The organism is Nonomuraea typhae (assembly GCF_009760925.1).
Taxonomy (GTDB): Bacteria; Actinomycetota; Actinomycetes; order Streptosporangiales; family Streptosporangiaceae; genus Nonomuraea; species Nonomuraea typhae.
On the sequence record NZ_VRLV01000013.1, the window covers coordinates 57,672 to 172,179 of the forward strand.

At 70.6% G+C, this 114,508-nt stretch carries 100 protein-coding genes and 1 pseudogene (2 of these 101 only partly in view); 42 read left to right on the plus strand and 59 right to left on the minus strand.

Features of this window, described 5'->3' with window-relative positions:
* Together FVE25_RS38025 and FVE25_RS38030 are read right to left on the minus strand one after the other, a co-directional pair.
* Positions 1-172, minus strand: the 5' portion of a protein-coding gene (locus tag FVE25_RS38025; RefSeq protein WP_246268074.1) for a FecCD family ABC transporter permease. 1,247 nt of this gene lie to the left of the window's left edge; only the first 172 of its 1,419 coding nucleotides appear in the window; it begins with the start codon at positions 170-172; the stop codon falls past the left edge of the window.
* Complete coding sequence (locus tag FVE25_RS38030; protein WP_157252342.1) at positions 169-1,065, minus strand: heme/hemin ABC transporter substrate-binding protein; 897 nt, start codon at positions 1,063-1,065, stop codon at positions 169-171. Before FVE25_RS38030 ends, FVE25_RS38025 begins: the two co-directional genes overlap by 4 nt.
* A 136-nt stretch (positions 1,066-1,201) precedes the next feature.
* Here FVE25_RS38030 and FVE25_RS38035 point away from each other — a divergent pair, with 136 nt between their 5' ends.
* Genes FVE25_RS38035 through FVE25_RS38045 form a run of 3 tightly spaced genes read left to right on the plus strand, consistent with a single transcriptional unit; the run spans position 1,202 to position 4,024 of the window.
* Entirely contained in the window at positions 1,202-1,873 is a 672-nt protein-coding gene (locus FVE25_RS38035) for a TetR/AcrR family transcriptional regulator (RefSeq protein WP_157252343.1), read from the plus strand.
* Positions 1,830-3,299 carry a class I adenylate-forming enzyme family protein gene (locus FVE25_RS38040; RefSeq protein WP_157252344.1) on the plus strand — a complete coding sequence of 490 codons (1,470 nt, stop codon included), beginning with the start codon at positions 1,830-1,832 and terminating at the stop codon, positions 3,297-3,299. The genes FVE25_RS38035 and FVE25_RS38040 overlap by 44 nt, the downstream gene beginning before the upstream one ends.
* Complete coding sequence (locus FVE25_RS38045) at positions 3,296-4,024, plus strand: enoyl-CoA hydratase/isomerase family protein (protein WP_157252345.1); 729 nt, start codon at positions 3,296-3,298, stop codon at positions 4,022-4,024. Before FVE25_RS38040 ends, FVE25_RS38045 begins: the two co-directional genes overlap by 4 nt.
* A gap of 149 nt (positions 4,025-4,173) precedes the next feature.
* Here the strand turns inward: FVE25_RS38045 and FVE25_RS38050 are convergent, their stop codons facing one another.
* Both FVE25_RS38050 and FVE25_RS38055 read right to left on the minus strand, forming a co-directional pair.
* Positions 4,174-4,788 carry a PH domain-containing protein gene (locus FVE25_RS38050; RefSeq protein WP_157252346.1) on the minus strand — a complete coding sequence of 205 codons (615 nt, stop codon included), beginning with the start codon at positions 4,786-4,788 and terminating at the stop codon, positions 4,174-4,176.
* Complete coding sequence (locus FVE25_RS38055; protein WP_157252347.1) at positions 4,785-5,864, minus strand: adenosine deaminase; 1,080 nt, start codon at positions 5,862-5,864, stop codon at positions 4,785-4,787. Before FVE25_RS38055 ends, FVE25_RS38050 begins: the two co-directional genes overlap by 4 nt.
* Positions 5,865-5,886: 22 nt before the next feature.
* On the opposite strand from FVE25_RS38055, the gene FVE25_RS38060 reads away from it, so the two are divergent.
* Positions 5,887-8,997: an AAA family ATPase gene (locus FVE25_RS38060; protein WP_157252348.1), complete on the plus strand. Its 3,111-nt coding sequence runs from the start codon at positions 5,887-5,889 to the stop codon at positions 8,995-8,997.
* Here FVE25_RS38060 and FVE25_RS38065 read toward each other — a convergent pair whose 3' ends face one another.
* The 4 genes from FVE25_RS38065 to FVE25_RS38080 all read right to left on the minus strand — a co-directional run bounded on the left by FVE25_RS38065 (position 8,998) and on the right by FVE25_RS38080 (position 12,221).
* Complete coding sequence (locus FVE25_RS38065; RefSeq protein WP_157252349.1) at positions 8,998-9,807, minus strand: NAD(P)H-binding protein; 810 nt, start codon at positions 9,805-9,807, stop codon at positions 8,998-9,000.
* A 57-nt stretch (positions 9,808-9,864) separates the two neighbouring features.
* On the minus strand, positions 9,865-10,215 hold the full coding sequence (locus FVE25_RS38070) for a cupin domain-containing protein (RefSeq protein ID WP_246268076.1): 351 nt from the start codon (positions 10,213-10,215) through the stop codon (positions 9,865-9,867).
* Positions 10,216-10,223: 8 nt separating this feature from the next.
* Positions 10,224-10,745, minus strand: coding sequence for an AMIN-like domain-containing (lipo)protein (locus FVE25_RS38075; RefSeq protein ID WP_246268078.1), 522 nt, complete (start codon positions 10,743-10,745; stop codon positions 10,224-10,226).
* 117 nt (positions 10,746-10,862) lie between these two features.
* Positions 10,863-12,221 carry an MFS transporter gene (locus FVE25_RS38080; RefSeq protein WP_246268080.1) on the minus strand — a complete coding sequence of 453 codons (1,359 nt, stop codon included), beginning with the start codon at positions 12,219-12,221 and terminating at the stop codon, positions 10,863-10,865.
* A gap of 135 nt (positions 12,222-12,356) precedes the next feature.
* On the opposite strand from FVE25_RS38080, the gene FVE25_RS38085 reads away from it, so the two are divergent.
* Complete coding sequence (locus FVE25_RS38085) at positions 12,357-12,743, plus strand: MarR family winged helix-turn-helix transcriptional regulator (protein ID WP_157252353.1); 387 nt, start codon at positions 12,357-12,359, stop codon at positions 12,741-12,743.
* Here the strand turns inward: FVE25_RS38085 and FVE25_RS38090 are convergent.
* The 8 genes from FVE25_RS38090 to FVE25_RS38125 all read right to left on the minus strand — a co-directional run bounded on the left by FVE25_RS38090 (position 12,730) and on the right by FVE25_RS38125 (position 20,222).
* Positions 12,730-12,888 (minus strand): hypothetical protein, encoded by a 159-nt coding sequence (locus tag FVE25_RS38090; protein WP_157252354.1) that lies wholly within the window; start codon positions 12,886-12,888, stop codon positions 12,730-12,732. The genes FVE25_RS38085 and FVE25_RS38090 overlap by 14 nt on opposite strands.
* Positions 12,889-12,961: 73 nt before the next feature.
* Positions 12,962-14,233: a thymidine phosphorylase gene (locus FVE25_RS38095; RefSeq protein WP_157252355.1), complete on the minus strand. Its 1,272-nt coding sequence runs from the start codon at positions 14,231-14,233 to the stop codon at positions 12,962-12,964.
* Positions 14,233-14,628 (minus strand): cytidine deaminase, encoded by a 396-nt coding sequence (locus FVE25_RS38100; protein ID WP_157252356.1) that lies wholly within the window; start codon positions 14,626-14,628, stop codon positions 14,233-14,235. Before FVE25_RS38100 ends, FVE25_RS38095 begins: the two co-directional genes overlap by 1 nt.
* Before the next feature lie 3 nt (positions 14,629-14,631).
* A complete protein-coding gene (locus tag FVE25_RS38105; protein ID WP_157252357.1) occupies positions 14,632-15,912 on the minus strand; it encodes an ABC transporter permease in 1,281 nt (426 codons plus the stop codon).
* Positions 15,909-17,048: an ABC transporter permease gene (locus FVE25_RS38110; protein ID WP_157252358.1), complete on the minus strand. Its 1,140-nt coding sequence runs from the start codon at positions 17,046-17,048 to the stop codon at positions 15,909-15,911. Before FVE25_RS38110 ends, FVE25_RS38105 begins: the two co-directional genes overlap by 4 nt.
* Complete coding sequence (locus tag FVE25_RS38115; protein ID WP_157252359.1) at positions 17,048-18,730, minus strand: ABC transporter ATP-binding protein; 1,683 nt, start codon at positions 18,728-18,730, stop codon at positions 17,048-17,050. The genes FVE25_RS38110 and FVE25_RS38115 overlap by 1 nt, the downstream gene beginning before the upstream one ends.
* A 173-nt stretch (positions 18,731-18,903) precedes the next feature.
* Positions 18,904-19,974, minus strand: coding sequence for a BMP family lipoprotein (locus FVE25_RS38120; protein ID WP_157252360.1), 1,071 nt, complete (start codon positions 19,972-19,974; stop codon positions 18,904-18,906).
* A gap of 26 nt (positions 19,975-20,000) precedes the next feature.
* A complete protein-coding gene (locus FVE25_RS38125) occupies positions 20,001-20,222 on the minus strand; it encodes a hypothetical protein (RefSeq protein WP_157252361.1) in 222 nt (73 codons plus the stop codon).
* A gap of 21 nt (positions 20,223-20,243) precedes the next feature.
* Between FVE25_RS38125 and FVE25_RS38130 the strand changes: the two genes are divergently transcribed.
* Positions 20,244-22,121, plus strand: a complete 1,878-nt coding sequence (locus FVE25_RS38130) for a Xaa-Pro dipeptidyl-peptidase (protein ID WP_157252362.1) — start codon at positions 20,244-20,246, stop codon at positions 22,119-22,121.
* A 112-nt stretch (positions 22,122-22,233) separates the two neighbouring features.
* Here FVE25_RS38130 and FVE25_RS38135 read toward each other — a convergent pair whose 3' ends face one another.
* Positions 22,234-23,472: a M20 family metallopeptidase gene (locus tag FVE25_RS38135; protein WP_157252363.1), complete on the minus strand. Its 1,239-nt coding sequence runs from the start codon at positions 23,470-23,472 to the stop codon at positions 22,234-22,236.
* Positions 23,473-23,957: 485 nt separating this feature from the next.
* On the opposite strand from FVE25_RS38135, the gene FVE25_RS38140 reads away from it, so the two are divergent.
* Positions 23,958-25,310: a peptide ligase PGM1-related protein gene (locus tag FVE25_RS38140; RefSeq protein WP_157252364.1), complete on the plus strand. Its 1,353-nt coding sequence runs from the start codon at positions 23,958-23,960 to the stop codon at positions 25,308-25,310.
* Here FVE25_RS38140 and FVE25_RS38145 read toward each other — a convergent pair.
* Positions 25,307-25,510: an SCO4848 family membrane protein gene (locus FVE25_RS38145; RefSeq protein ID WP_246268082.1), complete on the minus strand. Its 204-nt coding sequence runs from the start codon at positions 25,508-25,510 to the stop codon at positions 25,307-25,309. The two genes, FVE25_RS38140 and FVE25_RS38145, sit on opposite strands and share 4 nt — an antisense overlap.
* Before the next feature lie 83 nt (positions 25,511-25,593).
* On the opposite strand from FVE25_RS38145, the gene FVE25_RS38150 reads away from it, so the two are divergent.
* Positions 25,594-26,721, plus strand: a complete 1,128-nt coding sequence (locus FVE25_RS38150; RefSeq protein WP_157252366.1) for a D-alanyl-D-alanine carboxypeptidase family protein — start codon at positions 25,594-25,596, stop codon at positions 26,719-26,721.
* On the opposite strand, the gene FVE25_RS38155 is transcribed toward FVE25_RS38150, so the two are convergent.
* The 5 genes from FVE25_RS38155 to FVE25_RS38175 all read right to left on the minus strand — a co-directional run bounded on the left by FVE25_RS38155 (position 26,718) and on the right by FVE25_RS38175 (position 30,148).
* Positions 26,718-27,656 (minus strand): YihY/virulence factor BrkB family protein, encoded by a 939-nt coding sequence (locus FVE25_RS38155; RefSeq protein WP_157252367.1) that lies wholly within the window; start codon positions 27,654-27,656, stop codon positions 26,718-26,720. The two genes, FVE25_RS38150 and FVE25_RS38155, sit on opposite strands and share 4 nt — an antisense overlap.
* A 187-nt stretch (positions 27,657-27,843) precedes the next feature.
* Positions 27,844-29,031, minus strand: coding sequence for an amidohydrolase family protein (locus tag FVE25_RS38160; protein WP_157252368.1), 1,188 nt, complete (start codon positions 29,029-29,031; stop codon positions 27,844-27,846).
* A 37-nt stretch (positions 29,032-29,068) separates the two neighbouring features.
* Entirely contained in the window at positions 29,069-29,518 is a 450-nt protein-coding gene (locus FVE25_RS38165) for a hypothetical protein (protein WP_157252369.1), read from the minus strand.
* Positions 29,515-29,784: a hypothetical protein gene (locus tag FVE25_RS38170; RefSeq protein ID WP_157252370.1), complete on the minus strand. Its 270-nt coding sequence runs from the start codon at positions 29,782-29,784 to the stop codon at positions 29,515-29,517. The genes FVE25_RS38165 and FVE25_RS38170 overlap by 4 nt, the downstream gene beginning before the upstream one ends.
* A gap of 49 nt (positions 29,785-29,833) precedes the next feature.
* Positions 29,834-30,148 carry an ATP-binding cassette domain-containing protein gene (locus FVE25_RS38175; RefSeq protein ID WP_157252371.1) on the minus strand — a complete coding sequence of 105 codons (315 nt, stop codon included), beginning with the start codon at positions 30,146-30,148 and terminating at the stop codon, positions 29,834-29,836.
* A gap of 377 nt (positions 30,149-30,525) precedes the next feature.
* Here FVE25_RS38175 and FVE25_RS55630 point away from each other — a divergent pair.
* Positions 30,526-31,227: pseudogene (locus FVE25_RS55630) on the plus strand (response regulator); the annotation flags it as partial.
* A 175-nt stretch (positions 31,228-31,402) separates the two neighbouring features.
* Here the strand turns inward: FVE25_RS55630 and trpS are convergent.
* Positions 31,403-32,407, minus strand: coding sequence for a tryptophan--tRNA ligase (gene trpS / locus FVE25_RS38185; RefSeq protein ID WP_181019852.1), 1,005 nt, complete (start codon positions 32,405-32,407; stop codon positions 31,403-31,405).
* Positions 32,408-32,450: 43 nt separating this feature from the next.
* Positions 32,451-33,761 carry a hemolysin family protein gene (locus tag FVE25_RS38190; RefSeq protein WP_157252372.1) on the minus strand — a complete coding sequence of 437 codons (1,311 nt, stop codon included), beginning with the start codon at positions 33,759-33,761 and terminating at the stop codon, positions 32,451-32,453.
* Between the two features lie 86 nt (positions 33,762-33,847).
* On the opposite strand from FVE25_RS38190, the gene galE (FVE25_RS38195) reads away from it, so the two are divergent.
* Positions 33,848-34,795: a UDP-glucose 4-epimerase GalE gene (gene galE / locus FVE25_RS38195; protein ID WP_157252373.1), complete on the plus strand. Its 948-nt coding sequence runs from the start codon at positions 33,848-33,850 to the stop codon at positions 34,793-34,795.
* A gap of 177 nt (positions 34,796-34,972) precedes the next feature.
* On the opposite strand, the gene FVE25_RS38200 is transcribed toward galE (FVE25_RS38195), so the two are convergent.
* From FVE25_RS38200 to FVE25_RS38210, 3 genes are all read right to left on the minus strand, one after another.
* Positions 34,973-35,773, minus strand: coding sequence for a DUF11 domain-containing protein (locus FVE25_RS38200; protein WP_157252374.1), 801 nt, complete (start codon positions 35,771-35,773; stop codon positions 34,973-34,975).
* Between the two features lie 133 nt (positions 35,774-35,906).
* Positions 35,907-36,881 carry a malate dehydrogenase gene (locus FVE25_RS38205; RefSeq protein ID WP_157252375.1) on the minus strand — a complete coding sequence of 325 codons (975 nt, stop codon included), beginning with the start codon at positions 36,879-36,881 and terminating at the stop codon, positions 35,907-35,909.
* Positions 36,882-36,935: 54 nt separating this feature from the next.
* Positions 36,936-38,882: a serine/threonine-protein kinase gene (locus FVE25_RS38210; protein ID WP_157252376.1), complete on the minus strand. Its 1,947-nt coding sequence runs from the start codon at positions 38,880-38,882 to the stop codon at positions 36,936-36,938.
* Positions 38,883-39,183: 301 nt separating this feature from the next.
* On the opposite strand from FVE25_RS38210, the gene FVE25_RS38215 reads away from it, so the two are divergent.
* Entirely contained in the window at positions 39,184-40,299 is a 1,116-nt protein-coding gene (locus tag FVE25_RS38215) for a saccharopine dehydrogenase family protein (RefSeq protein WP_157252377.1), read from the plus strand.
* On the opposite strand, the gene FVE25_RS38220 is transcribed toward FVE25_RS38215, so the two are convergent.
* Positions 40,296-40,802 carry a hypothetical protein gene (locus FVE25_RS38220; protein WP_157252378.1) on the minus strand — a complete coding sequence of 169 codons (507 nt, stop codon included), beginning with the start codon at positions 40,800-40,802 and terminating at the stop codon, positions 40,296-40,298. The genes FVE25_RS38215 and FVE25_RS38220 overlap by 4 nt on opposite strands.
* A 43-nt stretch (positions 40,803-40,845) precedes the next feature.
* On the opposite strand from FVE25_RS38220, the gene FVE25_RS38225 reads away from it, so the two are divergent.
* The gene (locus FVE25_RS38225) at positions 40,846-42,279 is read left to right on the plus strand and encodes a WD40 repeat domain-containing protein (RefSeq protein WP_157252379.1); all 1,434 of its coding nucleotides are present in this window, start codon (positions 40,846-40,848) and stop codon (positions 42,277-42,279) included.
* Entirely contained in the window at positions 42,276-43,268 is a 993-nt protein-coding gene (locus tag FVE25_RS38230; protein WP_157252380.1) for a TolB-like translocation protein, read from the plus strand. The genes FVE25_RS38225 and FVE25_RS38230 overlap by 4 nt, the downstream gene beginning before the upstream one ends.
* Here FVE25_RS38230 and FVE25_RS38235 read toward each other — a convergent pair.
* Positions 43,265-44,248 carry a polysaccharide deacetylase family protein gene (locus FVE25_RS38235; protein WP_246268092.1) on the minus strand — a complete coding sequence of 328 codons (984 nt, stop codon included), beginning with the start codon at positions 44,246-44,248 and terminating at the stop codon, positions 43,265-43,267. The two genes, FVE25_RS38230 and FVE25_RS38235, sit on opposite strands and share 4 nt — an antisense overlap.
* Before the next feature lie 217 nt (positions 44,249-44,465).
* Here FVE25_RS38235 and FVE25_RS38240 point away from each other — a divergent pair, with 217 nt between their 5' ends.
* Complete coding sequence (locus FVE25_RS38240; RefSeq protein WP_157252382.1) at positions 44,466-46,667, plus strand: NADP-dependent isocitrate dehydrogenase; 2,202 nt, start codon at positions 44,466-44,468, stop codon at positions 46,665-46,667.
* 49 nt (positions 46,668-46,716) lie between these two features.
* Here FVE25_RS38240 and FVE25_RS38245 read toward each other — a convergent pair whose 3' ends face one another.
* The gene (locus tag FVE25_RS38245; RefSeq protein WP_281367949.1) at positions 46,717-47,049 is read right to left on the minus strand and encodes a DUF3017 domain-containing protein; all 333 of its coding nucleotides are present in this window, start codon (positions 47,047-47,049) and stop codon (positions 46,717-46,719) included.
* Positions 46,997-48,109 (minus strand): citrate/2-methylcitrate synthase, encoded by a 1,113-nt coding sequence (locus FVE25_RS38250; protein ID WP_157252384.1) that lies wholly within the window; start codon positions 48,107-48,109, stop codon positions 46,997-46,999. The genes FVE25_RS38245 and FVE25_RS38250 overlap by 53 nt, the downstream gene beginning before the upstream one ends.
* 220 nt (positions 48,110-48,329) lie before the next feature.
* Here FVE25_RS38250 and FVE25_RS38255 point away from each other — a divergent pair, with 220 nt between their 5' ends.
* Positions 48,330-48,977 (plus strand): FHA domain-containing protein, encoded by a 648-nt coding sequence (locus FVE25_RS38255; protein WP_157252385.1) that lies wholly within the window; start codon positions 48,330-48,332, stop codon positions 48,975-48,977.
* Here FVE25_RS38255 and FVE25_RS38260 read toward each other — a convergent pair.
* Both FVE25_RS38260 and FVE25_RS38265 read right to left on the minus strand, forming a co-directional pair.
* Entirely contained in the window at positions 48,972-50,072 is a 1,101-nt protein-coding gene (locus tag FVE25_RS38260; protein ID WP_157252386.1) for an anhydro-N-acetylmuramic acid kinase, read from the minus strand. The two genes, FVE25_RS38255 and FVE25_RS38260, sit on opposite strands and share 6 nt — an antisense overlap.
* Before the next feature lie 8 nt (positions 50,073-50,080).
* Positions 50,081-51,604 (minus strand): glycoside hydrolase family 10-like protein, encoded by a 1,524-nt coding sequence (locus FVE25_RS38265; RefSeq protein ID WP_157252387.1) that lies wholly within the window; start codon positions 51,602-51,604, stop codon positions 50,081-50,083.
* A gap of 91 nt (positions 51,605-51,695) precedes the next feature.
* On the opposite strand from FVE25_RS38265, the gene FVE25_RS38270 reads away from it, so the two are divergent.
* The 4 genes from FVE25_RS38270 (at position 51,696) to FVE25_RS38285 (ending at position 55,339) form a co-directional block, all read left to right on the plus strand.
* The gene (locus FVE25_RS38270; protein WP_157252388.1) at positions 51,696-53,114 is read left to right on the plus strand and encodes a glycoside hydrolase family 3 protein; all 1,419 of its coding nucleotides are present in this window, start codon (positions 51,696-51,698) and stop codon (positions 53,112-53,114) included.
* Positions 53,111-54,004: a MurR/RpiR family transcriptional regulator gene (locus FVE25_RS38275; RefSeq protein WP_246268102.1), complete on the plus strand. Its 894-nt coding sequence runs from the start codon at positions 53,111-53,113 to the stop codon at positions 54,002-54,004. The genes FVE25_RS38270 and FVE25_RS38275 overlap by 4 nt, the downstream gene beginning before the upstream one ends.
* A 73-nt stretch (positions 54,005-54,077) precedes the next feature.
* A complete protein-coding gene (locus tag FVE25_RS38280; protein ID WP_157252390.1) occupies positions 54,078-54,920 on the plus strand; it encodes an LLM class flavin-dependent oxidoreductase in 843 nt (280 codons plus the stop codon).
* Positions 54,917-55,339, plus strand: a complete 423-nt coding sequence (locus FVE25_RS38285; RefSeq protein WP_157252391.1) for a nucleoside deaminase — start codon at positions 54,917-54,919, stop codon at positions 55,337-55,339. Before FVE25_RS38280 ends, FVE25_RS38285 begins: the two co-directional genes overlap by 4 nt.
* Here the strand turns inward: FVE25_RS38285 and FVE25_RS38290 are convergent.
* The 4 genes from FVE25_RS38290 to FVE25_RS38300 form a co-directional block, all read right to left on the minus strand.
* Positions 55,336-56,415, minus strand: a complete 1,080-nt coding sequence (locus FVE25_RS38290; protein WP_157252392.1) for a winged helix DNA-binding domain-containing protein — start codon at positions 56,413-56,415, stop codon at positions 55,336-55,338. The two genes, FVE25_RS38285 and FVE25_RS38290, sit on opposite strands and share 4 nt — an antisense overlap.
* A 60-nt stretch (positions 56,416-56,475) precedes the next feature.
* Complete coding sequence (locus FVE25_RS54545) at positions 56,476-56,655, minus strand: LysE family transporter (RefSeq protein WP_219825831.1); 180 nt, start codon at positions 56,653-56,655, stop codon at positions 56,476-56,478.
* A 34-nt stretch (positions 56,656-56,689) separates the two neighbouring features.
* Positions 56,690-56,917 (minus strand): LysE family transporter, encoded by a 228-nt coding sequence (locus FVE25_RS54550; protein ID WP_219825832.1) that lies wholly within the window; start codon positions 56,915-56,917, stop codon positions 56,690-56,692.
* A 205-nt stretch (positions 56,918-57,122) separates the two neighbouring features.
* Positions 57,123-58,097, minus strand: coding sequence for a LacI family DNA-binding transcriptional regulator (locus FVE25_RS38300; RefSeq protein WP_157252393.1), 975 nt, complete (start codon positions 58,095-58,097; stop codon positions 57,123-57,125).
* Positions 58,098-58,291: 194 nt separating this feature from the next.
* On the opposite strand from FVE25_RS38300, the gene FVE25_RS38305 reads away from it, so the two are divergent.
* The 7 genes from FVE25_RS38305 (at position 58,292) to FVE25_RS56530 (ending at position 71,303) form a co-directional block, all read left to right on the plus strand.
* Positions 58,292-62,401 (plus strand): glycoside hydrolase family 38 N-terminal domain-containing protein, encoded by a 4,110-nt coding sequence (locus FVE25_RS38305; RefSeq protein ID WP_157252394.1) that lies wholly within the window; start codon positions 58,292-58,294, stop codon positions 62,399-62,401.
* Positions 62,398-63,267 carry a DUF7158 domain-containing protein gene (locus FVE25_RS38310; protein WP_219825833.1) on the plus strand — a complete coding sequence of 290 codons (870 nt, stop codon included), beginning with the start codon at positions 62,398-62,400 and terminating at the stop codon, positions 63,265-63,267. Before FVE25_RS38305 ends, FVE25_RS38310 begins: the two co-directional genes overlap by 4 nt.
* Positions 63,267-64,151 (plus strand): ROK family protein, encoded by an 885-nt coding sequence (locus FVE25_RS38315; RefSeq protein WP_157252395.1) that lies wholly within the window; start codon positions 63,267-63,269, stop codon positions 64,149-64,151. The genes FVE25_RS38310 and FVE25_RS38315 overlap by 1 nt, the downstream gene beginning before the upstream one ends.
* Positions 64,152-64,219: 68 nt before the next feature.
* A complete protein-coding gene (locus FVE25_RS38320) occupies positions 64,220-65,644 on the plus strand; it encodes a VMAP-C domain-containing protein (protein ID WP_157252396.1) in 1,425 nt (474 codons plus the stop codon).
* Positions 65,645-65,715: 71 nt separating this feature from the next.
* Positions 65,716-66,795: an AAA family ATPase gene (locus FVE25_RS38325; protein WP_157252397.1), complete on the plus strand. Its 1,080-nt coding sequence runs from the start codon at positions 65,716-65,718 to the stop codon at positions 66,793-66,795.
* Positions 66,792-71,003 (plus strand): FxSxx-COOH system tetratricopeptide repeat protein, encoded by a 4,212-nt coding sequence (gene fxsT / locus FVE25_RS38330; RefSeq protein WP_281367950.1) that lies wholly within the window; start codon positions 66,792-66,794, stop codon positions 71,001-71,003. Before FVE25_RS38325 ends, fxsT begins: the two co-directional genes overlap by 4 nt.
* 99 nt (positions 71,004-71,102) lie before the next feature.
* On the plus strand, positions 71,103-71,303 hold the full coding sequence (locus tag FVE25_RS56530; protein WP_157252399.1) for a DUF397 domain-containing protein: 201 nt from the start codon (positions 71,103-71,105) through the stop codon (positions 71,301-71,303).
* Between the two features lie 40 nt (positions 71,304-71,343).
* On the opposite strand, the gene FVE25_RS38340 is transcribed toward FVE25_RS56530, so the two are convergent.
* Positions 71,344-71,538, minus strand: a complete 195-nt coding sequence (locus FVE25_RS38340; protein WP_157252400.1) for a DUF397 domain-containing protein — start codon at positions 71,536-71,538, stop codon at positions 71,344-71,346.
* A 93-nt stretch (positions 71,539-71,631) separates the two neighbouring features.
* Between FVE25_RS38340 and FVE25_RS38345 the strand changes: the two genes are divergently transcribed.
* Entirely contained in the window at positions 71,632-71,844 is a 213-nt protein-coding gene (locus tag FVE25_RS38345; RefSeq protein WP_157252401.1) for a DUF397 domain-containing protein, read from the plus strand.
* Here FVE25_RS38345 and FVE25_RS38350 read toward each other — a convergent pair.
* The 4 genes from FVE25_RS38350 to purN form a co-directional block, all read right to left on the minus strand.
* On the minus strand, positions 71,838-72,932 hold the full coding sequence (locus FVE25_RS38350) for an effector-associated domain 2-containing protein (protein ID WP_157252402.1): 1,095 nt from the start codon (positions 72,930-72,932) through the stop codon (positions 71,838-71,840). The genes FVE25_RS38345 and FVE25_RS38350 overlap by 7 nt on opposite strands.
* Before the next feature lie 37 nt (positions 72,933-72,969).
* The gene (locus tag FVE25_RS54055; protein ID WP_181019853.1) at positions 72,970-73,146 is read right to left on the minus strand and encodes a hypothetical protein; all 177 of its coding nucleotides are present in this window, start codon (positions 73,144-73,146) and stop codon (positions 72,970-72,972) included.
* A gap of 105 nt (positions 73,147-73,251) precedes the next feature.
* Positions 73,252-74,784, minus strand: coding sequence for a bifunctional phosphoribosylaminoimidazolecarboxamide formyltransferase/IMP cyclohydrolase (purH, locus tag FVE25_RS38355; RefSeq protein WP_157252403.1), 1,533 nt, complete (start codon positions 74,782-74,784; stop codon positions 73,252-73,254).
* On the minus strand, positions 74,781-75,395 hold the full coding sequence (gene purN, locus FVE25_RS38360) for a phosphoribosylglycinamide formyltransferase (protein ID WP_219825834.1): 615 nt from the start codon (positions 75,393-75,395) through the stop codon (positions 74,781-74,783). Before purN ends, purH begins: the two co-directional genes overlap by 4 nt.
* A gap of 76 nt (positions 75,396-75,471) precedes the next feature.
* Between purN and FVE25_RS38365 the strand changes: the two genes are divergently transcribed.
* A complete protein-coding gene (locus FVE25_RS38365; protein ID WP_246268104.1) occupies positions 75,472-75,885 on the plus strand; it encodes a hypothetical protein in 414 nt (137 codons plus the stop codon).
* On the opposite strand, the gene FVE25_RS38370 is transcribed toward FVE25_RS38365, so the two are convergent.
* The 3 genes from FVE25_RS38370 to sucC form a co-directional block, all read right to left on the minus strand.
* Positions 75,882-77,501, minus strand: a complete 1,620-nt coding sequence (locus tag FVE25_RS38370) for a cell division protein PerM (RefSeq protein WP_157252404.1) — start codon at positions 77,499-77,501, stop codon at positions 75,882-75,884. The genes FVE25_RS38365 and FVE25_RS38370 overlap by 4 nt on opposite strands.
* A 434-nt stretch (positions 77,502-77,935) precedes the next feature.
* The gene (gene sucD / locus FVE25_RS38375) at positions 77,936-78,811 is read right to left on the minus strand and encodes a succinate--CoA ligase subunit alpha (protein ID WP_157252405.1); all 876 of its coding nucleotides are present in this window, start codon (positions 78,809-78,811) and stop codon (positions 77,936-77,938) included.
* On the minus strand, positions 78,811-79,992 hold the full coding sequence (sucC, locus tag FVE25_RS38380; protein WP_157252406.1) for an ADP-forming succinate--CoA ligase subunit beta: 1,182 nt from the start codon (positions 79,990-79,992) through the stop codon (positions 78,811-78,813). The genes sucD and sucC overlap by 1 nt, the downstream gene beginning before the upstream one ends.
* Before the next feature lie 379 nt (positions 79,993-80,371).
* On the opposite strand from sucC, the gene FVE25_RS38385 reads away from it, so the two are divergent.
* Together FVE25_RS38385 and FVE25_RS38390 are read left to right on the plus strand one after the other, a co-directional pair.
* Positions 80,372-81,253, plus strand: coding sequence for a hypothetical protein (locus FVE25_RS38385; RefSeq protein ID WP_157252407.1), 882 nt, complete (start codon positions 80,372-80,374; stop codon positions 81,251-81,253).
* 254 nt (positions 81,254-81,507) lie between these two features.
* Positions 81,508-82,254, plus strand: a complete 747-nt coding sequence (locus FVE25_RS38390; RefSeq protein ID WP_181019855.1) for a hypothetical protein — start codon at positions 81,508-81,510, stop codon at positions 82,252-82,254.
* Positions 82,255-82,346: 92 nt separating this feature from the next.
* Here FVE25_RS38390 and galE (FVE25_RS38395) read toward each other — a convergent pair whose 3' ends face one another.
* A complete protein-coding gene (galE, locus tag FVE25_RS38395) occupies positions 82,347-83,339 on the minus strand; it encodes a UDP-glucose 4-epimerase GalE (protein ID WP_157252409.1) in 993 nt (330 codons plus the stop codon).
* Positions 83,340-83,456: 117 nt separating this feature from the next.
* On the opposite strand from galE (FVE25_RS38395), the gene FVE25_RS38400 reads away from it, so the two are divergent.
* Positions 83,457-84,341, plus strand: a complete 885-nt coding sequence (locus FVE25_RS38400; protein WP_157252410.1) for a L,D-transpeptidase — start codon at positions 83,457-83,459, stop codon at positions 84,339-84,341.
* Between the two features lie 111 nt (positions 84,342-84,452).
* Here FVE25_RS38400 and pcrA read toward each other — a convergent pair whose 3' ends face one another.
* Positions 84,453-86,669: a DNA helicase PcrA gene (gene pcrA, locus FVE25_RS38405; protein ID WP_157252551.1), complete on the minus strand. Its 2,217-nt coding sequence runs from the start codon at positions 86,667-86,669 to the stop codon at positions 84,453-84,455.
* Positions 86,670-86,794: 125 nt separating this feature from the next.
* Here pcrA and FVE25_RS38410 point away from each other — a divergent pair, with 125 nt between their 5' ends.
* On the plus strand, positions 86,795-87,514 hold the full coding sequence (locus FVE25_RS38410) for a PIG-L deacetylase family protein (protein WP_157252411.1): 720 nt from the start codon (positions 86,795-86,797) through the stop codon (positions 87,512-87,514).
* A 241-nt stretch (positions 87,515-87,755) separates the two neighbouring features.
* On the opposite strand, the gene FVE25_RS38415 is transcribed toward FVE25_RS38410, so the two are convergent.
* The 4 genes from FVE25_RS38415 to FVE25_RS38430 are packed head-to-tail and all read right to left on the minus strand — an operon-like array spanning position 87,756 to position 91,904.
* A complete protein-coding gene (locus tag FVE25_RS38415) occupies positions 87,756-88,451 on the minus strand; it encodes a CPBP family intramembrane glutamic endopeptidase (protein WP_157252412.1) in 696 nt (231 codons plus the stop codon).
* 9 nt (positions 88,452-88,460) lie between these two features.
* Entirely contained in the window at positions 88,461-88,718 is a 258-nt protein-coding gene (locus FVE25_RS38420) for a WhiB family transcriptional regulator (protein ID WP_157252413.1), read from the minus strand.
* A gap of 52 nt (positions 88,719-88,770) precedes the next feature.
* Positions 88,771-89,415, minus strand: coding sequence for a neutral zinc metallopeptidase (locus FVE25_RS38425; RefSeq protein WP_246268106.1), 645 nt, complete (start codon positions 89,413-89,415; stop codon positions 88,771-88,773).
* Between the two features lie 53 nt (positions 89,416-89,468).
* On the minus strand, positions 89,469-91,904 hold the full coding sequence (locus FVE25_RS38430) for an AfsR/SARP family transcriptional regulator (RefSeq protein WP_157252415.1): 2,436 nt from the start codon (positions 91,902-91,904) through the stop codon (positions 89,469-89,471).
* 133 nt (positions 91,905-92,037) lie between these two features.
* Between FVE25_RS38430 and FVE25_RS38435 the strand changes: the two genes are divergently transcribed.
* On the plus strand, positions 92,038-92,994 hold the full coding sequence (locus FVE25_RS38435; RefSeq protein ID WP_157252416.1) for an ArsR/SmtB family transcription factor: 957 nt from the start codon (positions 92,038-92,040) through the stop codon (positions 92,992-92,994).
* Positions 92,995-93,024: 30 nt separating this feature from the next.
* On the opposite strand, the gene FVE25_RS38440 is transcribed toward FVE25_RS38435, so the two are convergent.
* The 3 genes from FVE25_RS38440 to FVE25_RS38450 all read right to left on the minus strand — a co-directional run bounded on the left by FVE25_RS38440 (position 93,025) and on the right by FVE25_RS38450 (position 96,473).
* Positions 93,025-94,425 carry a glutamate-cysteine ligase family protein gene (locus FVE25_RS38440; RefSeq protein WP_246268108.1) on the minus strand — a complete coding sequence of 467 codons (1,401 nt, stop codon included), beginning with the start codon at positions 94,423-94,425 and terminating at the stop codon, positions 93,025-93,027.
* A gap of 208 nt (positions 94,426-94,633) precedes the next feature.
* Entirely contained in the window at positions 94,634-95,266 is a 633-nt protein-coding gene (locus tag FVE25_RS38445) for a response regulator (RefSeq protein WP_181019856.1), read from the minus strand.
* On the minus strand, positions 95,259-96,473 hold the full coding sequence (locus FVE25_RS38450; protein WP_157252418.1) for an ATP-binding protein: 1,215 nt from the start codon (positions 96,471-96,473) through the stop codon (positions 95,259-95,261). Before FVE25_RS38450 ends, FVE25_RS38445 begins: the two co-directional genes overlap by 8 nt.
* A 115-nt stretch (positions 96,474-96,588) precedes the next feature.
* On the opposite strand from FVE25_RS38450, the gene FVE25_RS38455 reads away from it, so the two are divergent.
* The 9 genes from FVE25_RS38455 to FVE25_RS38495 all read left to right on the plus strand — a co-directional run bounded on the left by FVE25_RS38455 (position 96,589) and on the right by FVE25_RS38495 (position 107,534).
* Positions 96,589-98,304, plus strand: a complete 1,716-nt coding sequence (locus FVE25_RS38455; protein WP_181019857.1) for a PspC domain-containing protein — start codon at positions 96,589-96,591, stop codon at positions 98,302-98,304.
* The gene (locus FVE25_RS38460; RefSeq protein WP_246268109.1) at positions 98,294-98,497 is read left to right on the plus strand and encodes a hypothetical protein; all 204 of its coding nucleotides are present in this window, start codon (positions 98,294-98,296) and stop codon (positions 98,495-98,497) included. The genes FVE25_RS38455 and FVE25_RS38460 overlap by 11 nt, the downstream gene beginning before the upstream one ends.
* 68 nt (positions 98,498-98,565) lie before the next feature.
* On the plus strand, positions 98,566-99,042 hold the full coding sequence (locus FVE25_RS38465) for a (2Fe-2S)-binding protein (protein ID WP_157252421.1): 477 nt from the start codon (positions 98,566-98,568) through the stop codon (positions 99,040-99,042).
* Complete coding sequence (locus tag FVE25_RS38470; RefSeq protein WP_157252422.1) at positions 99,039-101,366, plus strand: xanthine dehydrogenase family protein molybdopterin-binding subunit; 2,328 nt, start codon at positions 99,039-99,041, stop codon at positions 101,364-101,366. The genes FVE25_RS38465 and FVE25_RS38470 overlap by 4 nt, the downstream gene beginning before the upstream one ends.
* Entirely contained in the window at positions 101,363-102,217 is an 855-nt protein-coding gene (locus tag FVE25_RS38475) for an FAD binding domain-containing protein (RefSeq protein WP_157252423.1), read from the plus strand. The genes FVE25_RS38470 and FVE25_RS38475 overlap by 4 nt, the downstream gene beginning before the upstream one ends.
* 145 nt (positions 102,218-102,362) lie before the next feature.
* Positions 102,363-103,127, plus strand: coding sequence for an SRPBCC family protein (locus FVE25_RS38480; RefSeq protein WP_157252424.1), 765 nt, complete (start codon positions 102,363-102,365; stop codon positions 103,125-103,127).
* 99 nt (positions 103,128-103,226) lie between these two features.
* Positions 103,227-105,893, plus strand: coding sequence for a bifunctional glycosyltransferase/CDP-glycerol:glycerophosphate glycerophosphotransferase (locus FVE25_RS38485; RefSeq protein WP_157252425.1), 2,667 nt, complete (start codon positions 103,227-103,229; stop codon positions 105,891-105,893).
* On the plus strand, positions 105,890-106,951 hold the full coding sequence (locus tag FVE25_RS38490; protein WP_246268111.1) for a glycosyltransferase: 1,062 nt from the start codon (positions 105,890-105,892) through the stop codon (positions 106,949-106,951). Before FVE25_RS38485 ends, FVE25_RS38490 begins: the two co-directional genes overlap by 4 nt.
* Positions 106,952-106,979: 28 nt before the next feature.
* The gene (locus FVE25_RS38495) at positions 106,980-107,534 is read left to right on the plus strand and encodes a Uma2 family endonuclease (protein ID WP_157252426.1); all 555 of its coding nucleotides are present in this window, start codon (positions 106,980-106,982) and stop codon (positions 107,532-107,534) included.
* 42 nt (positions 107,535-107,576) lie between these two features.
* Here the strand turns inward: FVE25_RS38495 and FVE25_RS38500 are convergent, their stop codons facing one another.
* The 4 genes in view from FVE25_RS38500 to FVE25_RS38515 are tightly spaced (at most 35 nt apart) and all read right to left on the minus strand, a layout consistent with a single transcriptional unit that may run on beyond the window.
* Complete coding sequence (locus tag FVE25_RS38500; protein ID WP_157252427.1) at positions 107,577-108,620, minus strand: sulfotransferase family protein; 1,044 nt, start codon at positions 108,618-108,620, stop codon at positions 107,577-107,579.
* 20 nt (positions 108,621-108,640) lie between these two features.
* The gene (locus tag FVE25_RS38505) at positions 108,641-109,441 is read right to left on the minus strand and encodes a CDP-alcohol phosphatidyltransferase family protein (protein WP_246268115.1); all 801 of its coding nucleotides are present in this window, start codon (positions 109,439-109,441) and stop codon (positions 108,641-108,643) included.
* Between the two features lie 35 nt (positions 109,442-109,476).
* Complete coding sequence (locus tag FVE25_RS38510; RefSeq protein ID WP_157252429.1) at positions 109,477-112,899, minus strand: bifunctional glycosyltransferase/CDP-glycerol:glycerophosphate glycerophosphotransferase; 3,423 nt, start codon at positions 112,897-112,899, stop codon at positions 109,477-109,479.
* A gap of 23 nt (positions 112,900-112,922) precedes the next feature.
* A protein-coding gene (locus tag FVE25_RS38515) for an arabinofuranosyltransferase (protein WP_157252430.1) crosses the window boundary here: on the minus strand, positions 112,923-114,508 show its 3' portion. The gene runs 88 nt beyond the window's last position; only the last 1,586 of its 1,674 coding nucleotides appear in the window; its start codon lies beyond the right edge, outside the window; it ends in the stop codon at positions 112,923-112,925.

Sequence of the window (114,508 nt, forward strand, 5' to 3'; positions counted from 1 at the left end):
CCTGGCGGGGGGTGTCCGTCCGCAGGGACGCGGTCACGGGGTCGGGGGCGTGCTGCTGCTGAACCCCCTGCTCCGTGGTCGCGGCGTCGGGGGCGTCGTTGACCCGTTCGGCCGCGGTCACGGCCGCGCGGGCGCTGTGGGACGCCCGCGTGGCCGCGTTCTGGGTCGTCACGGCTGGAAGGCGGTGACGAGCTTGGTGAGGGCCTGGCCGGTGCGCGGGCCCATGCCAAGGAGTTCGAGGTCGTCGAGGGCGACGATGCGCCGGTTCTTGCCCGCGGGGGTTTGGGCGACGCCGGGGAGTGCGAGCAGGCCCTTTTCGCCGCCGACCGAGTCGAGGCCCATCTTCATGACCAGGATGATCTCGGGTGCGGCGGCCACCATGGCCTCGGCGGTGATCGGCTTGAAGCCCTTGACCCCGGCGGCGGTCCCGGCGTCCTCTCCCCCGGCCGCGGTGATCATCGCGTCGGCGCGGGTTCCGGCGCCGCCGAGCTGGTACGTCTTGGACTGGCCGCGCAGGTAGAGGAAGGCGACGCGAGGCTTCTTGGCGTCGGCCTTGACGGTGGCCTTGGCGGCGTCGATCTCGGCCTTGGTGGCGGCGGCGAGGGTGGCGCCCTTGCCGGGCTCGCCGACTGCCTGGGCCACCTGCTCGATCTTGCCGGGTACCTCGTCCACGGAGGCGGCGCCGGTCGGTACCAGCACCACGGGGACACCGGCGCCCTTGAGCTGCTCGATGACCGGCGGCGGCCCGGCTTCCTCGGTGCCGACGAGGACGGTGGGCTTGAGCGACAGGATGCCTTCCGCGGCCAGCGCCCGCTGGTATCCGATCTGCTTCTTGCCCCTGGCCTCGGGCAGCCCCATGGCCGACAGGTCCACGCCGACGACCTTGTCGGCCAGGCCGAGCTTGAACACGATCTCGGCGACGTCTCCGGTGAGCGGGATGATCCGGGCCTCCCGCTTGCCGGCAGGCGAGGCGGAGGTGGATGTGGAGGTGGAGCTCTGGGCGTTGCCGCAGCCGGCGAGCGCGATCACCGCGACCCCGAGTAGTGCCACCAGTCGCCGCTTCACGACCCCACCCCTCAAGTTAGGTAAGCCTTAGTTAGGCAAGCCAAACCTAAACGGACTTTGGTGAAGAGGTCAAGACGCACCTCTGGCTACCGATCGTTCGGTCGGCTAGGCTCCTACCAAACGTTCGGTAGGAGACATGGACACAGCACTCCGGATCAGAAGCGCCGCGATGCGGCTCTTCGCCGACCAGGGCTACGCCGCGACGAGCATCAGAAGCCTCGCGGCCGCCCTCAACATGACCAACGCCGGCATCTACCACCACGTGACCAGCAAGGAAGCACTGCTGGCCGACCTCATGCGGGCCGGCCAGCTCGGCCTCACCGACGCCACCGACCGCATGCTGACCGGCCGCCACGACCCCGCCGAACGCCTGGCCACGCTGATCAGCTCCCTGACCGCCGTCCACGCGCTGTACCCCATGACCAGCCGCGTCATGGACGGCGAACTCCGCTCCCTCACCCACGGCTCCAGCGCCCGCGACGAGATCATCGCCCTGCGCGACCTCTACGAGCAGCGCTGGAAGTCCGCGCTGGCCGACGGCGTCGAGCAGGGCGCCTTCCGCATCGCCGACCGGAAGCTGACCCGGCTGGCCCTCATGTCCATGTGCACCGGCACCAGCGAGTGGTACCGCCCCGACGGCGAATCCACGCTGGAAGAGGTGTGCGCCGAGTTCGTGACGATCGGGCTGGCCGCGGTCCGCTCGTCCGCGCAGGTGACCATGCGGCTCGACCTCACCCTGCTGCCCGATTACCCATGGGAGCCCCATGTCGATCCCCGAGTTGCTCCGGCAGGCCGCCCGGCGCCATGACGACCGCCCGTTCCTGATCTTCCCTGACCGTACGCTCGGCTTCGCCGAGGTGGACGAGCGCACCGACCGGCTCGCCGGAGCGCTCGCCGCCCAAGGGGTACGGCCCGGCGACCGCGTGGCCGTGATGTTCGGCAACGTCCCCGACTGGCCGCTCAGCTGGCTGGCCGTACTCAAGACCGGCGCGATCACGGTCCCGGTCAACGCCGGGTACGGCCCGGCCGACCTGGCCCACGTGCTCGGCGACTCCGGCGCCCGCCTGGCCATGGCCGCCCCCGAGCACGCCCCTGCCATCCGCGCACTCGGCGTGCCGGTGCTGGAGGAGACCACCGGCAAGGCCCCTGACGTGCGGATCAACCCGTGGGATCTGGCCACCTTCTCCTACACCTCGGGCACCACCGGCTTCCCGAAAGCCTGCATGCTGCCCCACTCCTACTGGACCGGCACCGCCCGGCTCATGACCGACCTGGTCGGCTTCAGGGACGACGACGTGGTCATGGTGGCCCAGCCGTTCTCCTATATGGACCCCCAGTGGATGGCGCTGATGTGCCTGGTGGCCGGGGTTCCGCTCGTGGTGCTGCCCCGCTTCTCGGCCTCCGGCTTCTGGCCCGCCGCCCGCCGGTACGGCGCCACCGTCACCTATGTGCTCGGCACCATGCCCATGCTGCTGTACAAGCAGCCGCCGCACGAGCACGACCGGGACAACCGCATGCGCCTGGTCATGTGCTCCGGCATCCCGCCCAAGCTGCACGCCGCGCTGGAGGAACGCTGGAGCGCCCCCTGGCGCGAGCTGTACGGCTCCACGGAGAGCGGCCCCGACCTGCTCGTCCACCCGGACGACGCGGCCACGGTCGGCACCGGCGCCATGGGCTTCGCGCCGCCGGGCAAGGAGGTGAAGGTCCTCGCCGAGGACGGCGAGCCGGGCGAGATCGTGGTCCGCGGCCGGCCGATGATGCGCGGCTACTGGAACCACCCGGACGCCACCGCCCACGCCTTCCGCGGCGGCTGGTATCACACCGGCGACCTGGGATACCAGGACGAACACGGCTACATCCACCACGCCGGTCGGCTGAAGGACATGGTACGGCGGGGCGGCGAGAACATCTCGTGCGCCGAGGTCGAGAACGTCCTGTCGCAGCACCCGGCGGTCCAGGCCGCCGCGCTGGTCCCCATCCCCGACGAGCTGTGGGGCGAGCTGCCCAAGGCGTTCATCCAGCTGCACCCCGGCCACGCGCCCGACGGGACGACCGCCGCCCGGGTGATCGACCACGCCAGGGAACGGCTGGCCCGCTTCAAGATCCCGGCCTTCGTGGAGTTCGTCGACGCCTTCGTCTACACCCCGTCCCAGCGCATCGAGAAGCGCCACCTGCTCACCCCCGGACGCGACCAGCGGGCGGGCGCCATAGCCACAGAGAAGGAGCGAGCATGATCGAGGTCAACGCCCACGGCGAGGTCACGGTGATCACGCTGAACCGTCCGGACAAGCTCAACGCCCTCACCTCCGACATGCGCGTACGGCTGGCGGCGGCGGTCCGCGAGCACGGCCACAGCGGGCGCGGCATCGTGGTGACCGGCGCGGGCCGGGCCTTCTGCGCCGGCGAGGACCTGTACGAGGCGGCGGGCACGTCGCTCACCGCCGAAGTTGAAACGTTTCACGACCTGACCAGAGCGGTCCTGGAGACCACGGTTCCGGTCGTGGCGGCGGTCAACGGCCTGGCCGTGGGCGGCGCCGCCGAGTGGATCCTGAGCTTCGACGCCCGCCTCGGTACCCCGGCCGCCGGCTACTTCTTCCCGGAGAACGGCATCGGCCTGTCCATCTCCAACGCCTCCAGCGTGCTGCTTCCCCGCCTGACCGGCGGCCGGGCGCTCCGCCTGGTCCTCGACACCGCCAGGCTGGACGCCGCCCAGGCGCTGACGGCCGGGCTCCTGGACGAGGTCGTGCCCGGGGACGCGCTGCTGGAGTCGGCCGTCGCCCTGGCCGAACGCTGGACGGAGCCGGGGCTGGCGACAGCCGTCCATCTGCGGTTGCTGCGGCCGTCCCTGGAGGAGGTCGAACGGGCCTTCGCCCGCGAGAGCGCGGCCGCTCACGAGGTGGAGGAGACGGGCCTGGCCAAGGCCGGAATGCAACGCTTCGCCACCCGAGCCCGCCGATGAAAACGTTTCGCCGCGTAGTAAAACGTTTCGCTACCCAGTAAAACGTCTTTCGCGGCCCAGTAGAACGTTTCGCTGCCCAGTAGAACGTTTCGCGGCCCAGTAAGCGGCCCAGTGAAACGTTTCGCTGTGCGGCCGGCGGACCTGCGCGGTCAGGGGACGAGGATGGCCGCCACCACGAGGGCCAGGCAGACGCCGATCACCACGAGGGAGTCGACCGCCCACGTGATGGTCGCCGGGCCCGCCTCCTCCTTGCGGCGGCGGGCCGTCTCGGCGCGCTCGGTGATCTGGTCCCCGACCCAGTCGGCGTGGGTCTTGCCGGCGAACGCCTGCTGCGCCGACTGCTCGGCCTTGGTCAGCGCAGGTTGGGTGCGGAAGCGGCCCTGCCGCGGGGTCGCCATCCCGCGGCCCTGCGCCTTGGCCCGCTCGCGGGCGGTGGCGGTGGGCGTCCACAGCCGCACCGACTGCTCGCCCTCGCCATAGCCGACGGTGATCGCGTGGGAGACGGTCACGTCCCCCACCGACGCCCACGGCAGGACGGTCGTGCGGAACGGGTTGCGCACGGTCAGCGCCGCCTCCTCCACCACCGTGGCCGGGCGCAGCGCGATCACGTAGACCATCGCGGTCAGCACGCCGAGCACCGCCCCTGCCACCATGGACGGCTTGCCGGAGTAGCGGACGATCAGATCGACGGTGTTGGCGGCCACGAAGGCCACCCACACCCACCCCAGCACGAACGCGAACTTGGAGCGGAAGACCTGTCTCATGACTGCCACTTGAGCTGCGCGAACCCCGGCTTGATCACGCCGTTGATGAGCGCCAGGCGCTCGTCGAAGGGGATGAACGCCGACTTCATCGCGTTCACCGCGAACCACTGCAGGTCATCCCAGCCGTAGCCGAACGCCTCGACCAGCTTGGCGAACTCCTCCGACACGCTGGTGCGGCTCATCAGCCGGTTGTCGGTGTTGACCGTGACCCGGAAGTGCAGGCGGCGCAGCAGCCCGATCGGGTGCTCGGCGATGGAGGCCGCGGCTCCGGTCTGCAGGTTGGAGGTCGGGCACATCTCCAGCGGGATGCGCTTGTCGCGCACGTAGGCGGCCAGGCGGCCCAGCTTCGCCGTACCGTCGTCGGCGACGGTGATGTCGTCGATGATGCGCACGCCGTGGCCGAGCCGGTCGGCGCCGCACCACTGGATCGCCTGCCAGATCGACGGCAGCCCGAACGCCTCGCCGGCGTGGATGGTGAAGTGCGCGTTCTCGCGCTGGAGGTACTCGAAGGCGTCCAGGTGACGCGTGGGCGGGTACCCGGCCTCGGCGCCGGCGATGTCGAAGCCGACCACGCCGACGTCGCGGTAGCGCACGGCCAGCTCGGCGATCTCCATCGAGCGGGCCTGGTGCCGCATCGCGGTCAGCAGCGTGCCGACCTTGATGCCGCGACCCTCCGAGCCCTGGCGGAAGCCCTCCAGCACCGCCTCGACGACCTGGTCGAGGCTGAGGCCGGTGGTGGTGTGCTGCTCGGGGGCGTAGCGCACCTCGGCGTAGACGACGCCGTCGGCGGCGAGGTCCTCGGCGCACTCGGCCGCCACGCGCACCAGCGCCTCGCGGTTCTGCATGACGCCGACCGTGTGGTCGAACGTCTCCAGATAGCGCACGAGCGACCCGGAGTCCGACGCCTCCTGGAACCATTGGCGCAGGTTGCCGGGGTCGTTGGTGGGCAGCCGGTCATAGCCCGACTCATGGGCCAGATCGACGATCGTCTCGGCGCGCAGGCCGCCGTCGAGATGGTCGTGGAGCAGGACCTTCGGTGCGCGCCTGATCTCGTCCAGGGTCGGCTGCGTACTCATCTCGCCATCATAATGTGCCTACATGGCCATCCTCATCGGACGCGAACACCCTGCCGCGATTCTCCGCGCCGAGGTCGACCGCGCGTCGACCAGCCACGGTTCCCTCGTGCTGGTCACGGGTGAGGCGGGCGTCGGCAAGAGCGCGCTGGTGTCCGATGCGGCCGGGCGGGCGGTGACCGCGGGGGCGCGGGTGCTCAGCGCCGCCTGCTGGGAGGGCGAGGGCGCGCCGGGGTACTGGCCGTGGGTCCAGGTCGTGCGCAGGCTGCGGCCCGACGCCGACGTCTTCGCGGGCGCGCGCACCCCTTTCGAGCTGTACGACGCGGTCACGGCGTTGCTGGTCGAGGGCTCGCGGGAGCAGCCTCTGGTCGTCGTGCTGGAGGACCTGCACTGGGCGGACGCCGGTTCGCTCAAGCTGCTGGAGTTCGTGGCCCGGCACGCCTGGTTCGAGCGGCTGCTGGTGATCGGCACCTACCGGCAGGGCGAGTCGGAGCTGCCGCCGGAGCTCAAGGCGACCACGGTGGCCCTGTCCGGGCTGAGCCGTGCGGAGGTCGGCGAACTGGTCGCCCGCACGGCCGGGGTGCGGCCGGAGGACGAACTGGTCGGCGAGATCCACCGGCGCACCGGCGGCAACCCGTTCTTCGTCGAGCAGACCGCCCGGCTCTGGCAGGGCGGCAGCCCGTTGGCGACGATCCCGGCCGGGGTGCGCGCGGCGGTGGAGCGCCGCCTGTCGCGGTTGTCGGCGGAGGTGCGGGCGGTGCTGCGGACGGCCGCGGTGCTGGGGCGCGAGTTCGACGACACGGTCCTGGAAGCCGCCGTGACAGAGCAGGCCGCCGTGACAGAGCAGGCCGCCGTGACAGAGCAGGCCGCCGTGACAGAGCAGGACGGCGTGACAGAGCAGGACGGCGTGACAGAGCAGGACGGCGTGACAGAGCAGGACGTACGCCAGACGGCCGACGTAGGTACGCAGGGCCAGACGGCCGACGTGGGTGCGCCGCTGGGTCAGGCGGTCGCCGCTCAGCTTGTCGCGCCTGCCGGGGAAGGCCGTCACGCGTTCGTGCACGATCTGGTCCGCGAGACGCTCTACGCCGAGCTCGACGAAGCGGGCCGGCGGGCGGGACATGCGGCCGCACTGACGGCGCTCCGTCCGGCGGACCCCGGCGCGGAGCTCGGGACGGCCGGGCAGGCGCACCTCACCGAGCTGGCCAGGCACGCGTACCTGGCCGCCGTCTCCGAGGCGCCCGGCCTTCTCCTGGCCGCCGCCCAGAATGCCGAGGCGCGGCTGGCCGACGAGGAGGCCGTGGGGCACTACCGGCGGGCGTTGGAGCTGGTGCCGGGGGACGAGCGGGCCCGCCGTACCGAGATCGAGCTGGAGATGGGGCTGGCGCTGCAGCGGATCGGCGAGCGTGAGGAGGGCGGGCGCGCGATCGAGTCGGCCATGGCCGCCGCTCGCGAGCTGGACGACCCGGCGCTGCTGGCGCACACGGCGCTGAAGTTGTACCACCTGGGCTTTCCCGACTTCGTCCGCGAGGCGCACCGGCGGCTGGTGCGCGGCGAGGCGGCCCGGATCGAGGAGGTGGGCGAGCAGCTGAGCGGCCTGGCCGCCGACCGGGCCCGGCACCGGGGCGACGACCGGACGCTGGCGGCCACGCTGCTGGCCCGCATGTCGGCCATCTGGCGGCCGGGCACGGCCGCGGAGCGCGCGGCGCTGGCGGAGGAGCTGGCGCAGGTCGCCACCCGGTCGAACCAGCCGCAGGCCACGCTCAACGCGCTGTCGTGGCACGCGGGAGCGCTGCTGGAGCTGGGCGATCCGCGGCACGCGACGGTCAGCCGGACGTTCGCGGAGCTGGCCGGGCGGGCGGGGCTGCCGTTGTTCGAGCACGAGGCCATGGTGATCAGGACCAGGCAGGCGCTGCTCCAGGGGCGCTTCGACGAGGCGCGGCGGCTGGCGGAGACCACGCGGGAGCTGGGCGAGCAGCCGTACGTCGACGGCGACGAGCTGCGCTGGATGCAACTGCTGTCGGCGGCGCTGCTCCAGGGCCGCTTCGAGGAGGCCGACGCGCTCCTGGCCGAGATGCGCGCGGCGGGCAGCGGCAACGTGCCGCTGTTCGCGGGCGTCGTGGCGGCGCAGCGGGGTGACGCGGCCGGCGCGCTGCGCCAGCTGACCGTGCTGATGGCCGGCGGCCCGGACCTGCTCACCTGGATGTCGCCGCTCTGGCTGCGGTTCCAGGCGCAGGCCGCGGCGCTGTCGCGGGACCCGGAGCTGTGCGCGAACGCCCGGGCCGCGATCGAGCCGTACCGCGGGCAGTGGGCGGTGACCTCGACCATCGCGGTGGACGGCCCGTTCGACCACTGGATCGCCGTGCTCGACGCCGCCCGGGACCGCTGGGAGGAGGCCGCCGAGGGGTTCACCGCCGCCTATCGGGCCGCCGACCGGCTGGGCGCGCGGCCGTGGTCGGTGGAGTCCCGGGCGCGCCTGGCCGAGGTGCTGCTCGCCCGCGGCGCGGACCCGGGCGGGTTGCTCGCCGACGTCGAGCGGGAGGCCGCCGAGCTCGGGATGCGGGTACGGCTGCCGCCGCACGCGGAGGGGGCCGGCGTGTTCCGGCTGGAGGGCGGGGTCTGGACGTTGACGTTCGCCGGCCGTACCGCGCATGTGCCGGACGCCAAGGGGCTGCACGACCTGCGCGCGCTCATGGGCAGCCCGGGGGCGGAGATTTCGGCGGTCGAGCTGCTCAACCCGGCGGGCGGCGCCGAGGCGGTGGCCGCGCGCCGCATGGGCGGGGACGCGGTGCTCGACGACGAGGCCAAGGCGCGGTATCGGCGGCGGCTGGACCTGCTCGACGAGGAGATCGACCGGGCGGCCGAGCGCGGCGACGACCGGCGGGCCGCCGCCTACGACGTCGAACGGCAGGCGCTGCTGGACGAGCTGCGCCGGGCCGCCGGGCTGGGCGGGCGCTCGCGGCGGCTGGGCGACGAGGCCGAGCGGGCCCGCAAGGCGGTCACCAACCGCATCCGCAACACGCTGCGCCAGCTCGGCGAACGCCATCCCGAGCTGGCCGCGCACCTGCGTGAGGCGGTCTCGACGGGTGCCACCTGCCGTTACCAGCCCGCCGAGCCGGTCACCTGGACCTGGTGATCAGAAGGCGCCGGCGTTCTCCCGCGCCCACTGGGCGAAGGTACGGCCGGGCCTGCCGGTCACCTGCTGGACGGTAGGCTGCACGATCGCGCCCTCCTTGGGCGGATTGGTGCCGAGCATGACCGTGAACTCGATCATCTCCTGCTCGGCGCCCTCGGCGGCCATGCGCTCGCGCACCTGCGCCTCGGTCAGCTCCCGGAACTCCACCTCACGCCCGATCGCCTCGCCGATCATGCGAACCCGCTCCGCGGGCGTGTTCAGCTCCGGCCCGCTGATCATGTACGCCTGGCCGGCGTGGCCGTCCTCGGTCAGCGCCGCCACGGAGACCGCCGCGATGTCGGCCTCGTGCACGACCGCGCCCGGCAGGTTGCCGAAGTGGTGGACGACGCCCGCGCGCACGCCGTCCATCCATTCGAAGGCGTTGGACATGAACTCCACGCACAGCAACTGCGTCCAGGGCAGCCCGCGCTCGCGCAGCGCCGCCTCGACGGTGCCCTCGTAGAAGCTGCCCAGCACCGAGATCCGCTCGACCCCGGCCTTGACGGCCAGATCCACGATCTCACCGCCGTTCTCCAGCAGGCTCAGGTCCTCGCCCGCCACCGTGAGCAGGTGCAGCGCGGTGACCCCGTCGAGCGCGGGCGCCAGCGACTCGGCGACGGTGAGATCGCCCGCGGCCACCTCGACCCCGCGGGGAAAGCTCGCGCGGGCCGGGTTGCGGGTCAGCGCCCGTACCCTCTCTCCCCGCTCCACGAGCTGGCTGACGACGTGGCGGCCGACCTTCCCGGTGGCGCCGGTGACGAGAATGGTCATGATCTCTCCTCCTGATCGCTCTTCGACCAGGAGGCGCTACATCGGATCTAGCGGGCGCTACGCGTCGCGATGGGCGGAGTCGGGCGAGAAGGCGGGCAGGCAGACAGCGATGTACTCGGCGCCCTCGGGCCCGCAGCTGTAGCGGACCTTCTCCCCCGCCTCGGTGACGATCGACTGGCCCGCGCGCACCTCGGTGACGCCCTCCGCGTGCTCGACGAGCACCGTGCCGCGCAGGACCACGGTGTACTCGGTGAACTCGGGCGTCTGGGCGGGCTCGTCCCACCCGGCGGGCGCGCCCATGTGGGCGATAGAGACGGCCGCGTCGCCGCTGTTCACCCGGCCCACGTGCTCGTCGATGACCTTGCCGCCGGGCACCGGAATCCGGGTCGCCCCTTCGATCTTTCTCACCACGGATGTCAGTGTGCCACGTCGACGACCAGGCGGCTGGGCGAGCCCAGCTCCCTGACCGCGAACCCGGCCCGCCGGTCGAGCACCAGGCCGACGCCGACATGGCCTTCGAAGTCGCCGGTCCTGACCACGCTCCGGACGTTGCCCAGACCGGCCTGGAAGATCGGGCCGCCGGTCCAGGTGGGGGCGCCCTTCTCGGTGTGGGCGTCCGCGGGGGTGAGCGTGAGCTGCAGGTAGGCGCCGCCGGTCACGTCGATCGGCCGCCCGGAGCCGTCCTCGGTCAGCTCCTCGACCCATCTGGCCGTGTATCCGGGGACGGGGCCCTTGAGGTCGACGACCACGCGGTCGTAGGCGCCGTGATCGGCGTAGCGGACGCCGGTCACCAGGGTTTGCGTGCCGCCCCGGTGCTCGACCTCGACCTCGGCGGTGCCGGTCGGTGCGGGTTCCGCGGTGGCGGCCGCCGGTGTCGCCGTCGTCGCGGGCGTGGCCGTACCGCATCCGCACAGTACGGCGAGGCAGAGCGTTGCCACGAACCCTGGTGAAGGCCGCATACGGGGTGTATGCCCAGCTCATGGGCGGGCATGCGAAGGACCCCGCACGGGGCGAGTCGTGCGGGGTCCTTCGGCTTTCGGCAGGAGGCGAAGAGGTCAGACGGCTTCGAACACCTTGGCCTCGCCGGGGTCGACGGCCGGTGCCGTACGAGTCCTGAGGCCGGTCAGCGCGATGCCGAGGCCGACCACGCCCAGGATGAGCGAGACCACGATCGCGCCGCGCAGGGCGCCGATGGACAGGCCGCCGCCGGAGGTGAGCACCGCGGTGACCACGGCCAGCACGACCGCGCCGCCGACCTGGCCGGAGGTGTTGAGCAGTCCGGAGGCCAGGCCCTGCTCGTCGTCGTGGACGCCGTTGGTGGCCTGGATGTTCAGCGACGGGAACGACAGGGCGAAGGCGATGCCGAGCAGGATCATGCCGGGCAGGACCATGCCGAGCACGCTGGGCGCGGTGGAGATGCCGACGAAGAAGAAGGCGTATCCGGCGGCCAGCGCGGCCGAGCCGATCGTGATGAGGCGGGCGGTGCCGAAGCGGTCCGCGAAGTCGCCCATCTTGGTGGAGGTCAGGGCGACCAGGATGCCGGCGGGCAGGAACGCCAGCGCGGTCTCCATGGCCGACCACTTGAGGAGGTTCTGGAAGTACTGCATGGCGACGAACTGGAAGCCCACGTAGGAGCCGAACAGGATCACCAATCCGAGGTTGGCCCGGACGATGGGGCCGGAGCGCAGGATTCCGAGGCGAACCAGCGGGTGCTTCATGCGCAGCTCGGCGAAGACGAAGAGCCCGAGCAGGACGGCGGCGCCGGCCAGCGAGCCGAGGGTGCGCAGCGAGGTCCAGCCGACCTCGGGCGCCTGCACGACGGTGAAGACGAGCAGCAGCATGGAGGCGGTGATCAGCACGGCGCCGATCAGGTCGTGGCCGCCTTCCGCCCGCTCCTCCTTCACCTTGGGCAGCACCTTGAGCGCGGCGACCAGCGCGATGATCGCGACGGGCACCGGCATCAGGAACGTCCAACGCCACCCGATCTGGGTCAGCAGACCGGACAACACGAGGCCAAGGGAGAAACCACTCGCGCCGGAGGCGGTGAACACGCTGAGCGCCTTGTTGCGCAGCGGCCCCTCCGGGAACGTGGTGGTGATGATGGACAGCGCGGCGGGCGCGGTGAACGCCGCGCTCACGCCCTTCACGAACCGGGCGGCGATCAACAGGGCACCGTCGTCCACGATGCCGCCGAGCAGCGACGCCACCGCGAAAACGGCCAAGGCGACCAGGAACACCCTGCGACGCCCGAGAAGGTCTGCCGTCCTGCCGCCGAGCAGCAGGAGACCGCCGTAGCCGAGGACATATCCGCTGACAACCCACTGCAGAGAGGAAGTAGTGAGCCCGAGGTCGTTCTGGATGGCGGGCAGGGCCACGCCGACCATCGACACATCGAGCGCGTCAAGGAAGATCACTGCGCAGAGCACGGCAAGCGCGCCCCAACGGCGTGAGGAAGTGGACATGGGACTGAACACTACATGCAACTGCATCAAATGCAAACGCAATTAATTCCGTTGCATGAGATTTGGCGAGATGGTAACCTCCGCGTCATGGACGAGGAAGGCGTGGTCGGGACCTGGCATTACGTCCTGGGCAAGTACGCGAAGACCATGTGCGCGCTGGAGCGGGAGCTCGGCGAGAAGCACGACCTGGGTCCCAGTGAGTTCGAGGTGCTCGACCGGATGGTCAACCACGACTCCCAGCTACGCGTCCAGCAGCTCTGCGGCGAGGTCCACCTCAGCCAGAGCGCGCTCTCCCGCGTGATCGCCCGCCTGGAGAAGGCCAAGCTGGTCACCCGGGGCACCTGCGAGGTGGACCGGCGCGGCGTCTTCGTGCTGATCACCGAGGAGGGCAGGAAGCGCCACGCGGAGGCGCTGCCCACCCACCGGGCCGTGCTCAACGGCATCTTCGCCGGCACCCCGGTCAACGCACGATGAAACCGCGCCAGACAACCAGGCGCCGGCGCAGCACGGGCCACTCGTCGGCCCTGATGCCCCGCAGGGCCAGGGCCAGCGGGACCAGCGCCACAGTGGCGGCGACGACGATCCCCATGATCAGCATGAACAGGTGCTCGACGGCCATGACCAGAGCCTTTCTGGTTGAAGTTTAAACTAATTGGCCTGAACACCTTGACCGCCGGACTTATTTCCGGCGGTTAGCCGATGCGGTCGATGACCAGCGGGAGCTGCTCCACGCTCACCGGGCCCACCGCGTAGCCGCCCTCCAGCGCCTCCAGCGCCCTGGCGAAGCGGGCGGTCTCGTCGGCGTGCAGGGTCATCAGCGGCTGACCGGCGCGCACCAGGTCGCCCGGCTTGGCGTGCAAGGTGATGCCGGCGCCGAACGACACCGGATCCTCCTGGCGTGCCCGGCCCGCGCCCAGGCGCCAGGCCGCCAGGCCCACCGCGTAGGCGTCCAGCTCGGTCAGCACGCCCGACTCCGGGGCGTCCACCGTCATCGACTCGGCCGCCTTCGGCAGCACGGCGTCCGGGTCACCGCCCTGGGCCACGATCATGCGGCGCCAGGCGTCCATCGCCGAGCCGTCCTTCAGCGCCTGCTCCGGATCCTTGCCGGACACCCCGGCGGCCTCCAGCATCTCGCGGGCCAGCCGTACCGTGAGCTCGACCACGTCCGAGGGGCCGCCGCCCGCCAGGACCTCGACCGACTCCTCGACCTCCAGCGCGTTGCCGACCTGCTTGCCCAGAGGGCGGTCCATCGCGGTCAGCAACGCGACCGTGCGCACCCCGGCGTCGGAACCCAGGGCGACCATGGTCTCGGCCAGCTCCCTGGCACGATCCACGGTCTTCATGAACGCGCCGGAGCCGACCTTCACGTCCAGGACCAGCGAGCCGGTGCCCTCGGCGATCTTCTTGGACATGATCGAGGAGGCGATCAGCGGGATCGACTCCACCGTGCCCGTCACGTCGCGCAGCGCGTAGAGCTTCTTGTCGGCGGGGGCCAGGCCGGAGCCCGCGGCGCAGATCACCGCGCCGGCCTCGCGCAGGACCGCGAGCATCTCCTCGTTCGACAGCGACGCCCGCCAGCCCGGGATCGACTCCAGCTTGTCCAGCGTGCCGCCGGTGTGGCCGAGGCCGCGGCCGGACAGCTGGGGGACGTAAGCCCCGCAGGCCGCCACCAGCGGCGCCAGCGGCAGGGTGATCTTGTCGCCCACGCCGCCGGTGGAGTGCTTGTCCGCGGTGGGGCGGTCGAGCATCGACCAGTCCATCCGCTCGCCCGAGCGGATCATCGCCTGCGTCCACTCGGCGATCTCGCGGCGGTTCATCCCGTTCAGCAGGATCGCCATCGCGAGCGACGACATCTGCTCGTGGGCCACCTCGCCCCGCGTGTAGGCGTCGATCACCCAGTCGATCTGCGCGGTCGTCAGCTCATGACCGTCGCGCTTGGCGACGATGACCTCGATGGCGTCCATCAGGCTCCCTTGGTCAGGTCGTCGGGGCCGAAGGCGTAGGGCAGGATCTCCGCCATGCGCTTCGGCCCGTCGGGCGTCTCGACAAGCAGGTCTTCCCCGCCGAACTCATACAACAGCTGGCGGCAGCGGCCACACGGCATCAGCAGCTCGCCGTGCCCGTCGACGCAGGTGAAGGCGACCAAGCGGCCGCCGCCGGAGGCGTTCAGGGCCGAGACCAGGCCGCACTCGGCGCACAGGCTCAGGCCGTAGGAGGCGTTCTCCACGTTGCAGCCCGTGACGATCCGGCCGTCGTCGACGACGGCGGCGGCGCCCACGGGGAACTTGGAATAGGGGGCGTAGGCGTTGCGCATCGCGGCCCGTGCCTCGTCGCGCAGGCCGTCCCAGTCGATGGTCATGTTCTAGTGCTGCTCCCCACGGCGGTACCGCACGCCGTCCGCCTTGGGCATGCGCAGGCGCTGCGAGGCGGCCAAGAGCACGAGCAGGGTCAGGACGTGCGGGGTGATGTAGACGAACTCGTTGGGCAGCCTGTCGATGACCATCCACAGCCAGATGAGGACCACGGCGGCGGCTGCCGCGCCCGCCATGATCGTGTAGTCCTTGGCGCTGCGTCCGGCGAGCTCGGCCGGCTGGCCGGAGCGCGTCATGACGCGGATCTTGTTGCCGAGGTAGATGAGCAGCAGGATCGCGCCGAACAGGAAGAACGAGGTGACCGCGCCCTGGTTGCGCAGTTGCAGGCCGTCGGCGTAACCGAACAGGGAGGCGCCGACCGCCAGGCCGCCGGGCCGCCAGTTACCGAAGATCATGGCGGCCAGGCCGATGAATCCCCGTCCGCCCGTCTGTCCCTCGACGTACTTGGTGACGCCGAAGACCAGGAACACGCCGCCGAGACCGGCGAAGGCCCCGGAGATGACGACGGCGATGTACTTGAGCCGGTACACGTTGACGCCGAGCGACTCGGCCGCCCAGGGGTTCTCACCGACCGAGCGCAGGCGCAGGCCGAAGGCGGTGTGCCAGAGCACGAGGTACGTCAGCGGGACCAGCACCACGGCCAGAAGGACCAGCGGGTTGAAGTCACGGGTGAGACCGCCGAGGATGCCGGCCACGTCGGAGATCAGGAACCAGTGTGTCCTCTCCAGCATGCCGAAGACGTCGATCTGGTCCGACAGGAGCGGCAGGCTCCATTCCGGCAGCTTCCCGGAGATCGCCGGGGAGGTGGTGATGCCGGCGCCGGCCTGCGCCGCGGAGGAGCCCTCCTTGTAGAGGACCTCCGACAGGAAGCGGGTGATGCCCGGGCCGAGGAGGTTGATCGCGACGCCGCTGATGATGTGGTCGACGCCGAAGCCGACGGTGGCGATCGCATGGATCAGGCCGCCCACCGCACCGGCGGCCAGACCGGCGGCGAGCGCCGCGAACGGGCCCCACTGGTATCCGGCCCAGCCGGCGAACCAGGTGCCCATCACCATCATGCCTTCGAGGCCGATGTTGACCACGCCGGCGCGCTCGGCCCACAGGCCACCGAGCCCGGCCAGCCCGATGGGGACGGCCAGCATCAGCGCCGCGGCGAAGGTGCCCGAGGAGGTGATGTCGTTGTGCCCGGAGATCACCCGGACCAGGGACATGACGATGATCAGCAGGGAGACGCCGATCAGCGCGAGGTGGTACTTGCGGACCCCGGTCATGCTCCCACCTCAACAGGCTTGTTGGTGCCGAGCAGGCGGGCGGCCCGCCGTTCCTCTGAGCGCATCGCCATCCGGCCGGTGACCTCGTTGGAGACCACCACCAGGAGGACGATGGCACCCTGCATGATGACGATGACGCTGGGCGGCACGTTGGCGAACTGCAGCGGCCCCTGTGCCCGGTCGAGGAAGCCGAACAGCAGCGCGGCGAACGCGATGCCGACCGGTTTGTTGCGTCCGAGCAGCGCGACCGCGATGCCGAGGAAGCCCAGGCCGGGGGTGAAGTTGGAGTTGTAGGCGTGCGTGGAGCCGAGGATCTCCGGCATGCCGATGAGCCCGGCGATCGCACCGGACAGCACCATGGCCGAGATGACCATCTTCTTCGGGTTGACGCCGGAGGCGAGGGCGGCGGGGGCGTTGAGGCCGCTGGCCTTGACCTCGAAGCCGAACCGGGTGCGCTCCAGCACGATCCACAGCCCGATCCCCAGCAGGATCGCCACCACGAGGAAGCCCCACAGGCCGCCGCCGCGCGGGGCGGGCAGGCCGAACATCTCGAAGAGGAAGTTCAGGTTGGGGAACCAGGCCGACTCAGGCAGCGGCGGGGTGGAGATGGTCAGCTGCCCTTCGGGCCGGGGCCCGGTGAACGGCCCGCGCACCAGGAAGGCGGCGAGGTTGATCGCGATGTAGTTGAGCATGATCGTGGCGATCACCTCGTTGACGCCGCGCCCGACCTTCATCAGCGCCGGGATCAGCGCGTAGAGGCCGCCGACGATCGCCGCCACGATGATGATCACCGGGATCTGGATCCAGGCCGGCGCCACGAACGTCGAGCCGACGAAGGCCGCCACCACGGCGGCGAGCCGGTACTGCCCCTCGACGCCGATGTTGAAGAGGTTCATCCGGAAGCCGACCGCGACCGCGAGTCCGGCGATGAACAGCGGCACCGCCCGGTTGAGCATGGTCGTGATGCCGTTGACCACGGTCCGCTCGGTCTCGCCGAAGTCGAAGAAAGCGGCGAACGCGGCGGTCGGACTGGCCCCCGCCACGATGATCGCCACGCTGGTGATCGCGATGGCGAGCACGACGGCGACCACCGCACCCGCGACAGTCAGCAGCGCGCGATAGAGCCCTGCGGGCATCACATCTCCTCGGTGGCGGTGATGGCGCCGGTCATGTAGCCGCCGAGCCGCTCGGGCGTGACGTCGGACGGGTCGAGGCGGGCGACGAGCCTGCCGCGGTAGATGACGTGCAGCGTGTCGGACAGCCCGATGAGCTCGTCGAGGTCCGCGGAGATCAGCAGTACGGCGAGGCCGGCGGCCCGGGCGTTGCGCAGGTGGTCCCAGATGGCGGCCTGGGCGCCCACGTCCACGCCCCGGGTGGGGTGGGCGGCGATGAGGAAGGCGGGCGCGCCGCTCATCTCGCGCCCGACGATGAGCTTCTGCTGGTTGCCGCCGGACAGGGCGAGCGCGAGGGTGTCGACGCCCGGGGTGCGCACGTCGTACTGCATGATGATGCGCTGGGTGTCGGCCTTGGCGGCGCGGCGGTCGATCCAGATGCCGCTCTTGGCCGCGCCCCGCTTGACCGGGGCATCTGCGCGGCCCTTGATCCGGATGCCGATCTTGGCGGCGACGCGCTTGATCCAGGGATCGCGCTTGCCGAGCTTGCGGGTCTGGTGGCCGAGGACCCGGTTCTCCCAGAGGGAGGCTTCGAGCAGCAGGCCCTGGCGGTGGCGGTCCTCGGGGATGTAGCCGATGCCGGCCTCGCGGCGCTTGAGCGTGGACCAGGCGCTGATGTCGGTGCCGCCCAGGGTGATCTCGCCGTGTGCCGGGCGGATGCCCATGATGGCCTCGATCAGCTCGGACTGGCCGTTGCCCTCGACGCCGGCGATGCCCAGGATCTCGCCCTTGTGGATCTCGAAGCCGATGTCGTCGAGCAGCAGGCGCTCGCCTCCTGCGCGCAGCGCTTCGGGGGTGGCGACGGGGCGGTGGCCTTCGGCGCCGATGGTCAGCCCGGTGACCTTGAGGGCGACGGTCTCGGTGACGGTGGATTCGCGGGTCTCGGGCGTGGGCAGTTCGCTGCCGACCATGAGCTCGGCGAGCTGGCGGGCGTTGCCGATCTCGCTGCGCGGGAGGCTGGCGACGGTGGTGCCGCGCCGGATCACCGTGATGGCGTCGGCGATGCTGAGCACCTCGTCCAGCTTGTGGGAGATGAAGATGACGGTGAGGCCGTCGGCCTTGAGCTCGCGCAGGTTGTCGAAGAGCTCCTCGACCTCCTGGGGCACGAGCACGGCGGTCGGCTCGTCGAGGATGAGGATGCGGGCGCCGCGGTAGAGGACCTTGAGGATCTCCACGCGCTGCCGGTCGCCGACGCCGAGGTCCTCCACCAGACGGTCGGGGTCGACGCGCAGGCCGTGCGCCTCGGCGAGCTGGACGATCTTACGGCGGGCGGCGGCCACGTCGAGCCGGCCGGCTGCCTTCTTCGGCTCGGCGCCGAGGACGATGTTCTCCAGCACGGTGAGGTTGTCGGCCAGCATGAAGTGCTGGTGGACCATGCCGATGCCGACGTTGATCGCGTCGCTGGGCGAGCGGAAGCTCACGCCTGCGCCGTTCACCCGGATCGTGCCCTCGTCCGGCTTCTGCATGCCGTACAGGATCTTCATGAGGGTGGACTTGCCGGCGCCGTTCTCCCCGCAGATGGCGTGGACGGTGCCGGGTTGAATGGCGATCCGGATGTCGTGGTTGGCGACGACGCCCGGGAACCGCTTGGTGATGCCCTCCAGCTCGACGGCGGGTTGCGCCGGAGCGAGCGTGTCGGAAGTCATTGGTGGCTCACCGCTCCTCATTCGCCGGGCGGACGCGTCCGGAACGAACGGGTCTGCTCAGCTCAGTGCGTCGGGCTCGCTCCATGCTCATGTGGTTCTCCTGCGAGCAAGGCGGATAGAGCGAAGGCCCGGGGAAGCTCCCCGAGCCCTCAAACGAGACTTACCTACCCAGGTTACGGCTTGGACGGAACCTGGATCTCGCCGGAGACGATCTTCTCCCGCGCGGCGTCCAGGTCGGCCTTGAGGTCGTCGATCTCGCCACCGGTCGTGGCCAGGCCGACGCCGTCGACCTTCAGGTCGTAGGTGACGTTGCTGCCGCCCTTGGCGCCGCCCTGGAATGCCTTGACGAACTCGAACACGCCGACGTCGACGCGCTTGATCATCGAGGTCATGATGACGGACTGCAGGCCGGCTTCCTTGACCGTCTGGCGCTGGTCGGAGTCGACGCCGATGGCCTTCTTCTTGGCGGCGGCGGCCGCCTGGAAGACGCCGAGGCCGGAGTCGCCGGCGGCGTGGTAGACGATTTCAGCGCCGTCCTGGTACATCTTCTCGGCCGCGACCTTGCCCTTGTCGGGGGCCTTGAAGCCGGAGAAGTCACCGTCGGGGGTGAGGTACTTGATGTCGATCTTGGCGTCCTTCTTGACCGACTTCACGCCGGCCACGAAACCCGCCTCGAACTTCTTGATCAGGTCGTTCTCGACGCCGCCGACGAAGCCGACGTGGCCGCTCTTGGCCTTGGTGGCCGCGGCGACGCCCGCCAGGTAGGAGCCCTGCTCCTCGGCGAACAGCAGGCCGGTGACGTTCGGCGCGTTGGAGGCGGAGTCCACGACCGCGAACTGGATCTCGGGGTACTCCGTGGCGGCCTTCTTGATGTCCTCGCCGTAGGCGAAGCCGACACCGATGATCGGGTTGTAGCCGGCGTCGGCCAGCTGGCGGAGCAGTTCGCCGCGGTTGGAACCGTCGCCTGCGGGGCTCAGCTCCTTGATGTCGGCGCCCAGGTCGGTCTTGGCCTTCTCCAGGCCCGCGTAGGCGGCGTCGTTGAAGGACTTGTCACCGCGACCGCCGACGTCGAACGCGAGGCCCACCTTGAGGGCGCCCTCCTTGGCTGCCCCCTCGCTGGCCGCACCCGTGGGGGCGGTGCTGGCCGTGGTGCCACCGCCGCTCCCGCCACACGCCGCGGCAGCCATGAGCATGGCGCCGGCCAGCGTGCCGATCGCCGTCTTGCCGAATCGCTTGCTGAGCAAGGCGACTCCCTTCCATTTCCCCGCCGTCAAACTTCATCGCAGGCGCGAAGAAATGCACGGCAACCCTGCTCGGAAGATAGTTGCTTGACCAGCGCATACCAAACCGTACAGCGCTCCGCAACCGCTCCGTTATCGACATCAGTCGCGTCTGTGACCTGGATCCAGCCGGTGAAGCTTTGCCCAACTTTTGACGTTGTCAAGATCTTGCCGAGGCCCGCGAGATGGCAGAGATTACCGACAGACGTCATCAAACTTCCCTGGAGCCACTCATGCTTCGCAGGCCGGCGTTAGCCGTACCGCTGCTGCTCCTCGCGTCGCTGACCGCGACGCCGGCGGCCGCGGACACGCCCACGATCAAGATCGAGAACAATGCCACGCAGCCCGTCTTCTCGCGGGCCGACGCGATCAAGCAGACCGTCTTCGTGGAGGTGGCCGGAACCGACAGCGACGCCGACGGGCAGCCCGACCGGGTTGCCGTCGACATCCTGCGGCCCAAGGAGACCGATCAGGGTCTCAAGGTGCCGATCATCATGGAGGCCAGTCCCTACTACGCCGGAGGCAACGACGTCGCGAACCACCCGGTCGACGTCGACGAGAACGGCAACCCGCTGCCGAGCAACCAGCGCGCGCTCCTGACCACCAAGGACGCCGGGCCGTTCGACGGCTACTACGACAACTTCTTCCTCCCCCGCGGCTATGCCATCGCGCTGGTGGAGAACATCGGCAGCGGTCGCGCCACCGGCTGCCCGACCACCGGCGACCCGGCCGAGACCGCGGGCCCCAAGGCCGCCGTCGACTGGCTGAACGGCCGCGCCCGCGGCTTCGACGCCGCCGGCAACCCGGTCGCGGCCACCTGGTCGACCGGGAACGTCGGCATGATCGGCACCTCCTACAACGGCACCCTGCCCAACGCCGTGGCCACGACCGGCGTCGAAGGGCTCAAGACCATCGTGCCGATCGCCGCGATCTCCTCCTGGTACGACTACTACCGCGCCAACGGCGGCGTCCTCGCGCCCGGCGGCTTCCAGGGCGAGGACGCCGACGTCCTGGCCCGCTACGTGCTGACCCGGCAGAACGGCGAGCAGGTCTGCGGCGGCCTCATGGACCGCCTGGAGGCCGAGCAGGACCGGATCACCGGCGACTACAGCCGGTTCTGGGACGTGCGCAACTACCTCAACGACGTGAACAAGGTGAAGGCCAGCGTCTTCGTCGCGCACGGGCTCAACGACTGGAACGTCAAGACCAAGCAGGCCGTCCAGTGGTGGGACGCGCTGGCCAAGCGCAACGTCCCCCGCAAGATCTGGCTGCACCAGGGCACCCACCGCGACCCGTTCAGCCTGCGGGCCAAGGAGTGGCTGCGCCAGCTGCACGGCTGGTTCGACTACTGGCTCTACGACATCGACAGCGGCATCATGCGCGAGCCGCAGGCCGACGTCGAGATCGCGCCCGGCCAGTGGGGCACGCACGCTACGTGGCCGCTTCCGGGCACCGCGAACGTCCCGCTGTGGCTGGGCTCCGGCGGCAAGCTCGGCCTCCTGCCGCGGCCGCTGTCGGCGCGCGAGTCGTTCGTCGACCAGAAGGTCCGTACGGCGGAGCAGCTCGTGGAGACGGTCCCGGCGGCCGACCCGAACCGCCTGGCCTACGTGAGCAGGGAACTCAGGACCGACGTCCGCATCTCGGGCACGCCCGAGATCTCGCTCCGGGCGTCGTTCACCAAGGGCGCCTCGCCGTACCTGACGGCGTTGCTGGTGGACTTCGGCGCCGACACGCGCCCGACCGGCGCGCTGGTGCCGACGGGCGAGACGTGGTGCTACGGCCAGGGCGTCCCCGGGGACACGGGCTGCACCTCGATCCGCACGCACGCGGTGGCCGAGACCCCCTACAAGATCGTCTCCCGGGGCTGGCTGGACGTGCGCAACCGGCACCGCGCCGACCGGAGCGAGCCGCTGCGGCCGGGCAAGGAGTACTCCTTCACGTGGGACTTCCAGCCGCAGGACTACCTGTTCAAGAAGGGGCACAAGCTGGGCGTGGTCGTGCTGTCGACGGACTTCGACTACACGCTGCGCTACCCGCGGGGGACGAACATCCGCGTCTCGCCCGGCCTTTCGTCGCTGCGGCTGCCGGTCGTCTTCGGCTCGCTGGGCTGAGACCCCTGAATCGCGGGTGGGAACCCCTCAATCGCGGTGACCACCCCTAGAAGCGGAGAAACGCGGCCGCCCGCCGGGATCGGCGGGCGGCCGCGTCGTGCCGGAGGTGCCCCTACGCCATCGCGGTCGAGGCGGTGGAGGCGGGGGCCATGATGCGCGCGCCCTCCCACAGGGCGGTCAGCGCGGTGGTGGCCATGAAGCGCACGCCGGTGGCGATGGCGCGCTCGTCCACGTCGAAGGTGCCCTGGTGGATGTCGTAGGTGACGCCGTCCTCCGGTGAGCGGGTGCCCAGGCGGGCGAAGGCGCCGGGGATCGACTCGAGGTACCAGGCGAAGTCCTCGCCACCGAGCGACTGCTGGGTGGGGATGACGCTGGCGTCGCCCAGGGCGCGCTCGGCCGCCTCGGTCAGCATCTCGACGCTGACCTCGTCGTTGACGACGGGCGGGACGCCGCGGGTGTACTCCATCGTGGCCTCGACGCCGTAGGCGGCGGCGACCGACTCCAGCAGTGCCTTGATCAGGTCGGGCGCGGCGTGCCAGGCGTCCTCGTCCAGGCAGCGCACGGTGCCCTCGGCCACGCCGTCGTCGGGGATGGCGTTGGCCGCCGAGCCCGCCTCGACCCGGCCCCAGACCAGGCTCAGCGACGAGCGCGGGTCGACCCGGCGGGAGAGCGCGGCCGGCAGCTCGGTGAGGATCTTGGCCAGCGCGAAGACCAGGTCGGCGGTCAGGTGCGGGCGCGCGGTGTGGCCACCGGGGCCGGAGACGCGCACGAGCACGCGGTCGCAGGCGCTGGTGATCGGGCCGGTCTTCAGGCCGACCTGGCCGACGTCCACGCGCGGGTCGCAGTGGAGGCCGAAGATCCGGTCGACGCCGTGGATGCCGCCGTGGGCCATGACCTCCAGGGCGCCGCCGGGGAGTTCCTCGGCGGGCTGGAAGATCAGCCGGACCCGGCCGGGCAGCAGTCCGGCGTCGGCCTGCTGGGCCAGGAAGAGCGAAGTGCCGAGCAGAATCGTGGTGTGCACGTCGTGGCCGCAGGCGTGGCAGGCGCCGGGCACCGTCGAGCGGTAGGACACCTCCTTCTCGTCCTGCAACGGCAGTGCGTCGATGTCGGCGCGCAGCGCGACCGTCGGGCCGTCGCCGCTGCCTACGTCACAAATGAGCCCGGTGCCGCGTGGCAGCACCTTGGGCATCAGCCCGGCGGCTGTGAGCCGCTCGGAAATCAGCTGGGTCGTGCGATATTCAGCGAAAGCGAGTTCAGGATGCATGTGCAGGTCGCGGCGGAACGCCACGAGATCCTTCTCCGACTCCGCCAGGAACGCGTCGAGTTCCCCCCGCAGCTCACGTCCCCGCATCGTTCACCGTCCCGTCCAAAACCTCGTGCGAGCCCCTGTGTCTAAGCTTCGCACGGCTGGTTGCGCCGTTCTTCGTCATTTCTTGCAGTGCGGTTGCAGCCGTGCCTGTTTGGCGATCAACGCCGTCCGATCGGGACGATCTTCCGCAGCCTGGGGTCAGCGGTTAGCTGCAAGCCCGATGGCGATGCTTCAACTTTATCGCTCCGGTGCGGCCGCTCGTGGACAACTACACCAAAAGTTGGATGCTGGCATGCCCGTAACCACAGGTCATCACGCTGAGCGACCGGTCGGTCCAGCACGGAAATAGTCACAAGGGATCATTAGATGGTGACCCGTTGTCGCTACTCCCAAACGTTTGAACGCTTTCGAATCCTGTCACCTTCCGGCTTGGTCATGACACTGCGGCGATGGCTGCATTTGTCGTTAATCGGTGCTTCACTCGCAATATGATCACTAATATCCCGTTCGGGGAGAAGCATGCACAGTTGAGCATCTTCGAGCCGAGCGAGGGGACCCTGGTGGTCGTACCCTCGCTCTCCCTTCCACAGGACGAGCTACGCCGGATCACAGGGGCGAGGTGCTATGAGGAGCGGCTTCTGTTCCTGCTCCTGACCCTGCGCAAGCCCGGCGTGAAGGTCGTCTACCTCTCCTCCGCCCCGGTGGACCCGGACATCGTCTCCTACTACTTCGGCTTCCTGCCCGACCCGGATGACGCCGCCCGGCGGCTGACGCTGATCAGCCTCGACGACACCCGATCCCAGCCCCTCGCCAGGACGCTGCTGGCCCGCCCCGAGGCTCTCGCCCGGGTACGCGCGGCGATCGACGGCGACGCGTGGCTGGTCCCGTTCGTCATGAGCGACCTCGAGGAACGCATCGCGTCGTTGCTCAACGTGCCCATCTACGGACCGGCCACCTCGCTGGCCTACTACGGCTCCAAGAGCGGCGCCCGCGAGGTCGGCGCCGAGGCCGGCGTGCCCATGGCCCGCGGCTTCCGCGACCTGCGTCACCAGGGCGAGATCGAGGACGCGGTCTTCTCCCTGCCCGGCGAGCGCGTCATCGTCAAGCTCAACGACGGCTACTCCGGGCTCGGCAACGCCATCGTCACCAAGAGCGACTGGTCGCGCGCCAGCTTCTCGGCCGACGGCGAGACCTGGGAGACGTTCTCCGCCAAGATCGCCGAACGCGGGGCGGTCGTGGAGGAGTTCATCGAGCACCGGCCGCTCTTCTACCCCAGCGCGCTGGCCAGGATCACACCCGGCGGCCACCACGACGTCGTCGCCACCCACGACCAGGTGCTCGGCGGCGCCAACGCCGACGTCTACCAGGGCTGCACCTTCCCGGCGCGGGCCGAATACCGCCACGAGGTGGGCGAGTCGGCCGCCAAGATCGCCAAGATCCTGGCCACGCGCGGGGTCGTCGGGCTGTTCGGGATGGACTTCTTCGCGCTGAAGTCCGACTCCGGGTACGCGGCGCTGCTGTGCGAGATCAACCTGCGCATCGGCGGGACCACCCATCCCTTCGGGGCGACCCTGCTGACGACCGGGGCGACCTACGATCCGGGCACCGGGCTGCTGATGGACGGCGGCCAGCCCAAGTACTACACCGCCACGGACAACTGTTACGCCGGGCAGTTGCGCGGGTCCACGCCGGGCGCGGTGGTGCGCATGCTCGAGGAGCGGGGGCTCGGGTTCGACGCGGCCCGCCGTACCGGGAACGTGCTGCATCTGCTCGGGGCCATTCCCGAGCACGGCAAGCTCGGCTTCACCTCGATCGGCAACTCGCGGGAGGAGGCCGACGAACTCCACCGCGACACCCGGCTGGCGTTGTGCGGCGGTTAGGTGGTGCGTTTTCCGCGCAGCCCCTTCCATCCGATGACTGCGAGAACGACGGCCAGCACGAGGTTGACCGCGATCAAGATCCCGTGGACCACGTAGAAGCCGGTCGGATGGCCGTCGGCCAGGTTAAACCCAAGGTTGACCCACTCAAAGATCATGAACGCGCCGACGGCTACCAGGAATCCGCTTATCTTTCGTGACATAAGCACTTCTCTACTATCAGGGGCGGATCATCGGGGGACATGACCGCACATGGGCAACGACTCGAAGCTACGCTGAGACCGCCATGTGGACGAAACCGGTGCCTGCCACGGCACTTCTCGCGGCGGTCACCCTGACCGCTCTCGCGGGCGCGCCTGCCGGTGCGTCCGCCGACCCAGCTTCGGCCAACCCGGTCGGCGGCGACATGCTCGGCAGTCGCGGGCTCGTGGTTCCCGAAGGCGTCAAGCCGCCGCCGAAGACCAAGGCCACGTCCTTCCTCATCGCCGAAGCCGAGACCGGGCACGTGCTGGCCGCCAAGGACCCGCACGGCCGCTACCTGCCGGCCAGCACGCTGAAGACGCTGACCGCGCTCACGCTCATCCCGAAGCTCGACCGGAACCAGGCGATCAAGCCCAGCCGCAACGCGGTCAACCAGGAGGGCTCGGCGGTCGGGCTGTCCACCAAGGCGACCTACAAGGTGCACGACCTGTTCCGGGCGCTCATGATGTCGTCCGGCAACGACGCGGCCATGGCGCTGGCCGAGGCCAACGGCGGCCTGGCCAAGACCATGCGGGACATGAACGCCGAGGCCAAGCGGCTGCAGGCCAACGACACCGTGGCCAAGACGCCGAGCGGCCTGGACAAGCCCGGGCAGAGCAGTTCGGCCTACGACCTGACGCTGATCGCCCGGGCCGGCCTCGCCAACCCGGATTTCCGGCGATATATCAGTACGAAGACCGCCAAATTCCCCGCGCCGAAGAAGTGGTACGAGATCAGCAACCACAACAAACTGCTCTGGCGCTACAAGGGGATGCTCGGGGTCAAGAACGGCTGGACCTCCAAGGCGCACGGCAGCTTCGTCGGCGCCGCCTCCCGCGACGGCCACACGATCATCGTCACGATCATGCGGCACGAAGGCTACTTCTGGGAGGAAGTGGAGGATCTGCTCGACTGGGGCTTCTCCGCCCGGGGCAAGGTCACCCCGGTGGGACAGCTCGTCGACCCGCTGCCCGCCCAGCCGGACCCGGCCCAGCAGGTGACCGCCCCCAGCTCCCAGCCCTCTGCCGCCGCGCCGCTGCTCGACTCGGCCGCCGCCAAGCAGACCGACACCAGCCGGACCGTCGGCCTGACCGTGATCGGCGGCGGGCTGCTGTTCGGGGCGGTGTGGCTGGGCTTCGGCATCAGGCGCCGCCGCAACAAGGCCCGCCTCTAGCCTGCCGCGTCGCCGTTCGAGGGCAGCGGGGTGGGCGAGGGCGGCGGCGCGAAGCCGGTCGTCGCCGTCCAGGACGCCACGTACAACACCAGCCGGGCCGAGAAGTTGATCCAGACCAGCAGCCCGACCAGGACCGCGAAGGTGCCGTAGAGCGGGTTGCTCAGCGTGTAGCCGAGCAGCAGGGTCGCCAGCTGCTTGAGCAGCCCGAAGCCGATCGCGCCCAGCAGCGCCCCCTGGGCGACGGCCCTGAACGGCCGGGTGGGCCGCGCCACCCAGCCCAGAATGATCATGAACAGCAGCCAGTCGGCCAGCACGGTCGCCACGATGCCGGTCACCCAGACCATGCCCCGCGCGCCCAGGTCGTCGTTCTGGAAGCCCAGCCACTCGGCGACCCTGCCCGCCGTCGCGGAGGTGAGCACCGAGACGCCCGCCGACACCAGCATGGTCACGCCGATCAGCATCAGCGACGTCAGGTCGCGCAGCTTGCCGACGAAGAAGTTGAGCGGCGGCGTCGTGGTCATCGACATCTCCCGCAGCGCCCCGCGCAGCGCGTCGATCGCGCCCAGCCCGGCGTAGAGCAGGCCCAGCAGACCGATGATCCCGGCCGTGGCCTTGGACTGGGCGATGACGTCCAGGTTCAGCTCGCCGGCCAGGCCGGGGAGCTGCTGGGCGATCTCCGCCTTGAGCGCCTGCTCCACCCCCGGACTGGCGGTCAGCACGTAACCGAAGATCGCGTAGGCCAGCGCGATCAGCGGGAAGAACGACAGGAACGCGAAGTACGTGACCGCCCCGGCCAGCCGGTCGCCGAACTGGCCCTGGTAGCGCTGGATCGTCCTGATCAGGTGGTCGAGCGCCGGCCGCCGGACCCGCCAGTGCTCGACGAACCGCATCGCGCGCTCCCGCCAGGCCGCGGCCTTCTCGTTCAGGTTCGCCATCGTCCCGGGTACTCCAGCGCGTCCGGTGGGTCCTTCAGGGTGACTGCCCTGGTGACAGCCGTTGTACCAGCCACCGGCCAGGCGATGCCGCGCCGGCCCCGCCGTACCGGGACGCAGGACCCCGTTCCCACGCGCTTAGACCTGCCCGCGCGCACGTCACGGGCCGCCCAAGCCGCCCCCAAACCCCCTACAGCAGGCGGCCGTCGCGCTTGCGGAACCGCCCCGCGACCAGGACGGTCTCGACCGCGCTGGTGTCGGCGTTGAGGACGATCGCGCCGATCGGGTCGCGGGTGCCGGACATGCCCGGGGTGTCCGTGCGCAGGAGGATGAGGTCGGCCTGCTTGCCCGGCGTCAGCGAGCCGGTGACCGCGCCCAGGCCGACGGTCTCCGCGCCGCCGATCGTGGCCATGCGCAGCACGTCGCGGGTGGTGAAGGCGAGGTTGCCACGGCCGCGCTCCATCGCGAAGGCGGCCCGCATCAGGCTGAACATGTCGCCGGGGCCGCAGGTCACGGTGTCGGCGCTGAGGGAGACCGCGGCGCCGGCCGCCGCGGCCCGCCCGGTCACCGGGTACCCGATGCCCAGCGTCAGCTCGTCCACCGGCGAGACCGAGACGCTGCCGCCGGTGCCCGCGATGAGCTTGAAGTCCTCGTCGGAGTAGTGGATGGCGTGGATGTAGGTGGTGGGCCGCTCCAGCAGCCCGTTGTCGTGCAGGAACATCAGCGCGGCGTGCGCCTGCTCGGGCGAGCTGCCGCCCAGGTGGGCGGTGACGGGCAGGTCGAGGTCCCTGGCCAGCCGCCACTCCTGCAGCGTCCGCTCCTCCCCCGCGATCTCGGGCCCGAGGGCGGCGATCGCCATGGTGAGCAGTCCGTCGGCACGCACGCAGGTGTCACGCACACGGTACGGCTCGGCCGCGAAGTCCTGCGGGCAGTAGCCGAGCACCGCCCGGATCCCCGACTCGCGCAGGGCGGCGACCAGCGCGTCGGTGTGCTCGGGGGTGTGGGTCGCCTGGGTCCAGTCGAGCAGGGTCGTCACCCCGGCGTCCAGGCACTCGCGCGCCCCGGCCAGGTTGCCCGCGTGCGCGCCGTCGGGGGTGAGGGAGGGGGCCAGCTCACCGAGGACGGTCTGGAAATAGCCCTGGATGTCGGCGTCGGCGACGATCGCCCGGTAGGGGGCCTGCCAGGTGTGCCGGTGGCTGTCGACGAAGCCGGGCAGGACCAGCCGGCCGGTGGCGTCGATCACCTCGGCGCCGTCCTCGGGCAGGCCCCGGCCCACGGCTTCGATGCGGTCGCCGTCGACGAGCACGTCCGTGACCTCGCTCACGGTCACGGACGGGTGGGTGTCGATGACGGTGCCGTTCTTGATCAGGATTCTCATGGCAAGAAGTCTATCCAGAAAGCTTTTTGAAAAGCAATCAAAAGCGAGGCTCCCAGCGGAACAACCGAACCGCCAGGGCGATCGCGACGGCCGCCATGACCAGGGCGGCGGCCACGGCGGGCACCACCATCACCTGCGGCTCGCCCCAGGCGGCCCGGACGAGGTGCGCCAGGGCGCCGCCGGGGATGGCCGGCCCGGTCCAGTCGATCGCGGCCGGATCCCTGCCCATCACCCACAGGGGCGCCCCGATCAACGCCAACATGAACGGAAATGTCGTGACCTGCGCCATCTCGGGCGACGGCGTGAACGCGGCCGTCAGAAACGCCACCGCGGAACACGTCACCGCCCCGATCACCACCGCCAGCGCCGGCGTCCACGGCCGCTCCGGCCATTGACCGCGGTAGACCCCCGACACCCCGGCCAGCACCACCGCCTGCGCGGCCACGAGCGCGAACAGCGGCGCCGACAGCCCCGCCACGATGCTCACCGCGGACTGGTGCGCAGCCGCTTCAGATACAGGTGCTGCCGCCGGGCCGCCAGCGCCGTGGTCGCCGAGCAGTACACGGTGAACGCCGGCAACGTGCCCACCTGCACCATCGCCCGCATCGGCGGCGGCATGCCCGCGTCCGACCCACCGAGCATGAAGATCGCGCCGAACCCCAGCGGGATGAGCAGCGCGATCGCGGCCACGAGCTTGTTGCGCAGGATGAGCCGCAGCTCCGTGGCCGCGATGACGTACCACGCGGCGCTCATCGCGCCGCCTCCCGCACCCGCGCGAAGACCTCGGGCAACGACGTCTCCGTCACCCGGTGGTGGGCTCATCCAGGAACAGCAGCGACGGGCCGGTGGAGATGGCCAGGGCGAGGTTCAGACGCCGCCGCTCGCCGCCGGACAGCCGTTTGACCCGGACATCGGCCCGGTGCTTCAGGTCCACCACGGCCAGGGGGTCGGCCGGGCCGCCCAGGGTTTCCAGGGTGCTGGTCTTGCCGGCGCCGTTCGTGCCGAGCAGGGCCAGGAGTTCGCCCTGCCGTACCTGGAGGTCGATGCCGTCGACGGCGGTGAAGCGGCCGTAGGTGACGCGCAGGGCTTGGACGTCCACTGCCAGAGGTGTTCGCATGGGCCAAGCCTCCGGCCGGGGCGTGGGGCCGGTGTAGTGCCGGATGAGGAGGTCGCAGGCTGACCCTGTCACGATTTTTCGTGACACATGTCATGGCGGCGAACCTCCACAATACGGACATGGAACTCCCCTCTCTGACCGGGCTACGGTTGTTCACACAGGTCACGCTGGTGGGCGAGGCGCCGTTGTTCTGGGTGTTCGCGGTCGTGCTGCTCGGGGTCGGGCACGGCTGGGGGGCGCTCACGTGGGGGCTCGCCGCAGTCGCCGGAGCGCTGGCCGGGGTGGCCGCGGCCGCCGTGAGCGCGGGCCTGGCCGCCCGCGTGTTCGCCTCCGTCGTGTGGGCCACCCTGGTGGTGCCGCCGGTGCTCGCCATGGCCATGCTGGCGCAGTGGTGGACGTACGAGGTGGCCAGGCGGCTGGAGCGTGCCAGGTCTCTGGCCGTGGACCAGGAACGGATCCGCTTCGCTGCCGACCTTCACGACATTCAGGGACACCATCTCCAGGTCATCGCCCTCAAGAGCGAACTGGCCGCGCGGCTCGGCGCCAGCCGTACCGATGAGGCCGTGGCGCTCATGCGCGAGGTCCGGCAGCTCGCGCACGACGCGCTCATGGACACCAAGGCCGTCGTGAGCGGCTACCGGCAGGTCTCGCTGGCCACCGAACTCGCCAATGCGGTCAAGGTGCTCGGAGCCGCGGGGATCTCGGCCGAGACCGAGTTCACGGCCACCGCGGAGGGTACGGCGGAGCGGCTGCTGGGCCTGGTGGTCAGGGAGGCGACGACCAACATCCTGCGGCACTCCCAGGCGGCCGGGGGGCTGGAACCCGATCTGGCCGTCGTGGCCGAGGCCGACACCACGACCGGCGCCGTCGCCGCCGCCACGAGCACCAGGCCGGACATCGTGATCCTGGACCTGGAGATGCCTCCCGGAGACGGCCTGGTCGCCGCCGAGCGCATCCTCGGGGACGTGGCGACGCGGATCGTCCTGGTCACGCGGCATGCCCGCCCGGGGGTGCTGCGCCGGGCGCTGGCCACCGGGGTCCGGGCGTTCGTGCCCAAGACGACCCCGGCCGAACGCCTGGCGGAGATCCTCCGCGAGGTGCACGCGGGCCGCCGCTACGTGGATCCCGAGATCGCCGCCTCGGCTCTGAGCGAGGACGCCTGCCCGCTGACCGCCCGGGAGCTTGACGTGCCGCGCGCCGCCCGCTCCGGGCAGTCGATCGACTGGATCGCCGGCCAGGTGCACCTGGCACCGGTCATGCCGTGGGCAGGAAACCCACCCTGTCGCGCACCTGGGCCATGGTCTCCTGGGCGACGGCGCGGGCCCGGCCGGCGCCGATGGACAGGAGGCGGTCCAGCTCGGCCTCGTCGGACAGCAGCTTCTCGGTGCGCTCGCGGATCGGCGTGAAGGTCTCCACGACCGCCTCGGCGACCTCCTTCTTGAAGGTGCCGTAGCCCTGGCCGTCGAAGCGGGCGACCAGGTCGGGGATCGGAGTGCCGGTCAGGGCGGAGTGGATCCGGAGGAGGTTGGAGATGCCGGGCTTGTTCTCCTCGTCGAAGACGATCTCGCTGCCGGTGTCGGTGACCGCGCGCATGACCTTCTTGCGCAGCGGGCCGGGCTGCTCCAGGACGTCGAGGATGCCCGCGGGGCTGGAGGACGACTTGGACATCTTCGCCATCGGCTCCTGGAGGTCGGTGATCTTCTCGACCTCCTTGAGGATGTGCGGCGCGGGCAGCGTGAAGGTGTCGCCGAAGCGGTGGTTGAAGCGCTGGGCCAGGTCGCGCGTCAGCTCCAGGTGCTGCTTCTGGTCGGCGCCCACGGGGACGCTGTTGGCCTGGTAGAGCAGGATGTCGGCGGCCTGGAGGATCGGGTAGGTGAACAGGCCCACGCTGGCCGCGCTCTCGCCGAACTTGGCCGACTTGTCCTTGAACTGGGTCATGCGGGCGGCCTCGCCCATGCCCGTCAGGCAGTTGAGCACCCAGGCCAGCTCGGTGTGCTCGCGCACGTGCGACTGGACGAAGACCGTGCTGCGCTCCGGGTCGAGCCCGGCGGCGAACAACTGGGCGGCGGCCACACGGCTGCGCCGGCGCAGGGCGGCGGGCTCCGTCGGCACGGTGATGGCGTGCAGGTCCACCACGCAGTAGAAGGCGTCGTGGGTCTCCTGCAGCGTGACCCACTGGCGGACGGCACCCAGGTAGTTGCCCAGGTGGAAGGAGTCCGCGGTGGGCTGGATGCCGGAGAGTACACGAGGTCTGGCCATAGCTGGCAATTGTGTCAGGAATCCCCGCCTGCCTGCGACACGATCAGGCTTCCGGCGGGTCCAGCACGGCGATCGGAACGCGTTGCACACGCACTCGGGAGATGCGCCGGCCGTCCAGGTCGGTGACGGTCATGGCGAAGCCGGGGATCTCCACCGTCTCGCCCGCGGCGGGCACGTGGCCGAGCATGGCCATGACGAAGCCGCCGAGCGTCTCGTAGGGGCCGTCGGGCAGGCGGATGCCGGTCTGGGCGGCGAAGTCGTTGAGATTGGTCAGCCCGTCGATCTCGATCTCGCCGGCGGGCAGGATGACCGTGTCGTCCTCCACGTCGTACTCGTCGCGGATGTCGCCGATCAGCTCTTCGACCAGGTCTTCCAGGGTGACGATGCCGGCGGTGCCGCCGTACTCGTCGACCACGATGGCCAGGTGGTGGCCTTCGTCGCGCATCTCCGACAGCGTGCTCAGCACCCGTTTGGAGGCGGGCACAAGCTTGACCGGGCGCACGGGGACGAGCTCGCTGATCGGCTCGATGCGGCCGGTGAGCACCGGGTCGAGCAGGTCGCGGACGTGCACGAAGCCCAGGATCTCGTCGTAGGACTCGCGGTAGACGGGGAAGCGGGAGTGCGGCAGCGCCGCCGCCAGGACGGCCGCCTCGGCCAGCGCCGTGTCGGCCTCCATGAACTCCACCTCGGTGCGCGGCAGCATGACCTCGCGCAGCTGGCGCTTGCCGGCGGCGAACACCTCGGCGATCAGGTTGCGCTCGTCGGTGGTCAGGTCGCTGTGCCCGACGACCATGTCCCGGAGTTCCTCGGTGGTCATCTGCTCCCGGTCGGCCTGGGGGTTGCCGCCGAGCAGCCTCACCACCCCGTCGGTCGACTTCGACAGCGCCCAGATGACCGGCCGCGACAGCCTGGCGACCCAGTCCAGGAACGGCGCGACCACCAGCGAGAGCCCTTCGGCGCGCTGCCTGGCCAGCCGCTTGGGCGCCAGCTCGCCGAGAACCAGCGAGACGTAGGAGATCGCCAGCGTGACGAGGACGAGCGCGAGCGCGGGTGCCAGCGCCCCGGGCACGCCCCAGCGCTGGAGCACGGGGATGAACGTCTTGGCCAGCCGGTCGGCGCCGAACGCGGCCGACAGCATCGTCGCCACGGTCACGCCGATCTGGACGGCGGACAGGAAGCGGTTGGGGTCACGGGCGAGCTTGGCCACGCGTTCGCCGCGTCTGCCCTTTTTGGCGAGCTTGCGCACCTGGCTCTCCCGGAGGGAGACCATCGCCATCTCGGCGGCCGCGAAGAAGCCGCCCACGAGAATGAAGAGCAGGACCAGGGCGATGTTGGCCGCGACGGTGTCAAACATGGTGGTTGGCAGCGTACTCGCCGCCTTTCCCGCGTATGCTGAACCGCGAGCCGTACAAAATCCAACATATTTCATCAGGAGTAAACATGAGGCTGCTGGTCACCGGTGGTGCCGGATATGTCGGCAGCGTGGTCGCGGCGCAGCTCGTCGAGGCGGGCCACGAGGTGACCGTGCTCGACGACCTGTCCACCGGGCACGCCGACGCGGTCCCGGACGGGGCGCGGTTCGTCCAGGCAGACGTCGCCGAGGCGCACGACGCGCTCGACGGGCAGGACGCCGTGCTGCACTTCGCGGCCAAGTCGCTGGTCGGCGAGTCGGTGGAAAAGCCCGAGCTGTACTGGCGGCACAACCTCGGCGGCACCCTGGCCCTGCTGGAGGCGATGCACGGCACGGGCGTGCGCCGCATCGTGTTCTCCTCCACCGCGGCGACGTACGGCGAGCCGATCAGCCCCCAGATCCTGGAGAGCGACCCGCCCCGCCCGACCAACCCTTACGGCGAGACCAAGCTGGCCGTGGACATGGCGCTGACCGCCTTCGCAGGACTGCGCGGCCTGGGCGCGGTGAGCCTGCGGTACTTCAACGTGGCCGGGGCCTACGGCAGGTTCCGCGAGCGGCACGCGATCGAGACCCACCTGATCCCCAACGTGCTCAAGGTCGCCACCGGCGAGCGCGAGGAGGTGCGGGTGTTCGGCACCGACTACCCGACGCCCGACGGCACCTGCGTGCGCGACTACGTCCACGTGGCCGACCTGGCCAGGGCGCATCTGCTGGCGCTCGGCGCGGTCACCGAGGGCGAGCACAAGATCTACAACCTGGGCAGCGGCACCGGGTTCTCCGTCAAGGAGGTCATCGACGTCTGCCGCGAGGTGACCGGGCACCCGATCCCGGAGACGGTCGGCCCGCGCCGGGCCGGCGATCCCGCGGTGCTGGTGGCCTCCTCGGACAAGATCCAGGCCGAGCTGGGCTGGAAGGCCGAGCGGACCGCGCTGCCCACGATCGTCGCCGACGCCTGGGCCGCGCTTTCCGGAAAATGACGGTTAACACCGCCCGATGTGTGCTGTGATACCGAAATGTGAAGCGCCTTTCCCCCGGAGCGCTCTTCGTGGCACTCATCGCAGGTGGTTGCGGATTGGCCGTGGCCGGGGTGGTCTTCGCGACCTCCCCACCGGTCCCTCCTCCCCCCGCCCACATGTGTGAAGTGGGCACGACGGCTAGCCCATGATCCGCATCCTGGCGCGGTTGTCGGCCGGGCGCCGGTCGCCGAACCGGCTGGAGTACACGTTGGCCCTGGCGTTGACCGGGCGGTCCGGCGCCCAGAGCGACAGCCGTACCCGCAGGCGCTCACCCGAGGCCACGGCCCGCAGCCTGCACGAGACGTAACCGACGCGGCCCCGGCAGCGCGCCCCCACCGCGGACACCAGCCGCGCCGGGCCCGTCCTGAGGAAGATGCGGGCGTCCCTGACCATGCGCGGGCCCTGGTTGCGCACCAGCGCCGACAGCGCGTACCTGCTGCCCCGTGCCCGGCCCGACAGCCGCAGGCTCAGGTCGGCGCCCTCGTCCACCCGGGTCTGCAGGGTGTGGGTGTTGTCGCTCTCGTTCTCGTCGCGCACCTCGGAGACGAGCGCGGCCCGCGAGATCAGCGGGCCGCGCGCGCCCGGTCGGACGATCCCCGTGACCGTCACCCCGCCGCGCCCGCCGGCCAGCACGTCCGCGGGCGAGGGGCACACCACCTCGTGCGCGACGGCGCCGGGACGGCAGGTGGCCACGTCCACGCTGACGATCTCCACGTCGGCCGGGAGCGTCACCGTCAGCACCGGCAGGACGGCGTCGCCCGGTCCCGCGTTGCGGACCTCGGCCCGGTAGATGATGGGGTGTCCCGGCTGGGCCACGGCAGGCTCGGCGCTCAGCCGTACCGAAAGGTCGGCCGAGCCCCATCCGTCCCCCGCGTGGGCGGCGGCCGGCGTGCCCGCCACCATCACGCCCATGAACCCGGCGAACACCTTGCGCCGCATGACCACCGACCCCCTGTGCCGTTCGGCCTCAATTCAACGTGTTCATCCGGGTGATCATCATGGCGACACGCGGAAGCCGTACCAAACGGAAAAGGCGCGCGTCCGGCCGGACGCGCGCCTTCACGGAAGAGCGTCAGATGAGGCCGAGCTCCTTGACCGCGTCGCGCTCCTCGGCGAGCTCGCGCACGGAGGCGTCGATGCGCTCGCGGGAGAAGGCGTCGATCTCGAGGCCCTGGATGATCTCCCAGGCGCCGTTCACGGCGCGGACCGGGAAGGAGGAGATGAGTCCCTCGGGCACGCCGTAGGAGCCGTCGGAGACGATCGCGGCGGAGGTCCAGTCGGTGCCGTTGACCCAGTCGTAGACGTGGTCGATCGCGGCGTTGGCGGCGCTGGCCGCGCTGGAGGCGCCGCGGGCCTCGATGATGGCGGCGCCGCGCTTGGCGACGGTCGGGATGAAGGTGTCGCGCAGCCAGGACTCGTCCACCTGCTCGGCCGCGATCTTGCCGCCGACCTCGGCGTGGAACAGGTCGGGGTACTGCGTGGCCGAGTGGTTGCCCCAGATGGTCATCTTCTTGATCTCGGTGACCGGGACCTGGAGCTTGGCGGCGAGCTGGGACAGCGCGCGGTTGTGGTCGAGGCGGGTCATCGCGGTGAAGCGGCCGGCCGGGACGTCGGGCGCGTTCCGCTGGGCGATGAGCGCGTTGGTGTTGGCCGGGTTGCCCACGACCAGGACCTTGATGTCGCCGGCGGCGTGATCGTTGATCGCCTTGCCCTGCGGGCCAAAGATGCCGCCGTTGGCGCCGAGCAGGTCGCCGCGCTCCATGCCGGCCTTGCGGGGCATGGCGCCGACGAGGAGGGCGACGTTGGCGCCGTCGAAGGCGACATTGGGGTCGTCGGTGATCTCGATGCCGGACAGCAGCGGGAACGCGCAGTCGTCGAGCTCCATCGCGGTGCCCTCGGCCGCCTTCACCGCCTGCGGGATCTCCAGCAGGCTCAGCTTCACCGGGACGTCGGCGCCGAGCAGCTGACCCGACGCGATGCGGAACAGGAGCGCGTACCCGATCTGTCCGGCGGCGCCGGTGACGGTCACCTTGACGGGCGTGGCCATGGCCTTCCCCTAACTCGCAGGATGATTCATTGACTTTCGGATGCTACCCGCTCGTCACTCGCAGGGTTCCATCAAGGGGGCTTTGAGCTCGGGTGCGAAGTCCACGTTGCCGAAATGCTTCCGCAGCAGCTTCGCGACGGTGCCGTCGGTGTAGAGCTGGGCGATGACGCCGGAGACCGCCTTGCAGGTACGGCTGTCGCCGCGCTTGATGCCGACGGCGTAGCGCTGGCTGTTGAGCTTGGCGCCGAGGACGGAGAAGCGCAGGCTCGTCTCCCGGTTGGCGAAGCCGGCCAGCAGGAGGTCCTCGCCGGGGATCGCGTCCACCTCGCCGCTCTTGATCTTGTCCATGCACTGCGCGTAGTTGTCGGCCGGGACCGGCTCCACCTTGACGCGGTCCTGCACGTTGGCCACGGACGGGCTGCTGGGCGCGCAGAGCCGCCTGCCCTGGAGGTCTTGCAGCGTCCTGACGTTGGCGCCCGAGCGCACCAGCACGTCGTGGTGGGCGACATAGTACGGCCCGGCGAACAGCACGTCCTCGTCCGGGTCGACGGAGTAGGTGGCCACGACCAGATCCACCTTGCCGGACTTCAGCGAGGCCGCCCGGTCGAAGCGTCCCACCTGGGCGTAGGTCACGTCCTTGGCCCCGAGGGCCCGGGCGATCCGCTGGGCCAGCTCGACGTCGAAACCCTGGAACGATCCGTCCCGCCCCAGCCCGATGCCGGGCAGATCGCCCTTGACGCCGATGGTGAGCTTCCCGGTCTGGCCGACCTTGTCGATCACCGAGGCGAAGTCCCCCGGCTGCGTGTTCCCGCCGCCGCTGGACGGCTGCGCCCCGAAGGCCCACGGCCAGTCGTTGAGCACGGCCAGGACCGCGGCGGCGGCCAGCAGGAGCAGCGCCACGGCCACCGCGATCCACCGCCCCGGCCCCTTGCCCCGCTTCTTCGGGGCGGGCGGCTTCACCGGTGGGGACGGTGGGGGCTGCTCTTGCGGCGGTGGCCCGTTGACGAGCTCCGCGAGCTGCGCCTGCCCCCGCGACACGGCCGGCGGCTGCGTCGTCACGTTGGGCACCGGCGCCGGGTCGGTCACCGGCTTCCGGTCGGCCAGCGTCGTGCGCACCCGGGTGAACGGCGTCGTGTCGTCACTGGCGACCTCCGCGCCCCTGGACAACACGGCCGTGGACGCCCCGGAGGTGTCGGGCTGGCCGAGCAGCCGCAGCAGCAGCTGGTCGGCGGTCGGCCGCGCCTGCGGATCCTTGGCCAGCGCCGAGGCGACCACGCTGCGCAGCGGCTCGGGCATCGCGCTGACGTCCACCTCGTGGTTGAGGATCCGGTTCAGCACGACCGCGATCGAGCTGCCCTCGAACACCGTCACCCCGGTCGCCGCGAACGCGATCGTGGCGCCCCAGGCGAACACGTCGGTGTAGGGGCCGACGTCGTCGCCGGCGATCTGCTCGGGCGCCATGTAGGCGGGTGTCCCGATGGCCCGGCTGGTGATGGTGCCGGTGGAGTCGACGATGCGGGCGATGCCGAAGTCCACCACGCGCGGGCCGTCGGCGGCGATCAGCACGTTGTCGGGCTTGAAGTCGCGGTGCACGATCGAGGCGTGGTGGATGGCGGTCAGCGCGGTCGCGGTGCCGATGGCCAGCCGGTCGAGCGCGGTGCCGCGCAGCGGGCCGTCGTCGTCGACGAGGTCGCGCAGGGGCACGCCGTCGATGTACTCGCTGGCGATGTAGGGCGTGTTCCCGTCGAGGTCGGCTTCCATGACGCGGGCCGTACAAAAGGAGGCGACCCGTTCGGCCGCCTTCAGCTCCCGCGCGAACCGCGATCTGGCGATGGTGTCACCGCTGAACTTGACGTGCAGGAGCTTGATCGCCGCCCGCTCGCCCTGTTCGTTGACGCCCAGGTAGACGATGCCCTGCCCGCCCTCGCCGACGCGCCCGGTCAGCCGGAACGAGCCCAGCTGCCCGGGATCACCGGCAACGAGCGGCGCGATCTGCGGCATTGACCATCCCCACGTGTGCACAAAACCCCAACGAGGCAAACTTTACGACGCTCAGGAAGTCCTCAGGGAACCGTTAACCGTTCGTAACGTCGCAAACGATGCGCGCCATGCCCGCCTGCCGCGGCTCTGTCGCGTCGGGATAATCGACCCGGAGCAGCCGCGGGCCGGGTATGCTCCGCCCGACCGCCTCCAGAGTTTCGGGCAGCCGGCCGTCGTTGACAAGGCCGACACGGATGGTGGCGATGGACGGCGGACTCGGTTCCCTGTTTTCCGACCGCCACCGGAATGAGATTCTGGCGGCATGCATGACATCGTCCTCTTCGGCGCCACCGGCTACACCGGGCGGCTCATCGCCGCCTACCTGGCCGGAATAGAGGGTCTCGACTGGGCCGTCGCCGGGCGGGACCGGGCCAGGCTGGAGGCGCTCGGCCACGGCGTGCCCGTCCTGGTCGCCGACGTGGGCGAGCCGGACTCCATCGCGGCCCTGGCCCGGCGGGCACGCGTGCTCATCACCACCGTCGGCCCCTACATCTCGTACGGCGAGCCGCTCGTGGCCGCCTGCGCCGAGGCCGGCACCCACTACGTGGACCTGACCGGCGAGCCGGAGTTCGTGGACCGCATGTACCTGCTCCACCACGACCGGGCCGTGGCCTCCGGGGCGAAGATCGTACATGCCTGCGGCTTCGACTCCATCCCCTATGACCTGGGCGTCCTGCACAACGTCAGCCGGCTGCCCGAGGGCGTGCCGATCAAGGTGAGCGCGTTCATGCGGGGCGGCGGGCGGCCCTCCGGCGGGACGTTCCACTCGGCGGTGATCTCGATGTCGCGGGTGCGGCAGCTGGCCGAGGCGTCCGCGCGCCGCTGGGCGGCGGAGGTCCGGCCGCCCGGCCGCAAGGTGGACGTGCTGCCCGGCCCGCCGCGCTTCGTGGGCGGGTACGCGCTGCCGATGCCGACCATCGACCCGCAGATCGTGGGCCGCTCCGCCTGGGCGCTGGAGCGCTACGGCCCCGACTTCACCTACCGCCAGTACTTCGCCGTGCGCCGCCTGCCCGCGGCGCTCACGCTGGCCGGCGGCGCCGCCGCGCTGACCTTCCTGGCCCAGATCCCCTCCGCCCGGTCCTTCCTGCTCAACCGGCTGCGGCCCGGCGACGGGCCCACGCCGGAGCAGCGGGCCGCGAGCTGGTTCAAGCTCACGCTCCTGGGCGAGGGCGGCGGGGCGCGGGTGGTGACCGAGGTGTCCGGCACCGACCCCGGCTACGGCGGGACCGCGAAGATGATCTCCGAGGCGGCGCTGTGCTTGGCCTTCGACGACACCCCCAAAGTCGCCGGGCAGGTGACCACGGCGGTGGCGATGGGCGATGCGCTGATCGAGCGGCTGGGCCGTACCGGCGCGGTCAGGTTCGCGGAGAGGTCCTAGGGTGTCACCGCGCACTCGCGCCTGAAGAACTCCAGCCAGCTGCCGTCCAGCGGCGGCTCCAGGGCCGCGGTCACCTCAGCGCTGCCCCACCACGCCGAGGTGCGGAAGACCACCGGCGCCTCCTTCCACGCGGCCGCGCAGTCGCCGATCTCCAGGCCGAGTACGACGTCGAAGCGCTGCCCCGCGGCCACCTCGCGGGGGAAGTCCGCGGCGACCAGGCGAACGTCCTCGGCCCGCAGGCCGACGCCGGTCAGCGTGATCGGGTAGAAGCTGTCGTTGACGAAGGTCACGGTGGCGGCGGCCATCGGGTCGCGCTCCCTGCCCAGCTCGTCGGCGAGCGTCTGCGCCGCGAACTGGCTGAGGTCGTACTGGGTGATCCGCGGGATCGACGACCAGGCGAAGGCGAGCAGCACCGCCAGCACGACGCCGAGCATGGCGGCCCGGCCATGGCGCACAAGGGCCGCTTCGGGATTCAGCCGATCCCAGACCTCATTCGGAATCACGTCGGCATTCTGCTAGCTTTTCGATCGTGATGAAAGGTGATCGTTGTTAATCCCGCTTGGTTTAGCGCTGATTATCATCGTTATCGGGCTGGCGCTCGGTGCGCGTTCGCTCCCCCGGCCCGTCCTGGAGCGCTTCGCCCGCCGCCAGGGGCTGCTGGTCACGCCCTATAACGGCGACCACGTCATCGCCTATCTCCGGGCGGTACGATCCTGGCGCGGAGCGGGCCTGCTCGGCGGCATCGCCTTTTCCCTGTATTTCCTGGGAAACCTGAATCTCCTCTTTCTCTTGTACGGCTGGCTCACCGGAGTGCTCGTCGCCGAATTCCAGCTGGCCGCCACCAGGCCACGCCATTGGGGCGGGCGGCGGCTCGAGCTGATCCCCCGCGCGCAGCTGGTCCTGTGGTGGCTGATCGCGCTCGCCTGCTGGGCGATGGCCGGTGTGTTCGTGGTCCGGTCGTTCACCGGCGAAATGGGCGTGGCCGAACGGTTCTTCCTGGCCGTGCCGCCCGTCGTGGCGCTGGCCGTACACCTGGTGCTGCGGGACCTGCGCGGGCGGGCCCTGCCCGCGGGGACCATGGACCTGGTGGCCGCCGAGTTCACCGCGCGCAGGACCTCGGCCCGCGTGCTGCTGGCCGGCGGCGGCGCCGTCACGTTCCTCAGCACGGGCGTCCTCCTGCTCGGGATCCTCCCGGCCCCGGCCCCTCCGCCGCCGACGATCGAACGCGGCCCCCTGCCGCCCATGCGGTTCGCCCGCGCGCAGCCGGATCGGGACCGGTGGGAAATGTGGACCGAGCGCGGGCAGCCGACGCCGTTGAGAGCGGCCGACCCGAGCGGCCCGCTCGCCGCCAGCGGCGACGGCGCGCACGTGATCTACCGCGACCGCGGCACCGGCAGACTGGTCTACCGCGGCCCGAACAGGACCGGCGCCCAAGAGCTCCCCGGCGCGGGCGAGATCGTCTTCTCCCGCGACGGCCGCCACGCCGCCATCGGCACGAGCCTGGTCGACACGAAGACCGGCGCCGCCGTCACCGTGAACGCCGCCCGGATCCTCGGCATCGGCGGCGACCGGGTCGTCGGCACCGCCGGCCCGCGCGCCCTGCCCGGCACGCCCGCGACCGAGGTGCTCGTCTTCGACCTGCGTGGCGCCTTGCTGTCCCGCGCACCCCTCGACCCCTCCCTCGACGTACGGCTCACGCCGGACGGCACCGCGCTGACCGTGCTGACCTTCGACGACGTGGTGACCATGGACCCGGCCACCGGCGAGGTCCTGGGCAGGAAGCGGCTGAAACTCCCGCCCCGCACCGCCGACCAGGCCAGCCTGGGCTGGTCGGCGGACGGGCGGCTGCTGATCAAGGCCGAGCCGGGCGGCGCGGGCGGCCCCGGCCACTACCTGGTCGACGTGCGGACCGGCGCGGCCGAGGCCCTGAAGGAGATGCCGGAGCCCCGCGCCGGGCTGGTGTACGGGAGCGTCACGTGATCCGCCGGAGCCTGGCCGCGGCCGTCCTGGCGGCCGCCGTATGGGTCGTGCTGCCGCTCTGGCAGGGCGAGGACCTCGCGACGGTCCCGCCGGCGATCTCCGCCGCGGGCGCCCCCGCCCGGCTCGACGGCCCGGCGCCGGACCCCGTCCGCTACGCCTATGCGCCCACCTGCGACCAGGAGCCCGCCTGCTCGCACTGGAACCTCGTCTCGGCCGGCCGGCGCTGGTGGCTGCCCGGCGCCTCGGCCGTGAACCAGCTCGCGCTCAGCGCGGACGGCACCCTGGCCGCCTACTGGCTGGACGCGAAACGCGGCAACGTCGTGCACGACCTGACGACCGGCCGGATCAGGCCCCTGCCGGTCGCCAAGGACGCGATCGGCGTGGAGGAGGGCCTGCAGCCGCTCTTCTCCCCTGACAACCGGTACCTCATGATGCAGCGCGACCAGGACCCGCCGGAGGTCGTCGACCTCGTCGGCGGAACCGTGCGCCGCATGCCGTACGTCGGCGCCGTGCGCGGCTGGAGCGCCTCCGGCCTCGTCTTCGCCGCGACGGAACCGGCCCGCGACCTGCCCGGGTACGTCGCCAGGACCATCTTCACGATCCGCACCCCGGAGGGCCGGCCGCTGCGCGCCCTCACGCTGCCCGGCGACCTGTCGGCCACCGGCGCCCTCTCCCCCTCCGGCCGCACGCTCGCCACGCCGGCCAGGCAGGCGACGCCGGAGGCCATGGCCACGACCGGCATCGTGTTCACCGGAGACCGCCCGCGCACGCTCACCCCGCACCCGCCACCGGGCTGGACCGTCACCGGCATCCTCCGCTGGCAGGACGAGCGCACCCTGGTCGCCGCCATCGGCGACGAGGAGGGCCGCCACGGTTACGTCACGCTGGACGCGGAGACCGGCGCCACGGGCGCCCCCGCGATCGTCGAGCGGCCCGCGGCCGACCTCCCGTTCGTCTGGACCGACCCGGTGGTCGGCAGCCTCTCCTAGTACGGCAGCGCGCGGGCGGCGAAGTCCTTGCGCAGGAACGGCGCCTTGAACTTCGGGAACGCCACGGTGCCGACGTCACCGTCGGAGGTGAACCGCATGTCCGGGTTGTTCTTGAGCCAGTCCAGCCACGCCGTCGAGCAGAACTGCGTGCAGTCGCCCTTCTTGTCCATCGCCTTGATGCGCGGGATGCCGAGCGGATCGAAGGTCTTGGTGAACGGCGCCGGCGCGGGCGTGTACCCGGCCAGGAAGACGCCGCTGTGGTTGTAGGCCACGCCGTCGCCCTTGCCGCGCAGCGCCCAGTCCTTCTTGCGCGGCTGGCTCCCGTACGGCAGGGCCAGCGTCACCGGCTGGTGGTAGGCCAGGGAGTTGACCTGCTTCTGGATCGAGGTGATCTGCTCGGTCACCTCCTTCTGGGAGCGGGTGCCCAGGTTGACGTGGTCGCGGGTGTGGTTGCCGATGTCGAAGCCGTTGTCCTTCAGCCAGAGCAGCGCCTGGGCCTGCTCCTCCTTGACGGTCTTGCCGAACATGTCACGGGTGACGTAGAAGGTGGCGACCGGGCGGAAGCCGGGGTGCTTGGCGGCGATCTCGCGCAGGATGGCTACGGCGGTGTCCTGCCGGGGCACCCCGAGGTCGTCGAGGTCGAGCTGAGAGGGCGAGGAGTCGTCGAAGGTGAGCACGACCGGGTGTTTGCCCGCCGGGATGCCGATCTTCCCGGTGGCGTACTCGGCCGCGGTGATCGGGACGTAGCCGTCAGCGGCCAGGCGTTCGAGGTCGGCGCGGAACTTCTCGGGCGTCCGGTCGTCGTCGGAGCCCGGATTCTTGATGATCCGGTGGTACATCAGCACCGGCACCTGACCCAGCTCGTTGGCCTTGACCTTGGCCGCCGCCGCGGCCTTGGCCTGCTTGGCCTGCTGGATCCTGACCGCCGCGTCGGCCTGCGTGACCGGCTTGACGGCCGGTTCGGATCCACACCCAGTCACGACCGCGCCAAGCGCGACCAATCCGAGAACGCCTCTCAGACGCATCGGTTCCCCCCACACAATGCGACCTTTCAGTTACTCCGTGTGACGTGCCCATGCGGCAACTGCGCCACTCCGTCGTACGGCAAAAGAGATCGCCAAAGGTGGGCCTGTCGCGGGCGGACCGGCCACCGGATATCTTGATGTCAAGCAATCGCAGACGTGGAGCGGACATCCGGTGACAGATTCGACCATCATTTACACGCACACCGACGAGGCCCCAGCCCTGGCCACGTACTCGTTCCTGCCGGTGATCCAGGCGTACGCCGCCAAGGCCGGAGTGCGCGTGGAAAGCCGTGACATCTCCCTGGCCGGGCGGATCATCGCCAGCTTCCCCGAGCGGCTCGACGAGAGCCGGCGCATCGGCGACGCCCTGGCCGAGCTCGGCGAGCTGGCGAAGACCCCTGCGGCCAACATCATCAAGCTGCCGAACATCTCCGCCTCGATCCCGCAGCTCAAGGGCGCCATCGCCGAACTCCGGGAGCAGGGCTACGACCTGCCCGACTATCCGGAGGACCCGAAGACCGACGAGGAGCGCGAGATCCGCGCCCGCTACGACAAGGTCAAGGGCAGCGCGGTCAACCCCGTGCTGCGCGAGGGCAACTCCGACCGCCGCGCCCCGGCCTCGGTGAAGGCGTACGCCAAGGCCCACCCGCACCGCATGGGCAAGTGGAGCGCGGACTCCAAGACCAACGTGGCCCACATGACCGCCGACGACTTCCGCTCCTCGGAGAAGTCCGCGATCCTGAAGAAGGCCACGACGCTGCGCATCGAGCTCCACGGCGACGACGGCAGCACCACGGTGCTGCGCGAGTCGGTGCCGGTCCTGGAGGGCGAGGTCGTCGACGCCTCGGTCATGCGGGTGGCCGCGCTGCGCGAGTTCCTCACCGCCCAGGTGGCCCGCGCCAAGGCCGACGGCGTGCTCTTCTCGGTGCATCTGAAGGCGACGATGATGAAGGTCTCCGACCCGATCATCTTCGGCCACGTGATCCGCGCCTTCTTCCCCAACACCTTCGCCACGTACGGCGAGCAGCTCGCCCAGGCGGGCCTGAGCCCGAACGACGGCCTGGGCACGATCCTCGGCGCCGCGAGCGAGGAGATCAAGGCGAGCTTCGCGGCCGAGCTGGCCGAGGGCCCGGCGCTGGCCATGGTCGACTCCGACCGCGGCATCACGAACCTGCACGTGCCCAGCGACGTCATCGTGGACGCCTCGATGCCGGCGATGATCCGCCAGTCCGGCCACATGTGGGGCCCCGACGGCAACGAGGCCGACACGCTGGCCGTCATCCCGGACAGCAGCTACGCCGGCATCTACCAGGCCGTCCTCGACGACTGCCGCGCCCACGGCGCCTTCGACCCCGCGACCATGGGCTCGGTGCCGAACGTCGGCCTCATGGCGCAGAAGGCCGAGGAGTACGGCAGCCACGACAAGACCTTCGAGATCCCGGCCACCGGCCAGGTACGCGTCGTGGACGCCGACGGCGCCGTGGTGCTGGAGCACACGGTCAGCGCCGGTGACATCTGGCGCATGTGCCAGACCAAGGACATCCCCGTCCAGGACTGGGTGAAGCTCGCCGTCTCGCGTGCCCGCGCGACCGGCGACCCGGCGGTCTTCTGGCTCGACGCGACCCGTGCCCACGACGCCAGCCTGATCGAGAAGGTCAACGCCTACCTGCCGGAGCACGACACCGAGGGCCTGGACATCAGGATCCTGGCGCCGGTCGAGGCGATCACGTTCTCGCTGGAGCGCATCCGCCGGGGCGAGAACACCATCTCGGTCACCGGCAACGTGCTGCGCGACTACCTGACCGACCTGTTCCCGATCCTGGAGCTGGGCACCAGCGCCAAGATGCTCTCGATCGTCCCGCTGCTGGCCGGCGGCGGTCTGTTCGAGACCGGCGCGGGCGGCTCCGCGCCCAAGCACGTGCAGCAGCTCGTCAAGGAGAACTACCTGCGCTGGGACAGCCTCGGCGAGTTCCTCGCGCTCGCGGCCAGCTTCGAGCACCTCGCCAGGACCACGGGCAATGCCCGCGCCCAGATCCTGGCCGACACGCTCGACCGCGCGACGGCGACGTTCCTCAACGAGAACAAGTCGCCGGCCCGCAAGCTGGGCGGCATCGACAACCGCGGCAGCCACTTCTTCCTGTCCCTGTACTGGGCCCAGGAGCTGGCCAAGCAGACCGACGACGCCGAGGTGGCGGCGGCGTTCGCCGGTCTGGCCAAGACGCTGTCCGACCAGGAGCAGGTGATCTCGGACGAGCTGCTGGCCGTCCAGGGCTCGCCCGTGGACCTCGGCGGCTACTTCCAGCCGGACCCGGCCAAGGCGGCGGCGGTCATGCGCCCGTCGAAGACCTTCAACCAGGCCATCGACAGCCTCTGACGGCATCGGAAACGGGCGGTGGGTGCGCACCCCACCGCCCTTTCTGTCGCTATCCCCCGAGCAACTGGAGCACGGCGGGCTTGAGCACGTCGCCGAACTGCAGGAACATCCCCACGGCCACCAGGCCGACGCCGAATCCCCCGTAGAGCACCATGTCGGTCCGCGGCGTCCGGACCGCCATGAGCCCGCCGTACCCCGCGAAACGCAACGCGCCGGCCACGAGCAGCACGGCGCCCAGCGCGAACGCCCCCCACTCGGCGTCCACGAAGAGGATCGTGAGCACGGCAAGCACCGCTCCCGCCAGAATCAACGGGAACGGCCCCCATCCCTCACCGCTCGTCAATAGGTTTCCATTTCTGATCGCGCTCCCCAATGTACTCACTATCGGGGCGAATCAGCCGGTTGTCCGCGTGTTGCTCGATGACGTGCGCCGTCCAGCCGGACATGCGGCTGATCGAGAAGACCGCCGTGAACAGGTCGGTCGGAATCCCCAGGTAGTGGTAGACCGAAGCGGCGTAGAAGTCCACGTTCGGGTAGAGGCCCTTGGTCTCGAAGACCACCTCTTCCATCTCCTTGGACATCCGGTAGTACTTCGGGTCGTCCCCCGACAGCTCCTCCGACATGCGGCGCAGGTGTGTGGCGCGCGGGTCCTCGGTCTTGTAGACGCGGTGGCCGAAGCCCATGATCTTCTCGCCCGCGGCGAGCTTGTCGCGTACGGCCTGCGCCACGCCGTCCGGCGAGATCGACTCCAGCGTCTTCATGACCTGCTCGTTGGCGCCGCCGTGCAGGGGGCCCTTCAGCGTGCCGATGGCCGCGACGATGGCGGAGTGCATGTCCGACAGCGTCGCCGCGCAGACCCGGGCGGCGAACGTCGAGGCGTTCATGGTGTGGTCGGCGTGCAGCACCAGGCACTCGTCGAAGATCTCCGCCTCGCGTGCGGAGGGTGCGTGGCCGGCCACCTGGAGCAGGAAGTTGCCGGCGATGCTGAGCGACGGGTCGGCCTCCGGCACGCCCTTGCCCGAGCGGGCGGCGTGGTAGTGGGCGACCAGGAGCGGCTGCTGGGCGGTCAGCCGGGCGGCCTTGCGCAGGTCGGCCTCGGGCGCGATCGAGTCGCGGTCGGGGTCGTCGGCGCTGGCCAGCGAGACCAGTGAGCGCAACGCCTCCATGGGTTTCTGCTTACCGGCGATCTCGGCGATGTTGGCCGAGACGAGCGGGCCGAGTTCCCGCCCGGCGACCAGCTCGTCACCGAACGCCTGGAGCTCGGCGCGGTTGGGGAGCTTGCCGCGCTGGAGCAGATGCGCGGTCTCTTCGAACGTCGCGTGGCCGGCCAGGTCGTGGATGTCGTATCCGCGGTAGAACAGGCGACCGGCCCTGCCGTCGATGTCGCTGAGTGCCGTGGACGCGGCTACGACATCTGCCAGGCCTTTAGTGTTGTCCGCCATGGGCGCTTCCTCCGCTTATCGTCGCTGGAAGTCTACCCGTGAGCAGGCAAAACCGGCCGCAGAGGTCCAGACCAATTTCATGCTGGATTCTCCTTATGGCAAAGGCGATTCCCCATCCCCTCGTTTGGGTAAGCCGGAGCTGTAGTAATAGTTACGGCGGGCTACCCGAGGAGGAACTGCCGCCGTCTCACGCTGCGTCCGCTAACGGAAGGGAACTGCCGTGGAGGGGCCGTTCATACGCATCGAGGACACTGGCGAGGTGGTCCCGTTGCGCCCCGAGATCACGACGGTCGGCAGAGGTCGCGGTGTCGACATCCGACTCACCGATCCCAGCGTGTCTCGGCTCCATGCCGAATTCGTCCGGAGAGGACCCTACCTGTACGTCGTTGACCTGGGCTTGTCCCGCAACGGCACCCGGGTGAACGGCAGGCCGATCGCCCGGAGGGTCCTCGACGACGGCGACGTCGTCTCCTTCGGCGCCGCCCGCGGCCGGATCGGCGGGGTTCCGCGCGAGGACTTCACCCCCGAGGTGGAGCTGAGGAGAGCGGCGGCCCCGGAGCTGACCCGGCGCGAGGTCGACGTGCTGACCTCGCTGTGCCGGCCGGCGCTGTCGGACGAGGCGTTCGTCGCTCCGGCGACCGCCCGCGAGATCGCCGACGACCTGGTGGTGACCGAGGCCGCGGTCAAGCAGCACCTTCTGCGGCTCTACCAGAAGTTCAGAATCCCCGAAGGAACCAACCGGCGCACCCGGCTGGCCAACGAGGTCGTCGCCCTCGGCCTGGTCCGGCCCACCCCCGTGGTGCCGCCGCAGCGGTCAGGAACACCGGCGGAGCAGCAGCCGTCGGCGGCGGGACGCAGGGCTTCATAGGAAACGGATCGCTACCGGGGCTTCGGCGAGGGGTTCCGGCAGCACCAGAGGCCCGGATCCCGGCGTTATCGTGCCCAGGACGCGTGCGCCCACCGCACCGGTGCAACTGGGCACGGTAGCGGGCAGACCATGCGCGGTCAGCCAGCCGAACAGCGAGAACGCGATGGCCTCCTTCGCGTCCGCGGGCACGCCCAGCTCGTCGCTGGGCACGAGCCGGGCCGCGGTGCGCTCGCGCAGCATGCCCATGAGCGTGGGATTGCGCACGCCGCCCCCGGAGACGACCACGGTGTCGAGGGCGTGCCGCCGGATCTCCGCCGCCACCGTCTCGGCGGTGAGCGCGGTCAGCGTCGCCACGAGATCGGCCTGCGCGAGCGGGGTCTCCCTCACGTACGAGGCCGTGAACAGTTCCTTGCCCGTCGTCTTGGGCGGCTCGAGCGCGTAGTACGGCTCGGCGAGCAGCTCCGCCAGCAGGCGCTCGTCGATCTTCCCCGCCGCGCCGAGCACCCCGTCCTTGTCGTACGGCGGCGCCGCCGCGTCGATCAGCGCGCAGGCCGGCCCGGTGTCGTAGGCGATGGCCGCGCCGGCGACCGTGAGGTTGGCGATGCCCCCGAGGTTGAGCGCGCCGGCCCGGCCGCCGAGGCCGTTGAGCATGAGCAGGTCGAGATAGGACACCAGCGGCGCCCCGTTGCCTCCGGCGGCCACGTCCCGCACGCGCAGGTCGGAGACGACGGGCAGCCCGGTGCACTCGGCGATCCAGGCGGGCTGGCCGAGCTGGAGCGTGCCCAGGACGCCGCCGCCGGAGACCCAGTGGAAGAGGGTCTGCCCGTGGGAGCAGACGAGGTCGGCCGGCCCCGCCGTACGGGCTGCTTCGGCGAACTCCTGGCCGATGAGGGTGTCCAGGGCGCAGACCTCGCCCATGCCGACCTCGCCGGGCGGCAGGGCGGCGACGATGCGGGCCCTCAGGTCCTCGGGGTAGGGGCGCTCGCCGGTGGCGAGGATCGTGCCGGTGAGCACGCCGCCGGCCGGCGTCCAGTCGACGATCGCGGTGTCGATCCCGTCGTGGGACGTTCCCGACATCATCCCGAGGACCCGCATGGCTCTCCTTACCTCGCGCGGGCGGGGAAGCTGGGCCGCGAGGTCCTGCTCACCCGGTCCACGGCCATCGCGTAGTAGTGGTCGCCCCGCTTGCCGGCCGGATCTGTCCAGCTCAGGACCCGGTCGCCGGGCAGCACGGCCACCAGGTCGCGGGCGTCGTCGAAGGAGTGGATCGGCCCGGCGGAACGGAAGATCGCGAACTGGAACGGCTCCGCCCGGCCGGTCGCCACGATCTTGAGCTCGACGCCGGCGCTCACCTTGCGGGCCCGCGCGATCACGGGACGGCTGGGGGCGCGGCCGCCGGCCAGGCGCGGCAGCAGCGGCGCCAGCGCGGGGCGCTGGTGGTGCTCGTTGACCGCGGTGGTGACGGACTTGATCCGGTCGGCGCGCACGTCACCGGCGCTGAACCAGATGTCGCCGCTGATCTCGGGGTGGTTGCGGTTGAGCGTGAGGTGCCTGGACAGTTCGGCCGGGTCCTGCCACTGCGGCGCCTGGGCCGGGTCGCCCGCCTTGTAGGCGGCCTGGCCGATCCACAGCAGCGTGCCGGTGCCCTTGGCCACGTCCGACCACCACGGCACCAGCTTGGCGTAGTCGGCCGGCGGCTGGCCGATGTACCAGTAGAGCTGGGGCGCGATGTAGTCGAGCCAGCCCTTCTTCACCCAGCCGCGGGTGTCGGCGTGCAGGTTGTCGTAGGACTGGCCGCCGGCGGTGTCGGAGCCGAGCGGGTCACTGGCCTTGTTGCGCCAGATGCCCGACGGGCTGATGCCCCAGGAGACCTCGGGCTTGACCTCGCGCACCCGCTGCTGCATCTCCGAGACCATGAGGTCGACGTTGTTGCGCCGCCAGGCGGCCAGGTCGGGGAAGCCGGCGCCGTACTTGGCGAAGGCGGCGCTGTCGTCGAAGGCCGCAGTGTTGGTCGGGTAGAAGTAGTCGTCGAAGTGCAGGCCGTCGATGTCGTAGCGGGTGATCGCGTCGAGCATGGCGTCCTGGCAGAACTTGCGCACCTCGGGCAGGCCCGGGTTGTAGTAGAGCTTGCCGCCGAACGGCAGGATCCACTCGGGGTTCTTGCGGCCGGGGTGGTCGGGGTGGAGCTTGGCCGGGTCGGGCTGCATCGAGACGCGGTAGGGGTTGAACCACGCGTGGAAGGCCAGGCCGCGCTTGTGGGTCTCCTCGACGGCGAAGCCGAGCGGGTCGTAGCCGGGGTCCTGCCCCTGAACCCCGGTGATCCACTCCGACCACGGCTCGTACGGCGAGGACCAGAACGCGTCGGCCGTGGGCCGGATCTGCACGAACACCGAGTTGAGCTTGCGCTCGACGGCCAGGTCGAGCCAGGCGAGGTATTCGGCCTTCTGCTCCTCGGCCGTGAGGCCCTTTCTGGACGGCCAGTTGATGTTGACCACGGAGGCGATCCACATGCCGCGCATCTGGCGCAGGGGCGGAACGTAGCCGGTGGCGGCGAAGGCGGGAAGCGGGACGACGGAGGCTGCGGCGGCGAGGGCGAGACCCTTGAAAACGGTCCGTCTGCTGGGCATCTGGGGGGTGGCCTCTCGGGAAGTGGTTGTGTCTGGGGCGACGATGACAGAAAATTACCTTCAATACAACGATTGTGAAGGAAAATGCCGCATGTCGTCTGACCTCCATCGACTTGCCCTAGCCGTCCTCCAGCCTGGCTTCGAGGGGACCACCGCCCCCGACTGGCTGCGCCGGGCACTAGGTGAAGGATTGGGCGGCGCCGTACTGTTCGCCCGCAACCTCCCGAGCGAGCATCTCATCCCCCAGATCCGCGCGGAGAACCCCGACACGGTGATCGCCGTGGACGAGGAGGGCGGCGTCGTCACCCGCTTCGAGGCGCGGACGGGCAGCTCCTTCCCCGGCAACCGCGCGCTCGGCGTCGCCGACGACGAAACCCTCACCGAACGGACCGGCCGGCAGATCGGCCGCATGCTCGCCGACGCCGGCGTCACGCTCGACTACGCGCCCTCGGTCGACGTCAACGCCAACCCCGCCAACCCGGTCATCGGCGTGCGCTCCTTCGGCCCGGAACCCGGCCTCGTCGCCCGGCACGCCGTCGCCTACATCCGCGGCCTGCAAAGCGCCGGAGTGGCCGCCTGCGCCAAGCACTTCCCCGGGCACGGCGACACGATCACCGACTCCCACCTGGACCTGCCCACCGTGCACGCCTCGGCCGGCGAACTGCGGCAGCGCGACCTGCCGCCGTTCCGCGCCGCGATCGCCGCCGGGGTCCAGGCGGTCATGTGCGGCCACCTGCTCGTGCCCGCCCTGGATCCGGAACTGCCGGCGACGCTCAGCCGTACCGTCCTCACCGGGCTGCTGCGCGACGAGCTCGGCTTCGACGGCATGCTGGTCACCGACGCCATCGAGATGAAGGCGGTCGCCGCGCGGTACTCCCCCGGCGAGATCGCCGTGCGCGCGCTCGCCGCCGGGGTGGACGCCATCTGCGCCGGCATCGTCGACGAGCGCGGGCTGCACGAGCTGCGCGACGCGATCGTGGCCGCCGTCCGCTCCGGCGACCTGCCCGCCGCGCGGCTGGAGGAGGCGGCCGCGCGGGTGCGCGCCGTCGTCGAGTGGTACGGCAAGCAGGATCGTTCGGCCCCTGACGACCCCGGCGTGGGCCTGGAGGCGGCCAGGGCCGCGCTGACCGTCACCGGCGCCGCCACGCTGACTCGGCCGCCGCTCGTGGTGGAGGTCAACACGCGCCTCAACCAGGCCGTGGACCCGTCCACGCCGACCGGCCTCACCGCGGCCCTGGCCGCGCGGCTGCCCGGCACCGAGCGGGTCCAGCTCCCGTCCGGGGGCGAACTGCCCGCCTTCGACGATCGGCCGGTCGTGCTGGTGGTGCACGACTCGGCCCGGCACGCGTGGGTACGCGAGCGGATCGCCCAGGCTGCCGCGCTGTGCCCCGACGTGATCGTCGTGGACACCGGCATCCCGGGCGACGAACCGGCCGGGGCCGCCTTCATCGCCACGAACGGGCTGTCGCGGGTGTCGGCGGAGGCGGCGGCGGAATGGCTAACCACGTGAACGAGCCGCGAGGGGGCGGCAGGGCTCAGGCCGGGGCCGAGCCGGCGAACCCGGTGGCCGCGGTCCGGGCCGTGCTGCCGTCGCTGACCCCTGCCGCCCAGGCCATCGCCCGGATCGTCCTCGACGATCCGGGCCTGGTGGTGCGCAGCACGATCACCGAGTTCAGCGCGGTCTCGGGCACCAGCGAGGCGACGATCGTGCGCACCGCCCGCGCGCTGGGCTTCGCCGGGTACTCCCAGATGCGCTTCGCGCTGGCCGCGGCGGTGGCCAAGGAGCCCGAGCGCCTGGTCCCCGGCGACATCGGCCCGGACGACCCGCTCACGGACGTGATCGCCAAGGTCGCCCGCGGCGAGTCGGAGGCCCTGGCCGACACCGCCGCCCAGCTCGACCCCGACCGGCTGGACGCGGTCGTGGCCGCCATCGCGCGGGCGCGCCGCGTCGACGTGTACGGCGTGGCCGCCTCCGGCCTGGTCGCCACCGACATGTCGCAGAAGCTCCTGCGCATCGGGTTGTCCAGCCACCCGTTCAGCGACGCCCACCTGGCGTTGACCAGCGCCGCCCTGCTGTGCGACCAGGACGTGGTGGTGGCGATCAGCTGCACCGGCGAAACCCCGGACGTGCTCGTGCCCGCGCGCACCGCCAAGGACGCCGGGGCCATGCTCGTGGCCATCACCAACAACCCGCGCTCCTCACTGGCCGACCTGGCCGACCACACGCTGGTCTCGGCCGGCCGCGAAACCGCCTTCCGCCCGGGCGCCCTGGCCAGCCGGATCAGCCAGTTGCTCATCGTGGACTGCATCTTCGTGGGCCTGGCCCAGCGCACCTACGAAAGCGCCAACGCAGCCATCCGAGCCACCCGAGAAGCCACCGACCGCTACCGAGGCCGATGACAAGGTTGCCTAGAAGGTGCGTGTCTGCGCTGAAACAGACCGGCTCGTGATCTATCGCGGATAGCCTGAACGGGTGGAAATCGGCGTCAACGTTCCCAATTTCGGGCCCGGGACAGACCCGGCCATCCTTCGGCGCTGGGCGCAAACCGTTGAGGGGCTCGGCTACGGGCTGCTCATGGTCTCCGATCACGTGGCCATCACCCCCGACGTGGCCGCGCAGTACCCGGCCCCCTTCTACGAGCCCTTCACCACGCTGTCCTGGCTGGCCGGCGTCACCGAACGGGTCAAGCTCGGCACCACCGTGCTCATCGTGCCCTACCGGCATCCGCTCCTGGTCGCCCGCATGGCCGCCAACCTCAACCAGCTCAGCGGGGGGCGGTTGGTGCTGGGTGTGGGCGTGGGGTGGGCGCGGGAGGAGTTCGAGGCGCTCGGCCAGCCGTACCGGCTGAGGGGGAAGGTGACCGACGAGTACCTGCGCACGATCCGCGCGGCGTGGGCGGACGCACACGACTACCGTGCCGGGCATATCCCGATCTGGGTGGGTGGGAGCAGTGACGCGGCCCTGCGCCGGGCGGTGCTGCTGGGTGATGCCTGGCATCCCCTGCGGCTCACCCCCGCGCGGCTGCGCGAGCGGCTGGAGCGGTTGCGGGCGCTGGCCGGCGAGCTGGAGCGGCCGGTTCCGGAGCTGGCGCCGCGCATCCAGCTGCGTCTCAGCGACACTCCCGTCACCGATCCGGAACGGCCGGCCGGTGTCGGCACCCTGTCCCAGATCCTCGCCGACCTGGACGAACTGCGCGCGCTCGGCAGCCGGAGCGTCGTGCTCGACCCCTTCGACGGCGACCCGGATGAGACCCTTCACCCTGAGGTGGCCTGGCAGGCTCTGGCCACGGTCGCGACACGATGGGAGCTTTCATGACACCTGACGACGAGCGCCTGCTCCGGCGGGCCATCGAACTGGCCGCCGCGGGGCGCGCCTCCGGCAATCCGCCGTTCGGCTCGCTGCTGGCCGCCGCCGACGGCACGATCCTCGCCGAGGAGCACAACACCACGATCACCGACCGGGACATCAGCTTGCACCCCGAGCTGAAGCTGGCCGTGTGGGCGGCCCGCGAGCTCACCCCGGAGGCCGCGGCGGCCACCACCATGTACACCAGCTGCCAGCCGTGCGGAATGTGCACCGGCGCGATCGAACGCTCCGGGCTCGGCCGGGTCGTCTACGCGCTGTCCGGCGCCCAGCTCGACGACCTCAAATCGGTGGTCACCACCGCGAAGGTCGCCATGGAGGGCCCGGCGCTCCACGACGAGGCCAAGGTCCCGGTCGAGGGCTACTACTAGGCGAGGGCCATCTCCAGCCGGTCGCCCCCGATGAAGGCGAGGAGTCGCTCGGCCTCCTCCTCGACCTCGTCCCGTTCGCGTGCCGAGAGCGGGGCCAGCGGCCGTACCACCAAGTCCTGCCCGGCCACCGCCCACGTGCCGCGGACGAACCCGTCCACCAGGAACATCGGCACCCCGCCCGAGGCCCCCTTGGCGTAGCGCCGGCGGTACTCCTCACAGATCACCCTGCTGCGGTCCCGGTGCCCGAGCAACGCGACGTCGAAGGCGGGCAGGAAGCGTACCGGGACCGGCCGGCCGGGGTCGGCGAGGGGGGCGTCAGGGAGGTCGTACAGCTCCTTGCCGTCCGGGCCGCGGTACACCCTGAGCCGCAGGCCGTCCACCACCTCGCGCAACCGGGTCACGCCCGCCCACGACTGGATGTCCATGACGCTCGCGGGCCCGAACGCGGCCAGGTACCGCAGCACCAGCGTCTCCAGCCGCGGCCCGTCCTCCAGGGGCCGCCCCATCCATTCCTCGGCCAGCGACACCTCGATCCCCGCCGGGCTCCCCCATCGCCCCCAGGCGGCGGCCGGTGGCAGATGGACGAGCGGCACCAGGAGCTCCACCGCGTCCGCCAGCCGCCTGGTCACCTTGACCGGGAAGCGCCCGGCCAGCGCCTCGCCGAGCGCCTTGCGCGTGAGGGCCCGCCCGGCCAGCGCGTCCCGGCCTTCCCTGGCCAGCTCGGCCGCGTCCACGCCGGTCAGCTCGTCGGCGAAATAGGGGTGGGTCAGCGCCACCTCGACGATCGAGCGCACGCTCGGCCGCAGCCACGCGAAGTCTTCTGCGTCGGCCAGGTGCATCGTCCGGCGCACCATCGTGGAACGCACCACCGTGCGCGCCCGCACCAGCGCCTCCAGGTCATCGCGCCGAAATCCGGCCACCCGCGACCACAGCCCGATATGGGGCCAGTTGGGCTCCTGGCCCTGGAGGGCGACCAGGTGGCGGATGACGTCGTGCGCCGAGCGGTCCGTGCGGTCGATGAGGAAGTGCCGTTCGAGCAGGGTCCGGTTGAGCGTGCGCAGGTCGATGCTGGTCATGAGTCATGTGTATCGCCTAATGCGGCAAGATTCTTTCCGCGTTAGCCCGAGGCTGCGCGTTTAGCCGGCGTCGAGCGCGACCCGGATGCCCAGCAGCGCCAGGACCGAGCCGGTCACGGCGTCGAGCGCGCGGCGGACGCGGGGGCGGCGCAGCACGTCCCCCAGCCGGGCCACCACCACCGCGTACAAGCTGAGCCAGGCCAGCGTGATCACCGCGAACGTGACGCCCAGCATGACCATCGCCGGGAAGCTCTGCGCGAACTGCGGCAGGAGGCTAGCGAAGCACGAGAAAGGCGGGCTCCGAGGCCAGCAGCAACGCGCTCAACCCGGCCCCGGCGGCAACGGTCCACACCAGTTGCCCGGTCGCCACCCCGAACGCCACGAACACGCCACCACGCCGGCCACCGCCGATGGACCGCGAGATGGTCAGCGCCGTGTCCTGCCCCGGCGTCAGGATGACGAGCAGGGCAACCCCGAGAAAGGCGAGGTAACCACCGGTCATATCACCCCAGGCTACCCACGGCACGTGACCTCTCGGCAGCCTCGACCACACGCACCAGCCGCCCGAGGTCCGCCGGGACCAACCGGCCCCTTCTCCAGCACTCGATGAGGCATCTTGGCTGTGATCCTGCCCTCGGCATGGTTGACCACAGGCGCGAGCCCCGGCGCCGCAGCGGAGCGAGGACCTTTGGTGTGGGCGGTCCTGTTTACGGTGGTGGGGGCAGTTCGCCGGATCCCCTTGGGATGAGTGTCACCGGGATGCGTACCTCGCGTGGCTCTCGGTCCTGGTCGGTGAGCAGGTCCATGACGGCGTTGCCGATCGCCTCGGGGTCCTGGGCCACGACGGTCAGGCCGGGGTTCAGCAGTTCACCGAGTTCGAGGTCGTCGAAGGCGACCAGTGCGGGCCGCTCGGGGGTCGTGTCGAGTTGTTTGAGTGCTTCGACGGTCAGGCGGTTGTTGGCGGTGATGAGCGCGGTCACCGGGTCCGAGGGGTCGAGGAGCGTGCGCAGCGCGGCGCCCACCGAGCCGGGTGTGGGCGCGCCGAGCCGTACCTCGTCTTCGTTGACCTGGAGGCCGCGGGCGGCCATGGCGGCGCGGAAGCCGGCGACGCGTTCGCGGGAGGTGAAGACGGCGGGGTCGTCGCCCAGGTAGCCGATGCGGCGGTGGCCGTGGGCGGCGAGGTGGTCGACGGCGGCGCGGATGCCGCCGATGTTGTCGGAGAGTACGGCGTCGCAGGCGATGCCCTGGGCGGGGCGGTCCACCGCGCAGACGGGCAGCCCGTTGGCGACCTCGGGCTGCAGGTAGTCCTGGCGTTTGGCGATGGGCGCGACGATGAGGGCGTTCGGGCGGCGGGCGCAGAAGCCGAGCGCCACCTCCCGCTCCCTTGCGGGCTCGTCGTGGCTGGAGCCGATCATGACGACGAGGTCGGACTCTTCCGCTCTGGTTTCGACGGCGCGGCCGATGGCGGCGAAGAAGGGGTCGGCGATGTCGCGCACGACCATGGCGATCACCTGTGAGCGCCCTTGCCGGAGTTGCCGGGCGCCTTCGTTGCGGCGGTAGCCGAGTTCGCGGATGACCTTCTGGACGCGGTCCAGCGTCTCGGGGGCGACGGTGGACTCGCCGTTGACGACGCGGGAGACGGTCTTCAGTGCGACGCCGGCGGCCTGGGCCACGTCCTTCATGGTCGGACGGCGGTGCGAAGGTGCTGACAACGGAGACCTCGGATCGGACAGCGGTTTCCGGCCAGCGTACGGGATATCCCAGGCCAGCTAGGACTGACATCGTTGTCATCCAGACCATGATGACAACGTTGCCATCCCCTCATCGAGCGCTTAGTGTGACGGCGTCAGCGTCACCCCTCAGCGAGGAGTCCGCCTTGCCCGCTCGACTGTTGTCCGCAGAATCGACCGATCTGTTCGTGGGTTCCGAGGCCGCGCCGTACCAGATCTTGACGGTCAGGGCCGCTCAGGGCGAGCGGGAGCAGGCGCTGGAGGTGCGCGGCGAAGGCGTCACGCAGGCTCGGCCGGCCCTTGTGCCCGCCGGGGACGGGGAGGTCACCGTCGAGGTGGCGCTGCAGGTGTCGGCCGATCCGGGCGCCGTGTTGTCCATCGTTGTCACGCTGGGCGAGGAGGTGCTGGAAACCACGTTCACCGCCGAGGAGCCCGGGTGGACGATGTTCCTGGTCTCGCACTTCCACTACGACCCGGTGTGGTGGAACACCCAGGCCGCCTACACCTCTCCCTGGGAGTTTCTGTCGGGGGACTCGACCACTCGGCCGCTCTGGGAGCGCAACGCGTTCGCGCTGGTCGAGGCGCACATCGACCTGGCTTTGCGTGACCCCGACTACAAGTTCGTGCTGGCCGAGGTGGACTACCTCAAGCCGTTCTTCGACACCCATCCCGAGCGCAGGAAGGACCTGCGGGAGCTGATGGCGGCCGGGCGGGTCGAGCTCATGGGCGGCACCTACAACGAGCCCAACACGAACCTGACCGGCGCCGAGACCACGATCCGCAACATCGTCTACGGCATCGGCTACCAGCGTGACATCCTCGGCGGCGACCCGCGCACCGCCTGGCAGCTCGACGCGTTCGGCCACGACCCGCAGTTCCCCGGCTATCTCGCGGCGGCGGGGCTGACCGGCAGCGCCTGGGCCCGCGGGCCCTTCCACCAGTGGGGGCCGATCAGCAAGAACTTCAAGGAGGCCAAGAACGACGCCACCTTGATGCAGTTCCCCAGCGAGTTCGAGTGGATCTCGCCCTCCGGGCTGGGCGTGCTGACCCACTACATGCCCGCGCACTACTCGGCCGGCTGGTGGATGGACTCCTCGCCCTCCCTGGAGGAGGCCACGCAGGCGGTCTACGAGCTCTACCGGTCGCTGAAGCCGGTCGCCGCCTCCAGGAACATCCTGCTGCCCGTCGGCACCGACTACACGCCGCCGAACAAATGGGTCACCGACATCCACCGCACCTGGGCCGAGCGATACGTGTGGCCGAAGTTCGTCTGCGGCACGCCGCGTGACTTCCTCGACGCGGTGCAATCCGAAATTTCATCCTTCAGCCCGCAGACGCGGGACATGAACCCGGTCTACACCGGCAAGGACGTCTCCTACATCGACACCAAGCAGGCCCAGCGCGCCGCCGAGGTGGCCGCGCTGGACGCCGAGCGCCTGTCGGTCTTCGCCCAGTTGCTCGGCCTCAGCGGCTACCCCCACACCGCGCTGGACAAGGTCTGGCGCCAGCTCGCCTACGGCGCCCACCACGACGCGATCACCGGCTCGGAGTCCGACCAGGTCTACATCGACCTGCTCACCGGCTGGCGCGAGGCCCACGACCTGGCCGCCGAGGCCCGCGACCAGGCGCTCGACGCCCTCACCGGGCAGATCACCGCCGACGGCGGCGGCGTCGTGGTGACGAACACGCTGTCGTTCGCGCGCGACGGCCTGGTCTCGGTACGGCTGGCACCGGGCTTCACCGTCGAGGGCGCCGAGTCGGTCACCGCGGACGGCACCACGACCTTCCTGGCCAGGGACGTCCCCCCGCTCGGCTGGCGGACGTACCCGGTCGTCACCGGAACCGGCGGCGCATGGACGGACGCCGGCCGTACCACGATCGAGAACGAACGCTGGCGGGTCAGTGCCGACCCCGCCCGGGGCGGCGTGCTCACCTCGATCCACGACAAGGCGGCCGGCAGGGAGATGCTCACCGGCCCGGGCAACGAGCTGCGCCTCTACGACGAGTACCCGGCGCACCCGGACATGGGCGAGGGCCCCTGGCATCTCATGCCGACCGGCCGGTCCACCGGCTCGGCGGAGAGCACCGCCACGGTCACGGCCGAGTCCAGCCCGATCGGGCAGCGGCTGCGGATCACCGGCCGGGTCGGCGAACTCGCCTACGAGCAGACCGTCACCCTGCTGACCGGCTCCGACCGGGTGGACTTCGAGACCCGGGTGCTCGACTACACCGGCGCCGACCGGCTGCTGCGGGTGCGCTTCCCGGCCCGGGTGGCGGGCGCGCTGCCGGTCTCCGACGTGGCCGGGGCGGTCGTCGGCCGCGGCTTCGCGCTGCCCGACGTGGACTCCGCCGAGCATCCCTGGACGCTCGACAACCCGGCCAACACCTGGTTCGGCCTGTCGGCCACGGCTCGCGTGGAGCTCGGCGAGGCGGGTTCGCGGGCGCTCGGCGTGGCCGAGGTGGTCGTGCCCACCCTGGAGGACGCGCCGAAGGCCCGGGACCTCGTCGTGGCGCTGGCCCGCGCCGGGGTGACCGCCACCACCTCCACCGCCTCCGGCAGCAGGTACGGCTGGCTGGACGTCGACTCGAACCTGCCCGACTTCCGCATCGTGCTCGGCGGGCCCGAGTCGAACCCGCTGGCCGGCGAGCTGCTCTCGCGCAGCGACCCCGCGTTCCTGGACGCGCTGAAGTCCGGAGCCGCGCGGGTGTGGGTGCCCGCCGAGAAGCCGCTGGCCGAGGTCTGGCAGCCGAGCGCGGACCTGCGGGACGTGCGGGCGCTGCCGGCCCTCGTCGTCGCCGGATCGGTGGACGAGCTCGTGGCTGATCTGGCCGACGCGCGGATCTCGGCGGTCTGCCCGGTGGGATCGGAGGAGCTGGAGGACCGGACGGTCGCCCTGCTGACGTATGGGTTGCCGGGGTTCGCGGTGGATCCGTCGGGGGCGTTGCACCTGTCGCTGATGCGGTCGTGCACCGGGTGGCCGAGCGGCGTCTGGCTGGACCCGCCGCGCCGTACCACGCCCGACGGGTCGGCGTTCCAGTTGCAGCACTGGACGCACGAGTTCCACTACGCGCTGGTCGGCGGGGAGGGCGACTGGCGTGCGCTGGAGCTGCCGGCCGCCGGGCAGGAGTTCGTCACGCCCATGCTGGCCCGGGCGGTGGAGGCGCAGGAGGGCACGTTGCCGTCGACGCACTCGCTGCTCGGCGTCTCGCCCGCGCGGCGGGTGTTGTTCGGCACGGTCAAGGCGACCGGGAACCCTCTGGCGCACGGTTCCCTGGAGCGGCCGGACGGGGTGACGATCCGGCTGGTGGAGTCGACGGGGCTGGGGAGCGTGGCCGGGCTGGAGTCGCCGGTGCTGCCGGTGGACGACCTCCTGCGATCGGACTTGCTGGAAATTTCGCGCGAACCAGCGTCTTCGCTGGATTTGTCGGGCGCTGAGGTGGCCACCTTCATCGCGCCCGTCACCCTGCCCGGCGGCGAGTCCGGCACCGTCGCGGAACCCGCCCAGCCCGTCTACAGCCGCTACTGGCTGCACAACAAGGGCCCGGCCCCGCTCGGCTACCTCCCGCTGTCGATCGCCGTCACCCCCGGCCTGGTCACCCCTTCCGGCCCCTTCGAGATCGAGGTGGTCGTCGCGGCCCGCCACGCCTGCGAAGGCGTCGTCGACCTGCTGCTTCCTCCCGGCTGGAGCGCTGCCCCCGCCCGCCGCGCCTTCCGCCTCGAGCCCGACGGCCACCTCCGCTTCCCCGTCACGGTCACCCCGGCCCCGGGCGCGGGCCTGCACTACGTCACCGCCCGCACCGAGGCACACGGCCAGCTCATCGAGGACGTCGCCACCGTCGCCCTGGGCCCGGCCCCCGAACTGCCCGTCTCCGGCCCGCCGCCCGAGGACGACTGGGCCGCCGCCCAGGGCACCAAGGCCACGACGGGCCGCGTCACCGGCCTGGACGTCTCGGTGGCCGCCGACGCGCTCTCCCTGCGCCCCGGCGGCCAGGCGTCACTCACCGTACGGCTGGCCAACACGACCGCGGGCGAGATCCGCGGCGAGGCCCAGCTCGCGGCGCCCTGGGGCACGTGGGAGATGCTGCCCTCGGTCATCCGCGGCTTCACCGTCGCGGCAGGGGACACTGTGGAGGTGGACTTCCCCGTGAACGTGCCTGAGGACGCGGCGCTCGGTCATGCGTGGGCGCTGGCGAAGGTGATGTGGTTCGGCCGCTGCCAGTACGCGCCGGTGGTCCGCCTGGAGGTGACCAGGTGAGCCACGGCCACGCCCACGCCCATGGGCACGGGCACGGCCACGGGCACGGGCACCCGGCGGAGGCGCCGGTGCGCACGCGGCCGCCGGCCACCGGGGCGCCCACCGCGCCCGGGGTGGGCGCGGTGATCGGCTGGGTCAGCGGGCGGCCGGTCCCCCGCGCCCCGCTCGACCGGCGCATCGCCGAACTGCGCGACGGCCCGCTCAGCGCCGCGCTGCCCGCGCCCGGCAGTTCCGAGGACCGGCAGCTCGCCCGCTGGCTCACCCAGGTCATCCTCACCGAGATGGTGTGCGAGGAGGAGGCGCTGCGGCTCGGGCTCTCCCCGGTCGAGGGCCCGGCCCTGGACCGGCTGGCCGCGGTGGAACTGGGCTCCATCACCGCCTCGGCCTACAACGGCAGCCCGTGGGTGAAGGCGCTGTTCGAGCAGGTCCGCGCCGAGGTCCCGGACGCGTGGCGGGCCGGCCCGGCCGGCTCACCGCCGGAGGCGCCGGTGGAGGTACGGCATCAGGTCTTCGCCGAGGCGCCTTCCGGGCCCGTCGGCGAGCAGGAGCTGGAGGCGCTGGGCGAGACCTCCCTGGACACCCTGCCCTCGGCCATCGCGGCGGAGCTGCGCCGGCAGCCGTATGGCACCCTGGTCGGACCGGTCCGGGATGCCCTCGGCTGGCACGTGGCCGTCGCCCGCCCCGCGCGGACGGGCGGCGGTGCCGTACCGGATGGGGCCGTACAGGAGGACAGGCTGGTGGAGGCTGCGCGGCGGCGGGCGTTCGCCCGGTGGCTGGACAGGCTGCGGGCGGAGCGGGTGGAGCTCGTGCCGGGGCTGGAGCACCCCGGCGATCCGCGTCAGCCCGACAACCACCACAAGCACTGATGGCCTGCGTTCTGGCCATCGACATCGGCGGCACCAAGCTGGCCGCCGCGCTGGTCGACAGGGAGGGGACGGTGCTGCGCGACGGCACCGTCCCGACCCCGCGCGACGGGGTGATGGCGGCGCTGGCGGAGCTCGTCGAGCGGGTCACCGCGGGCGGGCCGCGGCCGGTGGCGGCCGGGATCGGCAGTGCGGGGCCCATGGACGGCGTGGCGGGCACGGTGAGCCCGGTGAACATGCCGAGCTGGCGCGGGTTCCCGCTGCGGGACAGCGTGCGGGAGCTGACCGGGCTGCCGGTGGTGCTGGCCGGGGACGCCCAGTGTTTCGCGGTCGGCGAGCACTGGCTGGGCGCGGGCCGCGGCAGCCCCTCGCTGCTCGGGATGGTCGTGTCCACGGGCATCGGCGGCGGGCTGGTGATCGGCGGCGTCCCGCTGCTCGGCCCCACCGGGAACGCCGGGCACGTGGGGCACATGAGCGTGGATCCGTACGGCGAGGAGTGCGAGTGCGGCGGGCGCGGGTGCGTCGAGCGCTACGCGAGCGGGCCGAACCTGGCGCGCTGGGCGCGTGAGCAGGGGTGGCGCGGCCCTGATGCGCAGGCGCTGGCCGCCGACGCGGAGAAGGGTGACGCGGTGGCCCTCGCCGCGTTCGAGCGTGGCGCCCGCGCGCTGGGCGGAATGATCGTCTCGATGGCGGCCGCGGTCGAGGTGACGACGGTGGTCATCGGCGGCGGGGTGGCCAACGCGGGCAAGGTGCTCTTCGATCCGCTGGAGCGGGCCATCGAGGAGACCGCGGGGCTGGCGTTCGTGAAGGCGGTGCGCGTCCATCCGACCACGCTCGGAATCCGGGCGGCGCTCGCCGGCGCCGCGAAGCTCGCGTGGGACCTCTAGCGTCGGCAGGCTTGCACTATCTTCCTGTCTCCCTCAGTTTATGCGTATACCGAGATGAGGGGGGAAATGTGCCGGATCCGGTCGCCCAGCTGTTGGCCGACCTTGCGCACGTGCCGCCGCACGTTCTCCTGAATGCCATCAGGAGCGGGCTTCGCCTGCGCGAGGTCACCAGCCAGGATTTCCAGCACCACGATGTTTTCTCCCTCGTTTACGCCAGCCTCGAAAGCAACGCAGGACGCCTCACGCTCATCGAGGTCGTCAGGTCCCGGCCGGACACCTCGGAAAAGGCGGCGGAGATCGCCCAGCTTCTCTACCCGGCCGCCCCGCTGCTGGACGAGCCCGAATTCCAGCGCATCCTGGCGCTGCTGCACCAGTGCGCCGTGGACGATCTGGGCGCGCTGTTCCATGCCGCCACTCAGGGCAACGCGCTCTCGCTGCCGTCCGGTCTGGCGACGCTGCCGGCGTTGTTCATCTTCCTGACCGACTCCAACACCCGGCCCGGCACGTTGCCGCCCGCGCTCAGGCTCGTGGCGTACGCGATCCGCAACCTCGTCTACCAGCAGAGCCCGGTGCTGCAGGAGCTCGTCACCGACCTGCGCACGTGGCTGTATCGGCAGTGCGACAGGCTGCGCGACGTGGGTGACACCAAGGCCGCCGTGGAGCTGGACGACCTCCTGCGCAACCCGCCGCCCTTCCCGCGCGAGGACTTCCCGGTCTCCCTCATCGTCGAGCTCGACCGTCTGCCCGCCCCCAACGACCAGCGCGACCTCTACCAGATCCGGCACTGGCGGCAGACGGATCACACCAGGTGGCAGCCGATGGCCATGGGCTCGGAGAACGTGCCGAGGGCGCAGGTGCCGCGGCGGGTGTACGAGCTGATCAGCGAGGCGGAGGAGGAATGGGCCCGCAAGGAGCGCGGCCCGCTGATCCTGGAGTTCCTGCTGTCCCCCGAGCTGATCAACCTGGGCGTGGACCAGTGGCCGCAGGACATGGGCAACGGGCTGCCGCCGCGCAAGCTGGGCCTCGACTACGAGGTCGTCATCCGCAGCGACTCCCGGCTGCGCCCGCTGCGCCGGCACCGGGACTGGCGGGCGCGGTGGGAACGCTGCATGAGCGGCGCCGGCGTGGCGCACCTGGCTCCGTTGCACAAGGAGATGGACCTGGCCGGGCTCCACCACAAGTTGCGGGTGGGCGATCATCTCGTCGCGCTGGTGCTGTCGACGCCGCCGGACCAGGAGCCGGGGCGCTCTCAGCTCCGGGCCGCCATGGACGCGGGGCTGCCGATCGTCCTGTGGAGTAGAAACTCCGCGCAGAATAAGGATTTCTGTCAATCACTCAGGGATGTCGTGCAGTCACAGCAGCTCCGTCGCCTTCCGACGAGCGTTCGACATATTCGGAGTACAGCGGCGGAAATATGCGACAACTTCGCCCTTTTATGGGACGACCCAAATCATCGGGTGGCCTCAACCGGCCAGTTAAAACGGCCAAACTGAGGGCTTGCGGGAGCCTTGCGGAAAAGAGGATCCTGCGAATATACCTTCGACCAAACCGAGGACATTCGCTCATGACCCCTGAGAGGCCAGACGGCGACGGTCTTGACATCGTTCCCCAGGAATGGTTTATCTACCGCGGCACCGGCCAACCACTCAGCGACGGCTCCCTGCGCACTGCCCTCCCCAGCCCGCCACCCTGGCGGAACTTCGACGGCGGCCCCCTCCAGCAGCCCCCCGCCGAAGACCTCGACGAGCTCGCCCGCAGGCTCGGCCCCGCCGACCCCGCCAGAACCCGCCGGGCGATCAACCACGACGAGGTCGTCGCCGTCAACGCCGCCCTCTTCCTGCGCCGGCCGCTGCTGGTCAGCGGGCCGCCCGGCGTGGGCAAATCCACCCTCGCCTACCAGATCAGCCGCGAGCTGCGGCTCGGCCCGGTGCTCAGATGGCCGATCAACAGCAGGGTCACCCTACGGTCCGGGATGTATGACTACGACGCCATCGCCCGGGTCCACGAGGCCCGCCGCCGGGAGGCCACCCAGGGCAGCACGGCCGAGACCGACATCGGCGACTACGTGCAGCTCGGCCCCCTGGGCACCGCGCTGCTGCCGTACGAACTGCCCAGGATGCTGCTGATCGACGAGTTCGACAAGAGCGACCCCGACCTGGCCAACGACCTGCTCGACGTGCTCGAAGAGGGCGCCTACGAGATCACCGAACTGGCCAGGATCCGCGCGCAGCACCCCGAGGTCCGCGTCCACACCGCCGACCCGGGACGCGACGCCGTCATCCACGGGGGCTCGCTGCGCTGCCGGGCCTTCCCGTTCATCGTCATCACGAGCAACGGCGAACGCGAGTTCCCCCCGGCCTTCCTGCGCCGCTGCGTGCGCCTGGAGATGCCGGAGCCCACGCCCGAGCGGCTGGCCGACCTGATCACCGCCCATTTCTCCGGTACGGCCGAGCCGTACATGCAGGAGCTCATCCAGGAGTTCCTCAACTACCGCCGATGGCAGACCATGGCAGCCGACCAGCTTCTGAACGTCCTGTATCTGGCCATGCAGAAACCTGAGGAGCGCTTCGACCCCGGCGACCGGTCCTGGCGGCAGGTGATGGACACGGTGCTGCAGCGCTTGGACGCGGCAGGACCGGTGTGAGCACGCCCGCCCATCCGCCCCAGCGGGGTCCGCGTTCCGGGCCTCGCTGGCAAGAGCTCGCCGAGGTCCTGTGGCTGGCCGCACATATCGCGTCCACCGTCCCGCCCGAAAGACCCAAGGCGGCATCGCCGCCCAAGCCGCCGCAGGGAAGGCCCCGCACCCCTCCCCAGACACGTGGCGACGGAAAACCTCCACCCCCCGAGACCCCGCCCCCGGAACTCCCCGAGGACCACCAGCCCGTCCGGCTCATCCCCTGGCCGAAGGGCACTGCGCCCCCCGTACCCGCCGTCCTCGCCGACACCGCCCCGTCGCGGACGTTCTTCAAGGCCCTGCGGCCGTTCCGGCTCACCTCCGCCACCTCCCACCGGCCTCCGGAGATGGACGAGGTAGCCACCGCCGAGCAGGCCGCGGACGGCGGCCTCTGGCTGCCGGTCCTGCGCGAGGCGCGCGAGCGGATGCTCGACCTGGACATCGTCCTCGACGACGGCCAGTGCGCCCGCCTCCACCGCGCCGAGGGGCTGCGGCTGGTGAGCGCCCTGACCGCGGCCGGCGCCTTCCGCCGCATCCGGGTGCACCTGCTCGACACCGACGTCAAGACCCAGGACGAGCTGCGCCTGACCGCGCTGGGCGGCGGCTCCATCGCCCTGCCCGCGACCGCGCTGGCCCTGCCCGCGTACACGGGCCGGCGGCTGATCGTCATCTTCACCGACGGCGTCGGCGACGCCTGGCACAGCGGGGCCGCCACCCGCCTGCTCGCCCGCTGGGGACAGGGCAACGCCGTCTGCGTGATCCACGCGCTGCCCGCCCGGCTGTGGCGCCGGACCGGCGTGCCCGCCGTACGGGCCGAATTACGCACGCCCGGGGTCGCCGCCCCCAGCGCCCGGTACGGCGAGGCCGCCGGCGAGGTGATGGTCCCGGTGATCGAGGCCGAACCCTGCCAGATCGAGACCTGGGCGGAGTTCGTCGTCGCGGCCCGCACCCGCTGGCGGGGCGCCGCCATCTCCTGCTCGCCGCAGGAGGCGCCGCCGTACGAGGAGGGCGAGGACGACCACGAACAGCCCTCGGCCGAGGAGCAGGTCCGGCGCTTCCGCATGGACGTGACGCCGACCACGTTCCACCTCGGGGTGCTGCTCGCGGCGGCCCCGCTCAACCCGGAGGTCATGAGCCTGGTACGGCGGGCGCTCCTGCCGCGCTCGAGCGGGGCGCACATGACCGAGTTACTGGGCAGCGGACTGATCAAACGCGCCGACTCGCCCGCCGCGGAGCTGCCCATCACCGGCGGCGTGCCCTTCGACTTCCAGCCGGGGGTCAGGGAGGAACTGCTCCAGGCGGGCCGCCGATCGGAGACGGCCCGCGTGCTCATCGCGGTGGCCGACCATCTCGCGCCCGACATCAGGGAGCTCGGCGAGCTGCGCCACGTGATCGTCTCCCCCAGCAGCGCCGACATGCCGGAGCTCCCCGAACGGCTGGCGCCCATCCTCGCCCCCACACTCTCCGCCATGGAGGCCATGTCAGGGCCCTATACCAAACCTGCACGGGCCCTGAGATCGGCATTGTTTACTGACCATCCTGACAGGAGTGAAGATCCCCCTGCCGGGCATGCACCAACGGGTGAACCGGGTGAACCGGGCCCTGCGGCCGGCGTGTATGCCCATGTCACCAAAGATCGCCCGGAACAAGATAATTTCGGAGTAAGCGTGAACATGAGTGCTACACCGTCTCGCACACGCCTGTCCAACGAGCCGACTCCCGTCTGGAACGTCCCCCAGAAGAACCAGAGCTTCACCGGCCGGGAAGAGTTGCTGCACCTTCTCCACGAACGCCTTTCGACCGGAACGACCGCGGTGCTGCCCGAGGCGTTGCACGGACTGGGCGGCGTGGGGAAGTCACAGATCGCCATCGAATATTGCTATCGGCATCAAGAGGACTACGACCTGATCTGGTGGATCTCCGCCGAACGCCTCCACGTGGTCCGGCAGGCGTACGTCGACCTGGCCACCCATCTCAACCTCGACGTCGGTGAACCCAACGTGGCCGTGCCCGCGGTCAAGGAGGCGCTCCGGCTCGGCCGGCCGTACGCGAACTGGCTTCTGGTCTTCGACAACGCCGAGGACGTGGAGGAGATCCGGCGGTTCTTCCCCACCAACGGGCCGGGCAAGATCATGATCACCTCTCGGTCGCGGGCCTGGTTCTCGTACGCGGCCAAGCTGGAGGTCGACGTGTTCCAGCGCGAGGAGAGCAGGGAACTGCTGCGCAAACGCGGCCCCGCCCTCACCGACAGCGACGCCGACCAACTGGCCGAGCGGCTCGGCGACCTCCCTCTCGCGATCGAGCAGGCCGCTGTCTGGCTGAACGAGAGCGGCATGCCGTTCGAGGAGTACCTGCGGTTGTTCGACGGCAAGCGCGATGAGCTGCTGAAGCTGGAGGGCCCGTTCACCCCGGTCGCCGTGGCGTGGAACATCTCCTTCGAGCAACTGCGGCGCAGCCATCCGGCGGCGCTGCAACTGCTGCAGGTCTGCTCGTACCTGGCGCCGGAGCCCATCCCGAGATCCCTGCTGACCAGCAGCCGCGACCTCAAGGGGCCCGCGGAACTGGTCCAGACGATGCGTGACCCGATCGAGCTGGCCCGCACCACCCGCGCGATCAACCAGTACGCGCTGGGGAAGATGAACCACCGCGACAACACGTTCTCGCTCCACCGGCTGGTCCAGCGCGTGGTCGTCAGCCAGCTCACCCCCGACGAGGCCAAGGTGATCCGCCAGTGCGGGCACATGCTGCTGGCCAACGCCGACCCGAAGAACCCCCGTGACCGTACCCGGTGGGCTGAGTACCAGGCGCTGGTCCCGCACGTCTACAGCGCGAAGCTGGAGGAGAGCGACGATCCCTGGGCCCGCAACCTGGTCATCAACATCATCGACTACCTGTTCCTCTGGGGCGACATCGACGCCTTCCTGGCGATGGCCGAGCGGGTCTGGGAGAGGTGGACGAACGACCTCGGCGCGGACCACGACTCGACCCTGGCGGCGGAGCTCAGGCTCGGGCGGGCCCTGGTGATGTCCGTCAGGTTCGAGGACGCGCTCCAGCACCACCTGCACGCGAGGGACGCGCTGAAGGAAAAACTCGGGCCCGATCACGAGCGCACCCTGGAGGCCGAAGGCTATCTCGCGATCGTCCTGCGCTTCCTGGGCCGCTTCTCCGAGGCCCTGGAGATCGACCAGCGCTCCTACGACACGCTGGTGCGCAGGTTCGGCCCGGACGATCCGCTCTCCCTGGAGCAGGCCCACCTGCTCGCCATCGACCTGCGGCTCAGCGGCGAGCCGGACCAGGCCAGGGATCTCGACGAGGAGACCTACGGCCGCAAGGAGGAGGTTCTCGGACCCGACAGCCTCAGCACGCTCAGCTCCCGCGCCGCGCTGGCCATCGACGAGATGGAGTGCGGCCGGTACGTCGAGGCCCGCGAGCTGCAGGTCGAGCACGCCGACGCCCTGGTCCGCCGCTATGGCAAATCACATCCGGGCGCGATGGCGGGAATCGCCATTTTGTCGGTCATGAACCGCAAGGCGGGCCGGCACGACGAGGCGCTGAAAGGCTCCGAGGAGGCCAGAAACCTGTACATGGCGCGCTATGGCGAGAAAGATCAGGAGACGGTGGCGATCACGCTGAATCACGCGGTGAACCTCCGCCACACCGGCGATCTCAAGAAGTCGGTGGAGATCGGCAGACAGGCCAAGCAGTTCTACGCGGAGATTTTCGGCGTCGATCATCCGAACACCCCGGTCGCCGACGTCAACCTCGCCGTGAGCCTCCGGCTGAGCGGCCGCGTCGAAGAGGCCCTCGAGCTCGACGAGTCGGCCCTGGCGCAATTCGACCGGCTGCTGGGAACCGATCACCCCCGCGCCCTTCTCTGCGCCGTGAATCTCGCCAGCGACCTGGCCGCGCTGGGCCGGCACGAGGAGGCGCTCGCGCGTGACCGCGACACCCTGGAACGCCTCAGGCGCAATCAGGGCGACAACCACCCGACCACCCTGGCCTGCCAGCTCAACCTCGGTCTCGATCTGGAAGCGGTGGGCCAGGCGGAGGAGTCACATGCGCATGTCGTCGACGCCATCAGAAGGTACCGGCAGGTGCTCAATGAGGATCATCCAGCCATTCTCTCCGCCGTTCAGGGTAAACGCGCTAACTGCGACATCTATCCCATCCCTCTCTAGGCGTAGAGGTTCGCCGGCGGGGTACACATATACACAGCGAGATGGACAACGTTGTCTAGCCCATTAACCGGTCAGGGAATCGACTCGAATCGAAGCAACGTGATCATCAAATTAGATCTCGCACTGGCCGACTGGCGCACCAGCACATACAGTAACACTCAAGGCGGATGCGTCAGCGTGGCGAACCTGGGCGCATATTGCGCGGTCCGGGACAGCAAGAATGTCGAACAGCGATTCACGGTCTCCCGGGACTCGTGGAACGCGTTTATCGAGGCGCTGAAACGGAGAGAGATTCAGTGAAGTGGAGGGGCGTGAATACAGGCCATTCACGCCCCTTTAATCATCGGCTCTGCAACTTGATCGACTCGATGAACTGCGAGAAGGACTTCCGCGAGAAGGTCAGGTGCGGGTTCCCGGGGTTCTTCGAGTCACGAACACCCAGGTCAGCACCGATCTCGGCGACTTCGACACAGGTACCGAACTCCTGTTGAGTGCTGTAGCTGCTCTTTCGCCAGCTAAGCTGCTGATTGGCCACGAATCCTACCCTTTCTGCCCGATTGACGGTGTCTCCATATCGCAGAGACAATAGGTTCGCCAGCCTACCTCCCCTGGTAATACGATGGCGCGCATGACGAAGCCGAGTGCCAGCAGTTTTGATCTCAGCGCCGTGACCTGGATCAGCAGCGACGACCCCGACATTACGGATCCGGTCGAAATCGCCTTTGTGGGCGAAAACATCCTCATGCGCAATGGCGCGGACACGGGCAACGTCCTGGTATTCACGCAGGCAGAATGGGATGCGTTCGTGGCCGGGGCCCTCGACGGCGAATTCGACTACTGAAGCCTGCGCACCATCTCGGCCAGCGCCGCCACCGGCAGAGACTCCCCTTCCAGCATCGTCAGCGCACGCAGCAGATCCTCGAACCCCTGCCGGTACCCCATGCACGCCTTGGCCAGGTTGACCAGCGCGACCGTGGTGCGCTCGTCCCGGGCGGCGGCCCCGGCCACCGGCGGGCCCATGAGATCGAGCACGACGTCCCGGTCCCGCGGCGACTGCAACGACGGCACCTGCCCCATCACGACGACCAGCTCCTGGAAGTGGTGCCGGCCGCCCTCCGACGGCGGTTTCAGCAGCCGCAGCAACGCCCGCACGTACGCGGCGGCGGCCAGCGCGGCATACGGCTGCCAGGTGTCGGTCTTGTCCCTGCTGCCGTAGTCCGCGATCCCCCGCACCACCAGGCACTCCCGGCCCGCCAGCGCCAGGCTGCCGGCCACCCCGGCGGCCTCCATCTCGATCGCCAGCAGGTCGTTCGGCCGCGCCAGCTCGTCGCGCCTGGCCGCGCTGCGCAGCAGCTCTTCGCCGCTGCCGATGCGCCCGTAGAAGACCTTGGTGGGCCGGTCCTTGTCGTCCTCGGGGTCGGGCCGGCGGTAGGCCAGCGACGGCACCGGGGACATCAGACCCCGCCACGGCTCCTCGCCGCCGAGCTCCAGCGAGCGCATCGCCACCACGGCCCGCCGCAGCAGAGCCGAGGCGGGCAACGGGTCGCCGCGCAGCTTGACGCCGTCCTCGGTGACCCGGCGATGGCTGTGGTTGATGACGCCGCTGTCACCGACCACGATGTCGCCCAGCCGAACGTCCCGCTCCGGGTCCTCCGGCCTGGGCATGCCGGCGGCGTGGCCACACAGGACGGCGGCGCGGACGGACGGGAAGCTGCGCACGAGATTCGCGGAGGCGTCGGCGGCGGCCACGACGTTGGTCTCGACCAGCGAGGTGACCACGACAGAACCGCACTCGACATGGGCGAGAACGTAGTCGTTCGGATCGTCGCCGGGCGGACGCACCCGGCTGACGGGACCCAGAGTCCAGCGCAGGGCGACGGACTCGACGGGCAGTGCCGTGATCAACGCGATCTGGGGGGCGGCGTTCATCGTCACTCCGCGAGGTTGGCCTACGCCCAGAGTAAATTCACTCGCGTTCGGCCGCCCGCGCTTCACGTCGATCGATGATCCGGCGGGTGAACGGGACGACCTCGACGATCTTCGCCCCGAGGTACGCCCCGGCCAGGCCCAGGGCCACCAGGACGACCGGACTCGTGGAGATGTCCATCAGGGTCGTGTACGCACGCAGGATCAGATCGAGCATCAAGTCACTCCGGGGGATGAACCGGACACAGGGTCCTTAGGTTAACCGGACTTTACCCCTGCTTGACCCCGCACCCGGAGGTGCCGGGTGCGGGATGCCGCTGGATCAGTGGAAGAAGTGACGGGTCCCGGTGAAGTACAGGGTGATTCCCGCCTTCTCCGCCGCGGCGATGACCTCCTCGTCACGCACCGAGCCGCCGGGCTCCACGACCGCCTTCACCCCGGCCTCGACGAGGACCTCCAGTCCGTCGGCGAAGGGGAAGAAGGCGTCGGAGGCGGCCACCGAACCCGCGGCGCGCGCACCGGCCCTGCTCACCGCGAGGCGACAGGAGTCGACGCGGTTCACCTGGCCCATGCCGACGCCGACCGTCGCGCGGTCGGCGGCCAGCAGGATCGCGTTGGACTTCACCGACCGGCCGGCCCGCCAGGCGAACTCCAGGTCGGCCAGCAGCTCGGGCGAGGCCGCGGCGCCCGCCTTCAGCTCCCAGTTCGCCGCGCCGTCGCCGGCGGCGTCGATCCGGTCCACCTGCTGCACGAGCAGGCCGCCGTCGATGCGCCGGAACTCGGTCGCGTTCGCCGGTCCCCGGGCGCAGACCAGCAGGCGCAGGTTCTTCTTCTGCGTCAGTACGGCCAGCGCCTCCGCCATGAAGCCCGGAGCCACCACGACCTCGGTGAACACCTCGGCGATCTGGCCGGCCAGCTCCGCGTCCACCTCACGGTTGACCGCGATCACCCCGCCGAAGGCCGAGACCGGGTCGCAGGCGTGCGCCTTGCGGTGCGCCTCGGCCACGTCGGCGCCGATGGCGATGCCGCACGGGTTCTGGTGCTTGATGATGGCCACACAGGGCTCGGAGAAGTCCCAGGCCGCCCGCCAGGCCGCGTCGGCGTCCAGGTAGTTGTTGTAGGACATCTCCTTGCCGTGCAGCTGTTCGGCGTCGGCCAGGCCGCCCTCGCCGCTGGTGTAGAGCCGGGCGGACTGGTGGGGGTTCTCGCCATAGCGCAGCACCGCCTTGCGCTCCCAGGTGGCGCCCAGGAACGTGCCCTCGCCGGTGTGGACGTCGGCGAACCAGTCGGCCACCGCCACGTCGTAGGCGGCCGTGTGGGCGTAGGCGGCGCCGGCCAGCTTCCTGCGCTGCTCCAGCGTGAACCCGCCGTCCTCCAGGGCCGCGTGGACCGCGTCGTACCCGGCCGGATCGACGACGACCGCGCACGTGGCGTGGTTCTTGGCGGCGCCGCGGATCATCGCCGGGCCGCCGATGTCGATCTGCTCCACGCACTCCTCGGCGGAGGCGCCGGAGGCGACCGTCTCACGGAACGGATACAGGTTGACCACCACGAGCTGGAACGGGTCAATCTCCAGCTCCTCCAGCTGGGCGACGTGGCTCGGCTTGGTGAGGTCGGCCAGCAGACCGGCGTGGACGCGCGGGTGCAGGGTCTTGACCCGGCCGTCGAGACATTCGGGGAAGCCGGTGAGCTGCTCGACCTTCGTCACCGCGATGCCGTACGACGCGACGGCGGCAGCCGTACCCCCGGTGGAGACGATCTCGACGCCGGCGGCGTCCAGAGCGCGCGCGAGCTGCTCAAGACCCGACTTGTCGTATACCGCGATCAGCGCCCGCCTGATTGCGATGCGTGTCAACTTTCCCCTCCAATGATCACTGTCCGCCCCTTGACGGCCCAGCCTTCTCGGGCCATGCGGCCCACGATTTCGACGAGCAGACCACGCTCGACCGTCTTGATGCGCTCGTGCAGCATCGCCTCGTCGTCGCCGTGGAAGACCCGGACGGCCTCCTGGGCGATGATCGGCCCGGTGTCCACGCCCGCGTCGGCCAGCATCACCGTGCAGCCCGTCACCTTGACGCCGTGGGCCAGCGCGTCACGCACCCCGTGCGCGCCCGGGAACGACGGCAGCAGCGCCGGATGGGTGTTGAGCACGGCGAACGCCTCCAGTGTGGGGGCGCCGAGAATCTTCATGAACCCGGCCGAGACCACCAGGCCGGGCTTGTGCTCCGCGATCCTGGCCGCGATCGCCGCATCCCATGCGGCGCGATCAGCATGGTCTCCCACTTTTTCGACAAAAGTCGGGATCCCTGCGCGTTCCGCCCTCGCGAGCCCCTCGATTCCCTCCCGATCAGCGCCAACCGCCACCACGCGCGCTCCGTACGCCGGGTCGGCAGAAGCGTCCAGCAGGGCCTGTAGGTTGGTTCCAGAGCCGGAAACGAGGACGACGAGCCGCCCAGCCTTAGACACGCGCACTCCAAATTCGGAAGCCGGGATGGGCTGACAGCGTATCTGCTCACTCGCCCGGCGATGCAGAGGAGGTCAGGTGTCGACACCGGTGCAGGCGCCGGCAGGCCAGGAACCCGCGGATTCGGCGGGACGCCGCGCGATCTGGTTGGCCATCGCAGCGCTGGCCATGACGTTCATGCTGCCCCTCGCCGGGCTGGTCATGGCCGGCTTCGCCCTCATGTCCGGGATCAAGGCACTCCCGATGCTGCGGGCCGCGGGCAAATCCACCAAGATCGCCACCGGGGGCATCACGGTCTCCAGCGTGGCCCTCGTGGTGTCGGCCGTCGCGACCGCGCTGCAGTTGTACCTGATGGACGAGTACACCGCCTATCAGGAGTGCATGAAGGGCGCCGGGACGGTCTCCGCGCAGGGCGACTGCTACACCCAGTTCCGCGACGCCACGGAGCGGAAACTCCCGCCCGAGGTGCTGCGCATCCTGGGGACCGTCTAGTCGCGATCCCACGCGTAGGGATCGATGTAGATGACATGACCGCCCCGGTCATCGGACTCGTCCACGATGTCCTTGCGCGGCGGCCTGGGCGGGCGCACATGCGGCGCCGTGTCCGGCCCGGCGGCCGCTGAGGCGTGCTCGTCCTGCCAGTCGTCGCGGATCACCGGGATCGGCTGGGTGTCGCTCTCCGTCGCGTCCATCCAGTGCCCCGGCAGCGGCCGGGCATCGGCCTCGGCCAGCCCCACCTTGGAAGCCGCCTTCGCCAGCACCGCGCCGGCCTTGCGCACCGGCGCCGCCGCCGCGTTGAGCGGCTTGCTCGCCTTACGGGACAGCAACAGCCAGTTGGCCACCCCGGCCGAGATCCCCGCGGCCACCCCGACCTCCAGGCAGACCGAGAGCGCCACCTCCCAGGGCGACGGCCCGACGGCCGCCAGCCGCCCGCCACGCAGCGGGCCCCCGGACAACGCCGCCAGCACCCCGGCCACCAGCCCGGTCGTGACCCCGGAGAAGAAGCCCCACAGCGGCGCCGCCTCATACGACGGCGACGGCGCGATCCTGGCCACCATCACCCCGGCCACGGCCCCGGCCGCGAACGGCAGCGCCAGCACCGCCATCATCGGCGCCGGCACCGGCCCGCTGTCCGGCAGGGCCCCGAGCAGCGGCAGGCTCGGCACCATCCCCAGTTGCACGCCCGTGGGCGCCACCAGCGTCCCCGTCCCGAACGCGAACCCGGGCCCGGCGATGTACGACATGCCCCACACCACCGCGTTGGGCAGATACAGCCCCTGCAGCAGCAGAAGCAGAACACCGCCCACGAAGCCGGTGTTCAACTGCCCGGACAGCGCCCGGACATCCTGAAAATTCAGGACAAGGGCCACGAGAACGAGCATCAGGCCACCGGCCAGCATGATCGCCGTGGCCACCGCCGTACCCACGGTGAGCGCCCGCACCCGCTCGGGCAGCAGCCGCAGCATCGAGCGCCACGGCCCGATCGTCCGCGCGGTCGCCAGCACCCCCACGACGAACGCCAGCAGGAAGTGGCTGAGCAACGCCTCCCCGATGAACGGCTGCGTGACGTCGTTCTGCGCCACCAGCGCGATCAGCCCGGCCAGCAGCGCGTACGGCGCCGCGAGCGACACCCCCGCCTGCCCGACCAGCAGCAGCTGCGCCCGCCGCCGCGCGTGCGCCTTCTCCTTGGGCGAGTTCTTCGGCAACCGCGCCGGCAGCCGCAACCGCAGATCGGCGTCCCGCGCCATCCACCGCCCCGCCTTGTACAGCAGGAACCCCGGCAGCACCAGCAGCCCCAGCGGCAGCAGCCCGACCCGCCCGCCGGAGATCGCGAACCCGGCATGATGCGCCGCCAGCCACAGCTGCGCCGCCGTACGGAACACGCCTGGCAACCCCTGCCCAAGCGTCCCGCGGGGCGCGGCCATCCACCCGACCAGGGTCAAGGTGGTCAAAACCGCCAGCCCCACCCCCAGAGTGGCCGCGGCCGCCAGCATCCCGGACACCGGAAGGGGCCGCCTGGACTCGTCGTCGTCGCCGCCCGTGACCCCGGGGATCTTGCCGAGGACAGCGCGGGGAGCCGTCCGCAGGTGGTCGATTAGCGCCGTCACGGGAACCTATTTTCCTCAACTTTGACGCTCACGCCCCCATAGGCGCGCCGTCGGTCGTTCCATTCGTCCTGTGTGCGTGGGTGGTTTTGTTACGGCGGAGCCGACTTCCCCCACCCGCCGTCGTGGGTTGCCGCCAGTCGTGGGGGTCGCTTCTCACGTCGGACGTGGTCCCCACCGCAACGGCCATCCGTAACCCACCTTCGTGGTTCCCCACCCCACCCGCAACGGCCATCCGTAACCCACCTCCCGCTTCCCACCTGACACCGGGACACCCCTGAGGGCTGCCGCTCAAGGGTCCGCTTCCCGGGTTTCAGCCTCCCTACCTCGGAAGGTGTCCGCCCCCGGGTTGTGATGCCAGGTGGGCGCTGCCGTACCCAGGAAAACGCCAAGCCCCCGTGCCGGCGAGGCGGCACAGGGGCGAGGGGGTGAGGAGGTCAGCGGGACTGCATGATCTCGCGCATCAGGCGGGCCGTCTCCGAAGGCGTCTTGCCCACGCGGACGCCCACCTTCTCCAGCGCCTCCTTCTTGGCCTGGGCGGTGCCGGCCGAGCCGGAGACGATGGCGCCGGCGTGGCCCATGGTCTTGCCCTCGGGGGCGGTGAAGCCGGCCACGTAGGCGACGACGGGCTTGGTGACGTGCTGCTCGATGTAGGCGGCCGCGCGCTCTTCCGCGTCGCCGCCGATCTCGCCGATCATGACGATCGCGTCGGTGCCCGGGTCGTCCTGGAATGCCTGGAGGGCATCGATGTGGGTGGTGCCGATGACCGGGTCGCCGCCGATGCCGACCGCGGTGGAGAAGCCGAAGTCGCGCAGCTCGTACATGAGCTGGTAGGTGAGCGTACCGGACTTCGAGACCAGGCCGATGCGGCCCTGCGGGGTGATGTCGGCGGGGATGATGCCGGCGTTGGAGGCGCCGGGCGAGGCGATGCCGGGGCAGTTGGGGCCGATGATGCGGGTCTTGTTGCCCTTTTCGACGGCGTATGCCCAGAACTCGGTGGAGTCGTGCACCGGGACGCCTTCGGTGATGACCACGCAGAGCGGGATCTCGGCGTCGATGGCCTCCTTGACCGCGTCCTTGGTGAAGGCCGGGGGCACGAAGACGACCGACACGTCGGCGCCGGTGGCGTCCATGGCCTCGCGGACCGTGCCGAACACGGGCAGGTCGAGGTGGGTGGTGCCGGCCTTGCGGGCGTTCACGCCGCCGACGACGCGGGCGCCGGAGGCGAGCATGCGCTTGGCGTGCTTGGTGCCCTCGCCGCCGGTCATGCCCTGAACGATGATCTTGCTGTTCTCGGTCAGCCAGATTGCCATTACGCACCTACCGCAGCGAGCTCGGCGGCGCGCTTGGCCGCGTCGTCCATCGTGTCAACCAGCTCGACGCCGTTGAGCTTGGCGTCGTGCAGGATCTGCCGTCCGAGGGCGGCGTTGTTGCCGTCGAGGCGCACCACCAGCGGGTGGGTGACGGACTCGCCCCGCTCCTCCAGCAGCTTGAACGCCGAGACGATGCCGTTGGCGACGGCGTCGCAGGCGGTGATGCCGCCGAAGACGTTCACGAAGATCGACTTCACCGCCGGGTCGGACATGATGATCTCGAGACCGGAGGCCATGACCTCGGCCGAGGCGCCGCCGCCGATGTCGAGGAAGTTGGCGGGCGACGGCTTGCCGGAGAATGCCTCGCCGGCGTAGGCGACCACGTCGAGCGTGGACATGACCAGGCCGGCGCCGTTGCCGATGATGCCGACGTTGCCGTCGAGCTTGACGTAGTTGAGGTCCTTCTCCTTGGCCTTGGCCTCGAGGGGGTCCTCGGCCGCCTTGTCGGCGAACTTCTCGTGGTCCTTCTGGCGGAACTCGGCGTTGTCGTCGAGCGTGACCTTGCCGTCGAGGGCCTTCACCTGGCCGTCGGCGGCCAGGATCATGGGGTTGACCTCGACGAGCGTGGCGTCCTCGTCGACGAAGCAGCACCAGAGCTTCTCGATGAGCTCGGCCGCGCCGTCCAGGGACTTCTCGGGCAGGCCGCCCGCGACCGCGATCTCGCGGGCCTTGGCGCGGTCGACGCCCGCGATGGCGGAGACGGCCACCTTGGCGACCTTCTCCGGCGCGCTATGGGCGACCTCTTCGATGTCCATGCCGCCCGCGGCCGAGCAGATGGCCAGGAAGGTACGGTTGGCGCGGTCGAGCAGGAAGGAGAAGTAGTACTCCTCGGCGATCGCGCTGGCCTCCTCCACGAGCACTTTGTGGACCGTGTGGCCCTTGATGTCCATGCCCAGGATGGCGGTGGCCTTGTCCACGGCGTCGGCGGCGTCGTCGGCCACCTTCACTCCGCCGGCCTTGCCGCGGCCACCGGTCTTCACCTGGGCCTTGACTACGACGCGGCCGGTCAGCTGTTCCGCAGCCGCGCGCGCCTCTTCCACGGTGTGGGCGACGATGCCCCGCGGCACCGGGATGCCGTAGTCCGCGAAGAGCTCCTTCGCCTGATGTTCGAACAGGTCCACGAGGGTCCGTCCTTGCTATTCCGACTGAGTGTTCGACGGCCCGGGCCACCCCGTGCGTGCCGGGCGTTTTCCGCCAACGAAGCCTAGCCCCAAGCTTGACCTGCCCAGGTCACCGGGTCACGCGATTCCCGTGATGTGACAGTGATCTCACCTCCGGACGAGGCCGTGCGGCGGCCCGAAGAATGGTGTTGAGAGGCTTCGCCATTAAGTGTGGGTTGACCGTAAGGCCCCATGACGTCATGGTGTCGCCGCGTGACAACGGAATGTATGCCAAAGACGCAGATTGACGGGCCCCTGCATGATTTTTGCACAAATATTCGTATAACGAATAGGTTTACTGAGACTTTGCCGTGATCTTCCATTGACAGGCTTCCGCCTCATGAAGCGCATCTTCGCCGGCGTTGCCCTCTCCGTGGCCGCCGTCTCCCTCACCGCTGCCCCCGCGCAGGCGGCAGCGCCCAAGGACCCCGTCGCGACGCTGAAGAAGCAGTTCGTCGCCGGTACCGGTGTGAAGTTCACCGACCGCACCGCACTTATCTCCGGGGGTCAGCGCAATATCTTCGTCCGCCGTAACGGCACTTTCGCTTTCTCCCCGGCCGGCCTCGCCGCCTCGGACATCACCGGCAAGTTCGCCATCAGGGCCTCCGACATTCCCGACAGCGAGGACGAGGACCTCAAGCTCCTCAAGGGCATGGCCACGCCCGAGCGCACGATCAGGATCGGCAAGACCTCGTACATCTCCGGCGGGATCTTCGGCCAGCTGCTGCCGGACGGCAAGACCTGGTTCAAGATGCCCAACGGCCTGACCGGCGGCGTCAGCGGCCTCTACGGCCAGATCGTCAACGTCACCGAGGCCGCGACGCTGAAGACGCTGATCCAGGGCGGCAAGGCGGTCAAGGGCGGTTACGCGGGCACCATCACGGTCGGCCAGCTGAAGAAGGTCTCGGCCTGGTACCGCGCGTCGATCCCGTTCGGGACGCTGAAGGCGAGCCAGCTCAAGACCCCGATCACGTTCAAGCTCGAGCTCGACGCCGCGGGCCTGCCGAAGCGCCTGGTCACCTCGTACTCGCCGGCCGCGCTGGGCATGAAGGCCGGTCGCGGCGAGGGCGTGTCCGTCGACACCCGCTTCACCGGCTGGGGCGCGAAGGTCAAGATCGTCGCACCGCCGGCCGACGAGGTCACCACCTCCTTCGAGGACGGCAGCTCCGAGCTCCCCGAATCCCTGCCGCTGGGCAACGGCAACGACTCGGTCGCGAAGTAGACAACCCTCTTGTACGGCGGGCCGCGCCCACCGCGCCCCGCCGTACCCCCTCCGGGCCTCCAGCGCCGGCCGGCAGTCTGACGCTCCCCCCGCCGTTACACCGCGCCCGTACCAGGCCGACCGCGCCGACAATCCCGGTGCCTCTGTGACATTTGTGCACAGAGATATCAATGTGATCTTTCTTTGCGATTATTGGAAACATTATGAAGAAAATTCTTACCGGTGCAGCCATCACTCTGGCTGCCGCAGTCGCCATGACCGCCCCCGCGCAGGCGGCGCCGAAGGACCCGGTCGCGGCGCTGAAGAAGCAGTTCGTCGCCGGTCACGGGGTCCGCGTCGCCGAGACCGTCAAGATCGAGTCCGACGGCCGGAAGAACACCGCCACGACCACGGGCGTGCTCGCCTTCGGCAAGTCCGGCGTTGTCGCCTCCGACCTGCGCCTCAAGGGCAAGGGCGGGGCCGGGCTCGGCGCCTCGCGCACCATCTCGGTCAAGGGCCACACCTTCCTCCAGGGCGGGATCTTCGGCGAGAACCTGCCCGAGGGCAAGAAGTGGGTGCGCTACCCGAGCGCCGGCGCTTCCCCGCTCGGCATGAACCAGCTCATCGACGTCTTCCAGCCGAAGGTGCTCAAGACCGTGCTGGCCAAGGCCAAGCCCGGCAAGGGTGACGTGTATCGCGGCTCGATCACGATGAAGGACCTGACCAAAGCCTCCGGCGGGAAGATCACCGGCAGGTTCGCCAAGGTCAAGATCGACTACCTGGTCGACCTCGACTCGCGCGGCCTGGTGAGCCGGGTGACCAGCACCGTCGCGCTGGACTTCGGCCTGCTCGGCACCATCAAGTCGACGGCCGACTCCCGGTACACCGCGTGGGGCGCCCGGGTCACCGTCAAGGCTCCGCCGAAGGACCAGTGGATCGACTTCAGCGAGCTCGGCCCGGACAGCGACCTGCCCGAGTCGCTGCCCGAGGACGCGATCACCTCGCTCGGCCAGGGACGCTGACCCTCGTCCGTCCGGCGGGCGGCTGAACCCACCCCTCGTCCGTCCGGCGGGCGGCTGAACCCACCCCTCGTCCGTCCGGCGGGCGGCTGGGCTCAGCCCTCGCCGGACAGACGGGTGTCGCGGACGCGGGCCCACTCCAGGGAGTCCCGGATGCCCTCGGTGATCGAGTACTCCGCCGTCCAGCCCAGGAGTTCCCCGGCCCGCGAGCTGCGCGTGTAGGCGCCGGCCACGTCGCCGGGGCGCGGGCCGCCCTCGGTCAGTTCGATCGGCCGGTCCACGACCGTGTTGAACGCCTCGGCCAGTTCCCGCACGGTCGTCCCCTCGCCGGTGCCCAGGTTGATCACCGTCGCCCGGGCCACGACCTCGTCGAAGCGGGTCAGCGCGGCCACGTGGGCGGTGGCGAGGTCCCAGACGTGGATGAAGTCGCGGATCCCGGAACCGTCGCGGGTCGGCCAGCCGGTGCCCGTGATCTCGAACGGACGGCCCTCCTCGTACGCCTCGATCATCTTGCCCAGCGCGTGGCTCGGCCGGCGCAACTGCAGCCCGGTGCGCAGCTTCGGATCGGCGCCGATCGGGTTGAAGTAGCGCAGGGACAGCACCTCGATCGGCTGGGTGGCCGCGATGTCGGCGAACATCGCCTCACAGTGGGCCTTGGTGCGGGCATAGGGGCTCATCGGGGCGAGGGCGGAGTCCTCGTCGACGGTGAAGTCGTCGCCCGCCTGATAGATCGAGGCCGACGAGCTGAAGATCATCCGGCGGCAGCCGTTCCGCAGGAGATGACCGGCGAAGTCGAGGCTCTTGGCCACGTTCGCCCGGTAGTAGCCCACCGGGTCGGCCACCGAGTCGGGCACCACGATCAGCGCGGCGCAGTGCACCACCGCCGCGAGGTCCGGGTGCTCGGCGAAGATCCGGTCGACCAGCGCGCCGTCGGCGATGTCGCCCTCGTAGAACTCGCGCCCCTCGGCGAACTCCCTGCGCCCGGTCACCAGGTTGTCCAGGATGACCGGGGTGATGCCCGCGTCCTGGCACGCCGAGGCGATCGTGCTGCCGATGTAACCTGCTCCGCCGCTGATGAGTACTCGCACAGCCCGCACCCTACCCAACCGCTGTTGCTAGATCGTTACGAGCTTCCGACGCACCAAACACACCCGTCAGCTGTCTCACTTCTGGAACGCACCACACTCATGTCCCGGAGAACCCTCGTGAGATTGATCGCCGCCATGGCGCTGGCCTGCGGCTTGCTGGCCGTACCTTCTGTCGCACAAGCGCAAGCGGGCAAGCTGGAGATCGCCGACATCACCCCGATGGACGAGAAGACGGAGAAGGTCGGCGTCGGCTTCCCGATCATCGTCACGTTCGACCGCGACGTGAAGGACCGCGCGGCCGTCGAGGCGCTGCTGCAGGTCCAGGCGGAGAAGCCCGTGGACGGCGCCTGGCGCTGGGTCGCCCCGCGCAAGGTGATCTACCGCACCAAGTTCTACTGGAAGGCCCACCAGACGGTCACCTTCACCGCCCAGCTCAGCAAGCTGCCCGGCAACCAGGCGGCCAAGGACGTCACCCGCCGCTTCGCCGTCGGCGCCGCCAACATCTCGGTCGTCGACACCCGCAAGCACGTCATGCGCGTCACCCGCGACGGCAAGCTCGCCAAGAAGATCCCCATCAGCGCCGGCCGCGGCGGCCTGGTCAAGAACGGCGTGGACGTCTACCTGACCACCAGCGGCGTGCACCTGGCCATGAACAAGAAGCCCATGGAGACCATGACCTCCTCGTGGCTCGGCGTCACCGACCCCAAGGACCCCCGCTACTACAAGGAAGAGATCCCCTGGGCGGTGCGGATCTCCGACAGCGGCGAGTACGTCCACCAGAGCGCCGGCTACTACCAGTTCCTCGGCCGCAGCAACCAGAGCCACGGTTGCGTCCGCGCCACCCCCGCCGGCGCCAAGTGGTTCTACGGCATCACCCAGCGCGGCGACGTCATCAAGATCACCGGCACGAAGCGCAAGCTCGACTGGACCAACGGCTGGAGCTACTGGCAGCTCAACTGGACCGAATGGAAGAAGGGCAGCGCCCTCACTCCATCACGCTGAGGCCGCCCAAGGGAAAACCTGGTGGAAACAGGACCCCGGCTGGACGAGCGGCATGCGCGCCGTGTTCGGCGAGATCGTCAACCCCGCCGAACCGGCCACGCTGTGGGACGTCTAGAGCTTCTCCAGCGGCGCGTAAGCCAGCAGCAGGGTCTTCTCCCCGCCACTCCCGAAGTCGATCTTGACCTTGGTCTTCTCGGCCACCCCGTCCACCGACACCACCGTGCCCAGGCCGAAGGCGTCGTGGGTCACCCGGTCGCCGGGCGTCAGGGTGGGTACGGCACGGGCCGTCTTCTTGGCCGGGGCGGGGGTCGGGTCGCGGCGGACGGCGGCGGTGCGGGCGGACTTCTCCGGGTCGGTACGCCAGTCGAGCAGCGTGGGCGGGACCTCGCCCACGAAGCGGGAGGCGGGGTTGAAGGACGGGGCGCCCCAGGAGCTGCGGACGGCCGCCCGGGTGATGTAGAGGCGCTGCTGGGCCCGCGTGATGCCGACGTAGGCCAGGCGGCGTTCCTCCTCGAGTTCCTTGGGCTCGCCCAGGGAGCGGATGTGGGGGAAGACGCCGTCCTCCATGGCGGTCAGGAAGACGACCGGGAACTCCAGGCCCTTGGCGGTGTGCAGGGTCATCAGCGTGACCACGCCCTGGCCGCCTTCGGCGTCGGGGATCTGGTCGGCGTCGGCCACCAGGGAGACCTGCTCCAGGAACTCCACCAGGGTGCCCTCGGGGTTGGCCTCCTCGAACTCCTGGGCCACCGAGATGAGCTCGTTGAGGTTCTCCAGGCGGGACTCGTCCTGGGGGTCGTCCGAGGCTTCCAGTTCGGCGCGGTAGCCGGTGGCGACCAGGATCTCCTCGGCCAGCGCGGACGGCGGCATGCCCTCGCCCTTGGCGATCAGCTCTTCGAGCATGGCGACGAATTCCCGGACCGCGTTGAGTGAGCGGGTGGCCATGCCGTACGCCTCCTCGGCGCGGCGCAGCGCGTCCCAGAACGTGATGCCCTCGCGCGAGGACAGCGCCTCGACCATCGCCTCGGCGCGGTCGCCGATGCCGCGCTTGGGGACGTTGAGGATGCGGCGCAGCGACACCACGTCGGCGGGGTTGGCCAGCACGCGCAGGTAGGCCAGCAGGTCCTTGACCTCTTTGCGCTCGTAGAAGCGCACGCCTCCGACCACCTTGTACGGCAGGCCGGTGCGGATGAAGATCTCCTCGAAGACGCGGGAGGCGGCGTTGGTCCGGTAGAAGACGGCCACGTCGGACGGCTTCACGCCCTCCTCGTCGGACAGCCGGTCGACCTCCTGCGCGACGAACATGGCCTCGTCGTGCTCGTTGTCCGCGACGTACCCGACGATCTTGGGCCCGTCGCCCTGGTCGGACCAGAGGTTCTTCGGCTTGCGGCCCTCGTTGCGGGAGATGACCGCGTTGGCGGCGGCCAGGATGTTCTGGGTGGAGCGGTAGTTCTGCTCCAGCAGGATCGTGCGCGCGTCGGGGTAGTCGCGCTCGAACTCCAGGATGTTGCGGATGGTCGCGCCGCGGAAGGCGTAGATCGACTGGTCGGCGTCGCCCACCACGCACAGCTCCGACATGTCGGACCCGGTGCGGACCAGCTCCCCGTCGGCTGTCTTCAGCTCCGGATGGCCGACCAGCTCCCGGATCAGGATGTACTGGGCGTGGTTGGTGTCTTGGTACTCGTCGACCATCACGTGCCGGAAGCGCATGCGGTAGTGCTCGGCCACCTCGGGGAAGAGCTGGAAGAGCGTCACCGTGTTCATGATGATGTCGTCGAAGTCCATGGCGCCGGCCTCGGTCAGCTTCAGCTGATACGCCTTGTACGCCTGGGCCAGCGTCTTCTCCAGGTGGTTGGACGCCCGGTCGATCGCGGTCTCGTAGTCGATGAGCTCGTTCTTGAAGTTGCTCACCTGGGCCGAGAAGCCGCGCGGCGGGTAGCGCTTCGGGTCGAGGTCGAGCTCGCGGCAGACCATCGCCATCAGCCGCTGCGAGTCGGCCTGGTCGTAGATCGAGAAGCTCGACGGGAAGCCCAGGCGCTTGGCCTCCTTGCGCAGGATGCGCATGCAGGCGCTGTGGAAGGTCATCACCCACATGACCTTCGAGCGCGGGCCGATGAGCTTGTCGATGCGCTCCTTCATCTCCCGGGCGGCCTTGTTGGTGAAGGTGATCGCCAGGATCTCGCCCGGGTGCACCTTGCGCTCGGCCAGCAGGTAGGCGATGCGGTGCGTGAGCACCCTCGTCTTCCCCGACCCCGCGCCCGCAACGATGAGCAGCGGGCTGCCATGGTGGATCACGGCCTCGCGCTGTTGCGGGTTGAGACCGTCGAGCAACGGGTGGTCAAGAGAGACTTGGGTCGGCACGCCCCTAGATTAGGACGCCCCACCGACAATCGTGACTCGGAATGCCGACTGCGACCGCCTGGTTGTGCCCAGGGAGAGATCAGAAAGGGGACACCATGCTGGCGGACAACGAGGTCAACAGGGTCCTGGTGGTGACCGCGCATCCGGATGACGCGGATTTCGGCGCCGCCGGAGCGGTTGCCCTCATGGTGGACCGGGGCGTCGAGGTCACCTACCTGCTCGTCACCGACGGTGACGCCGGAGGCAACGAGCGCAGCCAGGACAACGCGGGGATGGCCGAACTGCGCCGCTCCGAGCAGGCGGCCGCCGCCAAGGCCGTGGGGGTGACCGACGTCCGCTTCCTCGGGTACGCCGACGGGACGGTCGTGCCGTCCCTGGAGTTGCGCCGCGACATCGCCCGCGTGATCCGGCAGGTGCGGCCCGACCTGGTCATCACGCACCACCCCGACCGCAACTACATGGCCATCGCGCCCAGCCACCCCGACCACCGCGCCGTCGGCGGCGCCACGCTGGACGCGGTTTACCCCGACGCGCGCAACCCGTACGCCTTCCCCGAGCTGCTGCGGGACGAGGGGCTGCAGGAGTGGACGGTCAAGGAGGTGTGGCTGAACGGGGGGATGACGCCCAACCACTGGGTGGACATCACGGACAGCATCGACCGTAAGGTGGCCGCGCTGCTGTCCCACGCCAGCCAGGTGTCACACCGGGAGGGATTCGAGGGCTTCGTGCGCGAACGCATGTCCCACAACGCCACCACGGCGGGCTTCGGCCCCGACCGCTACGCCGAAGGCTTCCAGATCGTCCCCACCGCGTAGCGGCCCCTTTTACGGTCTTTACGGCGAGGCCGCCCCCACCGCCACCCGCCATACGTGGCTGGGGGCCTCCAGGGGAACGCCGCTGATGGACGGCACGGGGCTGGGCGCCGTTACGACCCCTCCATCACCAGCCGACCGGGAAACCCCGCTTTCCCGGGCGCAACCACCCGGTGGCCCTCCCGAGGGCGCCCTCGCAATGCGTCTCCGCAGGCGGCCTTCTGGAGGTGGCCTCCCCGGCGGTTCAGGTGTCCCGGGGAATGGGGCGGGCTGACAGGCGGGCGAACAGGTAGCCCAGGGAGTTGGTGGCCAGGTGGAGGAGGACGGGGGTGGCCAGGCCGCCTCTGCGGCGGAGTTCGCAGAACAGGGCGCCGGCCGCGGCCGTGGAGACCACGCTGCCCACCACGACGCGGGTGGTGTGGAGGTGCTGGGGGGATTCGGCGGCCACCAGGGCGCCCACCGCGGGGTTGGCCTTGGCCATCTCGATGGACGGCAGGATGTGCCACAGGCCGAACGCCGCCGAGGATCCGGCCGTCGCCGCGGCGGTGCCGTACCGGCGCTTCAGGTCGGCGTACAGGATGCCGCGGAAGCCGACCTCCTCCAGCAGCACGGTGCCGAACGGCACCTGGACCAGCGCTTCCTCCAGGACGCGGGCGCGCGACAGGGACAGGGCGCGGTCGTCGTGGAACAGGGGGCGGGTTCGCGGGTGGGAGATGCCGGCGGTGTAGGCGGCGGCGACGCCGAGCGCGAGTGCGCCGCCGGCCAGGGCGCCCCTGCGGCCGTGCTGGAAGCCGAGGTCCTCCCACGACAGGCCCGACTTCCTAGCCATGGCGACGAGGCAGGCCGTGGCGGCGGCCGAGGTCAGGGGGCCGAGGCGGGGGGCGATGCGGTTGTTGAGGATGTTGGCCGCGGTGAGCACGGCGAGGGAACGTAGCAGCACGTCTGCAGGCTAGCTGGCGGCCGGACTGTGCCAGCCCGCCGGGAATCGGGTGCGGCGGCGCTCGTCGGGGGTCATGCCGCCCCAGATGCCCTCGGATTCGCCGGCGCCCAGGGCGTAGTCACGGCATTGGTCGAGCACCTGGCAGCGGGCGCAGACGGCCTTGGCTCTGGCCTCCTGCTGCGGGGTCGGCGCGAGCGGGAAGAACAGCTCGGGGTCGCTGGTCCGGCAGGCGCCCCCGCGCAGCCAGGTGATCTCTCCCAACGGCATGCCCACCACGCTAGACGCGCCGACCTGCGACCGCATCCCCCTCAGGTTGTACTTATCCGCAGCCGCCTACTCCGTCGCGATATCCGGCGGCGAACGACGCCTGGCGCTGCTCGGCGGTGCCGTGGGCCTGCGGGTTGAACCAGTCCTCGGTGGGGTCGCCGGCGGCGGCGAGGTTGAGCAGGAGTTCCTCCTCGTCCCCCGGCTCGGCCCGCAGGGTGCCCGACTTGACCAGAGCCGCCAGGGTTCCTCCGGCGTAGCAGTCCGCCTGGAGTTCCTGCTGGACGTTGAGCTGGAACTGCGTCTCCAGCTGAGCTTGTACGGCGTGGCCGAACTCGTGCGGGATGATCAGGTAGACCGAGCCGTCTCCCATGTCCTGCCACAACCCCCGCATCCACCGGGCGTCGTAGGCGATGAAGTGCCCGAGCGGGCAGTAGAAGGCGTTGTTCGGCACGGACGGCTGATCGCCGCACATCGGGCCGTTCTCGCCGTCATAGGCGACGAAGTCCTGCACCGGGCGATATGTACGGCCCAGCGCGACGAACTGCTGCTTCCAGAACTCCTCGCTGAGCACGCGGGCGGAGGTCACGTCGTCTTCGAAGGTGTCCTCCTGGGGAGCGGCCTCCATCGATCGCGGCCGGACCACACCGCAGGCGGCGAGAAGCACTAACAGCAGGACAAGCGTGAGGGGTCGCGTCACACGATTCACCATGCCCAAAGTGTGCACGGCTTCATCCTGCCGGTGACGGCCTCTCACAGCAGCCAGGCGTGCCCGGCTTCGTGCTGTGGGTTGGCGGCCAGGGCGAGCCGCAGGCATTCGGCCAGGTCATCAAGGTGCCCGGCCCCTTCGAGGTACCTGGCCAGCGCCACGGCCAGCCGCCAGCAGTGCTCGGCCCGGTTTTCCGCGGCGGCCCGCCGTACCGCTGCCACGAGGCCGGGGCGCTCGGTCTCGAACCACTCGAGCGGATCCCCGACCGTCACGCCGAGCGGGGTCCACCGGCCGGGCGGCGCCTCGTCCGCGCTCTCGAACCGCAGCCCGTTCGCCTGGTCGGCCAGGACCAGCCAGCCGTCCAGCAGCCGCCCGAGCGCCGCCCGCCGCTCTGCGGCGGTGAAGCCCGTGACGCTCGTGGTTCCCGTGACGCTCGTGGTTCCCGTGACGCTCGTGGTTCCCGTGACGCTCGTGGTTCCCGTGACGCTCGTGGTTCCCGTGACGCTCGTGGTTCCCGTGACGCTCGTGGTTCCCGTGACGCTCGTGGTCGTGGTTGCCGTGACGCTCGTGGTTTCCGTCGCTCCTGCGCCCCCCGTGGCTCCTGTGACTCCCAGGGTGAACTCGCGGACGGCCTCCTGCAGCCGGTAGCGCGGCGGCGAGGAGCGTTCGGCGAAATGTGCCTCCACGAGGCGTTCGAGCAGCTCCTCCGCCTCTGCGGGAGTGGTGTCCAGCAGCGCGGCGCAGGCCCAGGGCGCGAAGTCGGGCGCGTCCAGGAGGTGGATCCGCCGCAGCAGCCGCCGGGCGGCTTCGGGCAACCCGGCGTAGCCCAGCGACAACGCCTCCGCGACCGCCCGATACGCGGGCGCGGGCTTCCGCCTGGCCAGCCGCTCGGCCAGCCAGGACACCCGGAGGCGCGGCTCGGCGGCCAGCCTGGCGCCCAGGACGCGGATGGCCAGAGGCGACCCGCCGCAGAGCCGTACCAGATCGCGCGCGGCCGGGACCTCGGCCGCGACCCGCCCGGCCCCGGCGACCTTGGCCAGCAGCGTCATCGCCGGCCCGCCCTCCAACGACGGCAGTTCCATCAGCGGCAGCACCCCTCGGCCCGAGCCCTTCGACGCGCTCACGACGGTTCCCGTGAGGCCCGGCATCCCCGGGAAGGGGCCCACGCCCGCTCCCAGCGCCGCCTGAAAGGCGCCCGATCCCCCGAACCCCCGGGCGCCCGGCCGGAACGCCTCCTCGGCCAGCCCGCCCAGCCCCGGCAGCACCGACCCCTGGGACGTGCCGCCCAGCCCGGGCAAGCGCGACCCGCCGGTCAGCTCATCCAGGCTGGACCGGCTGGTGATCAGCACCGCGCACCGCGACCTCCCTGGCAGCAGCGGCAGCACCTGCCCCGCGTCCGCCACGTCGTCCAGCACGATCAACGCCCGCCGCCCGGCGAGCTTGCCCCGATAGACCTCGGCACGGTCCTCGACCCCGTCGGGCACCGCCTGCCCGGACACCCCCAGCCGCCGCAGGAACCCGCCCAGCACCTCTCCCGGCCCGCTCCCGCGCAGGCTCGCGTAGAGCAACCCATCGGGAAAGCACTCATGCACCCGATGAGCGACATGTACGGCGAGCGCGGTCTTCCCCACCCCCGCCTCCCCGGAGACGACCGCCCCCGCCTCCTGCCGTAACAACCGGGCGAGAACGGCGCTCTCGTCGTCACGCCCGACGAATCCGGCGGGCGCGTCGGGCAACCTGCCCGGCCGCTCGGCCACGCCCGTCTCGCCCCGCGCGACGGCCGCCTCGATCTCCAGCAGCCGCTCCCCCGGCACGAACCGCGCCCGCGCCTGGTCGAGCGCGACCAGGGCCTCGTCGGTCCGCCCCGACCGGTGCAGGGCCAGCGCCAGCTGCCCCCACATCCGCTCACGCAGCGGATGCTCGGCCACCAGCGCCCGCAGTTCCCCGGCCACCGCCGCGTGCTTGCCGAGCTGCAGCTCCAGATCCAGGCAGTCTTCGAGTACGGCGAGGCGGCGCTCGTTGAGCCGTTCGACCTCCCCGGCCAACGGCCCGAGCGCGACCCCCTCGAAGGCGGGCCCGCGCCACAGCGCCAGCGCCGCCCGATAGCACCTGCTCGCCTTCCAGGCGTGCCCCGCCCCCGCGAGGGCTCGTCCTTCATCCGCCGCCGCGAGGAAGGCGAGCATGTCCAGCTGATCGTCGCCGACTTTGAGCAGGTAACCTCCGGGAGTCGTCACGATCGTCTTGGGCGAGAGCCCGACATCGGTCATCAGGCGGCGTAGCCGTCCCACGCAGTTCTGCGCCTGCCGCCGCGCTGTCGGGGGCGGCCACTCGCCCCAGGCCAGCTTGACGATGGTCCCCACGGAGACGACCTGGTTGGCGCGGAGCAGCAGCAGGGCGAGGAGCTCACGCTGGCGCGGGCCGGGTGGTTGCGCCAGCCGTTCACCCACCGTGATCTCGAGCGGGCCGAGAACGCGGAACATGGCGCACAGCCTCACCCATCGCCGCTGCTCGGGTCACCCTCTTTCGACCAGAACCGAAAGACCCTGCTTATGACACCAATATGACGAAATCTGTGGCCATAATGGCTGGGCACGCTCCCACGAAGAGGCTCGCATGCTACGCATTCACTTCACCGGGGACGATCTCGCCCGCACCCGCCTGGCGCCCAGCGCCGACCCGCTCTGGGAGACGGTCTTCTGCCTCCACCGGCTGTACGGCAGGCGCGGCCGTACCTTCTTCGCCGACTGGCTCACCCAGGTCACCCCGCGCCTTTCCGCGGAACCGATCGGCGGCCTGCGCTCCCTGGTGCCGCCCAGCCCCTACTTCCCCGACTTCCTCACCCCAGGCACCGGCGAGGAGACTCTGGACGAAAGCCTCGACACCATGTTGTCCACCCCGGGCAACCGGGTCAGGACCGAGGTCTCCAAACTGCCGGGCCGTACCTCCTGGGCCAGGGACCTGGCCAGGGCCGACGCCCCGGCGATGAGCGAACTGGCGCAGGCCCTGCGCTCGCTGCACCGGATCGCCATCGCGCCGTACTGGTCCCAGGTGCGCAACCAGATCGCCGCCGACCACGCGCGGCGGCTGCGCGCCTTCCACGCCGGCGGGGTCGAGGAGCTGTTACGCAGCCTGCGGCCCAGCATGCGCTGGCTGCCGCCCGTCCTGCACGTCAACTACCCGGTGGACCGGGACCTCCGGCTCGGCGGGCGCGGACTGCTGCTCATCCCCTCCTGGTTCTGCTGGGGCACACCGGTCAGCCTCGCCGACCCGGACCTGCCGCCGGTGCTCGTGTACCCGGTCGAGCATCGGGGCACCTGGGTGCTGCCGCCGGGCGAGGGCGAGAGCGGCGACCCGGTGTCCGGGCTGCTCGGCCCCACGCGGGCGGCGGTGCTCCGGGCCACCAGGACCGCGCGCTCCACCTCCCAGCTCGCGCGCCTCCTGCACATCGCCCCATCCTCGGCCAGCCAGCACGCCTCCGTGCTGCGCGCCGCCGGGCTGATCACCAGCAGCCGCGAGGAGAACTCCGTCATGCACACGATCACCGAACTGGGCGAAAGCCTCCTCGGCTGACGCGCCCCCTCGGACGGGAGTCGCGCTCGCTCAAACCGGCCACGTGTGGACGGGCTCGTTGGTGTGCATGCGCTCGATGTACTCCAGCGTCATCTCCCGCAACGCCTCGTGCCGGTCGCCGCCGATCGCCGTGACCTTCTCCACCTGCCAGGTGGCGCCCGTACGCCCGGTCAGGCAGCGGCCCTCGATCACGCCCAGCAGGCGCTCGGCCACCGCCTTGTCCACGCCCCAGCGGTCGAGGCCCTCGTAGGCCATCGGCAGCAGGCGGCGCAGGATCAGCTCGACGGCCGGGACCTCGCCCGCGCCCGGCCAATACAGGCGGGCGTCGATGCCGTGGCGGGCGGCGGTGTTGAGGTTGTCCTCGGCCGCGGCGAACGACATCTGGCTCCAGATCGGCCGCTCGGCGTTCGGCAGCACGGCCATCAGGCCGTAGTAGAAGGCGGCGTTGGCGGCGACGTCGATCACCGTGGGCCCCGCGGGCAGCACCCGGTTCTCCACCCGCAGGTGCGGGGCGCCGTCCACGACCGCGTAGACGGGGCGGTTCCAGCGGTAGATGGTGCCGTTGTGCAGGGTCAGCTCGGGCAGGTGCGGGATGAGGCCGCGGTCCAGCAGCTCGCGCGGGTCCTCCTGCTCGACCAGCGGCAGCAGGGCGGGGAAATAGCGGACGTTCTCCTCGAACAGATCGAAGACGCTGGTGATCCAGCGTTCGCCGAACCACACCCGCGGGCGTACCCCCTGCTCTTTCAGCTCGGCCGGGCGGGTGTCGGTCGCCTGCTCGAACAGGGTGATCCTGGTCTCGCGATGCAGTTCCTTGCCGAACAGGTAGGGCGAGTTCGCCGCCACGGCCACCTGCGCGCCCGCGATGGCCTGGGCGGCGTTCCAGTGGGCGGCGAACGCCTCAGGACTGACCTGCAGGTGCAACTGGACGCTGGTGCAGGCGGCCTCGGGGGCGACGCTGTCGGCGTGGGTGTCCAGCCGTTCGACGCCCTCGACGAGCAGGTGCAGATCCTCACCCCGGGCGGCGAAAATCTGCTCGTTGAGCAGGCGAAAGCGTGGATTGGCCGACAGGGTGCCCTCGCCGATGTCCTGCTCCCTGAGCGTCGGCAGAATCCCGATCAGGACCAGATGCCCGCCCTCGGACCTGGCCCGGGACTCAGCGTGGTTGAGCCGGGCCCGCACGTCACTCTCCAGCGCCAGCGCCCCGGCACCGTCGAGCGCCTGGGGCTGGATGTTGATCTCGATGTTGAACTGGCCGAGCTCCGTGGCCCAGTCCGGCTGCGCGATGGCGGCCAGGACCTGGGCGTTGCGCATGGCGGCCTCGCCGCGTTCGTCCACGATGTTGAGCTCGATCTCCAGCCCGGCCAGGGGGCGCTCAACCTCGAACCGGGCCTCGCGCAGCATCTGGGCGAAGACGTCCAGGCACCGTCGCACCTTTTCCCGGTAGGTCCTTCGGTCTTCACGACTGAACACGACGACTGGCACGTCCCTGCCCATACCACGGAATGTCGCACGATCTAGCCCAGATGACCACCCCGGGACAACCACCACACCTACCCGGTTCGCCCTTGTGAGGGTGAGCCCGGACGTGGGGAACTCGGCGACGCCTACCTGGGCGAGTGCTCCCCCGAAGAGGCGAAGGTCAGACCAGGCGGCGAGCGGTGGCCCAGCGGGAGAGTTCGTGGCGGTTGGACAGCTGGAGCTTCCGCAGCACCGACGACACGTGCGTCTCCACGGTCTTCACCGAGATGAACAGCTCCTTGGCGATCTCCTTGTAAGCGTACCCACGGGCGATCAGCCGGAGGACCTCGCGCTCGCGCTGGGTCAGGGAGTCCAGTTCGGGGTCGATCGGAGGCGCCTCGGAGGAGGCGAACGCGTCCAGGACGAAGCCCGCCAGCCGCGGTGAGAAGACGGCGTCGCCCTCGGACACCCGGCGGATGGCGTCGGTCAGTTCCTTGCCGCTGATGTTCTTGGTGACGTATCCGCGGGCGCCGCCCCGGATCACGCCGATGACGTCCTCGGCGGCGTCCGAGACCGACAGCGCCAGGAAGCGCACCTGGGCGCCGGAGCCCAGGACCCGCCGGAGCACCTCCTGCCCGCCGCCTCCGGGCATGTGCACGTCGAGCAGCACCACGTCCGGCTGCATCTCGGCGATCGCCTTCACCGCGGAGTCGACGTCCTCGGCCTCGCCGATGACCTGGATGGTCTCCCCGAGTTCGGCCCGGACCCCGGAGCGGAACAGCCGGTGGTCGTCGACGATCAGGACCTTAATCACGCTTCTCCACCTTCATCGTCAACATCACCTCTGTGCCCTCACCCGGCTCCGTGCGTACTCTGGCGCTGCCACCGTGCCGTTCCATTCTGCCGATGATGGACTCCCTGATGCCCATCCGGTCAGCCGGAACCTCGTCCATCTCGAAGCCCTTGCCTCGATCCTTCACGAAAACGGTGACTTCTTCACCCTCCACCTCCGCATAGACGGAAATGGAGGCGCTCTCAGAGTATTTCGCCGCGTTGACCATCGCCTGCCGCGACGCCTTCAGCAGCGCCGTGAGGCGGCCCTCGGCGTCGATCTCGATGTCGCCGACGCAGACCACCTCGATCGGGACGCCGTGCGCGTCCTCCTCCTCGGCGGCGATCCGCCGCACGGCCGCGGCCAGGGTGACGTCCGCGTCCTGCTTGGGCTGGTAGAGCCAGTTGCGCAGCTCGCGCTCCTGCGAGCGGGCCAGCCGGGCGACCTCGCGCGGATCGTGGGCGACCCGCTGGATGAGCGTGAGCGTGTGGAGCACCGAGTCGTGCACCATCGCCGCCATCTCCGCGCGTTCCTCCTGCCGGATGCGCTCACGCCGCTCGAGCTGGAGCTCCTTCCAGAGCCCGGCCAGCCAGGGCGCGATGATCACGATGAGGCCGACGACCACGACGACCGTGAACAACATGCCCGGCCGGGCGTCCCGCAGCTCGTCCTGGGCGATGAGGAAGCCGAGCCCGCCCGCCGCGACCAGGATGACGCCGAGCACCGTCCTGACCCGGTTCTTGCGGATGCTCTTGGTGCCGCCGGCGATCCACTCCCTGCGCCGGTCGGGGTCGGCCTGCTGCCAGAGGATGAGCGCCCCGATGCCGCCGACCGCGAACGGGATCATCCCGACCCCGCCCTGCGAGGCCCCGGTGATCCACCCGAACGCAAACAGGGCCACCCCGATCGCGACGAACGCGGCGAGCTGGCTCCAGTCACGCTGAGGCGGCTGTCCTTCGTACGGCTCCCGCGGCGTGACCATCCACAACACGCAGTAGGCCACGGCGCCGACACCGTCGACCACGGACAACAGCACGAACGCCAGCCGGATCACGACGGGATCCAGCTTCAGCTGGTCGGCCAGCGCCTGCGCGACGCCGCCCACGAGGCGGCCTTCCATCCGCCGGCGCATGCGGCGGTAGGGCGCCTCGGCGGGGGCGGGCTCGGCGAGAGTCTTCTGGTCAGCCATAACACCGTCATCGTCACACGTCCGGAGGGGTGCGGGCATCAGGGAACTACCCCCAGGGTCGGCTCAGGGGTGTCCCGGATGCGTGCACCCCTTGGGTGCGGTCACGATGGTGTACATGAAAGAAGCACCATCGCGAGAATCCCGGCCCCTGTGTCGCAGCGGGGAAGGGCGCATCCTGTTCGGGGTGTGCGCCGGGCTGGGCAGGCACACGGGGATCGATCCGGTGGTGTTCCGGGTCGGATTCGCCGTTCTGCTGTTCGGCTCCGGGATGGGCTTCTTCCTCTACATCGCCGCCTTCATGCTGATGAAGGACACGCGGGGCCTGCCCGGCATGATCGAGCAGTGGACCCGGCGCGACTTCGACGCCGAGGCCGTCATGGCGCTGCTGACCGCAGTGCTGGGCTTCGGGCTCGGCATCAACCTGGCCACGGTGTGGCTGGACACCGGCACGCTGGTCGTGGGCCTGGTCATCGTCTTGGCGCTGCTGGCCGCGCACGCCAGTGGCGTGGACCTGCTGGCGCTGGCCCGCTCGATGCCCGAACGGCTCAGCCGCAGGCAGCGCGCCACCCCTGAGCCCATGGTGCAGCAGCACGGCCGCCCTGAGCCGGGCCGCGCCATGGTTGACATCGCCTTCGCGGCCGAGGCGGCGGCCCCGCCGTACACACCGCGCAAGCCGTACACCGCGGAACCGGCCCACACGCCGGCGGAGACGCGGCAGGACGCGGCGGACACGCGGCACGACACCACGGAGTCGCGGCAAGAGCGGCAAGACCAGGAAGACCGGGACGACCGGCAAGACGCCCCGGTGGCGCCGCAGGCCGCCGAGAGCCAGGAGACCACCGAGGTGCCCATCCCCTACGGCGAGGAGCTGGACGAGCCGAAGGGCACCCGTGTCCTGCCCGCCGCCGGCCGCACGCCGACCCGCGAAGAGGCCATGCTGCGCGTCGAGGCGATCATGCGCGAGAAGCGCGCCGCCCGCCAGGCCGCGGATGCCGGCGCGAGCGCCCGTTCGCACGCCGAAGCCCCCGAAACGCCCCGGCAGCCGCAGCCGCCACGCCCGGCCGAGACGCCCAGGGAGCGCATCCCGTACGGCGAGCCGTTCGCCCCCCACGGCCCCTACCAGCCGCTCGACCCCGCCAGACGCGGCGGCTACTCCCCCTATGACCCGGCCCTGTACCGAGGGCAGACCCCGCCTCCGGCGCCCGTGACCAAGAAGCGTCCGCGCTCCTTCATCGGTGTGATCACGGTGCTCCTGTCATTGATCATTGGAGGGATCGTCGTGGCTGTCCAAAGCGGGTCGGCCCAAGGTGTGAACCCGGCCGCCATAGGCGCGTCGGTGCTCATCACGGTCGGCGCGGGCCTGCTGGTCGCCGCCTGGTGGGGACGTGGCGCGGGGCTGGTCGCGCTGGGCACGGTCGTGGCGGTGGTCATCGCCTTCGGCATGATCGTGGGCGGCCTGCCCAAGCGGGTGGGCGACCGTACCTGGACCCCGACGACCTTGGCGGAGACGAGCGGCACCTACGAGGTGGGCGTCGGCGAGGGCCGGTTGGACCTGTCGGAGCTGAAGATGCCGCCGGGTTCGCGGGCGCAGTTCAACGCCTCGGTGTCGGTGGGTGAGCTGATGGTGATCGTGCCGGCATCGGCGCGGGTGGAGGTGCACGCGACGGCGAGGGTGGGCGACATCACGATCGACCAGTCGCTGCGCGGCGGCGTGGACGTGGAGTTCGACAAGGTGCTGGAGCCGGAGACGAAGCCGAAGGGCGCGGTCTCGACGATCGTGCTGAACCTGCGGGGCGGCATGGGCGATGTGGAGGTGCGTCGTGCCGCGTGAGGTGGACAAGCCGCGCCAGCTGCACAGGACGGACTGGATGGCGCTGCTCAGCGGTTTGCTCTTCCTGGTCCTGGGCATCCTGCTGGCAACAGAGTCGATCACCGAGCCGGTGATCCTGGTGTCGCTGACGGTGGTCGGGCTCGGCTTCGCGGGGCTCGTCGCGGTCGTCGCCAAAGTAACCAGGCGTAAGTAACCCTTGACCAGGACAATCATGGGCGTACGTTGGCGGTGTCCACCTTGCCCCCCTGAGAGGGAGGACGTATGCCCCGAGTCTCCGTCACCGTCGATGGAATCGCGTACGAGGAGGAAGTGGAGCCGCGGCTCCTCCTCGTCCATCTTCTCCGCGATCGGCTAGGCAAGACAGGCACCCCGATCGGCTGCGACACCGGCAACTGCGGCGCCTGCACGGTGCTGCTGGACGGCAAGTCCGTGAAGAGCTGCTCCGTGCTCGCGGTCCAGGCCGACGGCAGCGCCGTCACGACCATCGAGGGCCTGGCCGCCAACGGCACGCTGCACCCGATGCAGCGTGCCTTTCACGAGGAACACGCCCTGCAGTGCGGTTACTGCACACCCGGCATGGTCATGGCCGCGGTCGATCTGGTGCGGGAGAATCCGGACCCGTCGGAGGAGGCCATCAGGGAGGGCCTGGAGGGCAATCTCTGCCGGTGCACGGGTTACTGCAACATCGTCCGAGCGGTACGGCGGGGCGCACAGGACATGGCGGTGAAGACGCCATGAGCGAGATAGGCGCGCCCAGGCGGCGCAAGGAGGACGCCCGCCTGCTCACGGGCCGTACGCAGTGGACCGACAACATGCAGCTGCCGGGGATGGCCTATGTGGCGTTCCTGCGCAGCCCGATGGCGCACGCGCGCATCACGAGGGTGGACGTGTCGGGGACGGCCGGCCTGCCCGGGGTGATCGGCGCCTTCTCCGGGGCGGACTTCGCCGCCGAGCAGGGCAGCCTGCCGTGCGCCTGGCCGGTGAGCGAGGACGTCGTCATCCCGGAGCATCCGCCGATGGCCGTCTCGCAGGTGCGGTACGTGGGTGAGGCGGTCGCCTGCGTGGTGGCCACCGACCGGTACAAGGCGGCGGACGCGCTGGAGGCGATCGAGGTCGACTACGAGCCGCTGCCGCCGGTGCTCGACATGAACGACGCCCTCACCGCGGGCAGCCCGAAGGTGCACGAGGCGGGCAACCAGGCGTTCACCTGGAAGTTCGCCCAGGGGGACATCGACGCCGCGCTGCGGGACGCGCCGGTGACGATCGACCGCACCTACATTCAGCAGCGCCTGATCCCGTCGGCGATGGAGCCGCGGGCGGTCATGGCCAGCACCGACGGCGACAGCTACACCTTGTGGAGCGCGACCCAGATCCCGCACGTGCTGAGGGTGATGCTGGCGCTGACGACGGGCATCCCGGAGCACAAGCTGAGGGTGGTCGCGCCGGACGTGGGCGGCGGTTTCGGCTCGAAGCTGCAGGTGACCGCGGAGGAGGTGCTCTGCCTGCTGCTGACGCGCAGGACCGGCCGGCCAGTCAAGTGGACGGAGTCGCGCTCGGAGGGCAACCTGACCGTGCATCACGGCCGCGACCAGATCCAGCACGTGACGCTGGCGGCCGAGGCCGACGGCCGCATCCGCGGGCTGCGCGTGGAGCTGCTGGCCGACATGGGCGCCTACCTGATGCTGGTGACGCCGGGGGTGCCGCTGCTGGGCGCGTTCATGTTCAACGGCATCTACAAGATGGACGCCTACGACTTCAACTGCACCGGCGTCTTCACCACGAAGATGCCGACGGACGCCTATCGGGGGGCCGGGCGGCCTGAGGCGACCTATGCCATCGAGCGGGTCATGGACGAGCTGGCCAATGAGCTCAACCTCGATCCGATCGAGGTGCGCCGGCGCAACTGGATCAAGCACGAGGAGTTCCCCTACACCACGATCGCGACGCTGACCTACGACTCCGGCAACTACGAGGCGGCGACGGACAAGGCGCTGGCGTTGTTCGGTTACGACAAGCTGCGGGCGGAACAGGCCGACCGGCGCGACCGGGGCGATCCGGTCCAGCTGGGCATCGGCATCTCGACGTACACGGAGATGTGCGGCATCGCGCCCAGCCGCATGCTCGGCTCGCTCAACTACGGCGCGGGCGGCTGGGAGCACGGGGCGGTGCGCATGCTGCCGACCGGCAAGGTCGAGGTGGTGACCGGTTCGTCCGCCCACGGCCAGGGGCACGAGACGGCGTGGAGCCAGATCGTGGCCGACGCGCTCGGCGTGCCGTTCGAGGACATCGCGGTGATCCACGGCGACACCGCGACCTCGCCCAAGGGCATGGACACCTACGGCTCGCGGTCGCTGGTGGTCGGCGGCATGGCCGTGCTGGCCGCCTGCGACAAGGTGAAGGAGAAGGCCAGGAAGATCGCGGCGCACGTGCTGGAGTGCGCGCCGGACGACGTCGAGTTCAGCGAGGGCACGTTCAGGGTGCGCGGCACGGAGACCGGCAAGACGATCCAGGAGTTGTCGCTGGCCACGTTCGCCGCCCACGACCTGCCCGTCGGGGTCGAGCCGAGGCTGGACTCCGACGCCACCGTCGACCCGGACAACTTCTCCTACCCGCACGGCACGCACCTGTGCGCGGTCGAGGTGGACACCGAGACCGGCATGAGCAGGATCCGCTCCTACGTGGCCGTGGACGACGTGGGCAAGGTGGTCAACCCGCTGATCGTGGAGGGCCAGGTGCACGGCGGCATCGCCCAGGGCGTCGCGCAGGCGTTGTTCGAGGAGGCCGTCTACGACGCCGACGGGAACCTGCTGACCACGACGATGGCCGACTACCTGCTGCCGTCCGCGGCGGACCTGCCGGCCTTCGTCACCGACCGCACGGAGACGCCGGCGACCACCAACCCGCTCGGCGTGAAGGGCGTCGGCGAGGCGGGCACGATCGCCTCGACCCCGGCGGTCGTCAACGCCATCGTGGACGCGCTGCGCCCGCGGGGAATCCACGACGTCCAGATGCCGTGCACGCCCGAGCGGATCTGGCGGGCACTCGAAGGAGCGCGCTCATGATCCCCGCGAAGTTCGACTACACGCGCGCGGCCACCGTGGAGGAGGCATGCCAGGCGCTGGCCGCCGACGACGAGGCGAAGGCGCTGGCCGGCGGGCAGTCGCTGCTGCCGCTGCTGCGCCTGCGCCTGGCCTACCCGAGCACGCTCGTGGACATCGGGCGCCTGCCCGAGCTCCAGGGCGTGCACGACCGCGGTGACCACGTCTTCATCGGCGCGCTGGCCACGCACGACGAGGTGATGCGCTCGCCGGTGGTGACCGCGGGCTGCCCGCTCGTGGCGCTGGCCGCCGCGACGGTCGCCGATCCCGCGGTACGGCACCGCGGCACGTTCGGCGGTTCCCTGGCCCACGCCGACCCGGCGGGCGACCTGCCGGCGGTGGTCCTGGCGCTGGACGGGGTGCTGGTGGCCAGGTCGGCCTCCGGTGAGCGGGAGATCCCGGCCGCCGCGTTCTTCGCCGACTACCTGGAGACCTCGCTGGAGGCGGGGGAGATCCTGGCCGGGGTCAAAATTCCCAAGCTGGGCGAGGGGTGGGGCTTCCACTACGAGAAGTTCCACCGCACCGCCCAGGCGTGGGCGATCGTCGGCGTGGCCGCCGCCGTGCGCCGCTCGAACGGCTCGATCCAGGAGGCCAGGATCGGGCTAACGAACATGGGGCCGACGCCGCTGCGTGCCCGCGCGGCCGAGACCGCGCTCCAGGGCCTGGAGCTCGGCGACGCCGTACGGCAGGCGTGCGGGGAAGCGGCGGAGGGCACCTCCCCGCCCGCCGACCTGCACGGCCAGCCGGACTACCGCAGGCACCTGGCCAGAGTCCTGACCCACCGCGCGGTCAGGACCGCGGCCGGAACCCCGTAGCCCCGAGGGGGCGCCCTTTCCTGGAGCACACCGTGGTCCGGGAGGAGGCGCCCCTTCCGTCGTCCCCCAAAACCCCGCAGTCCGGGAGGGGTTCCCCTTCCGGGGGTCGCCCTTCCGGACGTACTGTCGTAAGCAGGAGGCGTCCATGGCGATGCGGTTCGAGCACGAGTTCACTGTCCCGGTCCCGGTCGAGCAGGCGTGGGCAGTGTTGCTCGACGTCGAGCGCGTGGCACCCTGCCTGCCCGGCGCGACGCTGGAGGTCTTCGAGAGCGACGAGTTCGCCGGCAGGATGAAGGTCAAGGTCGGGCCGATCACGGTGACCTATCGGGGCACGGCCCGCTTCGAGGACGTGGACAAGGACAACCACACGCTGACCATCAGGGCCTCGGGCAAGGAGGCGCGCGGGCCGGGGACGGCCTCGGCGACGGTCGTGGCGAAGCTGGCCGCGGCCGACGGGGCGACGGCGGTGCGCGTGGAGACGACGTTCAACGTGACGGGCCGGCCGGCGCAGTTCGGCCGGGGCGTGATGGCCGAGGTGGGGGCCAAGCTGATCGACCGGTTCGCGGCCAATCTGGCGGAGCTGCTGGCCGAGCCGGCGGCGGAGGCGGCAGCCGTACCCCGGAATGCCGCACCCCAGGATGCCGCACCCCGGGAAGGCGCACCCCGGGATGCCGCACCCCGGGAAGACGGCTCCCAGGAGAAGGAGGCCGGGGAGCGGCGGCTGAGCGCGGTGCCGGCGGACGTGCATCCCGGCGGGACGTTGCGCACGTCGCGCACGGCCGACGAGGAGGCGCTGGACCTGCTGGAGGTGGCCGGGACGCCGCTGCTGAAGCGGGTGGCGCCGCTGGTGGGCGGGCTGGTGCTGGTGGCGTTGGTCGCCTGGCTGATCAGGCGGTTCTTGCGTAGATAAGGCCAGATCAACGGGCAAAAAAGCCATCAAGTCCGGACACATCACCCGAAGACCGGGAATGCCTGACTTCGAGTGTTCCGTGGCTCGGGGGAGATGGGCATGCCGTACTGCACCGTGGTCATCATCGGCTACAACGATGCGGAACGACTGCCCAGGGCGGTCCGCTCCGTGCTCAGGCAGACCCTGCGCGACCTCGAAGTGATCGTCGTCGACGACGCCAGCACCGACGGGACCGCGCAGGTCATGAGCACTCTGCAGCAGGCCGACCGGCGGGTGCGCTACCTGCGGCGCGAGCACAACAGCGGCGGCTGCGGGGCGCCGCGCAACGACGGGCTGGACGCCGCCTCCGCCCCGTTCATCATGTTCCTGGACAGCGACGACGAACTGCCCAGGCACGCCTGCAAGAGCCTGCTGGCCGAGATCGAGCGCACCGGCGCTGACTTCGTCGCCGGCCAGATCTCCCGCTACTACGAGCCCAGCGGGCGGCTGGAGCGCTACTACCCGGCCCTGTTCGCCCGCCGCCGCGTGGTCGAGGGCATCGCCGAGGACCCCGAGCTGTTCCTGGACTCCTTCAGCACCAACAAGCTCTACGACACGGGCTTCCTGCGCCGCCACGCGCTGCGCTTCCCCGAGGACATCCACTACGAGGACCACGTCTTCGCCACCGAGGTCTACGCCCTGTCCGAGCGCTTCGCGGTCGTGCCCTGGGTCGTCTACCACTGGCACCGCGCCCCGGAGCCGGCCTCGATCTCGCAGAGCATCGCCGACATGGACAACGTGCGCCACCGGATCATCGCCGCCGAGCGCAGCGACCGCGTCCTGCGCGACTACGGCCGCGACGACCTCGTCCCCGGGCGTCAGCACCGCTTCCTCCGCCAGGACCTGCGCGTCTACCTCAACCCGCTGCCCGCCCGCGACCTGGTGTGGGCCAAGGAGTTCGCCGCGGTCGTGCGCCCCTACCTGGCCACGGTCCCGCACGAGATCATCGACCGCCTCGACCCCATGAACCGGGTCTGCTGCCACCTGATCCTCGACGACCGCGTGGACGACCTGCGCGTCGCCGTACGCTCATTGACCGGCGCGGCCGCCCCGCCGAGAGCGGCGATCCGCCACCAGGGCCGCACCTACTGGGGCACCACGCTCTCCCCCGGCATGGACATCACCCGGCTGCGCCTGGCCGAGCTGCCCTTCACCGCCACCCGGCTGCGCCACGAGGTCACCGAGATCGCCGCGGACGGCGGCCGGATCGCGATGACCGTGCACACCTACGACCCGTTCGGCGTGCTGCCCACCGGGTGGACGGCCTCCTTCCGGTACGGCAGGCAGAGCTTCCCCATTCACCCGCACCCGTCCGGTGACGGCTACGTCTCCGAGTTCGGATTCGTGCCCCGCGACAAGGGCGAGCCGCGCATCGCCTTCACCCGCGACAGTGACGGCCACACCACCACCGACCGCCTGCTGGTCGACCCGAACCTGGCGCCGATCAGCGTCAACGGCCACACCGTGCAGGCCGTGGGCCAGTCGGCGTTCCTGCGCATCACCGCGCCGATCCAGCGCAGGATCATGGGCCGGCTCAAGCGCGAGGTGCTGGCCAGGGTGAGCACGCCGGCGATGAAGCTGCGGGTGTACAAGGCGCTGATCAAGGTGGTGCCGCGGCGCAGGGACCTGGCGCTGTTCGAGGCCGACTGCGGCAAGGGCTACACCGGCTCGCCCCGCGCCATCTACGAGGAGCTGCGCCGCCGCGAGCTGCCGATCGGCGTCATCTGGTCGGCGTCCAGAAACCGGGCGGCCTTCCCCCAGGACGCCGGGCTCGTGCGCCGCATGAGCTGGCGCTACATCTGGATCATGGCCAGGGCGGGCATCTGGGTGGACAGCCACGGCTTCCCGCTCGCCTATCCGAAGCCGCCGGGCACCCGCTACCTGCAAACGTGGCACGGGCAGGGCATCAAGTCGATCGGCTTCGACGCGCCGGACCTGCGGGCGGACTTCGCCGGGCCGCGCGACCAGTGGCGGGCCGCCGTGGCCCGCTGGGACGCGCTGATCTCACCGAGTGAGGAGTTCTCGCGGCGCTTCGTGCCGTCGAACGGCTACACCGGCCCGGTCTTCCGGTACGGCACGCCGCGATGTGATGCCCTGGTCCGGGGTGAGGTGGTGCCCCAAGTCTGGGAAAAGCTGGAAATATCGCCAGACAAGAAGATCCTCCTCTACGCCCCGACATATCGGGATCACGCCAAGAGCAGCGGCCGGTCCGTCCGCGTCGACCTGGAGATGATGGCCGACGAGCTGGCCGCCGACTGGGTGATCATCCTGCGCACCCACCCGATCGAGCGCTACACGCTCCCCCAGCACCTGCGCCACTTCGTCCGCGCCGCGGGCTCCTACCCGGAGATCAACGACCTGATGCTCGCCTCCGACGCGCTGCTCACCGACTACTCCTCCGTGATGTGCGACTACGCGCTCACCGGCAAACCCATGCTCTTCTACATCGACGATTGGGACGACTACCGCCTGACCGAGCGCGGCGTCTACCACGACCTGCCCACGATCGCCCCCGGCCCCTGCCTGACCACGACCCGGGACCTCATCATCTGCCTGCGGGCGCTGCCGGCCGTACACACGTCCTTCTCGGAGAAGTACGCCGCCTTCCGCACGTTCTGGTGCGGCGAGGAGCGCGGCACCGCCGCCGCCCGGGTGGTGGAGGACTTCTTCGCCGCCCCCCTCGCCCGGCCCGTCACCAGCCGCCCCGTGGTGTGGGGGACGCCGTGAGCATCGTCTTCGCCTGCATGGACGCCGACACGCTCGGCGGCATCCAGCAGGTCACCCACACGCTCGCCCAGGGCCTGGCGGTCCGCGGCCACGACGTCCACGTGATCGGCCTCCACCGCGCCCGGACCCCGTTCACCTACGTCGAGCACCCCCGCTACACCAAGCACGTGACCGGCCGCGCCCCCATGGGCGCCGAGGGCCCGCTGTCCCGGCGGCTGTCCGACCGCCACCTGCGCCAGGTCCTGGGCTCGCTGACCCCCGGCTTCGCCATCCTGACCTCCCCCGGCGCCGTCACCCGCGTGGCCTCGATGCTGCCCCGCCGCCTGCGCCCGATCGGCCAGTACCACGGCTCCTACGAACACGCCCGCGGCTCCTGGCACCTGGGCTCGATCAGAAGGCACTACCCGGACCTCGACCAGGCCGTCTTCCTGAGCGAGGACGACGCCCTGCTCTTCTCCGAACACGCGCTCCTGCCCAACACCTGGTCCCTGCCCAACCCGCTGTCGGAATGGCCGGAGAGTCCGTCCCCCTTGACCACCCCGCGCATCCTGGGCGTGGGCCGCCTGGAGGGCGTCAAGCGCTTCGACCGCCTGATCACCGCCTTCGCCCGCGTCGCGACACCCCCCTGGGAACTCCACCTCCTGGGCGACGGCGCCGAGGAGCCCCGCCTGCGCCGCCACGCCGCGGCCGAGGGCGTCGCCGGCCGCGTGGTCTTCCGCGGCCGCATCCCGGCGGCCCAGATGACCGAGGAGTACCACAACGCCGCCATCCTGGCCCTGACCAGCGAACACGAGGGCCTGCCCGTCGTCTTGCTGGAGGCCGCCGCCCACGGCGTCCCCGCGGTCGCCTTCGACGTCTCCGGCGGCGTCCGCTCCGCGGGCCCCGAACTCGTCCCGCCGGGCGACGTGAAGAAGTTCGCCTCCGCCCTGTCCGACCTGATGTCCGCCCCGGACGAACGCCTCCGCCTGGGCGCCGCCGCCCGCACCCGAGCCGCCGCCTTCCGCCTCGACCCCGTCCTGGACCGCTGGGAAACCCTCTTCGCCCACATGGCGCGATGACCGATCATGGCTCTGGTTGGCTGTAAGCATGGCTGATTGGGACGCTTACCTGGCGCTGGATGAGGAGACTCAGAAGGAGGTCGAAATCGTCGACGGCGCCTTCATACCCAGAGAACCGCGCGGCCGAGGCCACCAGACGACCGCACGACGGCTGGCCGACGCTCTGGAGGCAGCCATCCGCGGGTCCCGTGCCGAGGTGAACACCAGCATCGAGGTCATCCTCGGGAAGGCGCCACTCCACATCCGCAAGCCCGACGTAGTCGTCCACAGCCGGCTGGAACTCGGCGAGTGGCTACACGCAAAAGACGTCATCATGGCCGTCGAGGTGTTGTCCCCGCATTCCATCACCCGCGACCGGCTCCACAAAGCCGACGAGTACGCCATGGCAGGCATCCCGCACTACCTGATCGTCCAGCCCGACGACCAGGGGGTCGTCTCCGTCGAGCACCACGTCCTGGTCTGCGGTGCCGAGTACTGCAAGCCCAAGATCACGCACCGCGACCTGGACGGTCTGGCCCTGAGGATGACCACGCCCTTCAGGCTTGACATCGACTGGTCGCAACTCGACATCGGGCCCATGTAAAGAGCCGGTACGGCGGGGCCGTACCGGCTCGCGAAAGGCGGGTCAGACGTGTTCGGAGAGCGGGGTCTCCGCGCGTTGCTGTGGGATGCCGGCCAGGGCGCGCTGGCCGGTGGTCAGGAGCGCGGCCACCGGGCTGGGCTCGCGCAGGCGGTTGATGCGGTCGCGCATGCCCTTGCGCATGCGTGAGGCGCGGCGCTTCTGCATGGTCTTCTGGAAGGCCAGCATGTGCTCCTTGGCGGCCTTTCCGTGGCCGGTCAGCTCGTAGCCCATGTCTTCCAGGCGCTCGCCCAGGGCCTGCTCGCAGAGGGCGATCTCCCAGTCCTCCAGGCGCTGGGCCCAGCTGCCCACGCGGGACTTGGTGACCTCGCCGTGCGTGTTGCTGTGCCAGACCTTGTGGACGGGGACGGCGACCTGGGCGGCCTCGCGGGGCGAGAGCATGGCCGGGTCGAAGTCCTCCTCCAGGAAGTGGCAGAGCTTCTTCATCTCCGTGGCCGGGTCGTCGGTGAGGTTTTCGTAGCGCAGCTCGAAGTAGCTGTCCTCGGGCATGGTCTTGCGCAGTTTGACCCCGGCGTCCATGGCCTCGGCCCAGGTGGCGACCGCGTGGAAGGAGTCCAGGGTGTACCAGGGCATCTCCTTCAGCGAGGCCACGCAGTCGCGGCCGTCCCTGATGAGGTGGATGAACTGGGCGTCGGGGAACAGGCGCTGGAGCATGTCGACCTGCTTGACGTAGCTGGGCCGCTTGTCGCCCCAGCGCGCCTTGCCGAACCGGTCGGCGTACATGCGGAAGGCGGTGCCGATCACCGAGCCCAGCGAGCCGGGGCCTTCCGCGCACTCGCGGACGTAGTCGTCCTTGTCGATCTTCAGCTCGCGGAACTTGGTGTTCTTGTCGGTGGCGATCCACTGCGCCAGCGCCTGCCGCGCCGAGGTGGCCCGCAGGTCCCCGTAGATCCGGCGCCGGTAGTAGGCCGGGACCAGGAAGCGGGTCTCCGGCGCCACCGCGACGCGCGGGTGCGAGTGCAGCATGAGCTGCAGCATCGTGGTGCCCGAGCGTGGACACCCGACGACGAATATCGGCCGATCCGACATTTCTTGGTTACCCCCGAAACTTAGACGAGAACGTGCTCTCGGCTCTCCTGGGAGGCCGCGCCGGCGAACCTGCGCGCGAAGAGCCACATCCGATACACCAGGAAGATCTCGTTGGCGAGCAGCAGCACGCTGATCGTGGCCGAGATCGGGATGAGCGCCGCCGCGCCGATGAGGGGCGCGACCACGAACACGGCGGCGTGGAACTCGATCCCGCTGATGAGGTGAGAGCGCACCCTGCGGCGCGCCAGGAACCTGTTGAGCCTGCGCATGAACGACGGGCTGCGCGCGGGCCGTGGAACCATCTCGACGTCCTCCGGAGGCTCGGGCTTGGGCGGCATGCCCTCCCTGACAACCTCGCGGACCCGCTTCATCTGGGGCGCGTTCACGTACCTGAACAGGTCGAGGACGGCGACCGTCGCCCCGAGCATGATGAACTCGACGTTCCGCGTCAGCATGTACTGCCCGTAGGCGAGCCCGGCGGCGCAGAACACCACCCTGACCCGGTCACCCACGTAGTCGAGCCACAACCCGAACGGCGTCCCCGTGCCCTTCAACCGGGCGATCTTCCCGTCGACACAGTCGATCATGAAGCTCAGGTAGAACACGGCCGCGCCGGCGGCCAGTTTGTCGACCGCGAACAACGCGGCCGACACCATGCCGAGGACCAGCGAGAAGACCGTGAGCGCGTTGGGCGTGACCCGCGTGTGGTTGGCCACGACCAGCGCGACCCGGCAGGCGACCGGGTCCACCAGGTACACGGTCCACCAGGAGTCTCTCCGCTTGCGTGTCGCGTGGACGTCATCGAGCGAATAGGTCCTCATGGATTCCAGCATGGCCACTCACGGGCGTGAACCGATTACTCTCTGGAACTACTGGAAGATGTCCATGCCGCTTCTTGACCATCACGGAAGACTCGGTCGACGACCCGGGCGGCGGCGTGCCCGTCGTCGAGGGGGCAGAAGCGGTCTTTGAAGGCCGCGTAGAGGCTCGCGTACTTGGCCTCCACCTCGCCGATCCCGGCGAGGGCGGCGATGACGTCGCCGGTCTCGCGCAGCAGCGGCCCGGGCGCCTCGGCCTCGAAGTCGAAGTAGAACCCGCGCAGGGTGTCGCGGTAGTGCTCGAGGTCGTAGGTGTAGAAGAGCATGGGCCGCCCGGTCACGGCGAAGTCGAACATGGCCGAGGAGTAGTCCGTCACCAAAACATCCGCTACCAGGAAAAGCTCCTGGATATCCGGATAAGTCGAGACATCGAGCACCCTGTCCCCGGCCACCCCCGGCCGATCCGTGACGTTGGGATGCGCGCGCAGCAGGAACACGTAGTCCTCACCCAGCTCCGCCGCCATCCTGGCCAGATCCAGCCGCAGGTCGCAGCGGTAGCGCCCGCGCGCGGAGAAGCTGTCGTCGCGCCACGTCGGCGCGTAGAGGACGACCTTCTTCCCGTACGGCAGGCCGAGCCGCTCCCGCACCTCCCCGGCGGCGCCGGCACGGCTCAGCACGTCGTTGCGCGGGTACCCTTCCTCGACCACCTCCCCCTCGTACCGGAAGGCCCGCCGAAGCACCGGCGTGGACCAGGGGCTGGGCGAGACGAGATGGGTCCATTGGAGCACCTCGACGCCCAGCCGCTCCTTGTAGTCGGTCCGGGCGAACCGGATGTTCTCGATGTCGAAGCCGATGCGCTTCAGCGCGGTCCCGTGCCAGGTCTGCACCACCACCTGCCCCTCCCTGCGGCGGAACCATTCGGGCAGGTGGGCGTTGGTGACGATGTACCGGCTGCGGGCCAGGGCCTCGTAGTAGGCGGCGCCGTTGGTCTTGACGGGCGTCAGCCCCGGCGGCAGTTCCACCTGGCCGTCGCGCACGTTCCACGTCATCTCCAGGTCGCTGCCCCGGCGCACGAGTTCTTCGTAGATGGCCTTGGGGCTGTCGGCGTACCGCTTGCCGCTGTAGGAGTCGAAGAAGACGGCTTCGCGCAGCGGCTGCTCGCGCAGCTTCGGGTAGCGGACCTCGCGCAGCCTGCGTTGCCGCTTCTCGCCCCGTTCCTCCTTGGCCAGGTCGGAGCCGATCTTCACGGTGGCCTCGCCGCTGTCGCCCACCGCCAGCCGCAGCGTGCGTCCGCCGATCTCGACGGCGCTCGCGGGCAGGCACAAGTCGATCTTGAGCGGGCGGCCGTCGGCCATGCGCAGGCTGAGCGAGTAGGTTCCGGAGGGCAGCGGCACGGCGCCGGCGAAACCGGGCACCCGCAGCACCGGCACGTGCGCCCGCGCGCGCTCGCCGGTCAGCGTGACGGGGAAGCAGACGTCGGCGCCGCGCGCGATGTTGCGCGCCACCAGCGTGGCCGTGCCCGTCTCCGCGCGGATGAGCGAGCCGTCGAGCGTCAGCGACCCGTCCTCGGCCCACTCGGCCGCGTCCACGTGCAGCGTCTCCGGCTGCTCGCGCAGGCTCAGGTGGCCGGAGGGCGCCCGCTCGACGATCAGGTCGCGGCCGCCCACAGCGTGCCGGGCGCCCTCCGCCGCGAGGCTGACCAGCCCGACCCCCGGCACCTCCGCACGCCAGCTCGCCGTGGTGTCCAGCCGGGGGTCGCCGAGGTTGCGGGCGGGCAGCAGTTCCCGCACGTCGACGGCGAACTCGATGCCGCCGTCCCGGACGGTCGCCGGGCAGCGCCGTACGACCTCCCCCGGCGTCCGGACGAGCACGACCTCGGGGCACGACCCGATCGCCCGGTCCAGATCCCCGCGGAAGACCAGGCGGCCCTCGTCCAGCCGGTGCCCGGTGACCGTCGCGGCCTCCCGCCCGGAGTGCACGCGGAACTGGCCGGCGTCCGACCACGAGAACCACACCCGGCCGTGGCCGGTCTCGAACAGCTCGCCGCGCAGGGGCAGCGCCCCCGGCGTCTCGGCCAGCTTGGCGCTCCTGCGCCGCCGCCGGTGGGTCACGGTCAGCTCCACGTGCCAGTCGGCCGCCCGGGCGGGCAGCGCGCCCGGGTCGAGGACGATGCGGAAGCCACACCAGTCCTTGTTCAGCGCGGTGATCGAGCGGGCGGCGGACGTGGTGACCGGGAGCTTGATCCGCTCGCGGGTGGCCTCGTTGACCAGCCGGGCGGTGACCTGCTGGTGCTTGGGATTGTCCGGGCTGGTGTAGCGCAGGGTCGCGCGGCCCTCGATGACCAGCTTGCCATCCTCGGCCGCGAGCCGGTCGATGCGGTGGATGACCTCCAGGTCGTTGCGATGCAGGCGGGTGACCGACGCGGGCACCGCCAGCGGCGGGTCGAGGTGGTAGGAGCGCAGGCTCCGCCGTACCCGGGTGGCGGGTTTGGCGGCCGCCTCCCATTCGAGGAACTCCAGCAGGTCGCCGATGCGGCGCTGCCGTACCAGCTCCCACTTGACCCGGCGGTCGGCCGACAGGTTGGCGAGGACGCGCGGCCGGACCGCGGCCAGGTAGTCGCCGGTCAGGTCGAGGAAGCGGGCGCGGTAGCCGTCGTCGCCGTGGTGCAGGGAGTCCAGGAAGGCGATCAGGTCGCTCTGCAGCACCATGCGGTCCCAGCCGTCGATGTGGGCGCCCCAGCCGTTCTCGGCCAGGAAGCCGCGCACCGAGCGGACCGCCCCGACCCGGTCCTCGATCGCCTTCACGCTGGCGCGGTCCTGCGTGATGGACAGGTTGCCCTCCTCGCGCTCGCGCCACAGGTAGACGGGCACGGAGGTCATGTCCACGGCGGTGGCCAGGAAGTGGCCGCGCAGGGCGACGAACGTGTCCTCGTACAGCACGCCTTCCGGCATGACCAGCCCGTTGCGGTCCCAGAACGAGCGCCGCCACATCTTGTTGGTGACCTGCCGGTCCTTGAGCAGGATGTCGTGGCGGGTCACGTGGGTGCGCAGGCGCGGGTCGAGGAAGATCTGGCGGTGCATGCGCGAGGGATGGCCGGCGCGCGAGGTGAAGCGGTGCACGTTGCCGCTGACGAAGTCGGAGCCGGTCCGGTCCAGGATGGTGACCATGGTCTCCAGCGCGTGCCGCGGCAGGATGTCGTCGCTGTCCAGGAAGACGAGGAACTCGCCGTCCGCCTCGCGCACGCCGGTGTTGCGCGCCGCGCCGAGGCCGCCGTTCTCCCGCCTGACCAGCCGGAAGCGCCGATCCTGTACGGCGAAGCGGTCGGCGACGGCGGCGCTGTCGTCGGGAGAGCCGTCGTCCACCATGACGACGTCGAAGTCCTGCCAGGTCTGGGCGACGAGCGACTCCAGACAGGCGGGCAGGTAAGCCTCGACATCGTAGATCGGGACGACGATGCTCACTCGGGCCAAGGTGGATCCTCCAGTCAGGTGCGTACAAGCAGGACGAGGCGCTCCGGCAGCTCGGTGAACTGGCGGAACCCGGCGAACTGCGCCGGTTGGAAGGTGATGCCGCGCCAGCGCCAGGCGTCGAGGACGAATACGTCGATCGCCCCGAAGCGGGTGGTGGCCGAGGCGCGGGCGAACTCGGCGGGGTCGCGGATCGCGGCGAGCCTGGCCAGCTCGGCCCGCCGGTCGTCGTAGCGGGTGAGCGTGTTCGCGGCGGTTCTGTCGCCGCCGATGTACCCCTTCCAGGGCAGGTAGGAGAAGAGCCGCTCATCGGCGGAGAGCACCCTGGGTCGGGCGGCGGGACCGAGGACGGCGGCGACCCGGTCGCGGATCAGCCGGGCGGGGAAGCCGGTCTCCCGGTGCGCGAGGCCGGTGAAGAAGTGCCGGCCCGAGGGCCATGCGGACGCCCACGGCTGGACGTCCTCCGGCAGCGCGGTCCGCCAGTAGACGGCTCCGGTCCCGGTCAGCAGGACGGCCAGTGCGGCCGCGCCGTACCTGCCGGGTCTGGCTCTGGCGAGAAGCGTGGCGAGGGTGAGCACGCCCGCGGCGGCCAGCAGCGGACCGGCCATGCGGGTGGTGTAGTGGTAGAAGCCGCTGTGCCCGTCGAGGACGAACCTGGCCATCATGGCCACCCGGTAGACATAGAGGCCGGCCAGCAGCAGAAGCATCGGGGCCGCCCACCACTCCCTGCCCCGGAGGAGGATCAGCCCGGCCATTCCGGCGAGTTGCAGCAGGCCGAGCGGGGTGGGGTCGAGGAAGGGGAACGGGTTGGCCGCCATGTCCGGGGAGACGTAGAGGTCGGCGAGAGGCTGGCCGCCCTTCAGCGCGCCCAGCACGTACGGCACCACGTACACCGCCGAGACCGCGGCGGCGCACGTGACGACCAGCGCCACGTGGATCATGTAGGCCCACCGGTCGGGCGCGCGCCACCAGGTCAGGGCCAGCAGGGCCAGCAACCCGGGGGCGGCGTAGATCAGGAAGCCCTGGTAGGTCATGACCATGACGCCGCCGACGAGCCCGGCCGCCCACCAGGCCGGCCGGCCGCGCGGCGAGGCGCCGAAGGCGAGGATCGCCCACGGGGTCACGACCAGCGCCGCGATCACGCAGAACGCCTTGCGCGGGTCGCCGAACGCCGACAGCCCGGCGGCGGCGATCCCCAGCGCGACCGGCGGCCGCACCAGCCGCGCCCACAGCAGGTACGCGGCCACGACGGCGCCGGAGGTGACCAGGATCTCGGCCTCGGGCACGAGCCTCCAGGCGGGTACGCCGGTGAGCACCGAGGCCCGGCCGATCAGCCACGGGTAGAGCATGGGGTATTCGGCGGGCACCTCCTCGACGAAGGCGTCGGCGCTCCACGGCGTGACCGTGTACCGGGTGGCCGAGGCGGCGATTCTCCCCATGTCCCCGTAAAGCCCGGCGAAGCCGTACGGCGTGCCGTTGAGCATGGTCCGCAACACCAGCGCCACCCACCCGGCGAAGACCCCGCACGCGGCCCCGGAGACGTCCCCGAACCGCCAGGCCAGCACGATCAGCAGCGCCGAGAGCACGCCCAGCGCCGGCAGCG

Coding starts and splice junctions, on each gene's coding strand:
- FVE25_RS38035 (WP_157252343.1), top strand. CDS start 1,202: ATGGACACAGCACTCCGGATCAGAAGCGCCGCGATGCGGCTCTTCGCC.
- FVE25_RS38040 (WP_157252344.1), top strand. CDS start 1,830: ATGTCGATCCCCGAGTTGCTCCGGCAGGCCGCCCGGCGCCATGACGAC.
- FVE25_RS38045 (WP_157252345.1), top strand. CDS start 3,296: ATGATCGAGGTCAACGCCCACGGCGAGGTCACGGTGATCACGCTGAAC.
- FVE25_RS38050 (WP_157252346.1), bottom strand. CDS start 4,788: ATGAGACAGGTCTTCCGCTCCAAGTTCGCGTTCGTGCTGGGGTGGGTG.
- FVE25_RS38055 (WP_157252347.1), bottom strand. CDS start 5,864: ATGAGTACGCAGCCGACCCTGGACGAGATCAGGCGCGCACCGAAGGTC.
- FVE25_RS38060 (WP_157252348.1), top strand. CDS start 5,887: ATGGCCATCCTCATCGGACGCGAACACCCTGCCGCGATTCTCCGCGCC.
- FVE25_RS38065 (WP_157252349.1), bottom strand. CDS start 9,807: ATGACCATTCTCGTCACCGGCGCCACCGGGAAGGTCGGCCGCCACGTC.
- FVE25_RS38085 (WP_157252353.1), top strand. CDS start 12,357: ATGGACGAGGAAGGCGTGGTCGGGACCTGGCATTACGTCCTGGGCAAG.
- FVE25_RS38090 (WP_157252354.1), bottom strand. CDS start 12,888: ATGGCCGTCGAGCACCTGTTCATGCTGATCATGGGGATCGTCGTCGCC.
- FVE25_RS38095 (WP_157252355.1), bottom strand. CDS start 14,233: ATGGACGCCATCGAGGTCATCGTCGCCAAGCGCGACGGTCATGAGCTG.
- FVE25_RS38100 (WP_157252356.1), bottom strand. CDS start 14,628: ATGACCATCGACTGGGACGGCCTGCGCGACGAGGCACGGGCCGCGATG.
- FVE25_RS38105 (WP_157252357.1), bottom strand. CDS start 15,912: ATGACCGGGGTCCGCAAGTACCACCTCGCGCTGATCGGCGTCTCCCTG.
- FVE25_RS38110 (WP_157252358.1), bottom strand. CDS start 17,048: ATGCCCGCAGGGCTCTATCGCGCGCTGCTGACTGTCGCGGGTGCGGTG.
- FVE25_RS38115 (WP_157252359.1), bottom strand. CDS start 18,730: ATGACTTCCGACACGCTCGCTCCGGCGCAACCCGCCGTCGAGCTGGAG.
- FVE25_RS38125 (WP_157252361.1), bottom strand. CDS start 20,222: ATGACGTCTGTCGGTAATCTCTGCCATCTCGCGGGCCTCGGCAAGATC.
- FVE25_RS38130 (WP_157252362.1), top strand. CDS start 20,244: ATGCTTCGCAGGCCGGCGTTAGCCGTACCGCTGCTGCTCCTCGCGTCG.
- FVE25_RS38135 (WP_157252363.1), bottom strand. CDS start 23,472: ATGCGGGGACGTGAGCTGCGGGGGGAACTCGACGCGTTCCTGGCGGAG.
- FVE25_RS38145 (WP_246268082.1), bottom strand. CDS start 25,510: ATGTCACGAAAGATAAGCGGATTCCTGGTAGCCGTCGGCGCGTTCATG.
- FVE25_RS38150 (WP_157252366.1), top strand. CDS start 25,594: ATGTGGACGAAACCGGTGCCTGCCACGGCACTTCTCGCGGCGGTCACC.
- FVE25_RS38155 (WP_157252367.1), bottom strand. CDS start 27,656: ATGGCGAACCTGAACGAGAAGGCCGCGGCCTGGCGGGAGCGCGCGATG.
- FVE25_RS38160 (WP_157252368.1), bottom strand. CDS start 29,031: ATGAGAATCCTGATCAAGAACGGCACCGTCATCGACACCCACCCGTCC.
- FVE25_RS38170 (WP_157252370.1), bottom strand. CDS start 29,784: ATGAGCGCCGCGTGGTACGTCATCGCGGCCACGGAGCTGCGGCTCATC.
- FVE25_RS38175 (WP_157252371.1), bottom strand. CDS start 30,148: ATGCGAACACCTCTGGCAGTGGACGTCCAAGCCCTGCGCGTCACCTAC.
- trpS (WP_181019852.1), bottom strand. CDS start 32,407: ATGGCCAGACCTCGTGTACTCTCCGGCATCCAGCCCACCGCGGACTCC.
- FVE25_RS38190 (WP_157252372.1), bottom strand. CDS start 33,761: ATGTTTGACACCGTCGCGGCCAACATCGCCCTGGTCCTGCTCTTCATT.
- galE (WP_157252373.1), top strand. CDS start 33,848: ATGAGGCTGCTGGTCACCGGTGGTGCCGGATATGTCGGCAGCGTGGTC.
- FVE25_RS38200 (WP_157252374.1), bottom strand. CDS start 35,773: ATGCGGCGCAAGGTGTTCGCCGGGTTCATGGGCGTGATGGTGGCGGGC.
- FVE25_RS38205 (WP_157252375.1), bottom strand. CDS start 36,881: ATGGCCACGCCCGTCAAGGTGACCGTCACCGGCGCCGCCGGACAGATC.
- FVE25_RS38210 (WP_157252376.1), bottom strand. CDS start 38,882: ATGCCGCAGATCGCGCCGCTCGTTGCCGGTGATCCCGGGCAGCTGGGC.
- FVE25_RS38215 (WP_157252377.1), top strand. CDS start 39,184: ATGCATGACATCGTCCTCTTCGGCGCCACCGGCTACACCGGGCGGCTC.
- FVE25_RS38250 (WP_157252384.1), bottom strand. CDS start 48,109: ATGGCGGACAACACTAAAGGCCTGGCAGATGTCGTAGCCGCGTCCACG.
- FVE25_RS38260 (WP_157252386.1), bottom strand. CDS start 50,072: ATGCGGGTCCTCGGGATGATGTCGGGAACGTCCCACGACGGGATCGAC.
- FVE25_RS38265 (WP_157252387.1), bottom strand. CDS start 51,604: ATGCCCAGCAGACGGACCGTTTTCAAGGGTCTCGCCCTCGCCGCCGCA.
- FVE25_RS38270 (WP_157252388.1), top strand. CDS start 51,696: ATGTCGTCTGACCTCCATCGACTTGCCCTAGCCGTCCTCCAGCCTGGC.
- FVE25_RS38285 (WP_157252391.1), top strand. CDS start 54,917: ATGACACCTGACGACGAGCGCCTGCTCCGGCGGGCCATCGAACTGGCC.
- FVE25_RS38290 (WP_157252392.1), bottom strand. CDS start 56,415: ATGACCAGCATCGACCTGCGCACGCTCAACCGGACCCTGCTCGAACGG.
- FVE25_RS54545 (WP_219825831.1), bottom strand. CDS start 56,655: ATGGTCATGCTGGGCGTCACGTTCGCGGTGATCACGCTGGCCTGGCTC.
- FVE25_RS54550 (WP_219825832.1), bottom strand. CDS start 56,917: ATGACCGGTGGTTACCTCGCCTTTCTCGGGGTTGCCCTGCTCGTCATC.
- FVE25_RS38300 (WP_157252393.1), bottom strand. CDS start 58,097: ATGAAGGACGTGGCCCAGGCCGCCGGCGTCGCACTGAAGACCGTCTCC.
- FVE25_RS38315 (WP_157252395.1), top strand. CDS start 63,267: ATGGCCTGCGTTCTGGCCATCGACATCGGCGGCACCAAGCTGGCCGCC.
- FVE25_RS38325 (WP_157252397.1), top strand. CDS start 65,716: ATGACCCCTGAGAGGCCAGACGGCGACGGTCTTGACATCGTTCCCCAG.
- FVE25_RS38345 (WP_157252401.1), top strand. CDS start 71,632: ATGACGAAGCCGAGTGCCAGCAGTTTTGATCTCAGCGCCGTGACCTGG.
- FVE25_RS38350 (WP_157252402.1), bottom strand. CDS start 72,932: ATGAACGCCGCCCCCCAGATCGCGTTGATCACGGCACTGCCCGTCGAG.
- FVE25_RS54055 (WP_181019853.1), bottom strand. CDS start 73,146: ATGCTCGATCTGATCCTGCGTGCGTACACGACCCTGATGGACATCTCC.
- sucD (WP_157252405.1), bottom strand. CDS start 78,811: ATGGCAATCTGGCTGACCGAGAACAGCAAGATCATCGTTCAGGGCATG.
- FVE25_RS38385 (WP_157252407.1), top strand. CDS start 80,372: ATGAAGCGCATCTTCGCCGGCGTTGCCCTCTCCGTGGCCGCCGTCTCC.
- FVE25_RS38390 (WP_181019855.1), top strand. CDS start 81,508: ATGACCGCCCCCGCGCAGGCGGCGCCGAAGGACCCGGTCGCGGCGCTG.
- FVE25_RS38410 (WP_157252411.1), top strand. CDS start 86,795: ATGCTGGCGGACAACGAGGTCAACAGGGTCCTGGTGGTGACCGCGCAT.
- FVE25_RS38420 (WP_157252413.1), bottom strand. CDS start 88,718: ATGCCGTTGGGAGAGATCACCTGGCTGCGCGGGGGCGCCTGCCGGACC.
- FVE25_RS38430 (WP_157252415.1), bottom strand. CDS start 91,904: ATGTTCCGCGTTCTCGGCCCGCTCGAGATCACGGTGGGTGAACGGCTG.
- FVE25_RS38435 (WP_157252416.1), top strand. CDS start 92,038: ATGCTACGCATTCACTTCACCGGGGACGATCTCGCCCGCACCCGCCTG.
- FVE25_RS38450 (WP_157252418.1), bottom strand. CDS start 96,473: ATGGCTGACCAGAAGACTCTCGCCGAGCCCGCCCCCGCCGAGGCGCCC.
- FVE25_RS38455 (WP_181019857.1), top strand. CDS start 96,589: ATGAAAGAAGCACCATCGCGAGAATCCCGGCCCCTGTGTCGCAGCGGG.
- FVE25_RS38465 (WP_157252421.1), top strand. CDS start 98,566: ATGCCCCGAGTCTCCGTCACCGTCGATGGAATCGCGTACGAGGAGGAA.
- FVE25_RS38470 (WP_157252422.1), top strand. CDS start 99,039: ATGAGCGAGATAGGCGCGCCCAGGCGGCGCAAGGAGGACGCCCGCCTG.
- FVE25_RS38475 (WP_157252423.1), top strand. CDS start 101,363: ATGATCCCCGCGAAGTTCGACTACACGCGCGCGGCCACCGTGGAGGAG.
- FVE25_RS38480 (WP_157252424.1), top strand. CDS start 102,363: ATGGCGATGCGGTTCGAGCACGAGTTCACTGTCCCGGTCCCGGTCGAG.
- FVE25_RS38485 (WP_157252425.1), top strand. CDS start 103,227: ATGCCGTACTGCACCGTGGTCATCATCGGCTACAACGATGCGGAACGA.
- FVE25_RS38495 (WP_157252426.1), top strand. CDS start 106,980: ATGGCTGATTGGGACGCTTACCTGGCGCTGGATGAGGAGACTCAGAAG.
- FVE25_RS38500 (WP_157252427.1), bottom strand. CDS start 108,620: ATGTCGGATCGGCCGATATTCGTCGTCGGGTGTCCACGCTCGGGCACC.
- FVE25_RS38505 (WP_246268115.1), bottom strand. CDS start 109,441: ATGAGGACCTATTCGCTCGATGACGTCCACGCGACACGCAAGCGGAGA.